The sequence below is a fragment of the Sphingomonas sp. BK069 genome, assembly GCF_014193405.1.
GTDB lineage: Bacteria > Pseudomonadota > Alphaproteobacteria > Sphingomonadales > Sphingomonadaceae > Sphingomonas.
On the sequence record NZ_JACHZH010000007.1, the window covers coordinates 1 to 113,639 of the forward strand.

106 protein-coding genes, 1 tRNA gene, 1 other RNA gene and 1 pseudogene (1 of these 109 running past the window's edge) are annotated in these 113,639 nt (G+C 70.7%); 56 read left to right on the forward strand and 53 right to left on the reverse strand.

What is annotated here, in order from left to right; all coding sequences use genetic code 11:
• Both FHY02_RS17810 and FHY02_RS17815 read right to left on the reverse strand, forming a co-directional pair.
• A partial coding sequence (locus tag FHY02_RS17810; protein ID WP_183924750.1) for a dihydroxy-acid dehydratase occupies positions 1-533 on the reverse strand: 533 nt, incomplete at its 3' end.
• A gap of 13 nt (positions 534-546) precedes the next feature.
• Entirely contained in the window at positions 547-1,659 is a 1,113-nt protein-coding gene (locus FHY02_RS17815; RefSeq protein ID WP_260172980.1) for an aldose epimerase family protein, read from the reverse strand.
• A 178-nt stretch (positions 1,660-1,837) separates the two neighbouring features.
• Between FHY02_RS17815 and FHY02_RS17820 the strand changes: the two genes are divergently transcribed.
• Positions 1,838-3,157, forward strand: a complete 1,320-nt coding sequence (locus tag FHY02_RS17820) for a sugar MFS transporter (RefSeq protein ID WP_183924754.1) — start codon at positions 1,838-1,840, stop codon at positions 3,155-3,157.
• 251 nt (positions 3,158-3,408) lie between these two features.
• Here FHY02_RS17820 and FHY02_RS17825 read toward each other — a convergent pair whose 3' ends face one another.
• Positions 3,409-4,287: an SMP-30/gluconolactonase/LRE family protein gene (locus tag FHY02_RS17825; protein ID WP_183924756.1), complete on the reverse strand. Its 879-nt coding sequence runs from the start codon at positions 4,285-4,287 to the stop codon at positions 3,409-3,411.
• 98 nt (positions 4,288-4,385) lie between these two features.
• Here FHY02_RS17825 and FHY02_RS17830 point away from each other — a divergent pair, with 98 nt between their 5' ends.
• The 4 genes from FHY02_RS17830 to FHY02_RS17845 are packed head-to-tail and all read left to right on the forward strand — an operon-like array spanning position 4,386 to position 7,829.
• Positions 4,386-5,264: a 2-dehydro-3-deoxygalactonokinase gene (locus tag FHY02_RS17830; protein ID WP_183924758.1), complete on the forward strand. Its 879-nt coding sequence runs from the start codon at positions 4,386-4,388 to the stop codon at positions 5,262-5,264.
• Complete coding sequence (locus tag FHY02_RS17835) at positions 5,261-5,899, forward strand: 2-dehydro-3-deoxy-6-phosphogalactonate aldolase (protein WP_183924760.1); 639 nt, start codon at positions 5,261-5,263, stop codon at positions 5,897-5,899. Before FHY02_RS17830 ends, FHY02_RS17835 begins: the two co-directional genes overlap by 4 nt.
• The gene (gene araD1 / locus FHY02_RS17840; protein WP_183924762.1) at positions 5,896-6,891 is read left to right on the forward strand and encodes an AraD1 family protein; all 996 of its coding nucleotides are present in this window, start codon (positions 5,896-5,898) and stop codon (positions 6,889-6,891) included. Before FHY02_RS17835 ends, araD1 begins: the two co-directional genes overlap by 4 nt.
• Positions 6,888-7,829 (forward strand): Gfo/Idh/MocA family protein, encoded by a 942-nt coding sequence (locus FHY02_RS17845; protein WP_183924764.1) that lies wholly within the window; start codon positions 6,888-6,890, stop codon positions 7,827-7,829. Before araD1 ends, FHY02_RS17845 begins: the two co-directional genes overlap by 4 nt.
• A gap of 184 nt (positions 7,830-8,013) precedes the next feature.
• Here the strand turns inward: FHY02_RS17845 and FHY02_RS17850 are convergent, their stop codons facing one another.
• The 8 genes from FHY02_RS17850 to FHY02_RS17885 form a co-directional block, all read right to left on the reverse strand.
• Complete coding sequence (locus tag FHY02_RS17850) at positions 8,014-8,991, reverse strand: murein hydrolase activator EnvC (RefSeq protein WP_183924766.1); 978 nt, start codon at positions 8,989-8,991, stop codon at positions 8,014-8,016.
• A 10-nt stretch (positions 8,992-9,001) separates the two neighbouring features.
• A complete protein-coding gene (locus FHY02_RS17855) occupies positions 9,002-9,424 on the reverse strand; it encodes a 23S rRNA (pseudouridine(1915)-N(3))-methyltransferase RlmH (RefSeq protein WP_183924768.1) in 423 nt (140 codons plus the stop codon).
• Positions 9,425-9,515: 91 nt separating this feature from the next.
• Positions 9,516-9,905 carry a ribosome silencing factor gene (rsfS, locus tag FHY02_RS17860; protein WP_183924770.1) on the reverse strand — a complete coding sequence of 130 codons (390 nt, stop codon included), beginning with the start codon at positions 9,903-9,905 and terminating at the stop codon, positions 9,516-9,518.
• Positions 9,906-9,914: 9 nt separating this feature from the next.
• Entirely contained in the window at positions 9,915-10,553 is a 639-nt protein-coding gene (locus FHY02_RS17865) for a nicotinate-nucleotide adenylyltransferase (protein ID WP_183924772.1), read from the reverse strand.
• A complete protein-coding gene (locus FHY02_RS17870; RefSeq protein ID WP_183924774.1) occupies positions 10,550-10,945 on the reverse strand; it encodes a type II toxin-antitoxin system RelE/ParE family toxin in 396 nt (131 codons plus the stop codon). The genes FHY02_RS17865 and FHY02_RS17870 overlap by 4 nt, the downstream gene beginning before the upstream one ends.
• 40 nt (positions 10,946-10,985) lie before the next feature.
• On the reverse strand, positions 10,986-11,243 hold the full coding sequence (locus tag FHY02_RS17875) for a CopG family ribbon-helix-helix protein (RefSeq protein WP_183924776.1): 258 nt from the start codon (positions 11,241-11,243) through the stop codon (positions 10,986-10,988).
• Entirely contained in the window at positions 11,240-12,502 is a 1,263-nt protein-coding gene (locus FHY02_RS17880; protein WP_183924778.1) for a glutamate-5-semialdehyde dehydrogenase, read from the reverse strand. Before FHY02_RS17880 ends, FHY02_RS17875 begins: the two co-directional genes overlap by 4 nt.
• 51 nt (positions 12,503-12,553) lie before the next feature.
• On the reverse strand, positions 12,554-12,823 hold the full coding sequence (locus FHY02_RS17885; protein WP_183924780.1) for a hypothetical protein: 270 nt from the start codon (positions 12,821-12,823) through the stop codon (positions 12,554-12,556).
• A gap of 95 nt (positions 12,824-12,918) precedes the next feature.
• On the opposite strand from FHY02_RS17885, the gene msrB reads away from it, so the two are divergent.
• Positions 12,919-13,416 carry a peptide-methionine (R)-S-oxide reductase MsrB gene (msrB, locus tag FHY02_RS17890; RefSeq protein WP_183924782.1) on the forward strand — a complete coding sequence of 166 codons (498 nt, stop codon included), beginning with the start codon at positions 12,919-12,921 and terminating at the stop codon, positions 13,414-13,416.
• A gap of 18 nt (positions 13,417-13,434) precedes the next feature.
• Here msrB and FHY02_RS17895 read toward each other — a convergent pair whose 3' ends face one another.
• Positions 13,435-13,986 carry a CHAP domain-containing protein gene (locus FHY02_RS17895; RefSeq protein ID WP_311721602.1) on the reverse strand — a complete coding sequence of 184 codons (552 nt, stop codon included), beginning with the start codon at positions 13,984-13,986 and terminating at the stop codon, positions 13,435-13,437.
• A 388-nt stretch (positions 13,987-14,374) separates the two neighbouring features.
• Here FHY02_RS17895 and FHY02_RS17900 point away from each other — a divergent pair, with 388 nt between their 5' ends.
• The 3 genes from FHY02_RS17900 to FHY02_RS17910 all read left to right on the forward strand — a co-directional run bounded on the left by FHY02_RS17900 (position 14,375) and on the right by FHY02_RS17910 (position 16,936).
• Positions 14,375-15,520 (forward strand): acyl-CoA dehydrogenase family protein, encoded by a 1,146-nt coding sequence (locus FHY02_RS17900; RefSeq protein ID WP_183924784.1) that lies wholly within the window; start codon positions 14,375-14,377, stop codon positions 15,518-15,520.
• A 195-nt stretch (positions 15,521-15,715) separates the two neighbouring features.
• A complete protein-coding gene (locus tag FHY02_RS17905; protein WP_183924786.1) occupies positions 15,716-16,504 on the forward strand; it encodes an SDR family oxidoreductase in 789 nt (262 codons plus the stop codon).
• 267 nt (positions 16,505-16,771) lie between these two features.
• Positions 16,772-16,936, forward strand: coding sequence for a hypothetical protein (locus FHY02_RS17910; protein WP_183924788.1), 165 nt, complete (start codon positions 16,772-16,774; stop codon positions 16,934-16,936).
• 312 nt (positions 16,937-17,248) lie between these two features.
• Here FHY02_RS17910 and ssrA read toward each other — a convergent pair.
• Positions 17,249-17,589: a transfer-messenger RNA gene (gene ssrA / locus FHY02_RS17915) on the reverse strand.
• A 45-nt stretch (positions 17,590-17,634) separates the two neighbouring features.
• On the opposite strand from ssrA, the gene FHY02_RS17920 reads away from it, so the two are divergent.
• Positions 17,635-18,066, forward strand: a complete 432-nt coding sequence (locus FHY02_RS17920; RefSeq protein ID WP_132908900.1) for an Rrf2 family transcriptional regulator — start codon at positions 17,635-17,637, stop codon at positions 18,064-18,066.
• A gap of 291 nt (positions 18,067-18,357) precedes the next feature.
• A complete protein-coding gene (gene ligA, locus FHY02_RS17925; protein WP_183924790.1) occupies positions 18,358-20,496 on the forward strand; it encodes an NAD-dependent DNA ligase LigA in 2,139 nt (712 codons plus the stop codon).
• 382 nt (positions 20,497-20,878) lie between these two features.
• On the opposite strand, the gene ftsH is transcribed toward ligA, so the two are convergent.
• The 5 genes from ftsH to ptsP form a co-directional block, all read right to left on the reverse strand.
• Positions 20,879-22,861, reverse strand: coding sequence for an ATP-dependent zinc metalloprotease FtsH (gene ftsH, locus FHY02_RS17930; protein ID WP_308462256.1), 1,983 nt, complete (start codon positions 22,859-22,861; stop codon positions 20,879-20,881).
• A gap of 64 nt (positions 22,862-22,925) precedes the next feature.
• Positions 22,926-23,924 carry a tRNA lysidine(34) synthetase TilS gene (tilS, locus tag FHY02_RS17935; protein ID WP_183924793.1) on the reverse strand — a complete coding sequence of 333 codons (999 nt, stop codon included), beginning with the start codon at positions 23,922-23,924 and terminating at the stop codon, positions 22,926-22,928.
• A gap of 7 nt (positions 23,925-23,931) precedes the next feature.
• On the reverse strand, positions 23,932-24,792 hold the full coding sequence (locus FHY02_RS17940) for a YbgF trimerization domain-containing protein (RefSeq protein WP_183924795.1): 861 nt from the start codon (positions 24,790-24,792) through the stop codon (positions 23,932-23,934).
• A 292-nt stretch (positions 24,793-25,084) separates the two neighbouring features.
• Positions 25,085-25,966 carry a helix-turn-helix domain-containing protein gene (locus tag FHY02_RS17945; RefSeq protein WP_183924797.1) on the reverse strand — a complete coding sequence of 294 codons (882 nt, stop codon included), beginning with the start codon at positions 25,964-25,966 and terminating at the stop codon, positions 25,085-25,087.
• A 114-nt stretch (positions 25,967-26,080) separates the two neighbouring features.
• Positions 26,081-28,348: a phosphoenolpyruvate--protein phosphotransferase gene (gene ptsP / locus FHY02_RS17950; protein WP_183924799.1), complete on the reverse strand. Its 2,268-nt coding sequence runs from the start codon at positions 28,346-28,348 to the stop codon at positions 26,081-26,083.
• Between the two features lie 138 nt (positions 28,349-28,486).
• Between ptsP and FHY02_RS17955 the strand changes: the two genes are divergently transcribed.
• Positions 28,487-29,767 (forward strand): dicarboxylate/amino acid:cation symporter, encoded by a 1,281-nt coding sequence (locus FHY02_RS17955; RefSeq protein WP_183924801.1) that lies wholly within the window; start codon positions 28,487-28,489, stop codon positions 29,765-29,767.
• Between the two features lie 58 nt (positions 29,768-29,825).
• Positions 29,826-30,212: a glycine zipper 2TM domain-containing protein gene (locus FHY02_RS17960; protein WP_183924803.1), complete on the forward strand. Its 387-nt coding sequence runs from the start codon at positions 29,826-29,828 to the stop codon at positions 30,210-30,212.
• A 170-nt stretch (positions 30,213-30,382) separates the two neighbouring features.
• Here FHY02_RS17960 and FHY02_RS17965 read toward each other — a convergent pair whose 3' ends face one another.
• The gene (locus FHY02_RS17965) at positions 30,383-33,352 is read right to left on the reverse strand and encodes an L-glutamate gamma-semialdehyde dehydrogenase (protein ID WP_183924805.1); all 2,970 of its coding nucleotides are present in this window, start codon (positions 33,350-33,352) and stop codon (positions 30,383-30,385) included.
• A gap of 113 nt (positions 33,353-33,465) precedes the next feature.
• On the opposite strand from FHY02_RS17965, the gene FHY02_RS17970 reads away from it, so the two are divergent.
• The 6 genes and pseudogenes from FHY02_RS17970 to lptG all read left to right on the forward strand — a co-directional run bounded on the left by FHY02_RS17970 (position 33,466) and on the right by lptG (position 38,849).
• Positions 33,466-33,900, forward strand: coding sequence for a MaoC family dehydratase (locus tag FHY02_RS17970; RefSeq protein ID WP_183924807.1), 435 nt, complete (start codon positions 33,466-33,468; stop codon positions 33,898-33,900).
• A gap of 186 nt (positions 33,901-34,086) precedes the next feature.
• Positions 34,087-35,265, forward strand: coding sequence for an acetyl-CoA C-acyltransferase (locus FHY02_RS17975; protein ID WP_183924809.1), 1,179 nt, complete (start codon positions 34,087-34,089; stop codon positions 35,263-35,265).
• 105 nt (positions 35,266-35,370) lie between these two features.
• Positions 35,371-35,640 (forward strand): annotated as a pseudogene (locus tag FHY02_RS23470) (transposase); the annotation flags it as partial.
• A gap of 31 nt (positions 35,641-35,671) precedes the next feature.
• Positions 35,672-36,277, forward strand: coding sequence for a transposase (locus FHY02_RS17985; protein WP_183924811.1), 606 nt, complete (start codon positions 35,672-35,674; stop codon positions 36,275-36,277).
• Between the two features lie 302 nt (positions 36,278-36,579).
• Positions 36,580-37,758: an LPS export ABC transporter permease LptF gene (lptF, locus tag FHY02_RS17990; RefSeq protein WP_183924969.1), complete on the forward strand. Its 1,179-nt coding sequence runs from the start codon at positions 36,580-36,582 to the stop codon at positions 37,756-37,758.
• Between the two features lie 35 nt (positions 37,759-37,793).
• Positions 37,794-38,849 (forward strand): LPS export ABC transporter permease LptG, encoded by a 1,056-nt coding sequence (lptG, locus tag FHY02_RS17995; RefSeq protein WP_183924971.1) that lies wholly within the window; start codon positions 37,794-37,796, stop codon positions 38,847-38,849.
• A gap of 273 nt (positions 38,850-39,122) precedes the next feature.
• On the opposite strand, the gene FHY02_RS18000 is transcribed toward lptG, so the two are convergent.
• Positions 39,123-40,226, reverse strand: coding sequence for a fatty acid desaturase (locus FHY02_RS18000; protein ID WP_260172981.1), 1,104 nt, complete (start codon positions 40,224-40,226; stop codon positions 39,123-39,125).
• A gap of 108 nt (positions 40,227-40,334) precedes the next feature.
• Between FHY02_RS18000 and FHY02_RS18005 the strand changes: the two genes are divergently transcribed.
• The gene (locus FHY02_RS18005; protein WP_183924813.1) at positions 40,335-41,486 is read left to right on the forward strand and encodes an N-acetyltransferase; all 1,152 of its coding nucleotides are present in this window, start codon (positions 40,335-40,337) and stop codon (positions 41,484-41,486) included.
• A gap of 82 nt (positions 41,487-41,568) precedes the next feature.
• On the opposite strand, the gene FHY02_RS18010 is transcribed toward FHY02_RS18005, so the two are convergent.
• Complete coding sequence (locus FHY02_RS18010) at positions 41,569-41,832, reverse strand: hypothetical protein (protein ID WP_183924815.1); 264 nt, start codon at positions 41,830-41,832, stop codon at positions 41,569-41,571.
• A gap of 275 nt (positions 41,833-42,107) precedes the next feature.
• Between FHY02_RS18010 and FHY02_RS18015 the strand changes: the two genes are divergently transcribed.
• Together FHY02_RS18015 and FHY02_RS18020 are read left to right on the forward strand one after the other, a co-directional pair.
• On the forward strand, positions 42,108-42,284 hold the full coding sequence (locus FHY02_RS18015; RefSeq protein ID WP_183924817.1) for a hypothetical protein: 177 nt from the start codon (positions 42,108-42,110) through the stop codon (positions 42,282-42,284).
• Positions 42,281-42,556, forward strand: coding sequence for a hypothetical protein (locus FHY02_RS18020; RefSeq protein ID WP_183924819.1), 276 nt, complete (start codon positions 42,281-42,283; stop codon positions 42,554-42,556). Before FHY02_RS18015 ends, FHY02_RS18020 begins: the two co-directional genes overlap by 4 nt.
• Positions 42,557-42,837: 281 nt before the next feature.
• Here FHY02_RS18020 and FHY02_RS18025 read toward each other — a convergent pair whose 3' ends face one another.
• The 6 genes from FHY02_RS18025 to FHY02_RS18050 all read right to left on the reverse strand — a co-directional run bounded on the left by FHY02_RS18025 (position 42,838) and on the right by FHY02_RS18050 (position 49,865).
• Positions 42,838-43,647, reverse strand: coding sequence for a transporter (locus FHY02_RS18025; RefSeq protein ID WP_183924821.1), 810 nt, complete (start codon positions 43,645-43,647; stop codon positions 42,838-42,840).
• Positions 43,644-44,414, reverse strand: a complete 771-nt coding sequence (gene xth, locus FHY02_RS18030; protein WP_183924823.1) for an exodeoxyribonuclease III — start codon at positions 44,412-44,414, stop codon at positions 43,644-43,646. Before xth ends, FHY02_RS18025 begins: the two co-directional genes overlap by 4 nt.
• Positions 44,415-44,464: 50 nt before the next feature.
• A complete protein-coding gene (erpA, locus tag FHY02_RS18035) occupies positions 44,465-44,803 on the reverse strand; it encodes an iron-sulfur cluster insertion protein ErpA (protein WP_183924825.1) in 339 nt (112 codons plus the stop codon).
• 388 nt (positions 44,804-45,191) lie between these two features.
• Positions 45,192-46,325 carry a M23 family metallopeptidase gene (locus FHY02_RS18040; protein WP_183924827.1) on the reverse strand — a complete coding sequence of 378 codons (1,134 nt, stop codon included), beginning with the start codon at positions 46,323-46,325 and terminating at the stop codon, positions 45,192-45,194.
• Between the two features lie 466 nt (positions 46,326-46,791).
• On the reverse strand, positions 46,792-47,241 hold the full coding sequence (locus FHY02_RS18045) for a peroxiredoxin (RefSeq protein WP_311731877.1): 450 nt from the start codon (positions 47,239-47,241) through the stop codon (positions 46,792-46,794).
• The gene (locus tag FHY02_RS18050; RefSeq protein ID WP_183924832.1) at positions 47,214-49,865 is read right to left on the reverse strand and encodes a bifunctional [glutamine synthetase] adenylyltransferase/[glutamine synthetase]-adenylyl-L-tyrosine phosphorylase; all 2,652 of its coding nucleotides are present in this window, start codon (positions 49,863-49,865) and stop codon (positions 47,214-47,216) included. Before FHY02_RS18050 ends, FHY02_RS18045 begins: the two co-directional genes overlap by 28 nt.
• Positions 49,866-49,904: 39 nt before the next feature.
• Between FHY02_RS18050 and FHY02_RS18055 the strand changes: the two genes are divergently transcribed.
• Positions 49,905-50,078: a hypothetical protein gene (locus tag FHY02_RS18055; protein ID WP_183924833.1), complete on the forward strand. Its 174-nt coding sequence runs from the start codon at positions 49,905-49,907 to the stop codon at positions 50,076-50,078.
• A gap of 238 nt (positions 50,079-50,316) precedes the next feature.
• Here the strand turns inward: FHY02_RS18055 and FHY02_RS18060 are convergent, their stop codons facing one another.
• From FHY02_RS18060 to FHY02_RS18070, 3 genes are all read right to left on the reverse strand, one after another.
• The gene (locus FHY02_RS18060; RefSeq protein WP_183924975.1) at positions 50,317-50,964 is read right to left on the reverse strand and encodes a sigma-70 family RNA polymerase sigma factor; all 648 of its coding nucleotides are present in this window, start codon (positions 50,962-50,964) and stop codon (positions 50,317-50,319) included.
• Positions 50,965-51,076: 112 nt separating this feature from the next.
• Positions 51,077-51,214: a hypothetical protein gene (locus FHY02_RS18065; protein ID WP_183924834.1), complete on the reverse strand. Its 138-nt coding sequence runs from the start codon at positions 51,212-51,214 to the stop codon at positions 51,077-51,079.
• A 319-nt stretch (positions 51,215-51,533) separates the two neighbouring features.
• Entirely contained in the window at positions 51,534-52,328 is a 795-nt protein-coding gene (locus FHY02_RS18070) for a response regulator (protein WP_183924835.1), read from the reverse strand.
• Positions 52,329-52,586: 258 nt separating this feature from the next.
• On the opposite strand from FHY02_RS18070, the gene FHY02_RS23105 reads away from it, so the two are divergent.
• From FHY02_RS23105 to FHY02_RS18085, 3 genes are all read left to right on the forward strand, one after another.
• Positions 52,587-52,745: a NepR family anti-sigma factor gene (locus FHY02_RS23105; protein ID WP_258047785.1), complete on the forward strand. Its 159-nt coding sequence runs from the start codon at positions 52,587-52,589 to the stop codon at positions 52,743-52,745.
• Between the two features lie 5 nt (positions 52,746-52,750).
• A complete protein-coding gene (locus FHY02_RS18080) occupies positions 52,751-54,361 on the forward strand; it encodes a sensor histidine kinase (RefSeq protein WP_183924837.1) in 1,611 nt (536 codons plus the stop codon).
• 274 nt (positions 54,362-54,635) lie between these two features.
• Positions 54,636-54,770 carry an entericidin A/B family lipoprotein gene (locus FHY02_RS18085; protein WP_183924839.1) on the forward strand — a complete coding sequence of 45 codons (135 nt, stop codon included), beginning with the start codon at positions 54,636-54,638 and terminating at the stop codon, positions 54,768-54,770.
• A 267-nt stretch (positions 54,771-55,037) separates the two neighbouring features.
• Here FHY02_RS18085 and tatC read toward each other — a convergent pair whose 3' ends face one another.
• The 6 genes from tatC to FHY02_RS18115 all read right to left on the reverse strand — a co-directional run bounded on the left by tatC (position 55,038) and on the right by FHY02_RS18115 (position 59,073).
• Positions 55,038-55,817 (reverse strand): twin-arginine translocase subunit TatC, encoded by a 780-nt coding sequence (gene tatC, locus FHY02_RS18090; protein WP_183924842.1) that lies wholly within the window; start codon positions 55,815-55,817, stop codon positions 55,038-55,040.
• Entirely contained in the window at positions 55,814-56,248 is a 435-nt protein-coding gene (gene tatB, locus FHY02_RS18095) for a Sec-independent protein translocase protein TatB (RefSeq protein WP_183924844.1), read from the reverse strand. Before tatB ends, tatC begins: the two co-directional genes overlap by 4 nt.
• 26 nt (positions 56,249-56,274) lie before the next feature.
• Entirely contained in the window at positions 56,275-56,514 is a 240-nt protein-coding gene (locus FHY02_RS18100; protein ID WP_132910323.1) for a twin-arginine translocase TatA/TatE family subunit, read from the reverse strand.
• A gap of 26 nt (positions 56,515-56,540) precedes the next feature.
• Positions 56,541-57,122 carry an SMC-Scp complex subunit ScpB gene (scpB, locus tag FHY02_RS18105; RefSeq protein WP_183924846.1) on the reverse strand — a complete coding sequence of 194 codons (582 nt, stop codon included), beginning with the start codon at positions 57,120-57,122 and terminating at the stop codon, positions 56,541-56,543.
• A complete protein-coding gene (locus FHY02_RS18110) occupies positions 57,119-57,853 on the reverse strand; it encodes a ScpA family protein (RefSeq protein ID WP_311721578.1) in 735 nt (244 codons plus the stop codon). The genes scpB and FHY02_RS18110 overlap by 4 nt, the downstream gene beginning before the upstream one ends.
• Positions 57,854-58,071: 218 nt before the next feature.
• Complete coding sequence (locus FHY02_RS18115; protein ID WP_183924850.1) at positions 58,072-59,073, reverse strand: glycoside hydrolase family 3 protein; 1,002 nt, start codon at positions 59,071-59,073, stop codon at positions 58,072-58,074.
• A gap of 126 nt (positions 59,074-59,199) precedes the next feature.
• Here FHY02_RS18115 and FHY02_RS18120 point away from each other — a divergent pair, with 126 nt between their 5' ends.
• Positions 59,200-60,090 (forward strand): MipA/OmpV family protein, encoded by an 891-nt coding sequence (locus FHY02_RS18120; protein ID WP_183924852.1) that lies wholly within the window; start codon positions 59,200-59,202, stop codon positions 60,088-60,090.
• A gap of 206 nt (positions 60,091-60,296) precedes the next feature.
• Positions 60,297-61,043, forward strand: coding sequence for an energy transducer TonB (locus FHY02_RS18125; protein WP_183924854.1), 747 nt, complete (start codon positions 60,297-60,299; stop codon positions 61,041-61,043).
• A gap of 73 nt (positions 61,044-61,116) precedes the next feature.
• On the opposite strand, the gene FHY02_RS18130 is transcribed toward FHY02_RS18125, so the two are convergent.
• Positions 61,117-61,674, reverse strand: a complete 558-nt coding sequence (locus tag FHY02_RS18130; protein ID WP_183924856.1) for a L,D-transpeptidase family protein — start codon at positions 61,672-61,674, stop codon at positions 61,117-61,119.
• A gap of 220 nt (positions 61,675-61,894) precedes the next feature.
• Between FHY02_RS18130 and FHY02_RS18135 the strand changes: the two genes are divergently transcribed.
• Positions 61,895-62,656, forward strand: a complete 762-nt coding sequence (locus tag FHY02_RS18135; protein WP_260158903.1) for a murein L,D-transpeptidase catalytic domain family protein — start codon at positions 61,895-61,897, stop codon at positions 62,654-62,656.
• A gap of 4 nt (positions 62,657-62,660) precedes the next feature.
• On the opposite strand, the gene FHY02_RS18140 is transcribed toward FHY02_RS18135, so the two are convergent.
• Positions 62,661-62,969, reverse strand: a complete 309-nt coding sequence (locus FHY02_RS18140) for a chorismate mutase (protein ID WP_183924858.1) — start codon at positions 62,967-62,969, stop codon at positions 62,661-62,663.
• A gap of 125 nt (positions 62,970-63,094) precedes the next feature.
• Between FHY02_RS18140 and FHY02_RS18145 the strand changes: the two genes are divergently transcribed.
• Positions 63,095-63,168 (forward strand) — tRNA-Gly (locus FHY02_RS18145).
• 141 nt (positions 63,169-63,309) lie between these two features.
• Here FHY02_RS18145 and FHY02_RS18150 read toward each other — a convergent pair.
• On the reverse strand, positions 63,310-63,540 hold the full coding sequence (locus tag FHY02_RS18150) for a hypothetical protein (protein WP_183924860.1): 231 nt from the start codon (positions 63,538-63,540) through the stop codon (positions 63,310-63,312).
• A 206-nt stretch (positions 63,541-63,746) separates the two neighbouring features.
• Complete coding sequence (locus FHY02_RS18155) at positions 63,747-64,862, reverse strand: mechanosensitive ion channel family protein (RefSeq protein WP_260172982.1); 1,116 nt, start codon at positions 64,860-64,862, stop codon at positions 63,747-63,749.
• A 457-nt stretch (positions 64,863-65,319) separates the two neighbouring features.
• Between FHY02_RS18155 and hppD the strand changes: the two genes are divergently transcribed.
• The 3 genes from hppD (at position 65,320) to FHY02_RS18170 (ending at position 68,418) form a co-directional block, all read left to right on the forward strand.
• A complete protein-coding gene (hppD, locus tag FHY02_RS18160; protein ID WP_183924862.1) occupies positions 65,320-66,384 on the forward strand; it encodes a 4-hydroxyphenylpyruvate dioxygenase in 1,065 nt (354 codons plus the stop codon).
• 382 nt (positions 66,385-66,766) lie between these two features.
• Positions 66,767-68,053, forward strand: coding sequence for a homogentisate 1,2-dioxygenase (gene hmgA, locus FHY02_RS18165; RefSeq protein WP_183924864.1), 1,287 nt, complete (start codon positions 66,767-66,769; stop codon positions 68,051-68,053).
• The gene (locus FHY02_RS18170; protein ID WP_183924866.1) at positions 68,050-68,418 is read left to right on the forward strand and encodes a Rieske (2Fe-2S) protein; all 369 of its coding nucleotides are present in this window, start codon (positions 68,050-68,052) and stop codon (positions 68,416-68,418) included. Before hmgA ends, FHY02_RS18170 begins: the two co-directional genes overlap by 4 nt.
• Before the next feature lie 186 nt (positions 68,419-68,604).
• Here the strand turns inward: FHY02_RS18170 and FHY02_RS18175 are convergent, their stop codons facing one another.
• Complete coding sequence (locus tag FHY02_RS18175) at positions 68,605-70,665, reverse strand: TonB-dependent receptor (protein ID WP_183924868.1); 2,061 nt, start codon at positions 70,663-70,665, stop codon at positions 68,605-68,607.
• A gap of 145 nt (positions 70,666-70,810) precedes the next feature.
• Between FHY02_RS18175 and FHY02_RS23110 the strand changes: the two genes are divergently transcribed.
• Entirely contained in the window at positions 70,811-71,707 is an 897-nt protein-coding gene (locus FHY02_RS23110; protein WP_260172983.1) for a TonB-dependent receptor plug domain-containing protein, read from the forward strand.
• Here FHY02_RS23110 and cysN read toward each other — a convergent pair.
• The 3 genes from cysN to cysQ form a co-directional block, all read right to left on the reverse strand.
• The gene (gene cysN / locus FHY02_RS18190; protein ID WP_183924870.1) at positions 71,599-73,506 is read right to left on the reverse strand and encodes a sulfate adenylyltransferase subunit CysN; all 1,908 of its coding nucleotides are present in this window, start codon (positions 73,504-73,506) and stop codon (positions 71,599-71,601) included. The genes FHY02_RS23110 and cysN overlap by 109 nt on opposite strands.
• Before the next feature lie 295 nt (positions 73,507-73,801).
• Positions 73,802-74,698: a sulfate adenylyltransferase subunit CysD gene (gene cysD / locus FHY02_RS18195; RefSeq protein ID WP_221198721.1), complete on the reverse strand. Its 897-nt coding sequence runs from the start codon at positions 74,696-74,698 to the stop codon at positions 73,802-73,804.
• A gap of 13 nt (positions 74,699-74,711) precedes the next feature.
• Positions 74,712-75,530: a 3'(2'),5'-bisphosphate nucleotidase CysQ gene (gene cysQ / locus FHY02_RS18200; protein WP_183924872.1), complete on the reverse strand. Its 819-nt coding sequence runs from the start codon at positions 75,528-75,530 to the stop codon at positions 74,712-74,714.
• Positions 75,531-75,827: 297 nt separating this feature from the next.
• Here cysQ and FHY02_RS18205 point away from each other — a divergent pair, with 297 nt between their 5' ends.
• Together FHY02_RS18205 and FHY02_RS18210 are read left to right on the forward strand one after the other, a co-directional pair.
• Entirely contained in the window at positions 75,828-76,265 is a 438-nt protein-coding gene (locus FHY02_RS18205) for a hypothetical protein (protein ID WP_183924874.1), read from the forward strand.
• A 44-nt stretch (positions 76,266-76,309) separates the two neighbouring features.
• Positions 76,310-77,002, forward strand: coding sequence for a hypothetical protein (locus FHY02_RS18210; protein WP_183924876.1), 693 nt, complete (start codon positions 76,310-76,312; stop codon positions 77,000-77,002).
• Positions 77,003-77,227: 225 nt separating this feature from the next.
• On the opposite strand, the gene FHY02_RS18215 is transcribed toward FHY02_RS18210, so the two are convergent.
• The 6 genes from FHY02_RS18215 to FHY02_RS18240 all read right to left on the reverse strand — a co-directional run bounded on the left by FHY02_RS18215 (position 77,228) and on the right by FHY02_RS18240 (position 84,853).
• Positions 77,228-77,626: a cytochrome c-type biogenesis protein gene (locus tag FHY02_RS18215; protein WP_183924878.1), complete on the reverse strand. Its 399-nt coding sequence runs from the start codon at positions 77,624-77,626 to the stop codon at positions 77,228-77,230.
• Positions 77,623-78,222, reverse strand: coding sequence for a DsbE family thiol:disulfide interchange protein (locus FHY02_RS18220; protein ID WP_311731878.1), 600 nt, complete (start codon positions 78,220-78,222; stop codon positions 77,623-77,625). Before FHY02_RS18220 ends, FHY02_RS18215 begins: the two co-directional genes overlap by 4 nt.
• Positions 78,219-80,174 carry a heme lyase CcmF/NrfE family subunit gene (locus FHY02_RS18225; RefSeq protein WP_183924880.1) on the reverse strand — a complete coding sequence of 652 codons (1,956 nt, stop codon included), beginning with the start codon at positions 80,172-80,174 and terminating at the stop codon, positions 78,219-78,221. Before FHY02_RS18225 ends, FHY02_RS18220 begins: the two co-directional genes overlap by 4 nt.
• A 302-nt stretch (positions 80,175-80,476) precedes the next feature.
• The gene (locus FHY02_RS18230; protein ID WP_183924883.1) at positions 80,477-82,258 is read right to left on the reverse strand and encodes a methyl-accepting chemotaxis protein; all 1,782 of its coding nucleotides are present in this window, start codon (positions 82,256-82,258) and stop codon (positions 80,477-80,479) included.
• 25 nt (positions 82,259-82,283) lie between these two features.
• Positions 82,284-84,332, reverse strand: a complete 2,049-nt coding sequence (locus FHY02_RS18235) for a TonB-dependent receptor domain-containing protein (protein WP_183924885.1) — start codon at positions 84,330-84,332, stop codon at positions 82,284-82,286.
• Positions 84,333-84,334: 2 nt separating this feature from the next.
• Positions 84,335-84,853, reverse strand: coding sequence for a YfiR/HmsC family protein (locus FHY02_RS18240; RefSeq protein WP_183924887.1), 519 nt, complete (start codon positions 84,851-84,853; stop codon positions 84,335-84,337).
• A gap of 548 nt (positions 84,854-85,401) precedes the next feature.
• Between FHY02_RS18240 and FHY02_RS18245 the strand changes: the two genes are divergently transcribed.
• From FHY02_RS18245 to FHY02_RS18315, 15 genes are all read left to right on the forward strand, one after another.
• Positions 85,402-86,382, forward strand: coding sequence for a sterol desaturase family protein (locus FHY02_RS18245; protein ID WP_183924889.1), 981 nt, complete (start codon positions 85,402-85,404; stop codon positions 86,380-86,382).
• 34 nt (positions 86,383-86,416) lie between these two features.
• Positions 86,417-87,028, forward strand: a complete 612-nt coding sequence (locus FHY02_RS18250) for a hypothetical protein (protein WP_183924891.1) — start codon at positions 86,417-86,419, stop codon at positions 87,026-87,028.
• A 352-nt stretch (positions 87,029-87,380) separates the two neighbouring features.
• Positions 87,381-88,319, forward strand: coding sequence for a LysR family transcriptional regulator (locus FHY02_RS18255; protein WP_183924893.1), 939 nt, complete (start codon positions 87,381-87,383; stop codon positions 88,317-88,319).
• Positions 88,320-88,476: 157 nt separating this feature from the next.
• Complete coding sequence (locus FHY02_RS18260; protein WP_183924895.1) at positions 88,477-89,574, forward strand: putative urea ABC transporter substrate-binding protein; 1,098 nt, start codon at positions 88,477-88,479, stop codon at positions 89,572-89,574.
• Between the two features lie 172 nt (positions 89,575-89,746).
• Complete coding sequence (locus FHY02_RS18265; RefSeq protein ID WP_183924897.1) at positions 89,747-90,565, forward strand: ABC transporter permease subunit; 819 nt, start codon at positions 89,747-89,749, stop codon at positions 90,563-90,565.
• Positions 90,562-91,353, forward strand: a complete 792-nt coding sequence (locus FHY02_RS18270; RefSeq protein WP_183924899.1) for an ATP-binding cassette domain-containing protein — start codon at positions 90,562-90,564, stop codon at positions 91,351-91,353. Before FHY02_RS18265 ends, FHY02_RS18270 begins: the two co-directional genes overlap by 4 nt.
• A complete protein-coding gene (locus FHY02_RS18275) occupies positions 91,350-92,159 on the forward strand; it encodes an urea amidolyase associated protein UAAP1 (protein ID WP_183924901.1) in 810 nt (269 codons plus the stop codon). The genes FHY02_RS18270 and FHY02_RS18275 overlap by 4 nt, the downstream gene beginning before the upstream one ends.
• Before the next feature lie 10 nt (positions 92,160-92,169).
• Positions 92,170-92,796, forward strand: a complete 627-nt coding sequence (locus FHY02_RS18280) for an urea amidolyase associated protein UAAP2 (protein ID WP_183924903.1) — start codon at positions 92,170-92,172, stop codon at positions 92,794-92,796.
• Positions 92,796-96,407, forward strand: coding sequence for an urea carboxylase (uca, locus tag FHY02_RS18285; protein ID WP_183924905.1), 3,612 nt, complete (start codon positions 92,796-92,798; stop codon positions 96,405-96,407). Before FHY02_RS18280 ends, uca begins: the two co-directional genes overlap by 1 nt.
• On the forward strand, positions 96,404-98,188 hold the full coding sequence (atzF, locus tag FHY02_RS18290) for an allophanate hydrolase (protein ID WP_183924907.1): 1,785 nt from the start codon (positions 96,404-96,406) through the stop codon (positions 98,186-98,188). Before uca ends, atzF begins: the two co-directional genes overlap by 4 nt.
• Positions 98,185-99,657, forward strand: coding sequence for a hybrid sensor histidine kinase/response regulator (locus FHY02_RS18295; protein WP_311731879.1), 1,473 nt, complete (start codon positions 98,185-98,187; stop codon positions 99,655-99,657). The genes atzF and FHY02_RS18295 overlap by 4 nt, the downstream gene beginning before the upstream one ends.
• A complete protein-coding gene (locus tag FHY02_RS18300; protein WP_183924909.1) occupies positions 99,644-100,573 on the forward strand; it encodes a DNA-binding response regulator in 930 nt (309 codons plus the stop codon). Before FHY02_RS18295 ends, FHY02_RS18300 begins: the two co-directional genes overlap by 14 nt.
• A 7-nt stretch (positions 100,574-100,580) precedes the next feature.
• Positions 100,581-102,164 (forward strand): sulfotransferase, encoded by a 1,584-nt coding sequence (locus FHY02_RS18305; protein WP_183924911.1) that lies wholly within the window; start codon positions 100,581-100,583, stop codon positions 102,162-102,164.
• Positions 102,165-102,255: 91 nt separating this feature from the next.
• On the forward strand, positions 102,256-103,149 hold the full coding sequence (locus FHY02_RS18310) for a sterol desaturase family protein (protein ID WP_183924913.1): 894 nt from the start codon (positions 102,256-102,258) through the stop codon (positions 103,147-103,149).
• A complete protein-coding gene (locus FHY02_RS18315) occupies positions 103,146-104,093 on the forward strand; it encodes a YncE family protein (RefSeq protein ID WP_409322692.1) in 948 nt (315 codons plus the stop codon). Before FHY02_RS18310 ends, FHY02_RS18315 begins: the two co-directional genes overlap by 4 nt.
• Before the next feature lie 138 nt (positions 104,094-104,231).
• Here FHY02_RS18315 and FHY02_RS18320 read toward each other — a convergent pair whose 3' ends face one another.
• Both FHY02_RS18320 and FHY02_RS18325 read right to left on the reverse strand, forming a co-directional pair.
• Positions 104,232-104,561: a UrcA family protein gene (locus tag FHY02_RS18320; RefSeq protein WP_183924915.1), complete on the reverse strand. Its 330-nt coding sequence runs from the start codon at positions 104,559-104,561 to the stop codon at positions 104,232-104,234.
• A gap of 113 nt (positions 104,562-104,674) precedes the next feature.
• On the reverse strand, positions 104,675-105,064 hold the full coding sequence (locus tag FHY02_RS18325) for a hypothetical protein (protein WP_183924917.1): 390 nt from the start codon (positions 105,062-105,064) through the stop codon (positions 104,675-104,677).
• 212 nt (positions 105,065-105,276) lie between these two features.
• On the opposite strand from FHY02_RS18325, the gene FHY02_RS18330 reads away from it, so the two are divergent.
• From FHY02_RS18330 to FHY02_RS18350, 5 genes are all read left to right on the forward strand, one after another.
• Positions 105,277-107,724 (forward strand): TonB-dependent receptor, encoded by a 2,448-nt coding sequence (locus FHY02_RS18330; RefSeq protein ID WP_183924919.1) that lies wholly within the window; start codon positions 105,277-105,279, stop codon positions 107,722-107,724.
• Between the two features lie 62 nt (positions 107,725-107,786).
• The gene (locus tag FHY02_RS18335) at positions 107,787-108,104 is read left to right on the forward strand and encodes a 2Fe-2S iron-sulfur cluster-binding protein (RefSeq protein WP_183924921.1); all 318 of its coding nucleotides are present in this window, start codon (positions 107,787-107,789) and stop codon (positions 108,102-108,104) included.
• Positions 108,105-108,114: 10 nt separating this feature from the next.
• Positions 108,115-109,389 (forward strand): NAD(P)/FAD-dependent oxidoreductase, encoded by a 1,275-nt coding sequence (locus tag FHY02_RS18340; RefSeq protein WP_409322694.1) that lies wholly within the window; start codon positions 108,115-108,117, stop codon positions 109,387-109,389.
• A gap of 423 nt (positions 109,390-109,812) precedes the next feature.
• Positions 109,813-111,645, forward strand: coding sequence for a glycoside hydrolase family 9 protein (locus tag FHY02_RS18345; RefSeq protein WP_183924923.1), 1,833 nt, complete (start codon positions 109,813-109,815; stop codon positions 111,643-111,645).
• A gap of 14 nt (positions 111,646-111,659) precedes the next feature.
• The gene (locus FHY02_RS18350) at positions 111,660-112,793 is read left to right on the forward strand and encodes an endo-1,4-beta-xylanase (RefSeq protein WP_183924925.1); all 1,134 of its coding nucleotides are present in this window, start codon (positions 111,660-111,662) and stop codon (positions 112,791-112,793) included.
• A gap of 45 nt (positions 112,794-112,838) precedes the next feature.
• Here the strand turns inward: FHY02_RS18350 and FHY02_RS18355 are convergent, their stop codons facing one another.
• Positions 112,839-113,639, reverse strand: partial view of a TonB-dependent receptor gene (locus tag FHY02_RS18355; RefSeq protein ID WP_183924996.1) — the 3' end only. It continues 2,652 nt past the right edge of the window; the window shows 801 of its 3,453 coding nt (coding positions 2,653-3,453); its start codon lies beyond the right edge, outside the window; the stop codon is at positions 112,839-112,841.

Sequence of the window (113,639 nt, forward strand, 5' to 3'; positions counted from 1 at the left end):
AGCATCTGCCGCGCCTTCCACACGATCGTGCCCGAGCCGGTGCGCTCGCCCTTGTGCCAGCCGTTGAGCATCGGCCCGACCGACAACGCGATCGCGGGGATGTTGACCGTGGCCGCCGCCATCAGCGCGGCCGGCGTGGTCTTGTCGCAGCCGATCGTCAGCACCACGCCGTCCAGCGGATAGCCGTACAGCACCTCGACCAGCCCGAGATAGGCCAGGTTGCGGTCGAGCCCCGCGGTCGGGCGCTTGCCCGTCTCCTGGATCGGATGGACCGGGAACTCCAGCACGATCCCGCCCGCCTCGCGCACGCCCTCGCGCACCCGCTCCGCCAGCACCAGATGGTGGCGGTTGCACGGCGAGAGGTCGCTGCCGGTCTGCGCGATGCCGATGATCGGCCTGCCCGAGCGCAGCTCGTCGAGGCTGAGACCGAAGTTGAGGTAGCGCTCCAGGTACAGCGCGGTCATGTCGATGTTCGCGGGATTGTCGAACCACGCCCGGCTGCGCAGCGCCGGCGGTGTTGTGCTCTCAGTCATTGCTCGCTCCGGGTCAGCGCGCCGTCGAGACGCGGAAGACCATGATATGATGGTAGGGCTTGCCCGGATCGACACGCGCCGAGCCGAACGCCGGCTGGTTGGGGGTGTCCGGGAATTTCTGCGGCTCCAGCGCGATGCCGTCGCCCATCCGATAGACGTGGCCCGATTTGCCGATCAGCGAGCCGTCGAGGAAGTTGCCCGAGTAGAATTGCACGCCCGGCTCGGTGGTGAGCACCTCGAGCACGCGCCCGGACACCGGGTCCTCCAGCCGCGCGGCGAGCTGCGGGTCCTTGGTGGCGCCCTTGTCGAGCGCGAAATTATGGTCGTAGCCGCGACCGATCACGATCTGCGGGTCGCGCCCGTCGCGCACGCCCTCGCCGACGATGCGACCCTGCGTGAAGTCGAACACCGTGCCCGCCACCGGCTTGAGCTCGCCGGTCGGGATCAGCGTGGCGTCGACCGGGGTGTAGCGCTTCGCCGGGATCGTCAGCTTCTGCGCGTAGATGCCGCCCGGCGACCCCTCGCCCGCCATGTCGAACAGCGCGTGATTGGTGAGGTTGACGATCGTCGGCGCGTCAGTCTTGGCGCTGAGGTCGATCATCAGCGAACCGGCATCGTCGAGGCTGTAGGTCGCGGTCACCTGGAGCGTGCCGGGATAGCCCTGGTCGCCCGCCGGACTGGTCATCACCATGGTGACGCTCGCCTTGGGCCCGGACTTCACCTCGGTGATCTTCCAGATCACCTTGTCGAACCCCTTGGTGCCGCCGTGGAGCGAGTTGGTCTTGTCGTTGAGCGGCAACTGATAGCTCTTGCCGTCGAGCGCGAACTTGCCGCCGCGGATGCGGTTGGCGTAGCGGCCGACGGTCTGGCCCCAGAAATTGGGCTTGGTGACGTAGCTGGCGGCATCGTCGTAACCGAGCGTGATGTCGGCCACCTTGCCGTCGCGCCCCGGCACGTTGAGCGACTGGAGCGTCGCCCCGAGCGTCATCACGCGCGCGCTGACGCCGTTGCTACCGCTGAGCACCACCGCCTCGATCGCGGTGCCGTCGGGCAATTGGCCGAACGCCTCGCGCTTCGCGGTCGCGGCGTCAGCGCCCACTGCCGCCAACAGGCTGCCGGCCGCCATCGTCCACCCGCTCCACGCAGCCCATCTCACCATTGCCGACCTCTCCCGAACGTCCTAGCGCACGCGCCTCAGCACCGCCGTTCTGCGGCGTTTCCGCATTGACCCGGCGACCACCCGGAATATAGTCAGACATATCGAGCACGCGCAACCCAGTTCCGCGCGTCACAAGGAGAGGATGATGGCCGGACCACCGATTTCCAGCGGCGCTGTCGCGACGGGGGGCGGAGGGGCCGTCTCGTATCGCCCCGCGCTCGCGCTGCTGGCCTCGCTGTTCTTCATGTGGGGTTTCATCACCGTCCTCAACGACATCCTGATCCCGCACCTGAAAGCGGTGTTCGACCTCAACTACACCCAGTCGCTGCTGATCCAGTTCGTCTGGTTCATCGCCTACGGCGTCGCCTCCTTCCCCGCCGCCAAGTTGATCGAGCGGATCGGCTACAAGAAGTCGATGGTCGTCGGCCTGCTGATCATGGCGGTGGGTGCGCTCGGCTTCGTACCGGCGTCGCAGCTCGCCTCCTACGGCTTCTTCCTCACTGCTCTGTTCGTGCTCGCCACCGGCATCACGTTGCTTCAGGTCGCCGCCAACCCCTATGTCGCGGTGATCGGCCCGCCTGAGAGCGCCTCCTTCCGGCTCAACCTGGTGCAGGCGTTCAACTCGCTCGGCACCTTCGTGGCGCCCACCTTCGGCGCGATGCTGATCCTGTCGCGCTCCGCCTCGGGCACGAGCGAGGGCGGCACGACGCAGCTGAGCGCAGCGCAGCGGCTCGCCGACGCGCAGTCGGTGCAGATGCCCTATATCCTGATCGCGGGCGTGCTGGTGGTGATCGCGGTGACGATCGCGCTGTTCAAGCTGCCCCAGCTCGGCTCGGCCACCAACCGCATCGCCGCCGACGAGCGCCGCCGCCACTCGCTGTTCCAGCACCGCAACCTGGTGTTCGGCGTGCCCGCGATCGGCCTGTACGTGCTGGCCGAGATCTGCGTCGGCTCGCTGCTGATCAGCTTCATCCAGCAGCCGCAGATCGCCAACCTCAGCGCCACCGATGCCAGCGGCTATCTCACCCTGCTATGGGGCGGGATGATGGTGGGTCGCTTCGTCGGTGCCGCGATCATGCGCTACATCGCGCCGGAGAAGCTGCTGGCGTTCAACGCGCTGGTCGCCTTCGTGCTGGTGATGACCGCGGTGCTGTTCACCGGCCATATCGCGATGTGGGCGCTGGTGCTGGTCGGGCTGTTCCATTCGATCATGTTCCCGACGATCTTCACGCTGGGGATCAAGGGTCTGGGCCCGCTCACCGAGGAAGGCTCGGGGCTGCTGATCATGGCGATCGCGGGCGGCGCGCTGGCGACGGTGCAGGCGTGGATCGCCGACCACCACGGGCTGAGCATCTCGTTCCTCGTTCCCGCGGTGTGCGAGCTGTACGTGCTGTTCTACGCGTTGTGGGGCTCGCGCCCGACCAACGCCTTCCCCGACAGCGCGGCGCAGGAGACCGCCGCCTGAGGGTGGTGGCGGCACGCCGATGAAGTCGCAGGCGGCCGGCGTTCCCTCAGGGGAGCGCCGGCCGTTCGCTTTTGGTCACGCGCGGGCGCTGCGTCAGGATCCGTTCACGCTGCGGGAGGCTGAGCGTGTCCAAGCCTAGTCTCGACGAGGCGCTGTGCGCGGGACGGTGCTTCGAGACGCCGCTTCGGCAGGCTCAGCGGCTCCTCAGCACGAACGGGGTGACATAGCGGACGCACGTTATCGCGCCTCGCTCACCCGCGCGCACGCGCAGGTGGCAGCGGCTGGCCCGGCACCTCGACCGCGAAGCTGAACAGCCCGCCCGCCTCGGGCTGCGCCGCGCGCTGGGCGTCGTCGAGGCCGATGCTCGCGGTCGTGACATAGGCGGTGCGCAGGTCGGGCCCACCCAGCGCGACCTTGGTCACGTTGGACGCCGGGATCCGCACCTCGCGCAGGATCGCGCCCGCAGGCGAGTAGAGCCGCGCGCGCCAGCCGCCCCACAGCCCCACCCAGACGTTGCCCGCCGAGTCGACCGTCACGCCGTCCGGGTGGCCGTCGATCGGATCGATCCGCGCGAAGTCGCGCATCGCGCCCGTGGTGCCGTCGGGCGCGAGCTCGACCGCGTGGATCACCCCGCCGACCGTGTCGACGTGGTACAGCGTCCGCCCGTCCGGCGCGATGCCGGGGCCGTTGGTGATCGCCACCGCCGGGATCGCGGTCGCCACCGCCGCGACGCCGTCCCAGCGGTGCACGCGCCCGGTCGCGCCGCTCTCTCCGTCATCCATCGAGCCGAAATAGATCGCGCCGTCGGGCGCGACCGTGGCGTCGTTGAGGCGGTTGCCGGGCAGCTCGGGCTCGACCTCGGCGAGATGCGTGAAGTCGCCCGTGTCGGGATCGAAGCGCGCCAGCCCGGTCTGCAGCCCCGCGATCAGCGCGCCGTCGTCGGCGGGCAGCACCCAGCCCACCTGCGCCGGCGCGTCCCACTGCGACACCGCGCCGCTCCCGGGATCGTAGCGATGAACCCGGCGCTGCTTGATGTCGGTGAACCACAGCACGCCGCGCGCAGGATCCCACGCCGGCCCCTCGCCCAGCAGCGCGCCGCCGCGCCACAGCGTCGTCACCTCGTCCGCCATCGTCCGCTCTCCTTCTGCTCTGTCGCCGACCGGCGCCGGCACCGGCTTGACCTGATCGCACAGCGGTTTATGTCTTACAAATAGATTAGGAGGGATGCGTGGCGGGCGACTATATCGCCATCGACTGGGGCACGACCAACCGCCGCGCCTGGCGCGTGGCGAGGGACGGGACGTTCGGAGCATGCGTGCGCGACTCGCGCGGCGTGCTCGCGCTCACCGCCGACGACTATCCCGCTGAGCTGGCGGCGCTGCGCGCTCAACTGGGCGAGCTGCCGGTGATCGCCGCCGGCATGGTCGGCTCCAATCGCGGCTGGCGCGAGGTGGCCTATGTCGACGCGCCCGCCGACCTCGCCGCGCTCGCCGCCGGCGCGCTCCGCCTGCCCGACGCGGACGCCCTGCTACTGCCCGGCGTCGCGCTGCGCAGTGGTGCGCGCGCCGACGTGATGCGCGGCGAGGAGGTGCAGGTGCTCGGCGCGCTCGCCGCCGGGCTCGCCCCCGCCGACGCTTTGTTCTGCCAGCCCGGCACGCACAACAAGTGGATCGCCACCACCGCGGGTCAGATCACCGACGTCGCCACCGCGCTGACCGGCGAGCTGTTCGCGCTGCTGCGCGGCCACGGCATCCTCAGCGCGATGCTCGACGGGCCGGTCGCGGACGGCGCCGCCTTCCGCGCCGGCGTGGCGCGCGGTGCGGGCGCGCGCGACCTCACCGTCGCCTTGTTCGAGGTGCGCGCGCGCGTGCTGCTCGACCGGCTCGACGCCGCCGATGCCGCCAGCTTCGCCAGCGGCGTGCTGATCGGCGCCGACGTCGGCGCGCGCAGCGACCTCAAGGGCCGCCCGGTCCAGCTGCTCGCCAGCGGCGACCTCGCCACGCTCTACGCCGCCGCCATCGACGCGTGCGGCGGCACCGCCCTAGCGCTCGACAGCGAGCGCGCCTTCGCCGCCGGCATTCACCGGCTGTGGGAGATGACCCGATGACCGACCCACTCGCGGCGTTCGACGTCGCCTTCCGTCAGGCGCCGCTGGTGGCGATCCTGCGCGGCCTCACTCCGGCGGAGGCGCCCGCGGTGGGCGACGCGCTGGTGGAAGCGGGCTTCACCCTGCTCGAGGTGCCGCTCAACTCGCCCGAGCCGATCGAGAGCATCCGCCTGCTCGCCGAGCGGCTCGCGGGGCGCGCGATGGTCGGCGCCGGCACCGTGCTCACCACCGACGACGTCGCGCGCGTGCGCGACGCGGGCGGCACGCTGATCGTCTCGCCCAACACCAACCCCGAGGTGATCCGCGCCAGTGTCGCCGCCGGTATGGTGTCGCTGCCCGGCTATTTCACCCCGAGCGAGGGCTTCGCCGCGCTCGCCGCGGGCGCCACCGCGCTGAAGCTCTTCCCCGCCGATGGCACCACCCCAGCCTTTCTCAAGGCGCAGCGCGCGGTGCTGCCCAAGGCGACGCGGATGCTCGCGGTCGGCGGCATCACCCCGCAGAACATGGCCGAGTGGCGCGCCGCGGGCGCCGACGGCTTCGGGCTCGGCTCCAACCTCTACCGCCCCGGCAAATCGGCCGATGCGGTGGGCCAGGACGCACGCCAGTATATCACCGCGCTCAAGGACCTCGCATGAGCTTCACCCGCCTGCTTCAGCACCGCGGCGACGACGGTCGTCGCCGCGTCATCCTCGCCGAGGGCGATGCCGCGCACTTTCTCGACGGGGTCGCCACCACGCGTGAGCTGGCGCTGGAGGCGATCGCGCATGGCACCACGCTCGCCGCGGCCGCCGCGGCGCGCCGCACCGACGAGGCGGTCGATCTCGCCGCCGAGCTCGACGCCAAGCGCCTGCTGCCGGCGATCGACCATGAGGACGGCGCGCGGCTGCTGCTCGCTGGCACCGGGCTGACCCATCTCGGCTCGGCCGAAGGGCGCGACAAGATGCACAAGGCGGCGACCGACGCCGCGCATCAGACCGACTCGATGCGGATGTTCCTGGAAGGCGTCGAGGGCGGCAAGCCCGCCGCGGGCTCGGTCGGCCAGCAGCCCGAGTGGTTCTACAAGGGTGACGGCCAGTCGCTGGTGGCGCCCGAGGCGCCGCTCGCCTCGCCCGCCTTCGCGCAGGACGGCGGCGAGGAGCCCGAGCTCGCCGGCATCTACCTGATCGGCGAGGACGGCACGCCCTATCGGCTCGGTGTCGCGCTCGCCAACGAGTTCAGCGACCACGTCACCGAGAAGCACAATTACCTGTGGCTGGCGCATTCCAAGCTGCGCCAGGCCGCGCTCGGCCCCGAGCTGCTGCTCGGCACGCCGCCGGCGGACATTCGGGGCACCAGCCGGATCGTCCGTGACGGCGCGACTTTGTGGGAGAAGCCGTTCCTGACCGGCGAGGACAATATGTCGCACCACCTCGCCAACCTCGAGCACCATCATTTCAAATATGCCGGCTTCCGCCGCGCCGGCGACGTCCACGTTCATTTCTTCGGCACCGCGACCCTGTCGGTGGCCGACGGGGTGAAGACCCGGCCCGGCGACGTGTTCGAGATCAGCGCCGCGCCCTTCGCGCTGCCGCTGCGCAACCCGCTGACCGACGCGCCCGACGCGCCGGTGCAGGTGCGCGCGCTGTGAGCGGCCCGATCCGCCTCGCGCTGGTCGGCATGGGCAAGATCGCGCACGACCAGCACCTGCCCGCGATCGCGGGCAACGACGACATCGAACTGGTCGCAACGGTCAGCCGCCACGGCGAGCCGGTAGGCGACCTGCCCTTCTTCCCCAACGTCGAGGCGCTCGCCGCGAGCGGCATGGCGGTCGACGCGGTCGCGCTCTGCACCCCGCCACAGGTGCGCCGCGCGATCGCGCAGTTCGCGATCGAGCAGGGCTGGCACGTCTTCCTCGAGAAGCCGCCGGGCGCGACGCTGGCAGAGGTCACCGCGCTGCGCGACGCGGCGACGGCGCGCGGCGTCAGCCTGTTCGCCAGCTGGCACTCGCGCTACGCCGACGGGGTCGAGCCGGCGCGCGCCTGGCTCGCCGGCCGCGCGGTGAAGTGGGCGACGATCACCTGGCGCGAGGACGTGCGCGTCTGGCATCCGGGACAGGACTGGATCTGGGAGCCCGGCGGCTTCGGCGTGTTCGATCCCGGCATCAACGCGCTGTCGATCGCGACTCGGATCCTGCCGCGGCCGTTCTTCGTCGAGACCGCCGAGCTGGACGTGCCATCCAACCGCGCCGCGCCGATCGCCGCGCGAGTCGCCTTCCGCGACACCGCGGGCAACGCCATCGCGATGGATCTCGACTTCCGCCAGGAAGGCCCGCAGCACTGGGACATCGAGGTCGAGACCGACGCCGGCACGCTGCTGCTCGCCAAGGGTGGCTCGGTGCTGACGATCGACGGCGCCGAGGCGCTGGCGCACGACGCCGCCCTGCACGGCGAATATCCCGGCCTCTACCGCCGCTTCGCCGAGATCGTCCGCGCCGGCGAGTCCGACGTCGACGTCGCGCCGCTGCGCCTCGTGGCGGACGCGTTCCTTCGCGGGCGGCATATCGCCGTCGAGCCCTTCGTGGAGTGAGGGCGGCGGCGCACGAAATCCAGAGCCACCGGGCCCACCGCTTGGCGCTCCGGGCTCCCGCGTGCACGGGAGCAGGGTTAGGCTTGGATGGATCGTACTCCGGTGACTCCCGGCACGCTTAGCACGTCGGCCCTAGCCGCGCCGCCCCCCGCCCCGCCCTTGCGTCGATGCGCGCCCTCTCCCGTCACCCCACCAGCTGCGCCACGTCGACGGGCACACCGCGCCGCCGCAGTTCGACCGTGACGCGGGCCTCACCGCGCTCGGGTGCATGACCGAGCGCGGCGTCGGCGGCGACCGTCTCGCCACGCCGCACCGACGGCACTGCGATGCCGGTGACCAGCGTCTGCCAGCCCGCGCCATGGTCGATGATCACGATCGTGCCGTAGCTCCGGAAGGCACCGACGTAGCGCACCACACCGCCCGCGGGCGCGATCACCGCGGCGCCACGCGGCACCGCCAGCGTCAGCCCGCGCGAGCGCACGCCGTTGTCCGACAGCTCGCCCAGCCCGGTCACGAGCCGCCCGCGCGCGGGCAGGCGATAGGCCGGATCGAGCGAGCGACGCGCGGTGGCGCCGCCAGGTGGCCCCGGCAGCGCGATGAGGTCGCCCAGCACCGCCTGCGCGACGCCCAGCGCGGCGATGCGGTCGGCGGTGTCGCGTGCGGTTTCCTCCAGCGCAAGCGCGCGCTCGTCGTCGTCGCTCAGCGCGGCGAGCCGCTCGCGCGCCTCGACCAGCCGCGCCCGCTCGGCGGCGAGCGCGCGTTCGGTCGTCGCCGCGCTCATCGCGAGCGTGCGCGTCCGCGCCAGTGCGCCTCGCAGCGCGGCGGTGCGGCGTCGCAGCCGCGGCGTCGCGGCGGCGAGTACCGCCTCGACGTGGACGAGATCGGCGACACTGCCGGGGCGCACCAGCAGCGCGGCGCGCGGCCGTCTTGCCACCGCTGCCACCGCGGCGACGAGCCGGACGATCGGTCCCTGCTCGACAGCGAGCGCAGCGCGCTGCCGCGCCAGCCGCGCCGCGATCGCGTCGGCGCGGGTGCGCTCCGCGGCGATCTCGGCCTCGGCACCGGCGAGCTGCGCGCCCGCGCGCCGCGCCGGCACGTCTGGCAGCGCCGCGGCGGACGGTGCCAGCAGCGCGAGCGCGACCATCGCAGCGGCCCGGGACATGCGCACCGGCTCAGCCCTCGCGATGATAGGGGTGGTTGGCGAGGATGCTGGTGGCGCGGAACAATTGCTCCGCGAGCATCGCGCGCGCGAGCAGGTGCGGCCAGGTGGCGCGTCCGAAGGAGAGCAGCAGATCGGCCTCCGCGCGCTCGGCATCGCTGAAGCCGTCTGCCGCGCCGATCAGGAAACGCGCCTCGCGCACGCCGTCGTCGCGCCAGCGGCCCAGCGTCGCGGAGAAGGCGGCGGAGCCAAGCATCTCGCCCTTTTCGTCGAGCAGCACGCGACGGCCTTGCGCCGGCCGGTCGGGCTCGCGCCCGCCGCGATCGGGCAGCTCGCTCAGCCGCGTCGGCCAGGCGATCCGCTTGAGGTAACGGTCGACCAGCTCGGCCTCGGGCGAGCGCCCGATCCGTCCGCGCGCGACGATGTGGAGCAGCATGGAGCGAGGTTAGCCGCTGCGCGCCGCGGCGTCACCCGATGTGTGTGGCGATGCATCGACTCTCCCCTCACAGGGGAGGACGAAGCGCAGCCTACGCCGCCCCGGCGGCAGGCGGGGCGTCGCCGAACGACCACATCCGCTCGAGGTTGTAGAAGCTGCGGACCTCGGGGCGGAAGAGGTGGACGATCACGTCGCCCGCGTCGATCAGCACCCAGTCGGCGCTGGGCAGCCCCTCGATCCGCGCCGAGCGGCCGGTCTCGCCCTTAATCTTCTCGGCCAGCTTCGACGCCATCGACGCGACCTGGCGGGTCGAGCGCCCGCTGGCGATCACCATATGGTCCGCGATCGACGACTTGCCCGCGAGCGGGATCGAGATCGTGTCCACCGCCTGGTCGTCGTCGAGCGATTGCAGGACGAGCTGGTGCAGCGCCGCGGCCTGGTCGGCGTCGGCGGTGCGATGAACGGGGTCAGTGGCGGACAAGGTGGCTCCTCAAGATGCCGCGGACGCTGCGGCTGGCGTGTCAGTTGTGGATATGGGATCGGCGAAACGAACGTGCCAGGCAGGGTCAGCGGCGCGAAGCTGCGTCGCGGACGTCGGGTCAGGGCGGAAACGTAGCAGCACCAGGGCTGGCACACTCCACTCGGTCCACTTCCTCGCCTGGCGTGCGGGCCGCCGAAAGCGCCGCAGCCAACCCATCGCGGGGGCCGCGAGGGCACGCGCATCATAACCCGGACGCGCCACGACCGCAATCGGCATCGTCCGCGCGATCGTGCGCCAGCGCTGCCACTCGTGGAACTGCGCGAGATTGTCCGATCCCATGATCCACACGAAGCGCGTGCGCGGATAGCGCCGCGACAGCTTGGCCAACGTGTCGGCGGTGTAGCGCGTGCGCAGCCGCGCCTCGATGTCGGTGGCGCGGATCGGGGCGCGCCGCGCCATCGCGCGGGCCGAGGCGAGCCGCGCCGGCAGCGGCGCCATGCCGCGGCGCGGCTTGAGCGGGTTACCCGGCGACACCAGCCACCACATCTCGTCCAGGTCGAGCGCGCGAATCGCCGCCAGCGTGAGGTGGCGGTGGCCGCGGTGCGCCGGGTTGAACGAGCCGCCGAGCAGGCCAATGCGGCGGCTCACGTCAGCCCCGCCTGGTCGCCGCGCGCCGATGCGGGGCGAAGGCCCGCGTCATCCTCGCGCCAGTCCTCGCGCTCATGGTACACGCGCAGCACCTCGCAGCGCTGCGCGGTCAGCCGATAGTGGATCAGATAGGGCGTCCCGAGCACGCGCAGCACGCGCGTGTCGCGGCGGTGGCGCCGGCCGCCATAGGGAAAGTCGCGCAGGAAATCGGCGCGACGCCGGATCGCGGTCACCATCGCCAGCGCGGTGGCGGGCGAGACATGCTCGTCGAGCCAGGCGTCGATCGCGACCAGGTCGTCGAGCGCGACGCGCGCCCACACCACGGGCACCGTACTCGGGGCGAGCGCGCTGGCGCGGCGACGGGCAGGCGATCCGCTCCACCAGTCCCTCACGCGGCCGACGTCGTCGCGCGCGGCGTGGCCGCGACGGGCGCTAGCCGCATCGCGCGCGATGCCGCGCGATCATCGCCTCCAGCGCGCGCATCACCTCGTCGTGGTCGACCGTCTCGCCGCGCTCAACCTGATCGATCCCGCGCTGGACGAGACCGTCGGCCGCCGCCTCGCGCGCCACCGCGTCGCGGATCGCCGAGGCAGCGAAGGCCGCGCTGGTGATGCCGCGCGCCGCCGCGATCGAGTCGACCAGGGCCACGGTCACGTCGTCGAGCTCGGCGGTGATCGCGCGCGGGTTCACCCGCGCACCTGGCCGGTGCCGCGCCCCAGCCACTTGTAGGTCGTCAGCCCCTCGAGCGCGACCGGGCCGCGCGCGTGCAGTCGCCCGGTGGCGATGCCGATCTCGGCGCCGAGTCCGAATTCCCCGCCGTCGGCGAACTGGGTCGAGGCGTTCCACAGCACGATCGCGGAATCGACCGCGGCGAGGAAGCGTTCCGCCACGTGCTCGTCCGCGGCGACGATCGCGTCGGTATGGTGGGAGCCGTGCCGAGCGATATGCGCGAGCGCACCGTCGAGCCCGTCGACCAGCGCCACCGCGGCGATGGCGTCGAGATATTCGGCGTCCCAGTCGCTCGGCTCGGCGGGCGTGACCGCCGGCAGGAGCGCACGAGCCGCCGCGTCGCCACGCAGCGCGCAGCCCGCGTCCGCCAGCGCGGCGAGCAGCGCGGCGGCGTGCGGCCAGGCGCGATCGATCAGCAGCGTCTCCATCGCGCCGCACACGCCGGTGCGGCGTAGCTTCGCGTCGATCACCACCGCCCGCGCCATGCCGGGCTCGGCCGAGCCGTGGACGAAGACGTGGTTGACGCCGTCGAGATGCGCCAGCACCGGCACGCGCGCCTCGGCCTGGACGCGCGCGACCAGGCTCTTGCCGCCGCGCGGGATGATCAGATCGATCGCGCCCTCGGCCGCGAGCATCGCACCGACCGCGGCGCGGTCGGTGGTGGGCACCAGCTGGACCGCGTCGGCGGGCAGACCGCCCGCGACCAGACCCTCGACCAGCGCGGCGTGGAGCGCGCGGTTGCTCGCCACCGCCTCGGAACCGCCGCGCAGGATCACCGCATTGCCCGAGCGGACGCACAGCGCCGCGGCGTCCGCGGTGACGTTGGGGCGGCTCTCATAGACGATGCCGATCACGCCGATCGGCACGCGGACGCGGCTGAGCGCGAGACCGTTGGGGCGCGTGGTGCGGTCGATCACCTGCCCCACCGGGTCGGCGAGCGCGGCCACGGCGGCGACCCCCGTCGCTGTTGCCTCGAGCCGCGCGGGGTCGAGGCGGAGCCGGTCGATCAGCGCGGGCGAGACGGCGTTGGCGCGCGCGCGCGCGACGTCCTCAGCATTGGCGGCGAGGATCACCGCCGCATGGTCGCGCAGCGCGGTCGCGGCGGCGTGCAGCCCCCGGGCCTTGGTATCATCCTCGGCCGCGGCGAGCGCGTGCGCGGCGCCGCGGGCACGCGCCGTCATCGTGTTGATCAGGACGGGAATGGACTGCGGATCGAGCATCGCGCGCGGGCGTAGCACGAGGGCGCCGCCGCGCCCAGCCGGTGCGTCACGCTACAAGGCGGCCGCGGTCAGCGGCACCTCGGAGACGCAGGCGCCGTCGCGCGCCGCGGTGACGGCGGGCGGCTTGACGCGACCCATCGTCCAGTTCGCCTGCAAGCGGACGCGCGGGTTGGGTGCACACCGGATCTCACCAGTCTCGTTGGGAGCGGTGACCCAGATGAAGTGATGTTCCTGACCGTAGTCGATCACCGCGAAGGCGTAGCCCGCGCCGCGATCGAGCACATGGACCGGGAGCGGCGGATCGAGTTGCTGGAAGGACATGGGAAGGAACGCTCCGTTGCCGCAACTTAACCCATGCAAGCTTTTGCAGGTTCTGCGCTCTGGCGGCGGGCCGGCCCGATCTTATATCCGGCGGCATGACCGACATCCCGCTCCACCGCCGCCGCTTCCTCTCGCTCGCCTCGCTCGGCACCGCCGGCGTCGCGCTGGTGGGATGCGGGCGCCAGGCCGAGGCCGCGCCCGAGCGCTTCGCGGTGAGCAAGACCGACGCGCAGTGGCGCCAGCAGCTCGGCCCGGCGGCGTTCGAGGTGCTGCGCCACGAGGGCACCGAGCGGCCGTTCACCAGCCCGCTCAACGACGAACACCGCGCCGGCACGTTCGCGTGCAAGGGCTGCACCGCGCCCTTGTTCTCGTCCAAGACGAAGTTCGACAGCGGCACCGGCTGGCCCAGCTTCTACGCGCCGCTGCGTGACGCGGTGGCGACGCGGACCGATCGCAGCCTCGGCATGGCGCGCGTCGAGGTGCATTGCCGGCGCTGCGGCGGCCATCTCGGCCACGTCTTCGACGACGGCCCGCCGCCCACGGGCAAGCGCTATTGCATGAACGGCGTGGCGATGACCTTCCGGGCGGCGTGAGCCGACCGCACGATCCGCTCAGTCCCCGTCGATCGGCAGCGCGCCCGCGACCGGCGCCGCGGCGGTGGTGGCGATCGTCATCGGCGCGAGCGGCGCCTCGACCTCCGGCGCCGGCGCCTTGTCCGGATAGATGAAGCCGGCGAGCGGGTAGCTGCTCGTCCCGAGGTCGCCGTTGCCGGCGTACCAGACGCGCACCGCGCTCCAGTCGCCCGCCGGCGAGACGTCGATCGCGCGGACGTCGCGCTCGATCCCGCCGCGGCGCGACCAATTGGCGTGGGTGAGCAGCACCTCGCGGTCGCTGACGACCCGGCTCACCATCGCGACGTGGCCGATCGGCATGCCGCGGGTCGCCTTGAAGGCCATGACCGCGCCTTCCACCGGCACGTGGCCGCGCTCGTAGCGGCCGGCGGCCTGGCCCCACCAGGTGTTGGCGTTGCCGCGGATCTCGATGCCCGAGACCTCGCGCGCGAAGGGGACGCACTGCAGGTAGCGTGCCTGTGCCGGCGCCACCGTCATCAGCGCGCACGATACCACCAGCGCGAATCGCGCCGTCAGAGCCTTGGAATTCACGGGTGACCCCCCGGTCTCTCGAAACTGATGAGTCTCTGCTAGGCGGTGAATCCTGACCGAACAAACGCTGCCGGAACCTTTCCGGACGAGTCGAGTTGCCGCGGCGGTGAGCCGAACACCAGCGTCGGGAAAAGGTCAGCGAAGCTGTCCCGCAGTGTGAATCGACGGTTAAAATCACCCTCTTGTCACCGCCGAATCGCCGCATTCGCGCGTCGCCCGATCGACGCGGGCGCAGTGGGGTCGCATCCTCCCGTCACATTCCTCGCGGCAGTATGTGGCGCAATAAGGCTCACGCCGGCATTTTAGAAGAACGGGTCTGGTAGGCTGCTTGTGATCCGCCGATCGCCTGCCTAGGATCGACGCACCCGCAATAGTCGATTGCCTTGCCATGGCCCTGGATCCCGAGACCTTCGCCGCGCTGATCGAGACCGTCCGCCGCTATGTCGCCGAGCGGCTTCGCCCGCTCGAGGCGCAGGTCGAGGCCGAGGACGCGGTGCCCGACGCGGTCGTCGCCGAGATGCGCGACATGGGCCTGTTCGGCCTGTCGATCGCCGAGGATTACGGCGGTCTCGGCCTCACCATGGCGGAGGAGGCGCGCGTCGCCATCGAGATGGGGCGCACCACGCCGGCGTTCCGCTCCACCTTCGGGACCAACGTCGGGATCGGCAGCCAGGGGCTGGTGCTCGCCGGCACGCCCGAGCAGAAGGCCGAGTGGTTGCCGCGCATCGCCGCGGGCGAGATCGTCACCAGCTTCGCGCTGACCGAGCCCGGCGTCGGCAGCGATTCCGGCGCGGTGGCGACGCGCGCGGTGCGCGACGGCGACGTCTACCGGCTCTCGGGCACCAAGCGCTACATCACCAACGCCGATCGCGCCGACCTCTTCACCGTGATGGCGCGCACCAGCGACGCGCCGGGCGGCCGCGGCGTCTCGGCCTTCCTGGTCCCGCGCACGCTCGCGGGCGTGTCGGTCGGCGAGCCCGAGAAGAAGATGGGGCAGAAGGGCGCCAAGGTCGCCGATCTCCACCTCGACGACGTCGCGGTTCCCGTCGTCAATCGGCTCGGCGCAGAGGGAGAGGGATTCAAGATCGCGATGCGCGTGCTCGATCGCGGGCGGCTCCATATCGCCGCGGTGTGCGTCGGCGTCGCCGAGCGGCTGATCGCCGACTGCGTCGCTTATGCCAGCGAGCGGCGCCAGTTCGGCAAGGCGATCGCCGAGCACCAGTTGATCCAGGCGATGATCGCCGACAGCAAGACCGAGGCGCTCGCCGCGCGCGCGCTGGTGCTCGAGACCGCCGCGGCGAAGGACGCCGGCGCCGAGGTGGTACTGGAGAGCGCGGCGGCCAAATATTACGCCAGCGAGATGGTAGGCCGCGTCGCCGACCGCGCGGTGCAGATCTACGGCGGCGCCGGCTACATCGCCGATTACGGGATCGAGCGGCTGTACCGCGACGTGCGGCTGTTCCGCATCTACGAGGGGACCAGCCAGATCCAGCAGCTGATCATCGCGCGCGAGACGCTGAAGCGCGGCGGGTGAAGCGGGGTTTCTGCGGAGGACGCCAGCGACGGGAGGATGACGGGCGAGAGGGTGAGGGGAGCGTCCGACCCCGCTCTTCGTCATCCCCGCCTCCGCGGGGATGACGATGAGGCGAGACCGCGCGGCGGACGATCGTGGCCTGGGGCCGGAAGACCGAAGGGGAGCGCTCCCCGACACATGACACAGGAGAGGCACATGAACACCGACCATCTGTTCCGGCTCGACGGCCGCGTCGCGCTCGTCACGGGGGGCAGCCGCGGCATCGGGCGGATGATCGCGGCGGGCTTCGTCGCGCAGGGGGCGACCGTCTATGTCTCGAGCCGCAAGGCCGAGGCCTGCGAGGAGACCGCCGCGGCGCTGGGCGCGCACTGCCACGCGCTGCCGATGGACGTGTCGACGGTGAACGGCTGCCGCGCGCTCGCCGCGGCGCTGGGTGAGCGCGAGCGGCGCCTCGACATCCTCGTCAACAACGCGGGCGCGGCCTGGGGCGTGCCCTTCACCGACTTTCCCGAGAGTGGCTGGGACAAGGTGATGGATCTCAACGTCAAGTCGCCCTTCTTCCTGACCCAGGCGCTGCACGCGCTGCTCCGCGCCGGCGCGGCGGCGCACCCGCCGGCCAAGGTGATCAACATCACCTCGGTCGACGGACTGCGGCTCAATCCGTGGGAGACGTACAGCTACCAGGCGTCGAAGGCGGCGCTGATCCACCTCACCCGCCGCCTCGCGGCGCGGCTGGTCGAGGACGGCATCCACGTCAGCTCGATCGCGCCGGGCGCTTTCGCCAGCGAGATGAACCGCGCCGCGCGCGACCACGCCGACGCGGTGGCGAAGCGTATTCCGGCGCGACGCATCGGCGAGGCGGAAGACGTGGCAGGCACCGCGATCTTCCTCGCCTCGCGCGCGGGCGACTATGTGGTGGGGGAGACGATCGCGGTCGACGGCGGGCTGGTCAACGCCTCGCTGGGGGGCGGCATCGACGCGTGATGTCGAAAGGACACGCCCACCTTGGTGCTAAATAGACGCTGAACCCGCCGACTAAGCCACTCGACGATCGACGCCGGGGACGACGCTTTGAGACGAGGCTTCGGCGAGCTCAGCCTCTCCTCAGCGCGAACGGATCTTGCTTGGCACGCTCCTGGCTACGTCACCGCTCGTGCTGAGGAGCCGCTGAGCCTGTCGAAGCGGTGTCTCGAGGCACTGGCTGGAACGCGCCCGCTACCCCGCCCGTTTCCGCGATGAAGGAGACGGTGCATGGACAAGGACGACACCAAGCCAACCGAACTGACCGAACGGCCCAATCTCTCCACCGAGCACCAGCGCGAGGGCGACGCACGTCGCCCCAGCGACACGCTCGACAAGGGCCAGCCGCAAGGCGAGACGATCCCGCGCAAGTCGTCGCTGCTGGGCGACGACTGATCGACATCGGGTCCGACGAGGATCGATCACCATGGCAAGCCGCGAAGGAACGTCCTTCCGCTGCGTGGCAGCTGAGCGGAGGGTAGAGGCGAGTCGCGGGCGCGAGCTCCTGCCGGCCTTCCCAGCGGTCTGATCCCTGCACGCGTGCTCCGTCGAAGGCCGGAGCGCAGGGACATCATCACCATTGGCAGCCGTTCCGGGCGCCTGGATGCGCGGGCGCTCGGACAGGCGAACGGCGGAGGCGCTGGCCATCACAGACGTCGCCGATGTTGTGAGTGGGAGGCTTCTGTTGCCCGGTGCCTCCCGTACCGCTGGAATCCCCTTCTGTTGCCCGGTGGGGTCCGACCGCGCTTTTTTGGTGTAACGTCAGGCCGTTAGGCCGTCAGTTACGCCGCAATCGCGAGTGCTTCGTTGTCGTTGGCACTTGTGTAATGGGCCGTTGCGGTGGTCCCATTCCGAGCGAAAACAGCGCTTTTCAACACACGTCGATCCTGGTTCGGCCCCGTCAGCGCGGCTGCGTGCAGCCGCGATGGTGGAGCCGCCGGGTACTGCCCCCGGGTCCGCTGCGCCTATTGTACGCCGCAGTTTATCGCCATAGCCGGGTAGAACCCGACGCGAGTCATATAGGCGGACGCGGATCGCGGGAAAAGCCCCGGATGGCCATTTGCCCGCCACAATATCCCTGTATATACTGCGATATGCTCACCCAGCGGTCCCGTTACGCCCTTCGCTCCATGCTGTTCCTGGCGGGCGCGCCGGCCGGATCGCCGCCGATCCCGATGACCCGGATCGCCGCCGAGGCCAACGTCCCGCGCAAGTTCCTCGAGCTGATCCTCGCCGACCTGCGTGACGCCGGCCTGCTCCACAGCCACCGCGGCAAGATGGGCGGGTACGTGCTGTCGCGGCCGGCGCATCTGATCTCGCTGGGCGAGGTGATCCGCGTGATCGAGGGGCCGCTCGCGCTGGTGCCCTGCGTCAGCCGCACCGCCTATCGCTCGTGCAAGGACTGCAAGAGCGAGGCCGAGTGCGCGATCCGCCACGCGATGATGCGCGTCCGCGACGAGACCGCGCGCATCCTCGACGGCACCAGCCTGGCCGACGCCACCGCGAATCAGCTCGCTGCCGCCTGAGGCGGTTCGCGCGCACGCGTCGAGCGCAGCATTGGTGTTGGCGTCGACCGACAGAGGTTCCGCCTCGGCCTTCATTCATCCGTGTGTTCATACCGTCCGTCCGTCATCCCCGCGCGGGCGGGGATCCAGCTACGCCGACGTCTCTCCTCTTGCGCGGCGTCAGCGCGCATGGATTCCCGCCTCCGCGGGAATGACGGAGAGGCGGGAAGCTTCGGCGTGACCATCAGGGGGGCGTCGCTCGCCCTCCCTCCCCACTAGACCCACTGCCACGCCCCGCTTACCCATTCCGGCATGACTGACGCGCCGCTGCCCAGCACCGAGACCGACGCCGCCGCCGAGCTCGAGCGGCTCGCGCGCGAGATCGCGCACCACAACCGGCGCTACCATACCGACGACGCGCCCGAGATCAGCGACGCCGCCTATGACGCGCTGGTCCGCCGCAACGCCGCGATCGAGGCGGCCTTCCCCGCGCTGATCCGCGCCGACTCGCCCAGCCGCCAGGTCGGCGCCGCGCCCGCCGCACATCTGGCCAAGGTCGCGCACGCGCGGCCGATGATGAGCCTCGACAACGCCTTCGCCGACGAGGACGTGGAGGAGTTCGTCCGCCGCGTCCGCCGGTTCCTGCGGCTGGCCGACGATGAGCCGGTCGCGCTCACCGCCGAGCCCAAGATCGACGGCCTGTCCTGCTCGCTGCGCTACGAGGAGCGCCGCCTCGTCCAGGCGCTCACCCGCGGCGACGGCACCACCGGCGAGGACGTCACCGCCAACGTGCTGACGATCGACGACATCCCGCGCGCGCTCCCCGACGACGCGCCCGCCATCTTCGAGGTGCGCGGCGAGGTCTATATGGAGAAGGCCGCGTTCGCCGCGCTCAACCAGCGGCTCGCCGACGAAGCCGAGGCGACCGGTAAGGAGGCGCGGCGCTTCGCCAACCCGCGCAACGCCGCCGCGGGCTCGCTGCGCCAGAAGGACGCCGCGGTGACCCAGGCGCGCCCGCTGCGCTTCCTCGCACACGGCTGGGGGGAGGCCAGCGCGGTGCCCGGCGACACGCAGGAGGCGATCGTCGCCGCGCTGCGCGCCTGGGGCTTCCCGATCGCCGACGCCTTCGCACGCTGCGACGACGCCGCCGCGGCGCTGGCGGTCTATCGCGCGATCGAGCACCAGCGCGCCGATCTGCCGTTCGACATCGACGGCGTGGTCTACAAGGTCGACCGGCTCGACTATCAGCAGCGGCTGGGCAGCGTCGGGCGCGCGCCGCGCTGGGCGATCGCGCACAAATTCCCCGCCGAGCGCGCCGAGACCATCCTCGAGGCGATCGACATCCAGGTCGGACGTACCGGCAAGCTCACCCCCGTTGCGCGGCTCACCCCCGTGACGGTCGGCGGGGTGGTCGTGACCAATGCCACGCTGCACAACCGCGACGAGATCGCGCGGCTCGACGCGCGCGTCGGCGACCGCGTGCTGCTCCAGCGCGCCGGCGACGTGATCCCGCAGATCGTCGAGGTGCTGCCGCGCGACGCCGAGCGCGCGCCCTATGTCTTTCCCGACCATTGCCCGCGCTGCGGCAGCGAGGCGGTGGCCGAGGAGGGCGAGGTCGACGTGCGCTGCACCGGTGGGCTGATCTGCCCGGCGCAGCGGCTCGAACGGCTCAAGCATTTCGTCAGCCGCGGCGCGCTCGACATCGACGGCTTGGGCGAGAAGACGCTGGTGGAGGTTGTCGACCTCGGTTGGATCGCCGAGCCGGCCGACATCTTCCGCCTCGCCGCGCATCGCGAGGAGCTGGTCGGGCGCGAGGGCTGGCAGGCCAAGTCGGTCGACGCGCTCCTCGCCGCGATCGAGGCCCGGCGCCAGCCCGACGCGGCGCGGCTGCTGTTCGGGCTCGGCATCCGCCATGTCGGGATCGTCACCGCGCGCGACCTGCTCAAACATTATGTCACCCTGCCCGCGGTCGCGGCGCTGGCGGACGAGCTGATCGCGCTGCGCGAGCGCACGACGGCCGCGCTCGGCGAAGAGGAGGGCCGGCTCCGGACCCGGCTCGACAAGGCGATCGCCGAGCTGATCGGCGTGGAGAATATTGGTGCCGCGGTCGGCCACGCGCTCGCCGACTTCTTCCACGAGCCGCACAACCGCGCGGTGTGGGACGACCTGCTCGCTGAGGTGGCGCCGCCCGACTTCCGCGTCGAGACCGTCGCGTCGGAGGTGTCGGGCAAGACGGTCGTCTTCACCGGCACGCTCGAGACGCTCAGCCGCGACGAGGCCAAGGCGCAGGCCGAGTCGCTCGGCGCGCACGTCTCGGGTGCGGTGTCGAAGAAGACCGATCTGCTGGTGGCCGGACCGGGCGCGGGGTCGAAGGCGAAGAAGGCGGCCGAGCTCGGTATCCGCGTCGTCGACGAGGCGGGGTGGATCGCGATCGTCGCCGCCTCGGGGTGAGCGATCAGGGGCGCGGGGGCGGGGGCGGGGCACCGCTGCCGTGCTCCTGCGGACGCCGGAGCCCAGCGCCGCGGACGATATCGCTCGACGCCCGGGGCCCCCGCGTGCGCGGGAACTCATCGAAGGTGGCGAGCGGCTGCGTCACTGGTCCGATGGACAACGTCGCTCGCGCGATCGCCTCCTCCCCGTCCTGCCGTCATCCCGGACTTGGCCCTGGATCCACCGGGGTCGCACAATCAGTTGGCCCGTGGATACGCGGACGAGTGGATCCCCGGACCAAGTCCGGGATGACGGATCGTGGGGAAGGGAAGCCTCCGCCAACTCAAAAGAAAGGGCGACCCGCAGGCCGCCCTTCCCTCATCTCATCGGATCGTTCGACGCCTCACGCCCCGGCGGGCGACGCGCTGCCGAACGGGCCCGACGGACGCTTGGTCTTCGGGATCGACGTCCCCGCCGCCGGCACCGCGGGCGCCTTAGGCCCCTGGTCGGCGCGGCCGATGTCGTCGCCCGCGATCAGGCGCTTGATCTCCTCGCCCGTCAGCGTCTCATACTCCAGCAGCGCGCCGGCGAGCGAGTGGAGCTGGTCGAGATGGTCGGTCAGCACCTGCTTGGCGCGATGCAGACCGCCCTCGACGATCGCCTTGATCTCGTCGTCGATCAGCTGCGCGGTGGAGTTGGACATCCGCACCGGCTGGCTCGACGAGTAACCCAGGAAGCTCTCGCCTTCGGGCTGGGCGTACTCGACCGGCCCGACCTTGTCGGACATGCCCCATTTTGTGACCATGTCGCGCGCCAGCCCGGTGGCATATTGGATATCGCCGCTCGCGCCGCTCGACACCTTGTCATAGCCGAAGATCACTTCCTCGGCGACGCGTCCGCCCATCGCCACCGCCAGGTTCGCGTACATCTTGTCGCGGTGGTAGCTGTAGCTGTCGCGCTCGGGCAGGCGCATCACCATGCCCAAGGCGCGACCGCGCGGGATGATCGTCGCCTTGTGGATCGGGTCCGACGCCGGCTCGTGCAGCGCGACGATCGCGTGGCCCGCCTCATGATAAGCGGTCATGCGCTTCTCGTCCTCGGTCATCACCATCGAGCGACGCTCGGCGCCCATCATGACCTTGTCCTTGGCCTCCTCGAACTCGGCCATCGCGACCAGGCGCTTGCCCTTGCGCGCCGCCATCAGCGCGGCCTCGTTGACGAGGTTGGCGAGGTCGGCGCCCGAGAAGCCCGGCGTGCCGCGCGCGATCACCCGCGCGTCGACGTCGGGCGCCAGCGGTACCTTCTTCATATGGACCTCGAGGATCTTCACGCGACCGTCGATGTCCGGGCGCGGCACCACCACCTGGCGGTCGAAGCGGCCCGGGCGCAGCAGCGCGGGGTCGAGCACGTCGGGTCGGTTGGTGGCCGCGACGATGATGATCCCCTCGTTGGCCTCGAAGCCGTCCATCTCGACCAGCAGCTGGTTGAGCGTCTGCTCGCGCTCGTCGTTGCCGTTGCCAAGACCCGCGCCGCGGTGGCGACCCACCGCGTCGATCTCGTCGATGAAGACGATGCAGGGCGCCGACTTCTTGGCCTGTTCGAACATGTCACGGACGCGGCTGGCGCCGACGCCGACGAACATCTCGACGAAGTCCGAGCCGGAGATGGTGAAGAAGGGCACGCCCGCCTCGCCCGCGATCGCGCGCGCCAGCAAAGTCTTGCCGGTACCAGGCGAGCCGACCAGCAGCGCGCCCTTCGGGATCTTGCCGCCGAGGCGAGCGAACTTCGTCGGATCCTTGAGGAAGTCAACGATCTCGGTGAGCTCGGCGCGCGCCTCGTCGATGCCGGCGACATCGTCGAAGGTGACCTTGCCTTCCTTCTGCGTCAGCATGCGCGCGCGGCTCTTGCCGAAGCCCATCGCGCCGCCCGCGCCGCCGCCCTTCTGCATCTGGCGCAGCACGAAGAAGGCGATGCCGAGGAACAGCAGGAACGGCAGCGACTGGTAGAGCAGCACCATCCAGATCGACGGGCCCTCCTCCGGCTTGCCCGCCACCTCGACGCCTGCCTTGCGTAGCCGCTCGATCAGCCCGGAGTCCTGCACCGGATAGGTGCGGAACTTGTCACCGTTCGAGAAGCTGCCGGTGATGATGTCGCGGCTGACGTTGACGTCCTTCACCGTGCCCTCGTCGACCTTGTCGAGGAAGGTGGAGTAAGCCACGGTATTGCCCTGCGCCGTCGTCGTGCGACCGTCGAACAGCGTCACCACCACCGCCAGTGAGAGCAGCACGCCGACCCAGATCAGCAGGCTCTTCATCCAGGGATTAGGGTTGCCGCCGCCGCCATTGTCGCCGCCGCCGTTCCCGCGCTGCCTGTCGTTGTCGTTCATCGGGTACCTTTCCAACGAACGCAATGTAAGCCACGACGGGTTAATGGCAATGGAACAGCGTCGGTCAGAGTGATCGACGCGGCGGTGCTACGTGAAAAATCCAGCCTTCCTCGCGCACTTCTACCTTGAGGCCGGCGTGGGTCGCGCCGCGCCGTGCCTCGAGCGCGTCGAGCAGTGGCTCGATATTGGACGAATCGGCGAAGGCTGGCCGGGTGATCGCACGATCCGCCCGAATCGCGTGGATCGCGCGGCGCAGCAGTCGCCGGCGCAGCTCGCGCGGCTCGTCGGCGATCGCGAGGGGGCGGTCGGGTCCGCGCCAGTGCTCGCTCCATAGCCGCTCCGCCGCCCGCGCGATCACCTCCTCCGCCTCGGCGAGATAACCGGCCGAGGCGGCGAGCGCGGCCGGATCGAGCGCGGGCATGGCGGCGAGCGCGGCGCGGACGCGGGTGCGATCGTGCCGCGGGTCGGTGTTCGACGGGTCGTCGACGAAGGGCGCCCCCGCCGCCTCCACCAGCGCGCGCAGCTCGGCGCGCCGCCACGCCAGCAGCGGCCGCAGCAGCAACGTCCCACCCTCCCGGCGCGCCGCGCGGATCGCGCTCAGCCCCGCCAGCCCCGAGGCGCGGTTGAGCCGCATCAGCAATGTCTCGGCCTGGTCGTCGGCGTGGTGCGCGGTGAGCAAGGCGTCGACCCGTTCGCGCGCGGCCCAGTCGATCAGCAGCGCGTAACGCGCCTCGCGCGCGCGGCGCTGGAGCGAGCTGCCCGCGATCGGCGCCGCGGGAACGAGCATGGCGTGCGGCACGCCGAGCCGCTCGCACAGCGCTGAGACCATCGCCGCCTCCTCGGCGCCGGCGGGGCGAAGCCGGTGGTCGACCGTCGCCGCGACCACCTCGCCCGGCAGGGCCGCGGCGGCGAGCAGCAGCAGCGCGACCGAGTCCGGCCCGCCCGACACCGCCACGCCGACCCGGCCGACGCGCTCGACCGCCGCCACGCCGTACCCGCGCGCGAACCCGCGGCGCAGGTCGTCGATGAAGCGCGCCACCGCCGCCGCGGGCAGCGGCGCCACGCTCAGCTCACTTGCACTTGGCGGCGGTGCGGGCTTTGGCGACATCGGCCTTGAGACCCGGCGAGATCTTGCTGCCATAGACGTCGGTCAGCTCGCCGTAGACCTTGCAGGCGTCCGCCGGCTTGTCGAGCTTGAGGAGCGCGGTGCCCAGGTAGAAGAGGCTGTCGGGCGCGCGCTCGCCGTCGGGGAACTTCTTGTAATTGTCGTAGAAAGCGATTGACGCCAGGCTCGGCTTGCCCTCGTCGAGATAGGAGCGGCCGAGCAGGTTCTGCGCGAAGCTGGCGCGGCGGTGCTTGGGGTAAGTGGCGACCACCTTCTTCAGCTGCGCCTCCGCGGCGGGATAGTCCTTCGCCTGCCACAGGCGATAGCCGGCGAGATAGGCGTCCTCGGCGGGATCGCCGCTGCTCGGCGCGGCGGCCGGCGTGCTGTTCACCGGCTCCGGCGCCTGCGGGACGGTGACGTCGGGACCACCGGCGGCGTCCGCGCCCGGCGCCGGCACGGGCGCGACCGGCTGGGTCAGCTTGGCGTCGGTCGCCTTGCGATAATCCTCGAACTGCTGCTCGAGCTGGCGCAGCTTGTACTGGGTCTGCTCGATCTGCCCGGTCATGCTCGCCATCTGCTGCTCGAGCGAGGTGACCCGCGCGGTGATGTCGGTCAGCGCGCTGGTGGCCGGGACGCCAGCGGCGTCGACCGGCGCGGTCGAGGGCGCGATCTGTGGCTCCACCATCGCGCCGGCGCCGCCGGGGAACACCTTGCGCTGCACCGCGCGCATCTCCGCCTCGAGCTTGCCGACGCGGCCCTCGATCTGCGCCGCTGCCGGCGTCGCCACCACCAGCGCCAGCGCGGCGCCTGCCATCCACTTGGTCATCATCGTCCGTCCCCGGTGCGCACCTGTCGCACCTCTCTATAGAAGCGAGCTGTCGCCACGGTGAAGCGCGGCGTGGTCTGAGTCGCGAGAGCGCCGCCCGACGCGACTTCGACGCGCATTCACCGCTACCATCCCGCCGTCATCCCGGACTTGGTCCGGGATCCACCGTTCCGCAGCCTTCGCGGGCGTGGCTCTCGCGGTGGGGTGGATCCCGGAACACGTCCGGGATGACGGAAGCCCTCCCGAAGGCCCCGCGTCCGGCCCTGTCGTGACGGTGAGATCCGCCCCGCCCTCACCGCGCCACGTCGCGGAACGCGGCGAGCTGCCCCGCGTCTCCCGGCGCCGCCGTCGTGTTCGCCGCGGTCGCGGGCGGCGTGGTGCTCGCGCTCGGCGCCGGCGCGGGCAGCCCGCGTGCGGCGAGCGCCTCGGCGCTGATGCCGACGTCCTTGATCGCGCGCTTGCCGTCACCCAGCGGCGCGACCTCGCGGCCGTCGACCGTTACGGTGAGCTGGTCGGGGCGGCCGACGTTGATCATCGGCCGATCGGTACCCGCGGGCACCTCGAATGACTGGCCCGGCTTCATCGTGCCCTCGAACAGGCGCTGCTTGGCGCCGTCGTAGACGCGCATCCACACGTCGTTGCGCGCGGTCAGCACCACCTTGCCGGTGGCGGCCGGGGTCGGCGCGGGCGGCGGCACCTCCTTGCTGGAAGCGACCTGCGCGCTCGGCGTCGCCTCGGGCGCCTGCTCGGTGGTGCCGCGGAACATGCCGGTGGAGAGCCACAGCACGCCCAGCACGAGCACCGCCAGCGCGAGCCCGGCGGCGACGATCACCAGCCCGCGCGAGGGCGCGCGCGACGGGTCGGCGATCTCCTCGATATGGTGCTGGCGCAGCGGCATCGCGCCGCGCGCGAGCTCGCCGCGGATGGCGCGGCCGACGTCGGCCTGGTCGATCCCCACTGCGCGGGCATAGGCGCGTGCGAAGCCCGAGGCGTAGGTGGGCGAGGGCAGCAGGTCGAGCCGGTCCATCTCGAGCGCCTCGAGGAAGCGCTGCGTCACGCGCGTGCGCGCAGCGACCTCGGCCAGCGACAGCCCCTGCGCCTCGCGCGCCGCGCGCAGTCGCGCGCCGACGGAGCCGGGCGTCGGTGCCTGTGCGGGTAGCTCGCCGTCGCTCATTCTTCTCTCCGCCCCGCGCCCACCGCGTTCATGCGGGCGTGCGTTCGTGTTCCAAACACGAGCAACAGTGTCAACAGAGGGGCTTCACACGATTCGACTCGGTTCGTCGCGACCTCACGCCAGCTCGACCCCGTGCTCGGTCGCCCACGCGGCGAGCGCGCCGCGCATGTCGCGCGGCGGGCGGACCAGCAGCTCGTCCATGAAGGCGGTCAAGGCGGCGCGATCGAGCGTGCGGATCATCGCCTTGACCGGCCCCACCGCGGCCGGGGTGATCGAGAGCCGGTCGAGCCCGATCCCGATCAGCGCCATCGCTTCCAGCGGCCGCCCGCCCATCTCGCCGCACACGGCCACCGGCACCCCGGCCTCGCGCGCGGGCACGATCACCCGGCGCAGGAAGCGCATGATCGAGCTGGAGAGCCAGTCATAGCGGTCCGCCAGCTTGGGGTTGGCGCGGTCGGCGGCGAAGAGGAACTGGGTGAGGTCGTTGGTGCCGATCGACAAAAAGTCGATGTTGGGCAGCAGCACGTCGAGCTGATAGGCGAGCGCGGGCACCTCCAGCATTGCGCCGTAGCGCACCTCCAGCGGAAGGCGCTTGTTGCGCTGGTGGAGGAAGGCGCGCTGCGCCTCGAAGAGCGCCTTGGCCTCGTCGAACTCCCACGGTTCGGACACCATCGGGAACATCACGTTAAGCGTCCGCCCCGCGCCCGCCTCCAGCAGCGCGCGCGCCTGCGCCTTCATCAGCCCGTCGCGCTCCAGCGCGAGCCGCAGCGCGCGCCAGCCCATCGCCGGATTTTCTTCCTCGCCGGTGTGCGTGAGATAGGGCAACGCCTTGTCGCCGCCGATGTCGACGGTGCGGAAGATCACCGGGCGCGATCCCGAGGCGTCGAGCACCTCGCGGTACAGCCGCTGCTGGCGCTCGCGCTGCGGCAGCGTCGCCGACACGAGGAACTGGAACTCGGTGCGGAACAGCCCGATCCCGTCCGCCCCCGTCAGGTCGAGCACCGCGACATCGTCGCGCAGCCCGGCGTTGACCATCACCGTGACGCGGTGCCCGTCAAGCGTCTCGGGGGCGAGGTCGCGCAGTGCGGCATAGGCCGCCTTGCGCTTCTGCCGCGTGGCCACCTTGGCCTCGAACACCTCCTCCATCGCCGCGGTCGGGCGCACCGTCAGCGTGCCCTCGGTGACGTCGAGCAGCAGCGCGTCGCCCTCGGCGATCAGCCGGCGCACGTCGCGCACGCGCCCGAGCACCGGCACGCCCATCGCACGCGCCACGATCGTGACATGCGCGGTGAGCGACCCCTCCTCCAGCACCACGCCCTTGAGCCGGCGGCGATCATATTCGAGCAGCTCGGCCGGCCCGAGATTGCGCGCGATCAGGATCGTGTCCTGCCGCAGCCCGAGTTGCGCCGCGGTGCCCATCTGCCCCGAGACGATGCGGAGCAGCCGGTTGGACAGGTCCTCCAGGTCGTGCATGCGGTCGGCGAGCAACGGATCGTCGATCTCGCGCATGCGCTGGCGGGTGCGCTGCTGCACGCGCTCGATCGCGGCCTCCGCGGTGAGCCCGCTGTCGATCGCCTCGTTGATGCGGCGCGCCCAGCCCTCGTCATAGGCGAACATCTTGTAGGTGGCGATCACCTCCTGATGCTCGTCGCCGACGCCGAACTCCGCCTCGCGCGCGATCCGGTCGATCTGCTCGCGCATCTTGTCGAAGGCGGCATAGACGCGGTGGCGCTCGGCCTCGGTATCCTCCGCGACGGTATGCTCGATGTGGATCCGCGGCTGGTGGAACACCGCGCAGCCCACCGCCATGCCGTCGACCAGTTTCTGCCCGCCGATCCGCGTCGAGCCGGTCGACTGGGGACGGTCGCTCGGGCCGCCCTGGTCGATCAGCCCGGCGTTGGCGATCAGCTCGGACAGCACCATCGCCACCGTCTGCAGCGCCTCGATCTCGACGTCCTCGTACTTGCGCGGATCGGCATGCTGCACCGCGAGCACGCCGACCGCGCGCTCGCGGCGGATGATCGGCACGCCCGCGAAACTGTGGTAGCGATCCTCGCCGGTCTCGGGCTTGTAGGCGAAATCGGGGTGGCTCGCGGCCTCGTCGAGGTTGAGCACCTCGTTGTTCTTGGCGATCGTGCCGACGAGACCCTCACCCAGCGCCAGCTTGGTGACGTGCACCGCCTCCGGCGCCAGGCCGCGGGTGGCGAACAGCTCGAGCACGCCCTCGCGCAGCAGGTAGATCGAGCACACCTCGCTATCCAGCGCCTCGCCGATGATCTCGACCACCGAGTTGAGCTTGGCCTGCGCGTTCGATCGCGCCGCCATCACATCGTGCAGGTTGACCAGGATCTCGCGGGCGGAGCGGGCGGCAGAGACGGGCATGCCGAGGGGCTAACAGACCAATGGCCTGGGTGCCACGCAGCATTTTCTTGGGTGCGACGCAGCGCGCCCAAGCCCGGCTCGCCCGTTTGAAACGGAAAGTTGCTGGCGAAGCGCGGTGCGCGATCGCACCTCTGCGCGATGAAGATCCCCTCCTTCACCGTGCAGGTGTTCGCCGGCATGGCGATCGGCGTCGCGCTCGGCTTCGCGGCGCGCGATCTGCCCGCGCTGGCCGAGGCGCTGCGCCTCACCGGCGACAGCTTCGTCCAGCTGCTCAAGGCGCTGGTCGTGCCGCTCGTGTTCACCGCGATCGTCGCCTCGATCGCGGCACTGCGCGATCTCGGCAATGCCGCGCGGCTGGTCGGGCAGACCCTGCTGTGGTTCGCGGTCACCGCGCTGATCGCGGTGACGATCGGGCTCACGCTCGGCACGCTGCTCGAGCCGGGCGTTCGCAGCGGGGTCGATCCGTCCGCCGCCGCGCTGCCCGCCACCACCGGCTCGTGGCTCGACTTCCTGCGCGGACTCATCCCGGGCAACTTCCTGGGAATCGAGGCGAGCACCAAGCTCGCCGATGGCGGCGCCACCACCAAGCTGGGGTTCAACGTGCTCCAGCTGATCGTCGTCGCGATCGCGGTCGGCGCGGCGGCGGTGAACGTCGGCGAGGCGGGGAGCGCCTTCCTCGCCGCGAACGCCTCGCTGCTCGCGATCTTCCGCCGGCTGCTGCGCTGGGTGGTGAAGCTCACCCCGATCGGCACCGCCGGGCTGATCGGTACCGCGATCGTGCGCTACGGCTGGTCCTCGCTCGCGGCGCTCGGCAGCTTCGCCGGCGCGGTGTACCTCGGGCTCGCGCTGGTGCTGTTCCTCGTCTACCCCGCGCTGCTCGCGCTCAACCGGCTGTCGGTGACGCGCTTCTTCGCCACCGCCTGGCCGGCGATCCAGCTCGGCTTCGTGTCGCGCTCGTCGATCGCGACGCTGCCCGTCACCGAGGACGCCGCCGAGCGCGCCGGCGTGCCGCGCGACTATGCCGCCTTCGCGGTGCCCTTCGCCGCGACCACCAAGATGGACGGCTGCGCCGCGGTCTACCCCGCCGTGGCGGCGCTGTTCGTCGCGCAATATTACGGCATCGCGCTGCATGCCTCGGACTATGTGCTGGTGGCGCTGGTCTCGGTGATCGGCTCGGCGGCGACGGCCGGGCTGACGGGCGCCTTGGTGATGCTGACGCTGACGCTCACCACGCTCGGCCTGCCGCTCGAGGGCGCGGGTCTGCTGCTCGCGGTCGACCCGATCATCGACATGGGCCGCACCGCGGTGAACGTCGCGGGGCAGGTGCTGGTGCCGCTGATCGTCGCCAAGCGCGAGCACCTGCTCGCGCCCGGCGGCACGATGGCGCCGCTGCCCCGGCACGATACGGTGCCGGCCTGATCGAAGTGAACTCCTCGCCGCCTGCGACGTTCGTGGGCGGCAGAAGGAGACACATGCCATGAAGAAGGCCCTGCTCGCCGCGCTGGCGCTCGCCACCGCCACTACCCCGATGCTCGCCCCCGCCGCGCAGGCGCAGCGCAGCGATCGCGACCGTGACTATCGCTGGCACGGCGACGACAAGAACTGGGAGCCCTCGCGCGACTATCGCCGCGGCAGCAGCCGGCGCGAGCGCGCGCTCGGCCGCGACGATCAAATCTACCGCGGGCGCGACGGCCGCGCTTATTGCAAGCGCAACGACGGCACCACCGGTCTGGTGATCGGCGGCGTCGGCGGCGGCGTGCTCGGTAACCTGGTCGGCGGCGGCACCCTCGGCACGCTGCTGGGCGCGGGCGGCGGCGCGCTGCTCGGCCGTTCGATCGATCGCGGCAAGGTGAAGTGCCGCTGAGGTTAGGGGCGCGGCTTCGGTGAGGCGGCGTTTCTCGACTCTCCCCTCCCCTTCAGGGGAGGGATTAGGGGTGGGCCGGTGCCCCGAGCGCGGCGTCTGCGGAGAGGCTCCGCCCCAACCCCTTCCCTGAAGGGGAGGGACTCTCTCGCGACGCCGCGGTCGCGTGCCCCTTAGATCCCGCCTTCCTCCAGGCTCAGCAGCGTCGCGTTGCCGCCCGCGCTGGTCGTATCCACCGACACCGCGCGCTCCGCGCAGAAACGGTACAGGTACAGCGGCCCGCCGGCCTTCGGTCCGGTCCCCGACAAGCCCTCGCCGCCGAACGGCTGCGACCCCACGACGGCGCCGATCATCGAGCGATTTATGTAGAGGTTGCCGACCGCCGCGGCGGCCTCGGTCACCTCGGCCGCGCGTGCGATGCGGCTGTGCAGCCCCATCGTCAGGCCGTAGCCCTTGGCGTTGACCCGCGCGATCGTCTCCTCCAGCGCGCCCGCCTTCCACGTCGCGACGTGAAGCAGCGGCCCGAACCACTCGCGGTCGAGCGCCTCGACCGAGTCGAGCCGGATCAGCGTCGGCGGCACGAACAGCCCGTCCGCGGGCGCCGCCACCGTCTTCACCCAGCGCGCGCGCGCCTGCTCGCGATACGCCATCAGCCGGTCATAGGCGGCGCGGTCGATCACCGGGCCGACGTCGGTGCGCGGGTCGCCCGCGTCACCGAGCGTCAGCAAGTCCATCGCGCCCGCGAGCATCTCGATCAGCCCCTCGGCGATATCCTCCTGCACCAGCAGCAGCCGCAGCGCCGAGCAGCGCTGCCCGGCCGAGCGGAACGCGCTGGTGACCACGTCCGCCACCACCTGCTCGGGCAGCGCGGTCGAGTCGACGATCATCGCGTTGATCCCGCCGGTCTCGGCGATCAGCGGCACGATCGGGCGGTCGTCGTCCGCCAGCAGCGCGCGCGCGATCGACCGCGCGGTCGCGGTCGAGCCGGTGAAGGCGACGCCCTGGACGCGCGCGTCGCCGACCAGCGCAGCCCCCACCTCGGGTCCGCCCGGCACCAGCACGAGCGCGTCGCGCGGCACGCCCGCCTCATACGCCAGCGCCACCGCGGCGGCGGCGATGCGCGGCGTCTGCGGCGCGGGCTTGGCGACCACGGTGTTCCCCGTCACCAGCGCGGCGACGGTCTGGCCGAGGAAGATCGCGAGCGGGAAGTTCCACGGCGCGATCGTCGCCCACACGCCGCGCCCCTCCAGGTGGAGCGTGTTGCGCTCGCCGGTCGGCCCGGGCAGCTCGACCGAGCCGAGCGTCGCGCGCGCCCGCGCCGCATAATAGCGGCAGAAGTCCGCCGCCTCGCGCACCTCGCCGATCGCGTCGGGGATGGTCTTGAACGCCTCCTGCACGCAGATCGCCATCAGCCGGTCGCGGTCGCGCTCGATCAGGTCGGCGAGTCGGTCGAGGCAGGCGGCGCGCGCCGCGACCGGGGTCGTCTGCCACGCGGGGAAGGCCGCGCGCGCGCGCGACACCGCGGCGGCGACGTCGGCGGCGGGCGCCGGCGCCGGCTCGGTCATCGGCCGGTTCACCGCGGCACTCGTGTCCTCCAGCACGACGCGGTCGCCGAGGTCGAGCCCGCGCGAGTTGCGCCGCTCGGCACCGAACAGCTCGGCCGGCAGCGGGATGCTCGGGTGGCGCGTGCCGCCCACCGACTCGATCTTGGCAACCGGGTCGGCAAGGATGTCGGCCTCGCTCAGCCGCGCGTCGGCGAGCTGGTGGACGAAGCTGGAGTTGGCGCCGTTCTCGAGCAGCCGACGGACGAGATAGGCGAGCAGGTCGCGATGGCCGCCGACCGGCGCGTAGATGCGGCAGTGATACCCCTGATCGCGCACCAGCCGCTCGTACAGCCCGTCGCCCATGCCGTGGAGCCGCTGGAACTCGAAGTCGCGGCCGTTGCCCGCCCATTCGACGATGGTCGCGACGGTCAGCGCGTTGTGGCTGGCGAAGGCGGGGCGGATGTAGCGCGCGTCGAGCATGTCACGCGCCACCGCGAGGTAGCTCACGTCGGTCGCGGCCTTGCGCGTGAACAACGGATAATCGTCGAGCCCTTCGACTTGGGTGCGCTTAATCTCGCTGTCCCAATAGGCGCCCTTCACGAGGCGGACGTTCATCAGCCGGCCGAGCGAGTCGGCCCAGGCCACCACCGGCCGCGCACGCTTGCCATAGGCCTGCACCGCCATGCCGAACCCGTCCCAGTCGCGTAAGCGCGGGAGAGCGGCGACCGCGCCGATGATGTCGAGGCTCATCTCGAGCCGCTCGCTCTCCTCGGCGTCGACGGTGAGCGCGATGCCGCGCGCCGCCGCCTGAAGCGCGAGCGCTTCGAGCATCCCGGTCAGCGCGGGGACGCACTCGTCCCAGCGCGCCACCTCGTAGCGCGGGTGGAGCGCGGAGAGCTTGACCGAGACCGAGTGGCCCGCGCGCGGGTCGCTGCCGACCGCGTCGATCGCGTCGACATAGGCCTGGAAATACCGCTCGGCGTCGGCGCTGGTGCGCGCCGCCTCGCCGAGCATGTCAAAGCTGGCAGTGAAGCCGCGGTGCTCGGGACGGCGCATCCGCTTCATCGCCTCGTCGATGGTGCGGCCCATCACGAAGATCTCGCCCATCATCCGCATCGCCGCGCCCACCGCCTGGCGCACGAACGGCTCGCCGGCGCGGCTGAACAGCCGCTTGAGCGGGCCGGTCTCGCCCTCCCCCACCAGCGCGCGGCCGACCACCAGCCCCCAGGTGGCGGTGTTGACGAGGCGCGAGTTGGACTGGCCGGCGTGCGCGCGCCAGTCGGCGTCGCCGAGCTTGTCCGCGATCAGCAGGTCGGCGGTCTCGGGGTCGGGCACGCGCAGGAACGCCTCGGCGAGGCTGAGCAGCGCGACGCCCTCGGACGAGTTGAGGCGATATTCCTGAAGGAACTGGTTGACCCAGCCGCGCGCCTGCGCCGCGCGCAGGTCGGCGAGCAGCCCCGAGGCGGTGTCGACGATGCGCGCGCGCGAGTCGGTGCCCGCCGCAGCGCGCTCCAGCAGCGGCTTTAGAACATCGGGTTCGCTCGCGCGGTGGAGCGAGCGCAGCTGGGCGAGAGTGGATGACGGTACGGCAGCGGCCATCTTCGTGCTTTCGGTTCGTTGTGTCTTGCGGGCACGGCAGGGCCGGGCCTAGACAGATGCGCGCGCTGTAGCGCGTCGCATGGCGGAGGGGAATCGCGGTGACGGCCGAGGAGATGAGCCAAGCGGTCGGGCGCGAGAGCGTCTCCGACTGGGTCGAGGTGACGCAGGCGATGATCGATCGCTTCGCCGAGGCGACCGGCGACCACCAGTTCATCCACGTCGATCCCGAACGCGCGGCGCAGACGCCGTTCGGCACGACGATCGCGCACGGTTTCCTGACGCTGTCGCTGCTGCCGCTGCTGGCGGCACGCACCCCCGACGCGCCGCGGCTCGACGGTGTCACCATGGGGGTGAACTACGGGGGCAACAAGGTGCGCTTCCTCGCGCCGGTGCCGTCGGGATCGCGGGTGCGCGCGCGCTCGGTACTGGCCGACTTCGCCGAGAAGCGGCAGGGGGTTTACCAGTACACCACCGCCACCACGGTCGAGATTGAGGGGCAGGACAAGCCAGCGATGGTGGCGGAGTGGATCACGCAGGTGTTCGTGTGAGGGAAGTGCCCTGCCTTCCCCCTTCCGTCATCCCGGACTTGGTCCGGGATCCACCGGGCCCCTTACTCATCCGCCGTCTGGCGCGCGGACGGGTGGATCCCGGACCAAGTCCGGGATGACGGCAGTGAGTGCAACGGCTGCCTCGAACCTCACCCCCTGCCCGACCCTCACTCAAGGACCTCACCCATGCGCTCCGCCGTCATCGTCTCCACCGCCCGCACCCCGATCGGCCGTGCCTATCGCGGCGCCTTCAACAACACGCCCTCGCCGACGCTGGCGCATCACGCCATCGTCGCCGCGGTCGAGCGCGCCGGGGTCGACCGTGCCGAGATCGAGGACGTGATCCTTGGCGCCGCGCTCCAGCAGGGGCATCAGGCGAGCAACATCGCGCGCACCAGCCTGCTGCGCGCCGGGTTGCCGACCAGCGTGCCCGGCATGTCGGTCGACCGCCAGTGCGCCAGCGGACTGATGGCGATCGCGATCGCGGCCAAGCAGATCGTCGTCGACGGGATGGACGTGACGATCGGCGGCGGGGTCGAGAGCATCAGCCTCGTCCAGACTCCCGAGATGCGTGTCGCGCCCGACAAGGAGCTACTGGCGATGCACAATGACATCTACATGCCGATGCTCCAGACCGCCGAGATCGTCGCCGACCGCTACGGCATCGATCGCGAGGCGCAGGACCAATACGGGCTCCAGTCGCAGCAGCGCACCGCGGCGGCGCAGGCGGCGGGCCGGTTCGACGACGAGATCGTCGCGGTCACCGCCACCAAGGCCAACGTGAACAAGGAGACCAAGGAGGTCAGCCACGAGCAGGTGACGCTGTCGCGCGACGAGGGCAACCGCGCCGACACCACGATCGAGGGGCTGCGCGCACTCAAGCCGGTGGTGGGGCCGGACCGCCACGTCACCGCCGGCAACGCCTCGCAGCTGTCCGACGGCGCCTCGGCCAGCGTGCTGATGGAGGAACGGCTCGCCGAACGGCGCGGGCTTACCCCGCTCGGCCGCTACGTCGGCATGGCGGTGGCGGGCACCAAGCCCGACGAGATGGGGATCGGCCCGGTCTATGCCATCCCCAAGCTGCTCGAGAAGAACGGGCTGACGATGGACGACATCGGGCTGTGGGAGCTCAACGAGGCGTTCGCGGTGCAGGTGCTCTACTGCCGCGACAAGCTTGGCATCCCCAACGAGCTCCTCAACGTGAACGGCGGCGCGATCTCGATCGGCCATCCCTATGGCATGTCGGGCGCGCGCATGACCGGCCATGCGCTGATCGAGGGCAAGCGCCGCGGTGCGAAGTACGTCGTGGTGACGATGTGCGTCGGCGGCGGCATGGGCACGGCGGGGTTGTTCGAGGTGCTGTGAGGTCGCCGGCGCTGCATCTGCTCCTCCCCCTGGGGGGATTCCTCGGCGAAACCTCTGGCATGATGCGAGGTGACGGGATCCCCTGTGGGAAAGGGAGTACGGGCGATGGTCGAGCAGCGATCGTTGGTGGATGCATTGATCGATCCGAGCCTGGGGTCAAATGCGAAGCTGGCGGGGATTGAGCGTCTGGTCGACTGGAGCCAGCTGGAGCCGTTGGTCTCGTCACCGCGGCCAGGACAGACAAGTCGTCCGCCTCATGCGGCGCCGGCGATGCTGAAGGCGCTGTATTTGCAGGCGTTGCATGACCTGCCAGACCCGGATCTGAAGGAACCGCTGCTCGACCGGTTGTCGTTCCGGCGGTTCTGCGGCCTCGCGCTGGACGCAGGGACGCCGTACAGGCGACTCTGTGCCGGTTCGGTACCGCAGCGGCCGCGTCGGGGGTATCGGAGGGCTGCTTGCCGAGATCAACCGGCAGCTCGCTGCGCAAGGACAGTGTCTGCGCCGGGGCACGATCCTCGATGCATCGGTGGTCAAGACGATGCGCCGGCCCCCGCGTGGAGACGGGATCGCGCCGGGCGACCCGCATCCCGGCGAGCCAGGCGCCGACTGGACCCGCAAGGACGGCAAACCGGTGTTCGGATATCGCTTCCACATCGGCATCGACGAAGGCTCGGGCCTCATCCGCACGCTCGCCTTCACCTCGGCCAGGGTCCAGGATGTCGAGCGGGCCGATGCGCTTGTCACGGGCGACGAGGCGGTGGTCCATGCCGACCGCGCCTATGAAGGGCAGGCGCGCCGCCACCGCTACATGCCCGTGCTGCCACCCTGGCAGGCCCGGCGAAGCAACCTCATCGCCCGCCGACACGCGCCCGTCGAAGCCGTCCTTCAGCGCGATGAAGCGTCTCTATGGCAAGGCCCGCGCCCGATGCCTCTCCCTACAAGGCAACACCGCAGACTTTCTCGCTTTTGCCACCATCTACAATCTCAGGCGCGCCGCCATCCTCACCGCTGACTGATCCGGCGCGACACCGCACCCGCACCGCCCCCGCGCAGCGCTCAGCCAGTCGCCTCATAGGCCGCGGCTTGTCTCATCCATCCCCGATTACCTTGATATCCGCCGCGGTACCCTCGCTCCGCAACGGAATCCTGCAAGGGGAGGAGCTGGGCCCGACTCGCCCACATTCCCGTGCACCGCCACGCTTTTCGCTGCTGACGCGCGCGCCGCGGGCCCGTATAGCCGCAGCCTCACCAGGGCCTTCACCGCCCGACGCCACGGGGCAGCGCCGCACCTTGTTCACCTCGATCGACCGCTACATGGCCCGGCTGATCGCGCTGCCGCTGTTCGCCACCTTGCTGATCGCCTCCATGCTGCTGATCCTCGACCGGATCGGCCGCCTGTTCGACTTCGTCATCACCCAGGGCGGCCCGGTGAGCGTGGTGTGGAAGATGCTGGCCAACCTGCTGCCCGAGTATCTCGGGCTGGGCATCCCGATCGGGTTGATGCTGGGCGTGCTGCTCGCGTTCCGCCGCATCGCCACCTCGAGCGAGCTCGACGTGATGCGCGGCGTCGGCATGAGCTACTCGCGGCTGCTGCGCGTGCCCTATATGTACGCGATCATCCTCGCCGCGCTGAACATCGCCATTGTCGGCTATGTCCAGCCGCTGGCGCGCTACAATTACGAGAAGCTGCGCTTCGAGCTGCGCACCGGCGCGCTCGGCGCCTCGATCAAGGTGGGCGAGTTCACCCATCTGGGCGATCGCATCACGCTGCGGATCGAGCGCAGCCAGGACAGCGGTCGGCGGCTCTCGGGCATCTTCCTCCACGCGCTGACCCCGCGCAACGACTGGGCCGGCGTCACCGCCGAGACCGGGCAGTTCCTGGCCACCGACGATCCGAACGTGATCATCTTCCGCCTCACCGACGGCACGCTGATCCACAATCGCCCCGACTTCCCGACGCCGCGCGTGCTGACCTTCAGCTCGCACGACCTGCCCATCAACCTGCCGCGCTTCGAGAGCTTCCGCACGCGCGGCGGCAAGAACCTGGAATATACGCTGCCCCAGCTCGCCCAGCTCGGCCACGCGCGCAACGCGAGCGAGGCGCAGCGCGACGGCAGCCGCGCCGAGTTCCACTTCCGCGTCGTCGAGGTGGCGATGATGTTCCTGCTGCCGCTGCTCGCGGTGTCGCTCGGTGTGCCGCCGAAGCGATCCAGCTCGGCGCTGGGCGTGTTCCTGTCGATCGTGATGGTGGTGACCTATCACAAGATCAATCAATATGCCGCGGCGGTGGGCGAGCGCGGCGCGGTCGACCCGCTGATCGCGCTCTGGGTGCCGTTCCTGCTGTTCGGCGCGCTGATCCTGTGGATGTATTACACGCTCGCCTATGTCCCGGGCGGCCAGCCCATCGGCGCGCTGGAGCGCTTCTTCGGCAAGGCCTGGGCCATGGTGGCGCGCTACCTGCCCGGCCGCCGCCGCAAGGAGGCGCGCGCGTGAGCGCCTTCTTCCCCTCGCGCACCGTCGCCGTCTACATGGCGCGGCTGTTCCTGACGCGCACCTTCGGCATCCTGTTCGGGCTGGTGCTGGTGTTGCAGACGCTCGACCTGCTGAGCGAAAGCGGGCGGATCCTCGCCACCGCGGGCAACGGCGATGCCGAGGTGTGGCGCTACGTCTCGCTGCGCGCACCGCAGATCATCTCGACCTTCCTGCCCTTCTCGGTGCTGCTCGGCACGGTGCTGACGCTGATCACGATGAACGCCAACAGCGAGGTGGTGGCGCTCAAGGCCTCGGGCCTCTCGGCGCATCAGGTGCTGGCGCCGCTGGTGATCGCCAGCGTCGGCATCGCGCTCGTCACCTTCGCCTTCAACGATCGCGTCGTCAGCCGCGCCACCGCCGAGCTCAGCGCGTGGCAGAAGGTCAATTACGGCGCGATGCCGCTCGACCGCGGCGATCGCGCCAACGTCTGGGTACGCGCCGACAACAATTTGATCTCGGCGGACCGGATCAGCGGGCGCGGCGAGGCGGCGCGGCTGGGCGGAGTCACCGTCTACGAGCGCAACCCCGACGGCGGGCTGCGCGGGCTGATCACCGCGCCCAACGGCCTGCGCCAGGGCGACGGCTGGAAGGTGTGGCCGGCCAAGCGCTTCGACGTCGCCTCTGGGACGCTCACCCCGCTCGGCACGGTGGTGGTGGCGCGCGGCGTCACCCCCGACCAGTTCACGCTCGCCAACGTCGACGGGGACGCGCTGTCCTTCGCCGGGCTGCGCGCCGCGATCTCCGACCTGGAGGAAGCGGGGAGGCCCACCAAGTCGCTCGAGGGCGTGCTGTGGCACAAGCTCTCGGGGCCGCTGTCCTCGGTGCTGATGCCGCTGCTCGGCGCGGTGGCGGCGTTCGGCATCGCGCGATCGGGCGCGCTGTTCGTCCGCGCCGTAATCGGCATGGCGCTCGGCTTCGCCTATTTCATGGCGGACAAGTTCGCTTTGGCGATGGGCAATCTCGGCGCCTACCCGCCCTTTCTCGCCGCCTGGGCACCGTTCCTGCTGTTCCTGCTGATCGGCGAGGCGGTGCTGTTGCGGACGGAAGAGTAGAGACGTGGTCGTGCCCGTTCTCCTGTGCACGCTGGAGTCGGGGGCGGAGGACGGTGACCTTCATGGCGCTGGGTTCCTGCGTCCGCAGGAACACGGCCGAGGGCAGCGAGGCCGTCATCTCACACTGCCGTCATCCTGAACTTGTTTCAGGATCCACTGTCCCGCAGGCGCCGCGATCGGTGATGTTAGGGCTGGGTGGATCCTGAAACAAGTTCAGGATGACGCTAGGCGGGGGACCGGGAAAAAGGCGGCAGGTCGCGCTGCTGCCCCCGCTCACCGCCCCCGCATCGTCGCCGCGGCGAGCTTGCCCACCAGCCCCGGCAGGCCGGCGTAGTTCGCCCTGTGATAAGGCGAATCCTGCTCCAGTACGCCGGAAATACGGCGGTGCGCCTCCGCCAGCGCGTGATACGGCAGCCCCGGCAGCAGGTGGTGCAGCGCGTGGTACCGCAGCCCCACCGGCGCCCACAGCACCGGCAGCATCGCGGGCGGCGGCACGTTGACGGTATCGAGATACTGGGCGGTGACGCTCATCGGCTCGCCCTCATTCTCCCACAGATGCGCCACCAAGGTGCGCACCTGGTTGATCAGCGCGACGCCCGAGCCCACCGCCAGGAAGATCGCGAACGCCTTGACCGACACCGCGCCCGTCGCGGTCAGCGTCAGCAGAGCGATCGCCCACAGCGAGGTGACGATCTCCCAGCGGGTCCACCGGGCCTTCTCCTCGCCCTGCGGCGCACGACGACGGAAGTGCGGGTTGATCGACAGCGCCGAGTAGCGCGCCACCACCGCCTCGCGCAGCCGCGGCGACAGCGCCGACAGCGGCGCGAGCAGCGCGTAGCGGATCAGCAGACCAATCGGTGCCAGCGCCGACACCAGGATGAAGACCGGCAGGGTCCACGGGCGCATCAGCGCCAGCGGGAGGTATTCGGGATCCTCCGAGGTGCCGTAGCGCGTCTTGGCATGGTGCAGGTTATGGACGCCCTCGTACATGAACGAAGGGATCATCATCGGCACGCCGATCAGCGCGTTCCAGCCGGCGCGGAAGCCCGGCACCGCGGCATGCTTGATGTGGCTGATCTCGTGGATCATGCTCATCCCGCGATACAGGGCGAGCACCGCGACGACCCCGGCGAGGACCGCCCAGCCGGTGGAGGCGACGGTCACCGCGACGGCGAGCGCGGCATAGCCGACCACCGCGGACCCGATCAGGTCGGCCCAGTAGAGCGCGGGGCGCGGCTGCACGAGGTCGCGGGTGAGCTCGGCGGCGGCGCGCAGCATCGCCTTGTCGTCCGCGACCGCCGCCCGTGTCGCCACAGGCGCGGTGGCCGCGTTCTCGCCCCGGCTCTCGAAGGTCATCGTGTTCATGGCGCTGTTCATTGCCCCAACATAGTGGCGACAGCGTGACCTTTACAGGACGCGCGCACTCCCCGTTGCCAGTAAAAGCTCGCTCGCTATGATCGGTTTCTCCGTTTACGGGCGAGCGCCATGTCCGATCTCTCCATCGCCCCGGTCACCACCAAAAGCGAGCGCAAGGCGTTCGTCGACCTCCCCTTCCGCCTCTACGCCGACGATCCCCACTGGGTCCCGCCGCTCAAGGGCGAGGCGCTGGGGCTGATCACGCCGGAGAAGAACGGCTGGTTCAGCCATGCCAAGGCGCAGCTCTTCCTGGCGCGGCGTGACGGCCGCGTGGTCGGGCGCATCTCGGCGCATATCGACACGCTCGCGCTCGAGATGCCAGCGGCGCAGGGCTTCGGCCCCGGTGTCGGGCAGTGGGGGCTGATGGATGCCGAGGACGAGGACATCTTCCGTGCCCTGCTGGCACGCGCCGAGGCGTGGCTGCGCGAGCAGGGCATGGTGCGCGCGCTCGGGCCGATCAGCATGTCGATCTGGGAAGAGCCGGGGCTGCTGATCCAGGGCTTCGATCAGGCGCCCACGGTGATGATGGGGCACCACAAGCCGGTCTATCGCGAATGGATCGAGCGCGCCGGCTACCAGCCCGCGAAGCAGCTGGTCACCTACGAGCTCGACATCACGCAGGAGTTCCCCCCGATCGTGAAGCGGATCATCCGTTCGGGCGAGAACAACAAGAGCATCGTCGTGCGCGAGGTGAACAAGAAGCGCTTCGACGAGGAAGCCGCGATCATCCTCGAGATCCTCAATGACGCCTGGTCGGACAACTGGGGCTTCGTCCCGCTCACCCCGCCGGAGATCAAGGACGTCGGCGTCAAGCTCAAGCCGATCGTGTTCAACGACCTGATCCGCATCGCCGAGGTCGACGGCCGGCCGGTGGCGTTCATGATCACGCTGCCGGACCTCAACGAGGCGATCCGCCCGCTGAACGGCAGCCTGCTCCCGTTCGGCTGGGCCAAATTGCTGCTGTGGCTGCGCAAGCCGCGTGTTCGCACGATGCGCGTGCCGCTGATGGGGGTGCGCAAGGAGCTGCAGTCCTCGCGGCTGGCCAGCCAGCTCGCCTTCATGATGATCGAGGCAATCCGCAAGGCGTCGGTGGCGAACTACGGTGCCTCGCGGGGCGAGATCGGCTGGATCCTCGACGACAATCAGGGGATGAACTCGATCGCCACCGCGATCGAGAGCCAGGTCAACAAGGTCTATCAGGTCTACGAGCGGACGCTCTGATCCCCGGGGGGGGGGGGGCCGGCGGCGCCGCGCGCCTCGGCCGGCGCGGCGCCGCTCCCTCCCGTCCGCCCGGTGGCGGCCGTCACAGCTTCTCGGGAACCTTGACGCCCAGTTCCTTCCACTCGGCGCGCGTGTGGCAGGCACGCTGGATGATGTGTGACCCGGTCGCCTCGGTGTTGTAGCAGTAGCGCGTGTTGGGGTTGCGTGCCTTGACGCCGCCCTCGGCCTGGGTCGCGGCTGTGGTGGCGCTCGTGGTGGTGGCGGCCGCCGCGGAGCTGGTCGGCTCGGCCTGCGCGGGCGCGACGAGGACCAGGCTGGTGAGAGCGGCGACGATGGTGGCGTTCATGGCAGTGTCTCCCTGCCCCGTTGATCGGGGACGCCAGGTGCTTTGCAGACACCGTGCCAGTCCGACGATTTGACTTTTTCTGAGGGACTTACGCCCTTCACTCGTTCTGCGGCAGCAGCGTGGCCGCCGACATCCGGCGGATTTCGCCAGAAGATGGCGAGCCCTTGTGGATAGGCGCGGGGACCCCATCTCATAGCCACTGTCCAGATTTGACCACGCGAGCCTGGATAGCTGAGAGACCGACCGCGCTCCCGCTTGCACGCAGGGAGACCGACATGGACCTCAACGAACTCTACTCCCGCCATCAGATATCGATCGCGCGCGCGTCCGACGCGGCCAACGCGAGCGGTCGGGACGCTTACCGGATCTGCGCGAAGGGCTATGCCGCGCGGATCGCCGACGTGCAGTGGCTCGCCGGCGTCGTTCGCCCGACCCTGGTTGTCGCCGCGTGAGCGACCAGCCGCAGCCCGCCCCGCGCCCGCCGCGCCGCCCCTACTTCCGGCCGGCCAGCAGCGTCCCCAAATTGTCGCCCGAGAGCGCGGCGCGCGAGAGTCAGGTGGTCCGCGCCGCGACCGAGCGGCTCGGCCTCGCCGGCGCGATGGCCTTTCTCAACGCCGATGTCGGGTTGGGGGCTCGCCCGCTCAAGCTCGCCGCGGCGAGCGACGAGGGCGCGCGTCAGGTGCTCGAGCTGATCGCGGTGCAGCAGCCTGATGGGGCTGCCTAGCGACTGATCCATCGGCTTCGCACACGCGGGAGCCTGGAGCGGTAGGTGGCTCCGTTGGTAGCCCTGGGCTCCGGCGTTCGCCGGAGCACGCCGGTGGTTCAGATCGGGTGGGAGTGTTCCACGGTTGAGCGTGCCCCTCTACTTCTCGTAGCGTCATCCTGAACCCGTTTCAGCGACCATCGCGCCGGTCGAAGAGCGGTCGCGAGGTGTGCGGATCAATATATCCTGGGACGAGCTCGGGATGACGCCGGAGGAGGAGGAGCGGAGCGGTCCGCCCCCGCTCAGAACAGGAACGCGCCGCCCAGCACCAGGCGCATGTCGGGCGAGTCATGGTTCAGCCCCGCCACGGCGAGCAGGTCGATCTGCGTCCGCTTGGTCGGCTGCCACGCCAGCGACCCTGCCGCGAGCGTCTGCGTGACATGGCCCGAGGGATCGTCGTCGCGCTCGAGCGAGAACTCCGCGACCGCGGTGAGGCTGTCGGTCAGCGCGTAGCCCAGGCCGACGACGCCGCTCGCGTCGAAATGCCGGCCCCCGCCCTCCTCGTTGGCCGCCGCGGTGGCGCGACCGGTAAAGTCGAGGCTCCACTTGTCGTTCATCTGCCAATAGACCGGCGCGATCACCCCGGCCGACCAGTCGCCGTCGCCGATCCCGCTGCGGCCGGTCGGGAGAGTGACATAGGGCTGTATCGCGGACGACAGAGCCCGCCCGTCGGGATGGCTCAGCGCGTAGCGATAGCCGATCGTCGTATCGCCCGCCCCCCACTTTCGTGAGACAGCGCCGGTGACCTTGTCGCGCGTCCGCAGCGTGCCCAACGGTGTGAACTCGACTTGCAGTTCGCTGTCGCGCGTCACGCCGATCCGCGCGGTGACGTCGCCGAACAACGTGAGGTCCTCGCGCGAGTCGCCGCTGTCGTCGCGCTGCCAATCCACGCCCGATAGCTCGACCTGCACCTGCCCTGGCATGGTGACGCAGCCGCTCGCGCCGAGTGACGGCCGGTTGGGACAGAATCGTTCGGTGACCGGCTCGTCCTGCGCGGTCGCGGGAGCGGCCACGAGCAGCAGCCCGGCGGCAAGCAGGCCGGCGCGAATCATCGCAGCCGCGCCCAGGTCGGCGCGTGGTCGCTCGCCTTCTCGCGGCCGCGATACTCCTTGTCGACGCCGGCTTCGACCAGCCGGTCGGCCACCGCCGGGCTGAGCAGCAGGTGATCGATGCGGAAGCCCGCGTCGCGCTGCCACGCACCCGCCTGATAGTCCCAGAAGGTCCAGACGCCGCCGCGCGGGTGGCGGGCGCGCAGCGCGTCGGTCCAGCCCTGCGCGACCAGCGCGCGATAGCCCTGGCGGCTCTCGGGCTGCATCAGCGCGTCGCTCGCCATCGCGCGCACGGAGAAGACGTCGTCGTCATTGGGTATGACATTATAGTCGCCCGCCAGCACCGCGGGCACTTCGCTGGCGAGAAGCTGCGCCGCGCGCGCGCGCAGCCGCTCGATCCAGCGCAGCTTGTAATCGAACTTGGGGCCGGGCTGGGGATTGCCGTTGGGCAGGTAGATCGACGCCACGGTCAGCCCGGCGACGTCGCACTCCAGGTAGCGGCTGTGCTCGTCCTCGGGCTCGCCCTCCAACCCGCGCTGGCGCTCGACCGGGTCGGCCCCGCGCGCGAGCACCGCGACGCCGTTGAAGCCCTTCTGGCCGTGCCACACCGCGCCGTAGCCGGCCGCGCGCACCTCCGCCTCGGGGAAGGTCTCGTCGCTCGACTTGAGCTCCTGGAGGCACACCACGTCGGGCTGCGCCTCCTCGAGATACTCGAGCAGCCGGGGCAGCCGCGCCTTGATGCCGTTGACGTTGTAGGTGACGATCTTCACGCGCGACGATCTACCGCGCCGCGTGCGCTTTGTCTCGCCCCGCGCGCGCCTCAGACCGAGAAGCTGGTGCCGCAGCCGCAGCCGCTGGCAGCCTGCGGGTTCTCCACCTTGAACGAAGCGCCGCCGAGCGACTCGACATAGTCGACGCTGGCGCCGCGGACGAGATCGAGGCTCATGTCGTCGACCACCAGCCGCACGCCGTCGGTCTCTACCACAAGGTCGCTCGCCTCGGGCGCGTCGGCGAAGCCGAAGCGGTACTGGAACCCCGAGCAGCCGCCGCCCTCGACCGCCAGGCGCAGGATCGCGGGCTTGTTCTGCCGCGCCGCGATCGCCGCGACGCGCGCGGCGGCGGCAGGGGTGAGCGCGATAGCGGGTGCGAGCGTGGCCATGCGGTCAAGATAGGCGTGAGGGGCGACGGGGGGAAGGGGCGCTTGATACAGGAGAGCGCACCGCCGATGGATCACTGCGGGCGTATGGCGCCCTCGCTTGCCTGCCGTCACTCCGGCCTTCGCGAGACCTTTGCAGCCTCCCCGTCATCCCGGACTTGGTCCGGGATCCACCGTGCCGCAAACCGACGGCGCGTTGTTCTCGAGGAGGCGTGGATCCCGGAACACGTCCGGGATGACGGAAGACGAGGAGCGTTGCGCGACCCTCGCAAAGGTCTCGCCGTCGCCGGGCTGACACGGAACAACGGTCGCGACTATAGCCACTTACCTCAACGAGAAAGGGCCGGCCCGCTCGGCGCGGCGCCGGCCCTCCCCTCCTAAAGCGAGGCGATCAGTCCTGCGGCGCGGGACCCGAGGTCGACACCGGGATCTGGCCGACGGCGCGGTCCTGCGCGGCCATCAGGTAATCGGCGGTGGTGAGGAACGGCACCGGGTTCACCGCATGGCCGTCGATCCGGACCTCGTAATGGAGGTGCGGGCCGGTCGAGCGCCCCGTCGAGCCCATCAGCGCGATCAGCTGGCCGCGCTTCACGCGCGTGTTGTCGGAAACGAGGATCTTCGACAGATGGCCGTAGCGCGTCGCGATGCCCTTGCCGTGGTTGATCTCGACCATGTTGCCATAGCCGCCCTGGCGACCGGCGTGGCTGATCACGCCGTCGGCGGTGGCGTAGATCGGCGTACCGCTCGGGCCGGGAATGTCGACGCCGGCGTGCATCGCCGCGGTGCCGCGGAACGGGTCGCTGCGGATGCCGAAATTGCTGGTGAACTGCAGCTTCTGCACCGGCTGCACCGAGGGGATCGCGATCACGCCCTGCTCAAGCCGGTCGAGCTTCTTCCAGCTCATGAACAGCGAGCGGAACTGCTGGTCGGCGGCGAGATCGGCGCGCGCCTCGGCGCTGTTGGCCTCGACCAGCGGGCCGCCCATCGCGCTGCCGCCCTTAGCGAGGCGCGCGGTGGAGATGCCGAGCTTGCGCACCGTCTTGGCGGTCACGGCATAGCGCTGGTCGAGCTCGCGCTGCGCCACCGCGGCGAGCTCGGCCTGGCGCGTCTCGACGCGCAGGAAGGGCTTGATCGTGTCGGCGGCGAGGCGGGTGGCGTCGGGATCGATCGCCAGCGTCGCGCGTGCCAGCTCGCGGCTCTCGCCCTCGCCGGTCAGCGCGGCGGCGAGCAGCGCCTGGCGCTGCTCGATGCGACTGGCGTGGAGCTCGGCGGTGCGACGGATGGTGGCGACACGGGTCTGGAGCTGGGTGACCTTCTGCTCCATCTTGGCCAGCTTGCGCTCACTGGTCGGCGCCGCCTTGAGCCCGGTCGCGACCGCGACCTGCTGGCTGGCGGCGACCGCGCCATAGCTGGCGAGGCCGAGGACCATCGCGGCGCCGCCGCGTGCCATCAGGCGGCGCGTGCCGTAAGCGGCGCGCAGGCGATCGAGCGGGCGCGCGGCCGGCGTGAGAGCGGTGTCGTTCATCGAACCCCAGATCAAAGACTGCGACCGGGCGGCGGGCTGCCGCGCGGTCTTCCCCTTTTCTCGTACTGTCACCCCGGAGACGAAGCCTCCCAGGCCCAAAGGTTTGTGACCTGAGCAGGGTTAATCGGGCAAGAGCAGCGGCGCCGGAGCGCGCCCGATCGACGGAGAGACGCGGCGAGTCGTTGCAATTCGCCGAGTCGAGTAGCCAGTGAGCGCGTGTTTTGCGTGAGTTGAAATCGATTCTTGGTGGCGGATCGGCGCGAGTGACTGGCACGCGGCCAGGGTTTGCTCCGATGTGGAGCGATGGAGCAAGTTCGATTTCTGAGACGATTGGGCGTAGCAGAGGCAAGACAAGCCTCCGTCATCCCGGACTTGGTCCGGGATGACGGTGGAGCTATTGACGACTACGCATCACGCAGCGGCGCCCTGATCGCGCTAGCGACGCGCGTCCGCTCGGGCTCCTGCGTCAGCCCAGCGCGCGCGCCGCCTCCAGCACCTCCTCGGCGTGGCCGGGCACCTTCACCTTGCGCCACGCGCGCACCAATCGCCCGTCGGCGCCGTAGAGGAAAGTGGCGCGCTCGATCCCCATATAGGTGCGGCCGTACATCTGTCGCTCGCCCCATACGCCGAACGCCTCGGTGACGCTGCCGTCGAGGTCGCTGCCGAGCGGAATGCCGAGCCCGTGGCGCGCGATGAACTTGTTGTGCTTGGCGACCGTGTCGCGCGAGATGCCGATGATCGTCGCGCCCGCCGCGGCGAAGCGGCTCGCCAGCGCGGAGAAGTCGAGCGCCTCATGGGTGCAGCCGGGCGTGTCGTCCTTGGGATAGAAATAGACGATCAGCGGTCGCGGCAGGTCGCGCAGCCGCAGCGGCGCGCCGTCGGTGCCGGTCACGGTGACGTCGGGGATGGTGTCCACGCGATACTCTCCTGCCACTGGGCGGCGACGCTCTCGCGCACCCGGTCCAGCGTGGCAAGCAGCGTTTCCCAGTCGGGCAGCATCACCGCGCGCGCGATCAGCGCGCGCGTCGCCGCCGCGCCGGGCTCCTGCGCGTCGGGCGCGACCAAGCGGCCGGTCACCAGCAGCCGGGCGAGCAGCGCATAAGCGTCGCGCATCGCCGGCGCGAGCGCGCCCTCGGCCACCAACGCGTCGATCGCGACGCTAAGCCGCGGGTCGAAGCCGCGCCGCCGAGTCAGTTGGGTGACGTGCACCGCAAACTCCAGGTCGACCAGCCCGCCCGGCAGCAGCTTGGCGTCGAGCGGCCCCTGCGGCGGCTTGTGCCGTGCCATCTCGGCGCGCATCTCGGCCGCCTCGGCGGGCACGTCGCGCACCGGCCGATCGCCCGCCAGCACCGCGGCGACGATCGCCTCCACCGCGGCCCGCGCATCGGGCGAGCCGAAGACGGCGCGCGCGCGGGTCAGCGCCATATGCTCCCAGGTCCACGCTTCCTCGCGCTGGTAGCGCGCGAAGCTGTCGAGGCTGACCACCAGCGGACCCTGCGCGCCGGAGGGCCGCAGCCGCGTATCGACCGGGTAGAGCGGCCCCGCCGCGGTCGGCACCGACAGCGCCGCGGTGACCCGCTGCGCCAGTCGCGTGAAATAGAGCGTCGCGCCGAGCGGCTTGGCGCCGTCCGACTCGGCGGTGAAGTCGCCGGTGAACAGGTAGATCAGGTCGAGGTCGGAGGCGTGGGTCAGCGCCATCCCGCCCATCCGGCCGAGCGCGAGGATGACCAGCTCGCCGCCCGGCACGCGACCGTGCGCGCGCTCGAACTCGGCCGCGGCGGCGCTCGCCAGCGTCTCGATCGCCGCCTCGGCCACGCGCGCATAGCCGGCCGCGACGTCGAGCGGGTCGGCCGCGCCGGCGACGATCTGCGCGCCGAGCGCGAATCGCTTTTCACCGACGACCCGCCGCACGTGATCGAGCAGCGCCTGATAATCCGCCCCCTCCTCCACCGCGCGCATCTCCGCCGCCAGCGCCGCGATCCCGCCGACGGGCGCGAAGGCGCTCGCGTCGATCAGCCCGTCGAGCAGGTTCGGCCGGCGCGCCAGCTCGTCGGCCAGGGTCGGCGCGTGGCTGAGCAGTTCGGCGAGCAGCGAGGTCAGCGCCGGGCGCGCCTCGAGCAGGCGGAAAACGTTGACCGCGCTCGGCAATCGCTCGAACAGCCGGTCGAGGCGGTTGAGCGCGACCGCGGGCACCGGCGCCTGCGCCAGCGCGCCGACCAGCGCCGGCAGCACCGCCTCCAGCGCGCTCTGCGCCGCCGCGGAGCGCAGCGCGGGGTAACGTCCCTCACGCCAGGCGGCGACGCGGCGCACCGCGTCCTCGGCGTCGGCGAAACCGGCCTCGCTCAGCGTATCGCCCAGCCGTGCGGAGTCGAACGGCAGACCCGCCGCGGAGACGGGGGCGAGCCGGTCGAACGCCGCCGCGACCCGCTCGACCTGCGGCGCGAGCAGCGCGAGCAACGCCGCGCCGTCGTCGAGCCCGTGCAGCCGCGCGCCCCGGTCAAGCGCCTCTCCCGCGGGCAGCGCATGGGTCTGGCGGTCGTCGATCATCTGCACGCGATGTTCGATCGTGCGCAGCAGCGTGTAGGCCTCCGCCAGCGCGGTGGCATCGGCGGCGTCGATCCGTCCCGCGGCGGCGAGCGCGGCGAGCGCGTCGCGGGTCGCCGGCGCGCGCAGCGACGCGTCGCGGCCGCCGTGAATCAGCTGGTGGATCTGCGCGAAGAACTCGATCTCGCGGATGCCGCCGCGGCCGCGCTTGAGGTCGTAGCCGGGACCGAACCCCTGACCCTGCGCGTGATGGTCGCGAATGCGGCGGGTGATGTCGAGGATCTCGCCGACCGCGCCGAAATCGAGGCTGCGTCGCCACACGAACGGCCGCACCGCTTCGATGAAGCGGGCGCCCAGCGCGCGGTCGCCGGCAGCCACGCGCGCGCGGATAAAGGCGGCGCGCTCCCACGGCAGCGCCTGCGACTCATAGTAACTCATCGCCGCCTCGATCGGGATCGCGATCGGCGTCGCCTCGGGCGAGGGGCGCAGCCGGAGGTCGACGCGCAGCACATAGCCGTCGGCGTCGCGTGCCTGGAGCAGCTCGAGCACGCGCCGGCCGACCCGTACCGCCGCGTCGGCGACGTCCTCGCGCGCGCGGCACGGCAGGGTCGCTGGGTCGTAGAGGAAGATCGGGTCGATGTCGGATGAATAGTTGAGCTCGCGGCTGCCCTGCTTGCCGAGTGCGATCGCGACGAAGCCGCGCGGCGCGGCGTCCGGCGTGCGTTCGGCGATCGCGCCGGCGATGGCGCGGTCCAGGGCTGAGTCCGCGAAGTCGGTGAGCCGCGCGGTAACGGCGGTGAGGTCGAACGCGCCGGCGAGGTCGCCCAGCGCCACTTCTAGCGCGAGCGCGCGTCGCTCGAGCCGAAGCTGCCGGGCGAGCGGCAGGTCAGGAAGCGAGAGTGCGGCGGCGGTAGCGGTCTCGCGCTGGAGCAGCGTGTGCAGGAAAGGCGCAAATCGTTCCGCCCGCCCGCGCGCCTCGTCGAACCGGGGAGTCATCATATCGAAACCTAAGCCGGGGTCGCACGTTGCCGCAACATGGTAGCAGACCTTCCTTCCCCATTCAGCGGCCCGCGCGGCGATTATATCGTGCGCGCGCCGCAGGCCGGGGACGTGCTCGCAGGGTCGCTGCGCGCGGCCTATCGCCGCGACAAGGCGTTGCCGAGCGACATGGCGCGCTTGCTGTCGAAGCTGGGTGGCGGCGGGCACTGACGAGCGGGGCGGAGGCGGCGACGCTTAGCCCCTGGGTCATCATGGCGTCGTCCTGAAGTTGTTTCAGGATCCACGTGTCCGAATGAGCGTCACCGAAACGCGGGCGGGCCAATCGCCGGCTAATTCAAGTGAGGCGTGAGACAGAGCGTCGCGCGCGGCGGGGTGGCGGGCCCATGCGGCGAAGTGGATCCTGACACAAATTCAGCACGACGCCGGGATCGAGCCCTACGCCAAAGCCTCAGGCGTCGCGGTCGCGGCTCAGCTCGTCTACCTCGTTCATGATCGAATCGAGCGTCGTGCGATCGCCGCTCACCTCATGATCGCGACGCGACGAGAGCGCGCCATCGGTCATCAGCGCCTCCAGCGCGACGCGGCCGCGCGCGACGCGGCTCTTGATCGTGCCGACCGCCACGCCGCAGATCTCGGCGGCTTCCTCATAGGCGAAGCCGCCCGCGCCGACGAGGATCAGCGCCTCGCGCTGCGGCTGCGGCAGGTGCATCAGCGCACGCTGCATGTCGGCGAGCTCGACGTGCTTGTCCTGGCTGGCGGGCGCGGCGAGCACACGGTCGGCGACCAGATCGTCCCACTCGCCCTTGAAGCGCGCGCGACGCATCTGGCTGAGAAAGAGGTTGCGCAGGATGATGAAGGTCCAGGCCCGCATGTTGGTGCCCGCCTGGAAGCGCTTGCGCGCCGCCCAGGCCTTGAGCAGCGTTTCCTGCACCAGATCGTCGGCGAGGTCGCGGTTGCCCGAGAGCGAGCGACCGAACGCACGCAGATGCGGGATCACCAGCGCGAGCTGTTTCTTGAACTCGGGATCCGACAGCGCGACATATTCCGTCGGCGCCGGGGCCGACGCCTCGTTCGCTTGCGAGGGTGATTGGGTCATGCCGCTCCGTCGTGCTGGCGCGGCGCCGTCCTGGCGCTCGTCCGAGGCTGGAAGATAGGTATCGGCCGGCCGGTTGGCCAGCCCGTCACGCACCACTTGTTCGAGCATCGCGTCAGGACAGGAGGATGGCGGCGAAGGCCACGACGATCAGCACCAGCGACGCCGCGAGGATGTAGCGAGTCATGCCCGGCGTGCTGCCGGCGCGGGCCTCGTCGGTCTCGAGATGAACTCGATTGTTGTCGTCTGCCATGAAGCTCAAACGCGCATCGACCGTTTTGGGTCCGTAAGGATGGGAACAAGCCGCGGAGGCGACGGGGGTTTGTTAGGCGATGGGCCGCGGTCGGCCGTCAGTGTTATCCGTCTTCGTCTACGACGCGCTGCCGGCCGAAGGTCTCGTTGCAGATCCCACATCCGCCTCTCTCCCGTCATTCCCGCAAAGGCGGGAATCCAGACGCGCTGACGTCAGCGATGAAAGCGCCACGACAGCGCGTCTGGATCCCTGCCTTCGCAGGGATGACGGTGGTGAATGGAGAGACGCCAGCAAGAGGACGAAACCTCTCGCCCCACGCTCACGCCGGGACGGTGGTCTCGTCGAAGAACAACGCCTGGCTGATCGCCGCCTTCACCGTCGAGCGCTGGAACGGCTTGGTGATCAGGAAGGTCGGCTCGGGCCGCTCGCCGGTGAGCAGCCGCTCCGGGAAGGCAGTGATGAAGATCACCGGCACGTTGAACTCGGCGAGGATGTCCTTCACCGCGTCGATGCCCGAGCTGTCGTCGGCGAGCTGGATGTCGGCCAGCACCAGGCCGGGGCGATCCTCCATCGCCAGCGCCACCGCCTCGTCGCGGGTCACCGCCACGCCGGTGACCTCATGGCCGAGGTCGCGCACGATCGACTCGATGTCCATCGCGATGATCGGCTCGTCCTCGATGATCAGCACGCGCGCGCGGGTCTGCTTCTCGATCTCGGCGAGCGCCTCGGCCACCAGCGAGTCGACCTCGGACGGCTCGACCTCGATCAGATAGGCCGCGTCCTCGGGCGTGAAGCCCTCCATCGCGGTGAGCAGCAGCGCCTGGCGCGACAGCGGCGTCATGCGCGAGAGCCGCGCGCGGGCCACCGCCTCCTGCTCCTCGGCCGGCTCGCTGCTCTCGACCTCGTCGAAATTGGCCGAGTTCCAGATCGCCTGGAAGGTGCGGTAGAGACCGAGCCGCGGGTCGACGTCGCGCGGGAACTGATCGGGCGCCGCGACGATCGCCTCCAGCGTCGCGCGGACGTAGCGGTCGCCCTGCGCCTGGCTCCCGGTCAGCGCGCGGCCGTAGCGGCGCAGGAACGGAAGATGCGGCGCGAGTTGTTGTCCGAGCGACATGTGTAGAAAGTCCTCCCTCACGGCATGGCGCGAGCGCGCCGCCGTGCGTCGTGATACCGGTCGTGGACGGTGCGCAACCGTGGCAATAAGTTCCCCCCGGCCGGCGATTTTCGTCGCACGGCGGGGGAACCATCGAAGGGCTATTTGGTTTCATCCGGCGAGCGCGGCGAACCGTGCCAGCAGCATATGGATGTTCCATCGTGTTCCGCTCGACCCGCCCAGCGGTCGCTGGGGCCGGGTTGTCTTGGGGGGTAAGCGTTGACGTCGGACAAGAAAGCGCCGGAGAAGCCGAAGAAGGGCACCGTCGCGCACTCGAAGAATCGGGACATGGGTTCGGCGTTGCGCTCCGTCTATCAGAAGACCGTCGAGGAAAGCGTGCCGGACGATCTCCTTTCCCTGCTCGGCAAGCTTGACTGACCGAGGTGGCGGCGACCGAAGCCGCTGACGTCCCGCGCCCGCCCGCGGGGCGGGGCGAGTTCGTCGGCCGATGGCCGACGGGCGCCAAACTTTTCCTGATTCTCAGCATCGCGCTGCTGCCGCTGGCGCTGATCGCGATCTTTGCCACGCTGCGCGTCACCCAGATCGCCGACACCGAGCTGCGCTCGCACCTGCGCGTCGCGGCGGCCGAGTCGAGCCGCGCGATCGCGATCGAGTTGGTCGGCGACATGACCGCGCTGCGCGTCGCGGTCGACGCGCTCACCGCCGACCGCGGCGACGCGCCGAGCTGCGCACGCGCACAGGGCGTGTTCGCGCAACAGTCGGCGGCGGGCACCGGCTTCGTCATCCTCGATCGCCTCGGCCGGCCGATCTGCGGCGAGCCCTTCCCCGGCGCCGCCGCCTTCGCGCGCCAGTCCGATCCGGCGGTGGTCAGTGCGCGGCTGATCGACGGTGCGGCGGGCGGTCGGCGTGGGCTGATGCTGCGCATCGCTGGCCGCGCCAATGGGATCAGCGCGGCCGCCTATTTTCCTGCCGCCTTCCTCCAGCAACTCAGCCGGCCGAGCGGCTTTGCGCTCGACTATGGCTCGACGCTGACACTCGGCAACCAGCGGCTGGAACTCGACCCGCTGAAGCGCGAGAGCGCGTTCGAGCGGCGCGAGGCGGCGCGCAACGATCTCGCCGTCGCCGGGCTGGCGCTGGAGATGCAGGTGCGCAGCGCACCGATCAGCTCGCCGCTGCTGATCGCGCTGGCGCTGCCGCTGCTGATGTGGGCGCTGGCCGCGGCGATCAGCTGGTTCGTGGTCGATCGCCTGCTGATCGCGCCGCTGCGCGCCCTGCGCGGCAGCATCGCCGCCTACGCGCCCGGCGACCAGCCCGACCCCGCGATGCTGCGCGCGCTGCCGGCGCAGGAGATCCGCGACCTCGGCGACACGTTCCGCGCGCTCAGCCGCACCGTGGCGCTGCACGAGGCCGGCCTCGCCGAGGGGTTGGTGCGCCAGACCAAGCTGACGCGCGAGGTGCACCATCGCGTCAAGAACAACCTCCAGGTGATCTCGAGCCTGATCAACTTCCACGCGCGCGGCGCGCGCAGCGCGGAGGCGACCCAGGCCTATGCCTCGATCCAGCGCCGCGTCGACGCGCTCGCGGTGGTCCACCGGTATCACTTCGCCGAGATGGAGGAGAATCGCGGGGTCGGGCTGCGCTCGGTGTTGGGTGAGCTGGCCTCGAGCATCCGCGCCACAGCGCCCGAGGGCACGCGGATCGGCATCGTGCTCGACATCGACCCCTTCTACGTCACACAGGACGTTGCAGTGGCCGTCGCCTTCCTCGTCACCGAGTTGGTAGAATTGGCGATGACCTGCGCGCCCGAGGCGCAGTTGCGCATCTCGCTCAAGCCCGTCGCGGGCACGGCGGAGAAGGCGATGCTGCGGCTTTCCTCGCGCGCACTCGTCGACAGCGACATCCTGCGCGACGGGCTCGGCCATCGCTACGGCCGCGTGATCGAGGGGCTGACCCGCCAGCTGCGCTCGTCGCTGCAGCACGACCCGCTTTCAGGTGCCTATGAGATTGCGGTGGCGGTGACCGGCAGCGAGTGAATCCGCGATCCGCATCGCTTTGGAAAATAATGCCGAGGCAGCGGAACCGTTCAAGGGAAGGTCCGTTGAGCAGATCGGACAGCGACCTTATGCCCCCCCCCCGCTCTCGCTGTCCGCGACATAGGCCCGGAAGCGTCCACCCCTCCCCCCCCGGTGACGCTTCCGGGCCTTTATCGTCTCACCGACATCGCCGATCTCGCCCGCAAGCTATTGCAGCGGCGGAACGATCGTGGCGGCCGCGCATTGTTGGCATGATCTTCTAGGAGGCGGTTCGATGCGTAAGGTGATGACGGTCGCGGCACTGGCCGGTGTGATGCTGGTGGCGGCGTGCAACACGGTCGGTGGCGTCGGCAAGGACGTCTCGTCCGCCGGCGACGCGGTCAGCACCGCGGCGGATAAGTCGAAGTAACGGGATCCCTTCGGGGTCGCACGGGAGGCGGGTCGCGGCGACGCGGCCCGCCTTTTGCTATGGGGTGGTGTAGGGTGCAGTCGCGGGGCGGCATGGTGCGGCGGCGATGCTCGTGCCTCTTCCTTCCATGAGAGGCGAGGTGGCAGGCCACGGACCTGGCGGAGGGGTGACCCGGCCCGTCAGGGTCAGTGAACTCACCACCCGCGACATCCCTCCGTCGGCGCTACGCGCGCGACTACTCCTTGCAGGGGAGGCTTTTAGACCGCCCTACTCCGCCTCGAGCGCGGCCGCCGTCTCACGCGCGCGCTTTCGCTCGGTGAACCAGATGCCGACGATCGCCAGCTCGTAGAGGATGACGAGCGGGATCGCGAGCAGCAGCTGCGAGCCGACATCGGGCGGGGTCAGCACCGCGGCGATGGCGAAGGCGCCGACGATCGCGTAGCGCCGCGCACCGATCAGCTGCTTGCGGGTGACGATCCCGGCTCGCTCCAGCAGCATCAGCAATACCGGCAGCAGGAAGGCCGCGCCGAAGCCGAACAGGAACTGCATGACGAAGCTGAGGTAATAGCCCATCGCCGGCAGTGCCTGCTGGTGCACGCCGCCGACCGTGCCGGAGAAGCCGAGCAGGAAGTGCAGCGCCATCGGGATGGCGACGTAATAGGCCATCGACGCGCCCAGCAGGAACAGCAGCGGCGTCGCCAGCAGGAAGGGCAGCAGCGCGCGCTTCTCCTTGCGGTACAGGCCGGGCGCGACGAACTGCCACAGCTGCATCGCGATCACCGGGAAGGAGATCATCATCGCGGCGAAGAAGGCGACCTTCACCTGGACGAAGAACGCCTCGAACAGCTGGGTGTAGATCAGCGTCTTCTGCCCCGCGCTCAGCAGCGGCTGGACAAGAAAGGCGAAGATATCCTCGGCGAAATACCAGCAGACGCCGAACGACAGCACCACCGCGGCGATGCAGTAGAGGAGGCGGCGGCGCAGCTCGAGCAGATGGTCGAGCAGCGGCGCGCGGCTGTCTTCCAGCTCGTCCACGACCTCGCTCACGACGGCGCCTTGCTGTCGGCCGCCGGAGCCTCGTGCGGCCCGCCCGGCACGACGCGCGGCTGCTCCACCATCACCGGCGGGTGATCGTCCTGCGCGTGATCGTGCGACGGCGCCAGCGACGCGTCCGAGGGCGCGTGCTCGATCTGCGCGGGCGCGTGCTCGCCGGACGCTGGCTCGGGTGGGGGCGGCGGGATCATCGGGTGCTCACGCATGATCCGCTCGTTCTCCGCCTTCCACTTCTTCTCCATCTCCTCCAGCTCGGCCTCGCGCACCATCTCGTCGAAGCCGGCGCGGAACTGGCGCCCGACCGCGCGCGCGCGGCCGACCCAATAGCCGACCACCCGCATCGCCTTGGGCAGGTCCTTGGGGCCGATCACCACCAGCGCGACCAGCGCGACCAGCAGGAACTCGGACGAATCGATGTTGAACATTCAGCGTGCCGGCCGGATGCGAGGGATCAGCGCCGCTCCTCGCGGACTCGGTCGGCGTCGCGATCGAACGCAGGCTCGGCGCTCGACTGCGCCTCGATGCGCGGCTTGGGCGCACGATCCTCGGCGTCCTCCTCGGCCATGCCCTTCTTGAAGTTCTTCACGCCCTTGGCGACGTCCCCCATCAGGTTCGAGAAGCGCCCGCCACCGAGCAGCAGGACCGCGACGATCGCGAGGATGAGGATATGCGGAAGACTGAAGCTGCCCATCACGGAATCTCCTAATTACGTGTCATCTAGTCGTCGTCGGCGTCTTTTTCCACCGCGAGTTGCTCGAAGGCGAGATCGACCGGATCGAGCAGCCCGGCGGCGCGCAGATCGTCGAGCCCGGGCAGGTCGCGCCGGCTCGCCAACCCGAAATGGGACAGGAACTCGGGGGTGGTCGCATAGGTGAGCGGGCGCCCCGGCACCTCGCGCCGCCCGGCGGGGCGCACCCAGCCCGCCTCCATCAGCACGTCGAGCGTCCCCTTGGCGACCTGGACGCCGCGGATCGCCTCGATCTCGGCGCGGCTGACCGGCTCGTGATAGGCGATGATCGCGAGCGTCTCGATCCCGGCGCGGCTGAGCCGGCGCACCTCCTCGCGATCGCGCCGCAGCAGGTGGGCGAGATCGGGCGCGGTCTGGAAATGCCAGCGCCCGCCGCGCTCGACCAGCTCGACCCCGCCGCCGCGGTAGCGCGCCGCCACCGCGGCGAGCGCGGCGCGCAGGTCGCTGCTGCCGTCACCGTCGCCGACATAGGCGCGCAGCGAGTCGATCGACAGCGGCTCGGCGCTGGCGAACAGCACCGCCTCGACCGCGCGCTCGATCGCCGCGCTCACGCCGCCGGCCGCCGCAGGTAGAGCGGCGCGAACGGCGCCTCCTGCCGCAGCTCGACCCGCCCCTGCCGCGCCAGCTCCAGCGCGGCGAGGAAGCTCGACGCCAGCGCCGAGCGGCGCAGCGCGATGCTCGCCTGCTCGGGCAGGAAGGCCTCGATCGCGCGCCAGTCGATCGCGCTGCCGACCAGCGCCGCGACTCGCGCGATCGCCGCCTCCAGCGTCATCACCTCGCGGTCGTGGACGACGTGCATGACCGGGCGCGAGCGCGCCGAAACGCGGCCGTATGCGGTCATCAGCTCGTACAGATCGGCGGTCCACTGCGCCTTGCGCACCACCCGCAATCCTTCGGGTGCCGCGCGACGGAACACGTCGCGCCCCAGCCGGTCGCGCGCCATCAGCCGCGCGCCGGCGTCGCGCATCGCGTCGAGCCGCTCGAGCCGCAGCTGCAGCCGCATCGCCAGCTCGTCGGCGTCGGGCTCCACCTCGGGGTCGCGCGGCAGCAGCAGCGCCGATTTGAGATAGGCCAGCCACGCCGCCATCACGAGATAGTCGGCGGCGAGCTCGAGCTGGAGCACGCGCGCGCGCTCGACGTAGCGCAGATACTGCTCGACGAGCGCGAGGATCGAGATCTCGCGCAGGTCCACCTTCTGCGCGCGCGCGAGCGACAGCAGCAGGTCGAGCGGACCTTCCCAGCCCTCGAGATCGAGCGTCAGCTGCTCGGGCGCGTCGCTCACCGGGTGCGGCCGACGCGAGAGGGCAAGGTGCTGACGCGGCACATGCGCCATACCGTGGCACGTCACTCGGACCGGGGCTAGAGGGGCCACACTCCTGTTCCCCGGCGGAAGCCGGAGCCCAGTTGGGGACGATGGTGAGACCCACGACGGCCTTCCCAACTGGACCCCGGCTTTCGCCGGGGAACAGCCGCATCGAGCGGCTCAGCCCCCGCCGAAGCCTACACCAGCGCCAGCAACCGGTCGCGCGTGTCGAGCAGCGCCGCCATGTCGCCCGCGGGTGGGGTCAGCGTCGCCATCGCGCGCTCCAGCCGCGCCAGCGACACCGGCGCGATGTCGTCGAGCCGCGCGACGATCTCCTCCATCTCGGGCATGCGCGCCCAGCAGTCGAGCACCAGGTCGCAGCCCGCCGCGATCGCGCCTGCCGCTTTGTCGCCCGCGGTGCCCGAGAGCGCCTTCATGTCGATGTCGTCGGTCATCAGCAGCCCGTCGAAGCCGATCCGCCCGCGGATCACCTGCTCGATCACCACCGGCGACAGCGTCGCCGGCCGCTCGCGATCCCAGGCCTCGAAGACGATATGGCTCGTCATCCCCATCGGCGCGTGCGCCAGCGCGCGGAAGGGGGCGAGATCGTCCTCCAGTTCCTCGGCCGAGGCGGTGACGGTCGGCAGGTGGTAGTGCGTGTCGAGCAGCGCGCGGCCGTGCCCCGGCATGTGCTTGACCACGCCGACGACGCCGCCCGCGGCCAGCCCCTCCAGCGTGGCCCGTCCCATGGCGGCGACTCGCATCGGCTCGCCCCCGAAGGCGCGCGACGCGATCGCCTCGGTCGTGTCGGGGCGCGCCACGTCGACAATCGGATGGCAATCGACCGTGATCCCCACCTCGGCGAGCATCAGCCCCAACGCGTGCGCGTTGGCGCGTGCCGCCTCGATCGCGGAGATCGGGGCGAGATCGTACAGCCGGTCGAACGCGGGGCCGGCGGGAAAAGCGGGCCACTCGGGCGGCCCCAGCCGCGCCACGCGCCCGCCCTCCTGATCGACCAGGATCGGCACGTCGTCGCGCCCCTCGAGCGCGCGCAGCGAGTCGGTCAGCGCGCGCAGCTGGGCACGATCCGCCACGTTGCGCTTGAACAGGATATAGCCCGCGGGGCGCGCGGCGCGGAAGAAGTCGCGCTCGGACGCGCTGAGCTCGAGGCCGGACAGGCCGAAGATGACGGGCTTCATGCGCGGCTTGTAGAGCGCGCGGGCGGACGTGGGAAATCCTCTATGATAGGCAGGCGCGGCTGGCGCCGGAGCCGGCGCGCCGATCGCGCGTTGATCGGGGTCAACCGCGGCGCTGAGGGGAGTCGCATGTCGTACCGCACACTGGCCGGGCTCGTTCTCGCTACGACGGTAGCAGCGATCGACGCGCCGCGCGCCGTCGCGCAACAGCCCGCCGGACCGCCGGACGGTACCGCGCCCAAGCAGGCCACCCCCGACGTGCTCGCCGACCAGCCGCTGATCCCGACCGAGCCGGGGCAGGAAAAGCGACGCGAGCCGCTGCGCGTGCGCCTCGGGCTTGGGCCGCAGCTGGTACCCGGCTTTCCGGGCAACGACGCGCTGCGGCTTACCCCGATGATCAGCGTCGCACGCGCGCGCGGCGACACGCCGTTCGGCTATGGCGCGCCCGACGACGGCACGACGATCGCGCTGATCCGGCGCGGCCGCACCGAGTTCGGCCCGACGGTGGAGCTGCAGGGCCGGCGCCGTACCGACGACATCGTGCCCGGCCTCCCCGCGGTCGGCCGCACCGTCGAGCTGGGCGGCTACGCGCAGACCTGGACCGACGACCGCTGGCGCTGGCACGGCGAGGTACGCAAGGGCCTGGGCGGGCACGAGGGCTGGATCAGCCAGCTCGGGGTCGATTACGTCCGCCGCGACCGTGACGCCTGGCTCGTCTCGCTCGGCCCGCGCGTGGTGGTGACCGACTCACGCTACCAGCGCGCCTGGTTCGGCGTCTCCCCCGAGGCGGCGGGGCGGACCGGACTGGCGGCCTACTCCCCCGGAGGCGGGATCCAGTCGTTGGGCGCGACCAGCCGCGTGATCTACGCGCTGACGCCGCGCTGGGGCGTGCAGGCGCAGGCGGTGTACCAGCGGCTGATCGACGACGCCGCGCGCTCGCCGGTGATCCGGCGAGTGAACTCGCAGGACCAGCTCTCGGCGGGGATCGCGCTTACCTATACCTTCTCGATCCGACGGTGATGCTATGGCGCGCTCGGTGAGGTGTCGCGCGCGCCTTACCCGTCGGAGTGACCATCTTCTGTCCTTTTACTTCAAGGGGGTCGACCTGATGACACTGGTTAAAATGACAGTGTAGTGCCCGGCTCCGTCGTGGGATGCCGCGACGACCGCCGTGCGCGCCTCACCCGCTCACGCGCAATTCATCGCGGACGCTCCATATAGCGCCTATGTACGCGGCAGCTCGGCAGGATCGGTACGGCGCGGCGCTCGCCTCGGCGGCGCTGACGCTGCTGCTCGGCTGGGCGCTGCTGGTCGGGCTCGCCGGCGGCGCGGCGCGCGAGCGGGTCGACCAGGGACTCGCCCTGTTCCAGCCCACGCCACCGCCGCCGCGCCCCGAGACCAAGGTGGCGCCGCAGCGCGCGACGAGCCCGCGCCGCTCGGGCCGCGCTGCCCCGCCCAACATCCGCAGCCAGGCGACCCAGGTGGCGGCGCCGCGCCCGATCGTGGTCGTGCCGGTGCCGCCGCCGCCGATCACCGTCGCGCTCCAGCCGTTCGCCGGCAGCGCGCCGACGCAGGGCGCGACCGAGCGGGTTGGCCCCGGCACCGGCGCGGGCGGGGCGGGCGACGGGACCGGCAGCGGTGGCTGGGGTGACGGGGACGGCGGCGGCGGCGGTGATCGCGCCCCGCTGTGGAAGCGCGGCCGGCTGACCGACGCCGATTATCCCCGGGAGGTCGGCGAGGCGGGCTTCCAGGGCACCGTCACGGTCAAGTTCCTGGTGTGGACCGACGGGCGCGTCCGCGACTGCGAGGTGATGCGATCGAGCGGCAGCGCGGCGCTTGACGCGACGACCTGCCGCCTGATCCAGCGCCGCTTCCGCTACGACCCCTCGCGTGACGCGGCCGGCCGGCCGGTGCCGGCGTGGATCCTTGAGAATCACGAGTGGGTGATCGAGGCGGAACCCGCGACGCGCTGACCGTCGTCGCGACGTGCTGCCCGCGCGGCGCCCCCTCGGCGCGCGCTCCTCGTGAAGCGTATCGGCGGTGACGCTACCGCCGCGCGAGTTCGCGTCCGCCGCCCGGCTCCATCATGGCGCCGGCGACATACGCCTCGTCGGTCACCTCGACCGTGGCGCCCAGCGCGGTCGCGGCGAACAGCTTCTTGGCGAAGGCCGCAGGCAATCGCACACAGCCGTGCGACGCCGGGAAACCGGGGTTGCGTCCGGCATGGAGCGCGACGCCGTCCCAGGTCAGCCGCTGCATGAACGGCATCGGTGCGTCGTCGTAGAGGTTCGAGCGATGCATCGCTTTCTTCTCGAGGATCGTGAAGCGGCCGAGCGGCGTCGGCTTCTCGTCCGAGCCGGTCGACACCGACGAGGCCGCGATCATCTTGCTCCCGCGAAACACATAGGCGCGCTGGTCGGGCAGAGAGATCAGCACGCTCACCGGGCCGGTGGCAGCGGCGTCGTCGGCCCAGAGGTAACGGCCGGGCGCCATCACCGCCGCCGCCTCGGTGATCGCGCGGTCGTCCATCGTCTCCGCCCGCGCGGCCGGCGTCGCACCGACGACAAGCGCGATCGCACCGACCAGCGGCAGCACGGAACTCATGGTTCCACGAGCAGCGAATCGCCGCATCAAGGCCTCCATCACGATCGAATTATCGCCCGTCACGCGCTCACGCCCGGGCCGGTCGCTGCAACAAACGCGCCATTAGCCTTTTGGTGCCAGCGACGAAGCGTTGCGCTTTCACGGCAAGTGATCGGAACGAGCGCACGACACGCCGCAAACGTTGACGATCGTTAACCAGGTCCATGCTATACCCCAGCCAATGGAGCGGGGATTAACCGAAGTGATGATGGACACGCACGACCGGGTGCATTCGCGCCGTGCTTTGTTGAAGACCGGCGGACTGTTCGCGGGTGCTCTGATGATCCCGGGCGCGGTGTCGGCAGGGATGCGCGATCGCGCGCGTGGCAACCCTGAAAGCCTGGTACCGCATGATTTCTTCCAGACGCCGCACGCCCCGGCACCGCGCCCGGTGATGGCCGCGCCGGCACGGCCGACGGCGATCTCGGCGCCCGGGGTCAACCCGCGGCTGCTGCAGCGCGCGATGGCGGCGCTCGAGCGTCATGGCGACCGGATCGCCCAGCGCGATCGTATCGCCGTGGCCGACTTCAGCACGGGCTCCAGCGAGCCGCGCTTCCACTTGATCAACCTGGAGAGCGGTCGCACCGTCTCCAAGCTCGTCGCGCACGGCAGCGGCTCAGACCCGACGCACACCGGTTATCTCCAGCATTTCTCCAATACCGACGGTTCGAACGCCTCGTGCGAGGGCGCCTTCCTCGCGGCCGACTATTATGTCGGCAAGCACGGCAAGTCGCAGCGGCTGATCGGTCTCGACCGCACCAACGACAATGCGCTGTCGCGCGCGATCGTGGTGCACGCCGCTTGGTACGCCAACCCCGAGATGATCCGGCAGCGCGGCATGTTGGGGCGCAGCCAGGGCTGTTTCGCGGTGGGCGAGAGTGAGCTGGCGGAGGTGTTCGAGCGGCTCGGGCCGGGCCGGATGATCTACGCCGCCAAGGTGTGAGGCGTCACGCGCCCCGGCGGTCGAACGCGGCCAGCTCATAGGCGATCGACGCCTCGACCAGTCGCTCCCACAGCGCCGCGATCACGTCGCCGGGCAGCCCCTGCGCTTCCGCCGCTGCGCGCGCCTGCGCGATCACCTGCGCCTTGCGCGCCTCGTCGCGGACGTGACCGCGCTCGGGTTTGATGCGCGCCGCGGCGTCCATGTAATCGAAGCGGCGGCGCAGTAGCGCGACCAGCTCGCGGTCGAGCGAGTCGACGCCCGCGCGCACCTCCGCCATGTTGGTGCAATCGGGGCCTGCCAGGATCTCGGTCATGCCGCGCTGCCTGCCCGCGTGGGGCGATGCTGTCCAGAGCGGCGCTCTGCCGTGGCAGCGGGGATGACGCTTGCCCGCGCGTCACGAATCGGTTAGGCGCGCTGGGCCTTCCGGCGCGCCGGGATGCGGGTGTAGCTCAATGGTAGAGCAGAAGCTTCCCAAGCTTACGACGAGGGTTCGATTCCCTTCACCCGCTCCATTGTAATCGCTCGGCTTTCCGCTTCACGGGCGTTCCTCATTCCAACTCTGGCGACTTGGAATCGCCGTGAGCAGCGCCCGGTCGTCAGCGTAGAAGCGGAAGTGCGGGTCGAACGTCACCGCACCACCCCGCGCCGCCGCGTCAGTCGTCGGAGTAGGTCACGCCCGACGCGCGCAGCTCGCCGCGCATCCGTGCGAGCGGGCGCGAATAGGTCTCCTCGCCCATCATCGCGGGGAGCTCGTCGCTCGACAGCACCTCGTAGCGCGCCAGCGCACCGTCGACGATCATTGTCGCGGCCATCACATGTGCCTGGGTACGCCGCTCGTGTGCCGCCCCCGCCACGTCCTTGAGCCCGCGTCGGACTTGGTTCACCGCTACACGCAGCTAGCAAGCTCAATACTCCGCTGATCACAGCGATCGACAACATATCTACTTGGAGCGTTCTTCTAGGGCGAGCGCAGCGTCGCGGACTGATGCTGCACTCTAGTCTGAGAACATCGGCCCTGCGAGCGTGGACCCTCATTGCAGGTCGGCACGCGGGCGATCTGTTCTCTATTGAACCGCCTTTCGACAGGGCCTTAGCGCCCTGGCAGCCGTTCCGGGTCAGGCACGGCTGCTGTCTCGCCCTCCACCAGCACCCGACGCCGCAGCAGCGCCTCGGGCATCTCGGCGCGGATGTAGGCGAGCAGCGCCTCGCGCACGTCGCAGCGCAGGTCGAACGCGGTGGAGGCGTCGCGCGCGGTCATCAGCCCGCGCAACTCGATCGAGCCGTCGGGCTTGGTGTCGGTCACCTGCAGGTTCCAGAAGCGCTTGTCCCAGCGCGGATTGCCCGTGACGATCTCGCCGAGCTTCGCACGCAGCCGCTCGACGTCCACCGCCGGGTCGAGATACCAGAACACGCTCCCCAACAGCGCGCTCGACTGGCGCGTCCAGTTCTGGAAGCTCTGCTCGAGGAACTTGGAGACGGGCACCACCAGCCGGCGCTCGTCCCAGATCTTGACGACGACATAAGTCAGCCGGATCTCCTCGATCCGCCCCCATTCGCCGTCCATGATCACCACGTCGTCGATGCGGATCGGCTCGGTGAAGATCATCTGGAAGCCCGCGATCAGATTCTTCAGCGCCGGCTGCGCGGCGGCGCCCACCGCCAGACCGGCGAGCCCCGCCGAGGCCGCCAGCGTCACGCCCAGGCTGCGCACGCTCGGAATCGTCATCAGCATCGTGCAGATCGTCACCAGCAGGATAAGCGAGACGATGATCTGGCGCAGGATGCCGAGCCGGGTACGGCGCCGCCGCGCGCGCAGATTGTCCTCCACGCTGATGTCGGCGCGGCGCATCATCACGTCGATCACCGTCCCGATCGCGACGATCGCACACCAGCCCATCAGGCCAGGGACGAGCAGCGCGGAGAGCCGCGCCCACAGGGTCGCGGCGCCGCGCGTCAGGTCGAGCGCGGGCTGCACCGCTGCCAGCGCGATCGCGATCAGCAGCCAGCGCAGCAGCTTGCGCACCCGTTCGACGAACACCGCCGCGGTGCTCTCGGGGCGCGCGCGGGTGGCGCGCCGGGCCACCCAGACGATCACGCGATGCGCCACCAGCGCCAGCGCCACCGCACCCACGACATAGGAGAGACCGAGCAGCCAGTCCGGCATCTCGCGCGTCCACGCGCGCAGCGTTCGGGTCAGCGCAGTCATCGGTGCTCCCTGAGATGCGTCGTGTTCCGGCGGCGCAACGAGGGCGCATGGGCCGACGTTCCCTTGTCGTCGCGCTGAGCTGTCGACCGACGCGGTCGAGGCGGGGCACAGAGGCAGCGCGCTGTGCCCTCCACCTGGCGTCATCCTGAACTCGTTTCAGGATGCACCGATCCGTAGCCTCCGCGCCCGGTTGGGGTGCGCGGCGGGGTGGATCCTGAGACAAGCTCAGGATGACGCCAGCTTGGTGAGGGAGGTAGCGCCAAGGTTCCTCCTGTTCCGTGCCCCGGCGAAGGCGGGGCCCCAGGTGGGAAGGCTGGCGTGGCTCCGATCGACGTCATCCAGCGAGGCTTCGGCCTTCGCCGGGGCACGACGCGGGAACGCCCTATCGCCGCGACCGCGTTGACCGCACCTGGTCTCACCTGATATCGTCTCACCCGATACCATAACGAGGCCGATCATGCAGCATATCGACGTCAATCCGATGGGCCTCGACGGCTTCGAGTTCTGCGAGTTCACCGCGCCCGACGCGGACGCGCTGGCGGCGCAGTTCGAGGCGCTCGGCTTCGTCGCCACCGCGACCCATCCCACGCGCGCGCTGACGCGCTATCAGCAGGGTCGCATCACGCTGCTGATCAACCGCGAGGCGAGCGGCCACGCCGCCGACTTCCGCGCCGCGCACGGCCCGTCGGCGAGCGCGATGGCGTTCCGCGTCCACGACGCGCGCGCCGCCTATGACGCCGCGATCGCGCGCGGCGCCAAACCGGCGCCGGCGGGCCAGGCGCTCGACGAGCTCCCCGCGCTGGAGGGGATCGGCGGCTCGCTGCTGTACCTCGTCGACCGCCACGGCGCGGCGGGCTCGATCTACGACGGCTGGGACCAGGTCCCCGGCGCCGCCGCGGCGATGGCGGCGAACGACGTCGGGCTCGACCTGCTCGACCATCTCACCCACAATGTCCGTCGTGGGCAGATGCGGGTCTGGGCCGAGTTCTACGGCCAGATCTTCGGCTTTGAGGAGCAGAAGTACTTCGACATCAAGGGCAAGGCGACCGGGCTGTTCAGCCAGGCGATGATCGCGCCCGATCGCGCGATCCGCATCCCGCTTAACGAGAGCCAGGACGACAAAAGCCAGATCGAGGAGTTCATCCGCGATTACAACGGCGAGGGCATCCAGCATCTCGCGCTCACCACCGACGACATCTACGCGACGGTCGAGAAGCTGCGTGCGCGCGGCGTGAAGCTGCAGGACACGATCGAGACCTATTACGAGCTGGTCGACCAGCGCGTGCCGAACCACGGCGAGGACCTCGAGCGGCTGCGCAAGAACCGCATCCTGATCGACGGCAACGTCGGCGAGGAGGGGCTGCTGCTCCAGATCTTCACCGAGACGATGGTGGGGCCGATCTTCTTCGAGATCATCCAGCGCAAGGGCAACCAGGGCTTCGGCAACGGCAATTTCCAGGCGCTGTACGAGTCGATCGAGCTCGACCAGATCCGCCGCGGGGTGATCACCGTGGACGCGTGAGCGCGAGCACCGCGCGGGTGGCGGCAGGCGGCAGGCGGGCAACGAACTGGCGAGCAACGGAAAGGCCCCCTGCATCGTCGCCACGACCCATCTCTCTTCCGTCATCCCCACGAGGGCGGGAATCCAGACGCGCTGACGTGGCCCCTCTTACACCGATGTCAGCGTTTATGGATCCCCGCCTCCGCGGGGATGACGGAGAAAGTGGGGGATGACGGAGAAAAGGGGAAGACGACGGTGGAAGGCGAGATGACGGTGCAAAGAGGAACATCGTGATCGAGCGACGAAGGATGCTGAAGGCCGAGCCGTGCGCCATGACCAACGTCGTCGACGGCGATCGGCCCCGCCCATCACGCGGCGACCAAGTTCGACAGGAGAGCGGCGCATGAGCGACTACATTCCCGGCTTCGGCAATCACGTCTCGACCGAGGCGGTGCCCGGCGCGCTGCCGATCGGGCGCAACTCGCCGCAGAAGCCCGCCTTCGGCCTCTATGCCGAGCAGCTCTCCGGCACCGCCTTCACCGCGCCGCGCCATGAGAACCGCCGCTCCTGGCTGTACCGGCTTCGCCCCACCGCCGAGCACCCGCCCTATCAGCGCTACCATGGCGCGGCACTGTTCGCCGCCGGCACCGAGGCCGCGCCGCTCGCGCCCAACCGGCTGCGCTGGGACCCGCTCCCCGCCCCCGACGCACCGACCGACCTCGTCGACGGCATGATGACGATGCTCGCCAACCGCGACCCCGCCGAGCTGGAGGGGGTCGCGCTCCACGTCTATGCCGCGAACCGCGACATGACCGACCGCGTCTTCATGGACTCGGATGGCGAGCTGCTGTTCATCCCGCAGAGCGGGCGGCTGCGGCTCGACACCGAGCTCGGCCGCGTCGAGGTCGCGCCCGGGCAGGTCGCGCTGGTACCGCGCGGGGTGCGTTTCCGCGCGATGCTGCCCGACGGCCGGGCCAGCGGCTATGTCGCGGAGAATCACGGCGCCCTCTTCCGCCTGCCCGATCTCGGCCCGATCGGTGCCAACGGCCTCGCCAACCCGCGCGACGTCGAGACGCCGGTGGCGCGCTACGAGGACGAGGATCGGCCGACCGAGGTGGTGCAGAAGTTCCTCGGCACGTTGTGGACCACCACGCTCGACCACAGCCCGCTCGACGTGGTGGCATGGCACGGCAACCTCGCGCCCTGGCGCTACGACCTCGCGCGGTTCATGACGATCAACACGGTCAGCTTCGACCATCCCGATCCGTCGATCTTCACCGTCCTCACCAGCCCGAGCGACGTGCCCGGCCGCGCCAACGCCGACTTCGTGATCTTCCCGCCGCGCTGGATGGTGGCGGAGGACACGTTCCGCCCGCCATGGTTCCACCGCAACGTGATGAGCGAGGCGATGGGGCTGATCACCGGCGCCTATGACGCCAAGGCGGAGGGCTTCCGGCCCGGCGGCGTCTCACTCCACAACATGATGGCGGGCCACGGCCCCGATCTGGCGAGCTGGCGCGGCGCCTCCGAGGCCGACCTCAGGCCGCACAGGATCGAGGGCACGATGGCGTTCATGCTGGAGAGCTGCTGGCCCTACCGTCCGACGTCGCACGCGCTGGCGCACGCGCAGCTCGACTATGACGCGGTGTGGAAGGACTTCCCCAAGGCGCAGGTGCCGCCGCGCGGATGAGCGAGGGAGCGCCAGCGGGCGCGCGCGTAGAGGCGACGCCGCCGGGGGTGACGCTCGCGCCGCTCACCGCGATCAAGGACGGCGCCGCGCGCAACTTCGTGCTCCAGCTGCGCGCGGGGCGGTTCCACGGCTTCGTGGTGCGACGCGGCGACGCGGTGTTCGGCTATGTCGACCGTTGCCCGCATGCCGGGCTGCCGCTGGCGCAGCGGCTCGACGATTATGTCGCCGCGGGACACGTGCGCTGTGCGTGGCACGGCGCGCTGTTCGGCGTGGAGGACGGCGTCTGCGTCGCGGGGCCGTGCGTGGGCGCGCGGCTGGCCACCTGGCCGGTGACGGTGCGCGACGGGATGATCGTGACGGGGTGAGGCGTGCGCGGAGGGGGATTGCTCTTCCTCCCCTTCAGGGGAGAGTCGGGGGGCGTCGCCGCGAGCGACCGTCCGCGGGTAGGCCCCACCTCCAGCCCTTCCCCTGAAGGGAAGGGGAGCGTGAAAATGGGTCCTGTCCGAGGACACGGCGCGAGGATTGCGTCACCTGCTCCTCGGAGAACCGCCTCACCCCCCGCGGAAGCGCAGCCCCAGCCATAAGGTCCGCGGCGCCGCACGCTCGACCACGTCGGCGCCGCTGATCCCGGCCTCGACACGCTCGTCGAAGAGGTTCTCCGCGCGCGCCTCCACCGCGATCGCCCGCGTCAGCGGCAGCGCGAGATAGCCGTCGAGCGTGGTCGCCGGCGCCAGCGCGCGCAGGTTCTGGTCGTCCTCGAACTGGCGCGCGACATGGCGTAGTGTCGCCGACGCGGCGAGCCGGTCGCGCCGCCAGCCGAGCGTCGCGGAAAGCTGGTCGAGCGGCGTCTGTGCCGGGCGCAGCCCGTCGAGCGCGGCCGCTGCGCCGCTCGCCGACACGCGCGGGTCGACGTGGCTCCATGAGCCCGAGGCGGTCACCTCACCGAGCGTCCAGCGCGCGTCGAGCTCCACCCCGCGCGAGCGGATCGAGTCGAGGTTCTGGCGCACGCGATACGCTCCCGCGACGAAGCCGACCCCGGGGAAGGTCCCCGGGCCGTTGCCGGCGGTGACGTTGGCGATGGCGTCGTCGAGCCGGTTCCAGAAGACGGTGGCGGTCAGCGCCACGCCGCCGAGCGGCGTCACCGTCACGCCGCCGTCGACGCCGGTGAGCGTCTCGGGCGACAGCGCGGCATTGGCCGCGGTGGCGTCGGCGCCGACGCGGAACGGGCGGTAGAGTTCGTTGAGCGTCGGCAGCCGCCAGCCACGATAGCCCGCCGCGCGGAACGTCACCGCGCTCACCGGCGCCCAGGCGGCGCCGACGCGCCCGGTGGCCTCGCTGCCGCTGCGGTCGGCGAAGCGCGCGTCGGTCAGCGCCGCGCCCGCCGCCAGCGGGGTCTCGCGCAGGAAGCCATTGTCGATCGTCCACCAGTCGACCCGCCCGCCAGCGGTGAGCGTCAGCGTGCCGAGCGTCGCGCTGGCGTCGGCGAAGGCGCCGAGCGTGCGCTGGTCGCCGCCGGCGACGCGGCGGCGCGTCGGCGCGGCGTTGACGAAGGTGTACAGCTCCTGCGTCCGCCCGCTGACGTCGCGCCACTCCGCGCCGAGCCGCAGCTCGCGCCCCTCGCCCACCGGCGGCACGATCTCGAGCCGCGCGCCGGTGCCGGTCGCGGGCGTATTATATTGGTTGAGCGTCTCGGTGGCGCGGGTGCGCGCGGCGTCGACGCTGGCGAAGCGCGAGGCAAAGGCGCGCGTCTGGAGATAGGCCAGCGCGGTGAAGCCCCATCGCCCACGCCCGACCAGGCGCAGGCTGGCGTCGGCGCCCTCGCTGCGATTGTCGGTGAAGGCGGTGCCGCGCTCGCGCGTGTCGGTGAAGGCGGAGACATTGGCCTGGAGCTCGATCGCGGGCGCCACCGCGATCACGCCGCGCACCGCACCGGAGGCCTGCTCATAGGGCGCGGGCCGGTCGGCCGCTCCGCGGTCTTCGCGTACCGTCGGGGTGAAGCCATCGCCGCGCTGGTACGCGCCCGAGATCGTGGCGAAGCCCACGCCGCTGGTGAGCGTCGCCGAGGCGTTGGCGTCGACTGAATCGCGGCTGCCATAAGCGACCGACGCCATCACCGGGGCGAGCTGGCGCGGGTCGCCGCTCTCCAGCTCGACCGTGCCCGCCAGCGCCCCCGCGCCGAGATAGCCGCTGCCCCCGCCGCGCGTCACGCGCACGCGGCCGAGCCGGTCGGTGGCATAGGCCGGGAACGGCACCCAGCCGCCGAACGGGTCGGTCTGCGGCACGCCGTCGAGCAGCAGCAAGGCGCGGCTCGAGGCGTTACCGCCGATCCCGCGCAGGCTGATCCCTTGGCTGGTCGGGTTGGCCGAGCGCGAGTCGGAGCGGCGGAACTGCTGGAGACCGGCGACGTCGGCGAGCACGCTCTCGAGCCGGTAGCTGGCGTTGGCGCGGAGCCGGTCCTGGTCGATCGTGACGATCGAGAAGGCGCGGTCGCCGGCGCGCTCGTCGAGCCCGCGACCGGTAACGACCACGTCGGGAGTAGCGTCGGCGGGGGCATCCTGCGCCGCGGCCGGGGCGGAGGCGAGAAAGGCGGCGGGGATCAGGAGCTTGCGCATGGGCGCCGGACGTAGCGGAGCAAGCAGTGGGGCGCGAGGGCGTATTGGTTGATCGGGATCGTTCGGCGGCAGGGTCTCGCGGTGGCCGGTTAACACCCGCGGCCGCTTCCGTAACGAATATAATACAACATATTGGGACAGTTCTTTGACCTTTCGTCCCGCCGCCCTCCTCTCCTCCGCCCTGCTCGTCGTCACTCCCGCCACCGCCGAAACTGCCGTCGAGCCGCCGGCAGTGATCGACGCCGAGCGCGACGACTCCGAGGATGCCCCCGCCGGCGACATCGTCGTCCTCGGCACGCGCCGCGCGCCCGCCGACGCGGCGCTCTCCTCCGGCGCCGCGACCGAGCGGCTGTCGCCCGCCAGCCGCGCGATCGAGCGCGACCTGCTCACCGCGGCGGGCACCTACCGCCTGTCCGACGCGCTGGAGCTGGTCAGCGGCGTCAGCCAGCAGAACAACTGCGGCGGCGTGATGGACAATTTCGCGATCCGGGGTTTCCTCGGCACGCCCGACGGCGGCGCCGAATATTACGTCGACGGCTTCCTCGCCAACCGCGGCATGGCGCCGCCCCGCGATCCCGCCACTACCGAGCGGGTCGAACTGCTCAAGGGCCCGGCCGGCGCGCTGTTCGGCGACATCGATCCCGCGGGTCGCGTCATCCTCGTCAGCAAGACACCGGCGTTCTCCCCGGCCGCCTCCGCCACCTTCGGGGTGGGCTCGTTTCGAGCGCGACTATGTCGTGCTGCCGGCCTATGTGAAGGCCAAGGCGGCGGCGGAATATGCGTTGTCGCCGCGGTGGAGCGTGCGCGCCGAGGCGGACAATCTGTTAGACGCACGCTACGCGCCCAGCTCGTACAGCCGCGTGTGGATCTACCCCGGCGCGCCGCGCACCGTCCGTGTGGCGCTACGCATCACGGGGTGAGATCGAGGTACGTCTACGCCTCCTCGCGCTCCAGCAGCCACGCCACGATCCGCTCGGCCGCGGCTTCGGCGCTCTCCGCCGCGGTGTCGACGCGCAGCTCGGGCGCCTCGGGCGGCTCATAGGGACTGTCGATCCCGGTGAAGTTGGCCAGCTGGCCGGCGCGCGCCTTGGCGTAGAGCCCCTTGACGTCGCGCGCCTCCGCCGCCGCCAGCGACGTGTCGACATGGACCTCGACGAACTCGCCCTCCGGCAGCATCGCGCGCACCATGTCGCGCTCGGCGCGGAACGGCGAGATGAAGGCGGTCAGCACGATCAGCCCGGCGTCGGTCATCAGCCGTGCCACCTCGCCGATGCGGCGGATGTTCTCCACCCGGTCGGCGTCGGTGAAGCCGAGGTCGCGGTTGAGCCCGTGGCGCACATTGTCGCCGTCGAGCAGGAAGGTGTGGCGGTTCATCCGCGCCAGCCGCTTCTCGACGAGATTGGCGATGGTCGACTTGCCCGCCCCGGACAGGCCGGTGAACCACAGCACCGCGGGGCGCTGGTTCTTGAGCGCCGCGCGCTTCTCGCGCGTCACGTCGGTCGGCTGGCGGTGGACGTTGCTGGCGCGGCGCAGCGCGAAGCGGATCATCCCCGCCGCGACGGTGGCGTTGGTGGCCTTGTCGATCAGGATGAAGCCGCCCAGCTCGCGGCTCTGCTCGTAGGGCTGGAACACGATCGGCCGGTCGAGCGACAAGGTCGCCACGCCGATCGCGTTGAGCTCGAGCGTGCGCGCCGCGGTCTGCTCCAGCGTGTTGACGTTGACCTGGTATTTGGGCTGGCGCAGCACCGCCGAGGCGGCCTGCGTGGCGAGCTGGAAGGCGTAGCTGCGTCCCGGCAGCATCGCCTCCTCCGCCATCCACACCAGCGTCGCCTCGAACTGGTCCGCCACTTCGGGGGGATCGTCCGCGGCGGCGATGACGTCGCCGCGCGAGCAGTCGACCTCGTCAGCGAGCGTCAGCGTCACCGCCTCGCCCGCCTCGGCGCGGTCGCGGTCTCCGCCCAGCGCGACGATGCGCTTGACCGTGGTGGTGCGCCCCGACGGGACGATCCGCACCGCGTCGCCGGGGCGCACCGCGCCGCCCGCGATCGTGCCCGCGAAGCCGCGGAAGTCGAGGTCGGGGCGGTTGACCCATTGCACCGGCAGGCGGAACGGCGCGCGCGCGGCGCGGTCGGCGTCGACCGGCACCTGCTCGAGGTGCTCGATCAGCGTCGGGCCGTCATACCAATCCATGTGCGTGCTGCGCGTCGCAATATTGTCGCCGCCCAGCCCCGAGACCGGGATGGCGCGAAAATCGGTGATGCCGATCTCGCTGGCGAAGGCGCGATACGCCAGGCGGATGCGGTCGAACGCGCCCTGGTCGTAATGGACCAGGTCCATCTTGTTGATCGCCAGCACGACGTGGCGGATGCCGAGCAGCTGCGCGAGATAGGAGTGGCGCCGCGTCTGCGTCAGCACGCCCTTGCGCGCGTCGACCAGGATCACAGCGAGATCGGCGGTGGAGGCGCCGGTGACCATGTTGCGCGTGTACTGCTCGTGTCCGGGCGTGTCGGCGACGATGAACTTGCGCGTTTCGGTGGCGAAGAAGCGATAGGCGACGTCGATCGTGATGCCCTGCTCGCGCTCGGCGGCGAGCCCGTCCACCAGCAGCGCGAAGTCGATGTTGCCGCCCTGCGTGCCGACCCGGCGAGAATCGTCCTCGAGCGCGGCGAGCTGGTCCTCGAAGACGTGCTTGCTGTCGTACAGCAGCCGGCCGATCAGCGTCGACTTGCCGTCGTCGACCGAGCCGCAGGTGAGGAAGCGCAGCAGCGACTTCTCCTCGTGCCGCGCGAGATAGGCGGCGACATCGGCGCGGATCAGCGCATCGGGCTGGTAGCTGGTCATGCGCGGGGTTCCGGTGAGCCTAAGATCCTCCCCGGCACGGGGAGGGGGACCGCCCGGCGAAGCCGGGTGGTGGAGGGGGGCCTCCGCAGGCGGTGGCCTACGAGAAGTAGAGACGGGCGCCGCGCTTGTTCACCTTTCCTTGCAGCGAGCGCTTCGTGGCGCCCCCCCTCCACCACCGCGCTTCGCGCGGCGCGCGGGCTTTGGCTTGCCCCCGGCAAGCCAAGATCGTGTCCGGGGGACACGATCTCGCCCGCACGCCCCCTCCCCGTTCCGGGGAAGATCTCGGCGTGCCCCATCAGAAATACCCCTGCTGCTTCTTCTGCTCCATGCTCGCGCCGGCGTCCTGGTCGATGGCGCGGCCCTGGCGCTCGCTGGTGGTGGTGAGCAGCATCTCGCGGATCACGTCGTGCAGCGTCGCCGCCTCGCTCTCCACCGCGCCGCTCAGCGGATAGCAGCCGAGCGTGCGGAAGCGGATCGAGCGCTCCACCGGCACCTCGCCCGGCGCCAGCGGGAAGCGCTCGTCGTCGACCATCAGCAGCAGCCCGTCGCGCTCGACCGTTGGGCGCGGCGCGGCGAAATAGAGCGGCACGATCTCGATCTTCTCGCGCGCGATATATTGCCACACGTCGAGCTCGGTCCAGTTGGAGATCGGGAAGACGCGCATGCTCTCGCCCTTGGCGTGGCGCGCATTGTAGAGCTGCCAGAGTTCGGGACGCTGCGCCTTCGGATCCCAGCGGTGGGTCGCGCTGCGGAACGAGAAGATGCGCTCCTTGGCGCGGCTCTTCTCCTCGTCGCGGCGCGCGCCGCCGAACGCGGCGTCGAAGCGGTGGAGGTCGAGCGCCTGCTTGAGCCCCTCGGTCTTCCACAATTCGGTGTGGAGCGCGCCGTGATCGAACGGGTTGATTCCGCGTGCCAGCGCCTCGGGGTTGCGGTGGACGATCAGCTCCATCCCCGCCTCGCGTGCGGCACGGTCGCGCAGCGCGTACATCGCCTGGAACTTCCACGTCGTGTCGACGTGGAGCAGCGGGAACGGCGGCGGCGCGGGATGGAAAGCCTTGCGCGCGAGATGGAGCATCACCGCGCTGTCCTTGCCGATCGAGTAGAGCATCACCGGCCGCTCCGCGACCGCGACCACCTCGCGCAGGATATGGATGCTCTCGGCCTCGAGCCGGTCGAGGTGGGTCAGCGTCATCGTCGGGCGGCTCTCAGCGGAGGTAAGGGCGCAGCGGCGCGGGCTGATAGCCGCCGGTGGCGACGAAGCCGGCGTTGCGATAGCCCGGCTTGCCGTAGGTGAAGGGCGCGCCGTCGACGTCGAGCGTGCGCCCGCCCGCGGCGCGCAGCACCGCGTCGCCCGCGGCGGTGTCCCATTCCATCGTCGGCCCGGTGCGCGGATAGACGTCGGCCTCGCCGCACGCCACCAGCGCGAACTTGAGGCTGGAGCCCACCGCGACGCGCTCGCTCACCCCGCCGGCGTCGAGCCACTCGTCGAGCCCCGGCATGGCGTGGCTCTTGGACGCCACCGCGCAGGGCTTGCCGCCGCAGCGGCGGACGCGGATCGGCTGTGCCGCGCCGCGGTCGCCGCCCGGCGCGCGCGTCGCGGTCCAGGCGGCGCCCTGCGCGACGTCGCCCCAGTAGAGCGTGTCGCGCGCGGGAGCATAGACCACGCCCATCGTCGGCACGCCGCGCTCGACCAGCGCGATATTGACCGTGAAGTCGTCGCCGCGGCGGACGAACTCCTTGGTGCCGTCGAGCGGGTCGACCAGGAAGAAGGCGTCCGCCACCGCGGGGATGTCGCCGGCCGCGGCCTGCTCCTCGGCCACCACCGGGATGGCGGGGGCGACGGTCGCGAGCCCGGCGAGGATCGCTGCCTCGGCGTCACGGTCGGCGGCGGTGACGGGGCTCTCGTCGCTCTTGTGCATTACCGCGCAGCCGGCGGTGAAGTGACGCCATACGATATCGCCCCCCGCCTCGGCGAGCGCGACGATCGCGGCGAGCAGCGCGGGACGGTCGGTGATGTCGGTCATGGGCGCCTTATGTGGCGTGGCGCGCGCGCCGCGACCAGCAAGAATAAGCGCGATCCTCCGCAAGTTGGGGTTGGGCGCGCGCGATAGGGCGGGCGGGGTACGCCGTTTGGGAAGTCACGCGCGTGACGGCGCGCGATCTCTCTTCGCGCCAGAGGGTTAGGTCGATTACGCCGATCTGAGAGCTATTCTCAGGAGCGCGCCCCCCCTGAACCCGCGCCCGCCCTAAAATGAGACTGAGTGGGACGAGGCACCGCCGCTCCCGCTCGATGTCACACCCTTCTCGCAACGAAGGCGCACGTGAAGCACAGCATGATGATCGTTATGGCAGCGGCCCTGTCCCTGGCGGCGACGCCGGCCATGGCAAGTATCTCCGCCAGCTATGGTTCGGATGTTAGCACACCGCCCATCGGAGATTCGAACGACGATTTCGATACCGAGACCACCAGCGCGCCAAGTGGCGTGCCAAGCAGTGGCTCCATTGATCACGTGACTTGGTCCATTGGAAATTACGGACTAAGCAGCGACTCAATCAAAGCGAAGCTTTGCAGCAAAGACAACGGGCAGGAGCAGTGCTCTCCATATAACACTGGGTATAAGGGAAATACCAGCGTTTTCGCCGGATGGAGACCAACAACGAAGTTCTACCTTAAGATACAGATAGTGACCGACACCCATCAGCGTTTTCAGACTAACTACACATCCAGACAAAGTACTCACATTGAAATCTACTACTGATCTATTCTGTTATATCATGCCGCGGGATGGTTATTTCCCGCGGCATGACATTCCCTAAGGAAAGTAAGGAAGAGTTTTCGATGCAAATTATGCCTCTTTCGCTCCGACTTTACGACACCTCACATCAAAAAACCAATCTGATAGTTGCGCCCGTCGTGCTCGCACGTCAGAGAGAAGATGCCGCTTCGGCAGCGAGAAACCTCACAACCCCCGTGGAGGAACGCGCGGGGCGGCTCGGCAATCTGCTGATCCCCCAGGACGCGCCCCGGCTCCTGCGCTTTCTCGATATCGATGTCCCCACTGGCACCAACCCGCCTCTCACCGAAGAGCAGTGGATGGCGAAACACATGAAAGCAGCCATCTCTCACCCCCTGCAGCCCACTGGGCGCGGCTTTCTCAACGGCTTCACTCAGGACGATATCGACACGATCAAGGCGGCCACCGGCTACAATTTCGTCGTCATGGATGGAACAACCACGGTCCTCGACGATGACGGCAACCCACCGCCTTATGAAGTCTCTAAGATAATAATGAAGTTGGCCGACCGCATCGAGACCGATCGTTCGCTCGGCCTTCTGGTCGGCGACATCACCGAGAGCTACTTGCGCGGCGTGTTCAAGGATTTCGAGAAGAACGGCAAACCGTTCCCCGAGGAGTGGCTGAAATGCGGGCTGGCGCATGTCCGCGAGCGCGACACGCACCGCCCCGCCGCGGTGCGCCGCTCGATCTCGGTGTGATCACGGCAGCGGCCGAACGGCCCACCGCTGCATGACCCTGGTCTCCCGCGCACGCGGGAGACCAGGGTCATGGACATATCGATCCGTTGTTCATCATGGCTCTGGGTTCCCGCGTGCGCGGGAACACGATGAAGGGGGTCGATGTCGTGCGCGCGCTCACATGCACGACCCATGCGAAGTGGCCGACTTTTGCCCTCCTCGGCTGCCCGCAGCCTCGCCTCGCCGCTATCGCCCCCGCCGGAACGAGCCGCGCGCCACCACCACGCCGACGACGAGCAGCAGCAGCGGCGCCAGCCACAGCGGCAGCGTCGCGCGCGACACCGGCGGGTCGTAGCTGACGTAGTCGCCGTAGCGTGCGATCAGCCAGTCGCGCACCGCGCGCGGCGACTCCCCGGAAGCGACACGCTGGCGCACCAGCGCCCGCATCTCGCCCGCCATGTCGGCGTCGCTGTCCGCGATCGACTGGCCCTGGCAGACGAGGCAGCGCAGCGTCTCCATCAGCGCGCGCGCCTGGCGCTCCTGCTCGGGGTCGCGCAGCTGGGTGTAAGCCAACGGGGGCAGCGCGGTCTGTGCCACCGCCGGCACCGCGCACCACAGCGCCAGCAGCGCCGCGCCGCGCCTCACCGCGCCGTCCCCGCGCCCGGCGTCCGCGCCGCGGCGAGCGCCTGGAGCAGCTCGGGCACGTCCTCGGGCCGGATGTCGCCGACGTGCTGGAGCCGGATGATACCCCGCCCGTCGACCACGAAGGTCTCGGGCACGCCCGACGAGCCGAGCGCGAGCTGGAGCCGGCTGTGCGGGTCGCTGCCGACGCTGGCATAGGGGTCGCCGTGGCGCTGGAGGAAGGCGGCGACGTCGGCGGGCGTGTCCTTGATCGCCACCGCGTCGATCGGCACGCCCGCGGCCTTGAGCGTCAGCAGCTGCGGCGCCTCCGCCACGCAGGGCACGCACCAGCTGGCGAACACGTTGAGCAGCCGCGGCGCGCCGCGCCGGAAGTCGGCGTCGGTCACCCCCGGCTTGCCCGGCGCGATCGCGGGCAGCGTGAACGCGGGCAGCGGCTTGCCGACCATCGCCGAGTAGACGGTGCGGTCGGCCGGGAGGAACAGGCCCCACAGCACCACCGCCAGCACGATGCCGAAGGCGCAGAGCGGCAGCCACAGCAGCCAGCGCGCGTGGCGCGGGCCGGCGCCGGCGCCGGCAGCCGGATCGACGCCCACGCTCACGCCGCGCCCCAGGCGGCGCTCTCGGCGAGCGCGTCGGCGCGGCGGCGCTGGTGCCACAGCCGCCACTGGTGCCCTACCAGCGCGAGCGCGCCGCCCAGCGCGATCAGGAAGCCGCCGAACCAGATCAGCGTCACCATTGGCTTCCACCACAGCCGCAGCTGCCAGCGCCCGTCCTCGCCGAGCGTGCCGAGCACCGCGTAGAGCTGCCCGTCCCAGCGCGTCAGGATCGCGCTCTCATTGGTGGTGGTCACCGGCGTGGTGAAATAGCGCACCTGCGGGTGCAGCACCGCGATCGCTTCGTCGTCGAGCGTGACGTTCAGCCGGCCCTCCAGCGCGGTCCAATTGTCCCCCACCAGCGGGCGCACGCCTGCCAGCCGCACGGTGAAGCCCGCCACGCGCGCCGGGTCGCCCGTACCGACGGCGACCAGTCGCTCCTGCGTATAGGCGGTGCTCGCCGCCATGCCGATCAGCGACACCGCGACGCCGAGATGCGCCACCACCATGCCCCAGAGCTGGAGCGGGGCGCGGCGCAGGTTGCGCTTCGCCAGCGGCGCGACGCTCGCCACCGCCAGCCCGACGCCGAGCGCGATGCCGAGCAGCGGCAGCGGCGCGATCGGGCCGCCCAGCACGAAGGCGCCGACTCCCGCGAACAGGGTGGCGGCGATCGCGGGGAACAGCCGCTGCGCCACCTCGCCGGGGTCGTCGCGGCGCCAGCGCATCACCGGCCCGGCGGCGAGCACCGCGACGAGCAGCAGCGCCACCGGCCCCGCGGTCGAATCGAAGAAGGGCGGCCCGACCGAGAGCTGCACCCCCATCGCCGCGGCGACGATCGGGTAGAAGGTGCCGATCAGCACGATGCCGAGGATGACGGTGAGCAGCAGGTTGTTCGCCACCAGCGAGCCCTCGCGGCTGACCGCCTCGAAGAGCTTGCCCTGCCGTACCGTGCCGATCCGTAGCCCGAACAGCAGCAGCGCGCCGCCGATATAGATCACCAGCAGCGCCAGGATGAACGCGCCGCGGCGCGGGTCGACCGCGAAGGCGTGGACGCTGGTGAGGATGCCCGATCGCACCAGGAAGGTGCCGATCATGCTCATCGAGAAGGCCACCACCGCGAGCATAACGGTCCAGGCGCGCAGCCCGTCGCGCGTCGCCAGCACGCTCACCGAGTGGAGCAGCGCGGTCGCGGCGAGCCACGGCATGAGGCTGGCGTTCTCGACCGGGTCCCAGAACCACCAGCCGCCCCAGCCGAGCTCGTAATAGGCCCAATAGCTGCCCGCGGTGATGCCGAGCGTCAGGAAGATCCAGGCGCCGAGCACCCAGGGGCGCATCGCGCGCGCGAAGGCGGCGCCGACGTCGCGCGTCACCAGCGCGCCCACCGCGAAGGAGAAGGCGACCGAGAGGCCGACGTAGCCGGCGTAGAGCGTCGGCGGGTGGAAGGCGAGCCCGGGGTCCTGCAGCAGCGGGTTGAGCCCGGCGCCGTCGGCAGGCGCGGGGTCGAGCCGCGCGAAGGGGTTGGAGGCGAACAGCAGGAAGGCGTAGAAGCCAAGCGCGATCGTCGCCTGCGCGGCCAGCGTCGCCACCAGCGTGTCGGCGCGGAGGCGGTGCTCCAGCCGCGCCACCGCCGCGCCGGCGAGCCCGAGGATGGTCACCCACAGCAACATCGAACCCTCGTGGTTCCCCCACGCGCCCGCGAACTTGTAGAGCGTCGGCTTCATCGAGTGGCTGTTGGCGGCGACCAGCGCGACCGACATGTCCGAGGCGAGGAAGGCGGCGATCAGCGCCGCCATCGCGATCAGGGCGAGCACGCCCTGAACGGTGGCGACCGCTCGGACAGTGGGCGCCGCGCGCGCGGCGTCCGCACCCCGCTTGAGCGCGAGCGCGCCGAGGACGAGCTGCGCCAGCGCGAGCGCGGCGGCGAGCCAGAGCGCGACGAGGCCGGTCTCGGCGGTCATGCTGGGAAAGACACGGGCGACACGTGCAGGGCTTTAGCGGCCCGGCGGCGGAGCGTCGAGGCGGATCGGGCAGCTTCTCCGCATGGGCGCGTCGCGCTCGAACAGCTGGTCGTCCGCGTTCCGCAGCGACGGCGGCCAGCGCGCGTCCCTCAGCATCACCGGCCGTAGAACCTCGGGGCGACGGGTCGAAGTAGCGGAACGGGCTGGCTGGCTGGCTCGGACGGGCGAGGCATGCCCCCCCTCACCGCGGCGGTGATCACGGCCGCGGTGAGGTCCGCCACGGCCGGCCGCCAGTCCCTCCTTTACCCTGCCAGCAGGGTTTGGGTGAAGCGCTGCGCGTCACCCGCCAGCAGCGATAGCGTGCGGTCGAGTGTGCGCGAGGCGTCGCGGAAACGCTCTACCGCGGCAAGGTTGCGCTGCACCGAGGTGCCGATCCGCTCGCTCGCCTCGGCCAACGACTGGCTGCGCTCACGCACCTCGCCGATCCGCGCATTGAGCTGGTCGATCGAGCGCGTTTGGCCGCGCGACATCAGCGCGACCCGCCCCGCCCCCTCGTCCATCCCGGCGATCAGCAGGCCCAGGCTGTCGGTGTTCGACACCATCGTGCCGATCGTGCCCTGCACCGCCTCGATCGTGCGGCGCACGTCGCTGGTGGAGGCGCCGGTGCGGCTCGACAGCGACTTGATCTCCGCCGCCACCACCGCGAAGCCGGTCCCCGCGCTGCCGGCGCGAGCCGCCTCGATCGTGGCGTTGAGCGCGAGCAGGTTGGTCTGCTGGGCGATCGCATCGATCACGTCGACGATCTGCTCGATCGTCGCTGCCTGCTGCTGCGATTGCGCCACAGCGGCCTGTGCACCCTGGGCGTGACGATTGATCGAGCGCGCGGCGCGGCTGGTCCCCTCCACCTCCTGGTCGATGTTCTCGAACGCGCCCGCGAGCGAGCGGGTCGCCTCGCTCGCCTCGCGCATCTCCTCGCTGAACTGGTGCGCGATCGTGTCGAGCTCGGTCGCGAGCGCGCGGTTGCCGCCTGCCGAGTCGGTGAGATCGCGCGCGCTGCGATCGAGGTGTGCCATCGCCGACTGCGCCTCGCGGATGGCCCCCGCCACCTGCTCTTCGAACGTCTGCGCCAGCGATCGCAGCGTCTCGCGGCGGTGCGCCTCGGCCGCGCGGGTCGCGCGCGCCACCTCCTCGCCACGGCGGCTCTCCTGGCGACGCGCCTCCTCGTGCAGCCGTGCGGTTTCGGCCGCCAGCCGCTCGGCCTCGCCGCGCTGCTGGTCGAAGCGCTGCAGCGCGGTCACCATCTGCCCCAGTTCGTCGCGTCGACGCAGCGCGGCGAGGTCCGGCGTGTCGCCGGCGAGCACCGCCTCCGTGACGGCGGCGATGCTCGTGATCGAGCGAACCGTCGAGCGGCTGATCACATAGGCCATCGCTACGCCGAGCGCCGCCGCGAGCGACGACACCAGCACGATCGCCAGCAGCGTCGCGCGGGTGGCGAAGACGGCGCTGGCCGCGCCCGCGTCGGCGCGCGCCACCCCCGAGCGGGTCATGGCACGGAGCCGCTGCTCGACCCGGCGTGCGTTCTCGCGGAACGGCGCCACCATCGCGGCGCTGCTAGCGAAGTCGATCTCCAGCATCGAGGTGATCACGCCCACGGTGGCGCGATACTCGCCGAGGTCGGCGAGCATGCCATCCAGCGCGGCGCGCTCGCCGGGGTGGCGCGCGCGGTAGCGCAGCAACGCGTCGCGCACGCCGTCGAGGTCGCGCTCCACCGCGGCGGCGCGAGTTGGCACGTCGGTGGCAGGAGCGGCGGCCTTGGCAATCAGCAACCGGTACAGCTCGGAGTCCGCCATCTCGAAGCGCAGCGCGACCGCGTTGAGCTGGCTCAGGTCGCGCATGTCGACCTGGACGATGCGGCTGACGCTGCGATCCGCCACCACCAGCGCGGTGGCGCTCAGCGCGGCGATCAGCGCGAACAGCACCAGCATCAGCAGCGGCGTCGCCGCGACCTTGGCGGTGATCGGCCGGTCGGCCAGCCGCGCGCGCCGCTCGACGCGGTCCGCCAGCGCGGAGAGCAGGGTCAGCATCGCGCCGGTGTCGCCTTCCGCCCGCTCACAGCGTCACGCGCAGGCCGCCGCGCACGCGGCGGTCGGCCGGAATCGGCGAGCCTGCCGCGCCGTCGGCCAGCGACAGGTTCTCGCCCGCGACGAACAGCTCGAAGGCGCTGCTCAGGCGGTAACCCGCGCGCGCGTCGAATGCGACCGCATCGTCGACCCGGTACAGGCGCAGCTGCTGCAGCGTCGAGAAGGCGAACTGCCGCGTCGCGGAGGTGTAGCGCGCCAGCGCGCTCGCGTACCAGCGGCCGCCGTCGTAGCCGAGCGCGACATTGGCCTTGTGGCGCGGCGTCGTCGCGCGCGGCGCGAGCGCGTAGGGGATCGGCTGCGTCGTGCCGGCGAGATCGCCGTCGGTGGCGGTCCAAGTGTAGTTGGCTCGCCAGTCGAGCGCGGCGACGCGGCCGCTCGCCTGCCACTCGGTGCCGTAGGTGGCATAGGCACCCACCGCCGCGAAGCGCGCCGCGAGTACCGGCGTCGGCGTCAGGAAGAGGTCGAGGTGGGGCTCCAGCCCGTCGCCCGGCGAGGCGATCGCGTCGTTGGTGCGCGTGTAGAAAGCGGTCGCCTCCAGCCGCGTCGCGCCGAGCGCGTGGGTATAGCCGAGCTCGCCGCTCCATACCGCCACCGGGCGGATGCGCGGCGAACCGGTGATCACGATCGGCACCGGCGTCGGCACCGCCAGCGGGAGGCGGAAGCCGAAGCTCACCAGCGAGGGCAGCTGGTAGCCGCGCCCGCCGTTCAGCCGCAGCCGGCCGTTCGCGCTGGTCTGCACCACCAGCGCGGCGTTGAAGCTGAAGCGGGTGAAGGCGCGGTCGAACGCGGCCGGATCGTCGAGCACCGGTTGCGCGATCGCGCCCGACTGGCCGAGCCACAGCCGATCGACCCGGGCCGCGCCGCTGAGGCCGACGCGATCGAGCGGGTGGAGGTCGAGCATCGCGTCGAGCGAGGCGACGTCATAGGCGATGGTCCGCGCGAACTGCGCCGGGCCACGCATCCGGCTGTTGCGATACTCGCCTCCGATGCGCAGCGTATCGTCGGTAGCGAGCCGGTAGAGCGCCGCGGCCTTCACCGCCACGAGGCGGTTCTCGAAGGGGGCGCTGACGCGGTTGACCCCGTCGCTGCCCTCCTCGCCATAGTCCGCGTTGAGCCAGTTGATATAGCCGTTGAGCGACGCGCCGCCCCAGGAGGTGTCGTGCGTCAGCCCGGCGTGGACATTGCTGCTGCGATAACGCTGGTTCGAGAGCAGCTGGCTCGGCAGATATTCGATCTGTTCGTTGCTGGCATAGCCGCCGCCGAGCACCGCCTCGGTCGCACCGCGGCGCGCGCTGAGCTCGCCCGCCACCTGGTCGGCGCTAACGTCCGCGATCGGCGTGGGCGCGAGCAGCCCGGCGGAGAGGCGACGCTCGTCCTCGCGCAGCCGCCCGGCGCTGACGCGCGCGCGCACGCTGCCGCCCAGCGGCAGCGACGCGGTGCCCGCCAGCCGCGAGAAGCCGTGGTCGCCCGCCGAGGCGGCGGCACGCACGCTCGCCGCCTCGCCGCCGCGCTTAGTGATGATGTTGACCACGCCGCTGGCCGCGTTGAAGCCGAACAGCGCCGCCGCGGGGCCGCGCACCAGCTCGATCTGCTGGATCTCCTCCAACTGCACGCCGAGCAGGTTCCAGTCGGTCAGGCCGTAATGGTCGAGATAGACCTGCCGCCCGTCGACCAGCACCAGCAGCCGCGCATTGTACGTCTGCACGCCGCCGCGCACCGCGACGTCGCTCTGCCCCGCGGTCCAACGGTTGACGTCGACCCCGGCATAGCCCTTGAGCAGCCCCGGCAGGTCGCGCGCGGGCGAGTGCGCGATCTGGTCCGCGGTGATGATCGTGACCGACGCGGCGACCTCGGAGGCGCGCTGCGGCTTGCCGATCACGCTGGTGGTGACGGGTTCGCCGACCATCGCCTCGAGCGCGGAATAGTCGACCGCCTGAGCGGTCGCCGGCGCCGCGGCCACGATCGGGGCGAGCGCGGCGCCGAGCACGAGCGCGCGGCGCAGCATGAGCGCGGTCACGCTCAGATCTCCTTGACGAGCATGAGGAAGGCCGAGCCGAAGCGCGCGTTCGCGGCGCGCGCGGCAGCGCGGTTGACGGTGATCTGCACGCGCGCGCCGCTGCCGATCCCGACGACGCAACGCGCCGCCTGGACGCAGGCGTCATCCGAGGTGATCGTCACCACCGAGCTGCGCGCGGCAGCCGCGGCGATCGCGCCCTGATCCTCGCGCGTCCCCGCGGTGACGAAGGCGACGCGATAGCCGGTCAGCGAGTCCAGCGCGGTCACCGGCACCCGCCTGGTGCGAAGCGTCGCCTTGCCCGCGATGGCGCCACCGCCGAGCGCGCGCTCGATCGCCGCGGCGTCGGCGAGCGAGGCGGCATTGCCCGGCGCCACCACGATCGCGGCGGGCATGATGCCGCTCGGCGGCGGTTGCAGGAACGACACCACCCGCACCGCGATCGGTACGTTCAATTCCGCCTGCAGCGGCAGCGGCGCCACGACGCTGCCCGCCACCACCGCCGCCCCGATCAATTCTCTCACGTGACCTAACCCCAAAAGCTGGGGCGGACCTAGGCGGGCCGGGTCACCATATGATTAACGGCGCGGTGAGGATGCGCCGGGGCGCTGGAACCGCAGATTGCGCCGGCGCGCTCGTGGCGCCAGCGCCGCGTCCCGTCGCGCGTGTCGTACAGGCCGGCGACCACGTCATGCCACACCGCGACCAGCGCCGCGTCGACGGCGCCGTAGCGGGCGGCGAGATAGCGCGTCAGTCAGGCGGGCACGTCCAGCGCGTCGCGGCGGTAAAACCAGGCGGTCGCACAGGCGAAGTCGTCGCCCGGGAGGCCCTCGCTGTTCAATCCCTCGACCGTCGACGGTGATCGCCTCGGTCGAGCGGTGGTGCTTGAGCGCCATCGTCATGAACGCGAGCGCTGCTCTCTTGTCGCATGTTCGGGCGACGTAGCTCGCGCGAACCTCACCCTCGTGGCCGCGTACAGCGCGCTCCTCTGACCGCTTATACGTCCGATGACGTATCACGTCCGCCTCCCTTTTTCGTCACTATTGCCAGAGGTTGACGGCGCGAGGACGAGATGGACGGGGTTCGAGTCGGCAAAAGGGTGATCGGCGCGCAGTCGCCCGTGACGGTGGGTTGGGAGAACATTCCCAAGGTCGAGGGCGGGCCGATGCGCCTTTTCTTCTTCACCTGGTTCCAGCCGACGATGCTCTTCGCGCTGATCGCCTTCTGGTATTATGCGCCCAATTCGATCGCCAAGGCCTCCACCGCGGTCGGCATCGGCATTGCCTTCAAGATCCTGCTGCTCGGGCTCGAATGGCTCGCGCCGCGGCACGAGAGCTGGCGGCTGACGTGGAAGGAGCTGACCGTCGACCTCTTCTACGTCAGCCTCGGCTATACCGTGCTGCGCCTGATCGAGGGCTTCATCGGCAGCGACGCGGTGATCGAGGCGGTGCAGACCTCGTTCGACTGGCAGAAGCTCGCCTGGTTCATCGGCCTGCCGCTGCTGCTGCAGGCGTTCCTCATCTCGTTCGTGTTCGACTTCGGCCAATATTGGATGCATCGCGGCATGCACAATTGGTACCCCTTGTGGGTGACGCACGCGCCGCATCACTATATCACCCAGCTCAACGTCAACAAGGGCGCGGTCGGCAACCCGGTCGAGCTCTTCCTCATCGGTCTGGGGATCGGCGGCCTGTTCGACTTCCTGCCGCGCGCGGCGCTGCTCGCCGGCAGCCTGGGTCTGGCGGTTGGCACGTACCAGCATATCAACGTGCGCTTCAACTCGCCGCGCTGGTGGCGCTTCCTCTTCAACACCACGGAGCATCACAGCGTCCATCACTCGCGCGACTTCGAGGCGAGCCGCAGCAACTATGCCAGCACCTGGGTGGTCATCGACCGGATGTTCGGCACCTGCGTCGACGGCGAGGCCGAGCTGCTCGGCATGGAGGGTGGACGACCGATGTCGATCCGCGAGACCATGGTGTATCCCTTCGCGGACGGCTGGCGGACGCTGAAGGAGCGGCTCGGGCGGCGCTCGGTGATGCCGGCGGAATGACGCCGGCACCGCGACCGCGATCGAAGGAACAGCGATGAACCACCGCCTGGTACAATGGATCTGGCACGTGAAGGGAAGCCTGGCGCTTCCCCCCGGGCAGACGAGCGACGAGGCCTTCGCGCGCCTCGACCCGCTGTTCCGCGAGACGGGCACGACGCGACAGCGCGACGGCAGTCGATTACGCTTTCGCAAGCGCGATCAGGCGGCGCAGGACCGCATGGCGGTGTTCGACGGCGGCGAGCTGCGGGTCGAGCGCGGCGTCGGGGCGCCGGTGCTGCGCTATCATCTGACCAGCCGGGCGCTGCTGTTCTGCTTCCTCGCGCCGCTGATGTTCCTCGCCGTCGCGCGGCTCACCGTGATCGTCGGCGAGTATAACAAGCCGACGCCCGCCGAGATCGCGGCGAAAGAGAAGCGGGAAGAGGCGAAGGCGGCGCTGCCGATGAGCCCGATCGACGCGTTCCTCGGCGCACCCGCGCCAGAGAAGCCGAAGAAGAAGGATCCGAAGAGCAAGGACGACGACGACAAGCCCCGACCGACGGCGGCCTATGTCTTCGCCGGCATCTTCTCGGTGCTCTACCTGGTCGGCCGGATCGGACAGGCGCGCCTCGTCAGACGGCTGTTCACGACGCGCCTGTCCGCGCACTGAGGCCTGCTCCGCCACGTCTGGACTGTCCGCCTGCTCCGGCGACCAACGCGTCACCCCGGGCTCGACCCGGCAGCCATGGGCCAGCGTACGCCTAGACCGTCGCTCTCGCGGCACCATGGATTCCGGCTCACGGCTGAATGACCTCGGCCGCGCTGGTGTCGCGAACGCGGAGCCGAAAAGCAATCTGGGGTACCGCTCTGCACTTCCGCGTTCGCCGGAGTACGGTTCGGCTAGGATGGATCAGCTACTCGAGCGCGGTGCCGGTCGGCCGCAGGCCTTGCTCACCGCGACCGCGTTGCGCCCAAGTCGCTCGCCCGTAAGATAAGCCGCGCGGACGAACGGGAGCAAGGTGTTGGTGGATCGTGGAGCGGTGCTGGACAAGCATTTCGCCAGCCGTGTCGACTGGAACCTGCTGCGCACCTTCGTCGAGATCGTCCGTGCCGGCGGCATCGGTGCCGCGGCGCGCAAGTTGCACAAGCAGCAGCCCAGTATCAGCGCGGCGTTGAAGCGACTGGAGGAGCAGGTCGGAGTCCAGCTGCTCGAGCGCTCACCTACGGGCATCAAGACCACCGCGGCGGGCACCGCGCTGCTCGGCCTGTGCGAGGAGATGCTGGAGACCGCGCGCATGGTGCCGCACCAGGTCGCGCAGGCGACGCGGCGGGTCGAGGGCGCGGTGCGGATCCAGCTGATCTCGGCGGTCACGTCGCCCGAGTTCGACGAGTCGATCGCCAGCTTCCACCGCCGCAACCCGCACATCCACATCGAGCTGCGCGTGTCGCCGTGGCGCGCGGTGCTCGACGCGCTCGAGCAGGGCGAGGCCGAGATCGGCGTCGGCTATGACAGCAACGTGCGCGGCGGCCTGCTCTACGAGCCGCTCTTCGTGGAGCGCCAGCAGCTCTATTGCGCGCGCAGCCATCCGCTGTTCGGCCACCGCGTCGAGCGGCTCGGCGAGCTCAAGGACGAGGGCTTCGTGCTCACCGGCGAGGACGAGCTCGACACCGTCACGCGACTGCGCCGCCGCTACCGGCTCGGCGCGCGGGCGACCGGCCGCGCCGAGGACATCAACGAGGCCAAGCGACTGATCACGCTGGGAGTCGGCATCGGCTTCCTGCCAGTCATGGCGGCGCGGCAGGCGGTCGAGCAGCGCCAGCTCTGGCCGTTGCTCCACCCCGACATGGAGCCGTTCTACGACATCTTCCTGCTCGCCCGCGCCGAGGGAACGCGCGACACCCCGACGCAGCTATTCCTCGACGAGGTGCTGCGGCGCCGCCGCGCGCAGCACCGGTCATAGATGGGATTGATGGCTTTCATCATCATTTTCGATCTTCATCGATGAGTGGCCGGTAGGCAATTTGCCCCTGACGATGCCGCACGGGCTCGCCGCCGCTGTCTTGTTCTCACGGGATCAGCGCGAGAGCGACCGCAGCGGGGATGACGGGGGTTGGCGAATGGCAGCACGACGATGGTTCAGCGGCGCAGCGGCGGTCGCGCTCTCCCTCGCGCTGACTGCCTGTGGCAGTGGGCCGGCCGGATCGGGCAGCGAGGCCGCGGGAGCGGCGAAGAAGGACTTCACCATCGGCTGGTCGATCTACACCGGCTGGATGCCGTGGCCGTACGCACAACAAGCCGGGATCGTGAAGAAATGGGCCGACAAATACGGCATCAACATCCGCTTGGTGCAGGTCAACGACTACGTCGAGTCCGTGAACCAATATGCCGCGGGCAAGCTCGACGGCGTGGTCTCGACCACCATGGACGCGCTGACCATTCCGGCCGCCGGCGGTCGCGACACCACCGTGCTGCTGATCGGTGACTATTCCGACGGCAACGACGGCGTCGTGCTCAAGAACGCGCGCTCGATGGCGGACATCAAGGGTCGCTCGGTCAAGCTGGTCGAGCTGTCGGTGTCGCACTTCCTGCTCGCGCGCGGCCTCGAGCAGAGCGGGATGTCGCTCTCGGACGTGAAGACGGTGAACACCGGCGATGCGGACATCGTCGGGGCGTTCGCCTCTCCTAGCGTCGACGCGGTCGCCACGTGGAACCCGCAGCTCGCCACCATCCGCGCGACCAAGGGCGCCACCGAGGTGTTCGACAGCTCGAAGATCCCCAACGAGATCCTCGACACGCTCAACGTCAGCACCGACACGCTGCGTGCCAACCCGAACCTGGGCAAGGCACTGGCCGGCATCTGGTACGAGACGATGGCGATCATGACGCGCGACGACGCGGCGGGCCGCGCCGCGCGCGCCGCGATGGCCAAGGCGGCTGGCACCACGCCGCAGAGCTTCGACGACCAGCTCAAGACCACGCACCTCTACGCGCGCCCGCAGGACGCCGCGGCCTACGCCGCCAACCCCGACCTCGTCACCGTGACCGACCGTGTGCGCCAGTTCAGCTTCGCCCACGGGCTGTTCGGGCCGAGCGCCAAGTCCGTGGACGCGATCGGGATCAGCTTCGCCGGCGGCAAGTCGCTCGGTGATCCGAAGAACGTGAAGCTACGGTTCGATCCCAGCTACATGAAGATGGCGGCGGACGGGAAGCTGTAGCCGCGCAGGCAGAAGATCGAGCGACGAACGCCGGACCAGAGGGTCGCGGCGATCGAGGAACCATGCCCGCGATGAACGTGGGCAGTGTCAGGAACGAGATGAGCATCAGACTCGATCACAGCAACGGATCAGGCGACGGGCGGCGGACCTTCGCGCCCACGGCGGCCCGCGCGTGACCCGTCTTGTCGACCTGCGCCCGCGACGCGGCGCGCGGCTGCTGCTCGGGGCGGTGCCGATCGTGGCGCTGCTGCTCGTCTATCTGGTCGCCTCGCAGGCACGCCACGCCGTCAACCCGGCGGACAAGCTGCTGCCCACCTTCTCCGCCATGGCGCAGGCGATCCACGGCTTCAGCACCGACCGCGACCCCGCCAGCGACCGCATCGTCGTCGTCGCCGACACGCTGGCGAGCCTGTACCGGCTCGGCCTCGGCCTCGCCATCGCCACCGGCAGCGCGCTGGTGCTGGGGCTGCTGCTCGGCGTGGTCCCGCTCGCGCGCGCGCTGCTCGGCCCGGTGATCGCGATCATCGCGGTGATCCCGCCGGTGGCGGTGCTGCCGATCCTGTTCATCGTGCTCGGGCTGGACGAGGCGTCGAAGATCGCGCTGATCGCGATCGGTGTCGCCCCCTTCATGACGCGCGACCTCACCGGCTTCGTCACGGCGCTGCCGGCCGAGCAGATCGCCAAGGCGCAGACGCTCGGCGCCAACAGCTGGCAGCTCGCGCTGCGGGTGGCGCTGCCGCAGCTGATGCCGCGGCTGATCGAGGCGCTGCGGCTGTCGCTGGGGCCGGCCTGGGTGTTCCTGATCGCGGCCGAGGCGGTCGCCGCCGACGTCGGGCTCGGCTACCGCATCTTCCTGGTCCGGCGCTACTTCGCAATGGACATCATCCTCCCCTACGTCGCCTGGATCTCGCTGCTCGCGATCGCCGCGGACGCGCTGCTGCTGCTGGTGAGCCGCCGCGCCTTCCCCTGGGCACACGGGGGTGGTCGATGAGCGCGCTGGTCGAGCTCCGCAATGTCTGGGTCGAGTATGGCGACAGGATCGTGCTCGAGCGCGTCTCGCTCGAGCTCGCCGCGGGCAGCTTCGTCGCGGTGGTCGGCCCCTCGGGCGCGGGCAAGAGCACGTTCCTCCGCCTGATCCTCGGCCAGGAGGCGCCGACGCGCGGCCAGGTGCTGCTCGGCGGCACCCCGATGCGCGCCGAATGCGGGCCGGACCGCGGCGTGGTGTTCCAGCGCTACTCGGTGTTCCCGCACCTCACCGCGCTGCAGAACGTGCTGTTCGGCATCGAGTGCGCCAGCGCGCCGCTGACCGCGCGGCTGTTCGGCGCGCGCCGCCGCGCCGCGCGCGACACTGCCGCCGCGATGCTCGCCGCGGTCGGGCTCGAGCATAGCCTCCACGTCTATCCCGCGCAGATGTCCGGCGGCATGCAGCAGCGGCTGGCGATCGCGCAGGCGCTGGTAAAGCACCCGCGCGTGCTGCTGCTCGACGAGCCGTTCGGTGCGCTCGACCCCGGCATCCGGCTCGACATGCACGCGCTGATCACGCGGCTGTGGCAGGAACACGGCCTGACCATCCTGATGGTCACGCACGACATCGGCGAGGCGTTCAAGCTCGGCACGCGCGTGCTCGCGTTCGACAAGCGCCGCCACGACCCGCACGCGCCGCACCGCTACGGCGCCACCGTCACCTACGACCTGTCGCTCGACCGCAAGACCCTGCCGCCGCCGGCGCTGGTCGAGGCGCTCGGCGGCGACGACCTTCCGCAGAGAGACTTGGCATGACGACCAGCACCGCCGATCCCGCCGGCGCCCGCGACCACGCCCGCGCCATGGCGGGCACCCGCGTCGAGGCCATGCCCACGCTCCCCGCCGCGGCCGACGACGCACCCGGGGGCGTGGTGTGGGAGGAGACGATCGCGCCGGGCGGCTATGCGGCGCGGCGGCTGGCGCGCGGCACGCGGCTGCGGCTGGTCGATGTCGCGGGCGACGCCTGCGCCGCGATGCTGCTGTTCAACGCCGACATGCCGACCGAGCGGCTCAACGTCGCCGACACGCTCAAGGTGCAGTGGAACGGCTATCTCGGCGCGGGGCGGCTGCTGCTCTCCGACCTCGGTCGCGTGATGATGACGATCCTGGAGGATGAGGCGGGCACGCACGACGCCTTCTGCGGGGCCTCGACGGCGGCCTCGAACGCGCGCGCCTATGGCGACGGCGCCAACTACGGCCCCAACCCCAACGCGCGCGATCGCTTGATGCTCGCGGCCGCCAAGCACGGCCTGGGCCGCAAGGACGTCCATCCCTGCGTCACCTGGTTCAAGGGCGTCCGCGTCGCGGCGGACGGTGCGACCGAGCCGCAGGTCGGCCCCTTCGCGCCCGGGCGCACGCTGCTGCTGCGCGCCGAGATGGAGGTGATCGTCGTGCTCGCCAACTGCCCGCACGTGCTCGACTCGCGCGCCGACTACACCGTCACCCCGCTGCGCGCGACCGCGTGGCGCGGCGCGCCCGCCGCCGCGGACGACCCGTTCCGCCTGGCGACGCCCGAGGGTGAGCGCGCCTTTCTCAACACCGACGACCTCTATGCGCGCTGAAGGGAGCGACATGAGCCTTGACCTTCCCCTCCCCGGCCCGCTCCGCCACGACGAGGTGGTGCCCGCACGCGCGCCGTGGATGCACCGCGTCGATGCCGGCGAGACGCTGCGTATCATCGATCTCGAGGGCAATCAGGCGGTCGACTTCCTGATGTACGCCGCGGACGACGACGCCGAGCGCTACAGCGCGCAGGACACGATCGCGGCGCAGCGCAACATCTTCCTGCGCGAGGGCGCGGTGCTGCTGTCCAACGAGGGGCGCGCGATGATGACGATCACCGCCACCAGCGTCGCCTATCACGACACGATCGGCGGCGCCTGCTCGTGCGAGTCGAACACGCTGCGCTACGGCCACCACACCAAGGCGCAGCACAGCTGCGTCGACAATTTCCTCGACGCCAACGGCCGCGCCGGCCGCGGCAAGCGCGACATGGTGTCGAACATCAACTTCTTCATGAACGTGCCGGTCGAGGCCGACGGGACGCTCGGGATCGTCGACGGCATCTCCGCGCCGGGGCTCACGGTGGAGCTGCGCGCCGAGATGGACGTGATCGTCGTCGTCTCCAACTGCCCGCAGATCAACAATCCCTGCAACGGCTTCCATCCCACGCCGGTGCGCATGCAGGTGATCGGCTGATGTTCGCCAAGGTCCTGATCGCGAACCGCGGCGCGATCGCCTGCCGCATCATCCGCACGCTGAGAGAGATGGGCGTCGGCTCGGTCGCGGTGTTCAGCGACGCCGACGCGGGGTCGGCGCATGTCGCACAGGCCGACGAGGCGGTCCGCATCGGCCCCGCCCCCGCGGCCGAGAGCTATCTCGACGTCGAGTCGATCCTCGCCGCGGCGGAGGCGACCGGCGCCGAGGCGATCCACCCCGGCTACGGCTTCCTCTCGGAGAACACCGCCTTCGCCGAGGCCTGCGCGGCGCGCGGGATCGTCTTCATCGGCCCGACGCCCGACAATATCCGCGCCTTCGGCCTCAAGCACACCGCGCGCGACCTCGCCGCCGCGCAGGGCGTGCCACTCGCCCCCGGCACCGACCTGCTGCGCGACGAGGCCGCCGCGCTCGCCGCGGCGGAGCGCATCGGCTATCCGGTGATCCTCAAGGCGACCGCGGGGGGCGGCGGCATCGGCATGAAGGTGTGCGCCGACGCCGCCGACGTGCGCGACGGCTTCGCCACGGTGGCGCGGCTCGGCGCGGGCAATTTCGGCGACGGCGGCGTCTTCCTCGAACGCTATGTCGCGCGCGCGCGCCACATCGAGGTGCAGGTGTTCGGCGACGGCGCGGGCCATGTCGTCGCGCTCGGCGAGCGCGACTGCTCGCTCCAGCGCCGCAACCAGAAGGTGGTGGAGGAGACGCCCGCCCCGCTGCTCCCGCCCGCGACGCGGCAGGCGCTGATCGATGCCGCGGTGCGGCTCACCGCCGCCGCGTCCTATCGCTCGGCCGGCACGGTCGAGTTCCTCTACGACGCCGAGCGCGACGATTTCTTCTTCCTCGAGGTCAACACCCGGCTGCAGGTCGAGCACGGCGTCACCGAGCAGGTGACCGGCGTCGACCTGGTCGAGTGGATGGTGCGCGGTGCGGCGGGCGACTTCGGCTCCCTCCATGGCTTCGTCGCGGCGCCGCGGGGCGCCTCGATCCAGGTCCGCCTCTACGCCGAGGACCCGGCGCAGGACTATCGCCCGAGCTCGGGCCGGCTCGTCGGCGTTACTTTTCCGGAGGGGCCACGCGTCGACACCTGGGTCGTGGCGGGGACGGAAGTGTCCGCCTGGTACGACCCGATGCTGGCCAAGCTGATCGTCACCGCGCCGACGCGCGAGGCGGCGGTCGCTGCGATGCAGGAGGCGCTCGACCGCACCGACATCGCCGGGATCGAGACCAACCTCGACTGGCTGCGCACGGTCGTCCGCTCCGACGTCTTCACCAGCGGCGCGGTGTCGACGCGCGCGCTCGCCGACATCGCCTACACGCCGCGCACGATCCGCGTGCTCGCGGGAGGCGCCTCGACGACGGTGCAGGACTATCCCGGCCGCCTCCACCTGTGGCACGTCGGGGTGCCACCCTCGGGTCCGATGGACTCGCTCGCCTTCCGCCTCGGCAACCGGCTGGTCGGCAACGCCGACGACGCCGCCGGGCTGGAGATCACCGCGGCCGGGCCGACGCTGCTGTTCAACGCAGCGGCGCGCGTCTGCCTGACCGGCGCCGACTTCGGCGCGACGCTCGATGGCGTGCCGCTCGGCTGCTACGCGCCCGTCGACGTCGCCGCGGGGCAGACGCTCAAGATCGGCCGGGTCACCGGTGCGGGGATGCGCGGCTATATCCTCGTCGCGGGCGGGCTCGACGTGCCATTGTTCCTCGGCAGCCGCAGCGCCTTCACGCTCGGCGAGTTCGGCGGCCACGCGGGGCGCGCGGTGATGACCGGCGACACGCTCCACCTGTCGCGGACCCCGGCCGAACTGGCGCACGCGGGCGCGCTCGCCCCCGCCGACTGCCCCGCGATCACGCGCGACTGGACGCTGCGCGTGCTTTACGGCCCGCATGGCGCGCCCGACTTCTTTACCCCCGGCGACATCGCGATGCTGCGCGAGACGGCGTGGAAGGTGCATTACAACTCCAACCGCACCGGCGTCCGCCTGCTCGGCCCTAAGCCCGAGTGGGCGCGCACCGACGGCGGCGAGGCGGGGCTCCACCCCTCCAACATCCACGACAACGCCTATGCGATCGGCGCGGTGGACTTCACCGGCGACATGCCGATCATTCTCGGGCCGGACGGGCCATCGCTCGGCGGGTTCGTCTGCCCCTTCGTCGTGGCGCAGGCCGACCTGTGGAAGGTCGGTCAGCTCGCCCCGGGCGACAGCGTGCGCTTCGCGCCGATCGACGAGGCCAGCGCCGCCGCCGCCGAGCGCGCGCAGGATCAGCTGGTGGCCACGCTCGCCGGCGCCGCGAGCGAGCCCGCAGCGCGCGACGACGCGCTCGGCTCGCCGGTGCTGCACCGGATCGCGGCGGAGGGCGTGCGCCCGGCGGTGACCTATCGACAGCAGGGCGACCGCAACCTGCTGGTCGAGTACGGCCCGATCACGCTCGACCTCGAGCTGCGCCTGCGCGTCCACGCGCTGATGCTCGAGGTCGAGCGGAGCGGTCTGCCAGGCATCATCGACGTGACGCCGGGGATCCGCTCGCTCCAGCTCCATTATGACAGCCGGCTGCTGTCGCAGGCGGCGCTGCTCGACGCGCTGGTCGCGGCGGAGGAGCGGCTCGGCGGGCTCGACGATTTCGAGATCCCCTCGCGCGTCGTCCACCTGCCGCTGTCGTGGCAGGACCCTGCGATCTGCCAGACGATCGACAAATACATGGAGTCGGTGCGCGACGACGCGCCCTGGTGCCCCGACAACATCGAGTTCATCCGCCGCGTCAACGGGCTGGACAGCATCGACGAGGTCAAGCGGATCGTCTTCGACGCCGACTATCTCGTCATGGGGCTGGGCGACGTCTATCTGGGCGCACCGGTCGCGACCCCGATCGACCCGCGCCACCGCCTCGTCACCACCAAATACAATCCCGCGCGGACCTGGACCCCGCCCAACGTGGTCGGGATCGGCGGCGCCTATATGTGCATCTACGGCATGGAGGGGCCGGGCGGCTATCAGCTGTTCGGCCGCACCATCCAGGTGTGGAACGCGTGGCGGCAGACCGACGCCTTCCGCGACGGCAAGCCCTGGCTGCTGCGCTTCTTCGACCGTGTGCGCTTCTTCCCCGTCAGCCACGACGAGTTGACCGAGTGGCGGCGCGACTTCCCGCTCGGCCGGCGCGCGATCCGGATCGAGGAGGAGGTGTTCCGCCTCGCCGACTATCGCGCCTTTCTCGCCGACAACGCCGAGACGATTCAGGCCTTCCAGGCGCGGCGCCAGGCCGCCTTCGACGCGGAGCGCGCCGCCTGGGAGCGCGACGGCGAGTTCGACCGCGTCGCCGCGCTGACCGAGGAGGCCGACTCCGCCGCGAGCGACACCGAGATCGTGCTGCCCGAAGGCTGCGAGATGGTGGAGGCGCCGTTCGGCGGCAGTTTGTGGAAGCTCCTCGTCGCCGACGGCGCGCGCGTGAGCGCGGGCGACACCATCGCGATCATCGAGGCGATGAAGATGGAATCGGCGGTGATCAGCCCGGTCAGCGGGGTCGTGCGCGGCATCTACGTGCAGGAGAAGCAGGCGCTCTCGCCCGGCCGTGCGATGCTGGCGGTGGAGGTGGCATGAGCGCGCCGCCGTTCCACGTCGCCCCGCTCGCCGCCGCGGTCAACGCGCGCGAGACCAGCGCGGTCGCGGTCGCGCGCGAGGCGCTGGCGCGGATCGCCGCCTATGCCGAGGTGCAGCCCGCGGTGTGGATCACACGGCTGGACGAGGAGGCGGTGCTGCGCGCCGCCGCCGCGGTCGACGCGCGCGTGGCGGCGGGTGAAGGGCTGCCGCTCGCGGGCGTGCCGTTCGCGATCAAGGACAATATCGACCTAGCCGGCGTGCCGACCACCGCCGCCTGCCCCGACTTCGCCTACACGCCCGGTGAGTCCGCCGCCGTAGTCGAGCGCCTGATCGACGCGGGGGCGGTGCCGCTGGGCAAGGCCAACCTCGACCAGTTCGCGACCGGGCTCAACGGCACGCGCAGCCCCTATGGCGCGCCCGCCTGCGTGTTCAATCGCGCCTATGTCAGCGGCGGCTCCAGCTCGGGCTCCGCGGTCGCGGTCGCGGCCGGGCTGGTCGCTTTCGCGCTCGGCACCGACACCGCCGGGTCGGGCCGCGTCCCGGCCGCTTTCAACGGGCTGATCGGGCTCAAGCCGACCAAGGGGCGGTGGAGCACGGCGGGACTGGTGCCCGCCTGCCGCACGCTCGACTGTATCACCGCGCTCACCCACACGATCGCGGACGCGCGGATCGTCGACGCGGTGGTCGCCGGCTTCGACCCGGCTGATCCCTATTCGCGCGGGGGTGAGGAGCGCACGCTCGCGCCGCGCCGCGTCGGCGTGCCGCGACCCGACCAGCGCCTCTTCCTCGGCGACGCCGCGTCGGAGCGATCGTACGAGCGCGCGCTGGCGACGCTCGCCGCGCGGGGCGCCGAGCTGGTCGAGCTCGACATGACGCCGCTGCGCGAGGCGGCCATGCTGCTCTACGGCGGCCCGTGGGTGGCGGAGCGGGTCGCCGCGGCGCTGCCGCTGCTGGACGAGCGCCCCGAGGCGTTCGATCCGACCGTCCGCGCCATCCTGGAAGACGGGCGCCACACCAGCGGCGTGGACGTGTTCCGCGGCCAGTATCGCCTCGCCGAGCTGCAGCGCGCCGCGGGAGAAATGTGGCAGCGCGTCGACCTGCTCGCGCTGCCGACCGCGCCGACGATCTATCGCATCGCGGAGATGCGCGCCGCGCCGGTCGCGCTCAACAGTAACCTCGGACTCTACACCAATTTCGTGAACCTGCTCGACATGGCTGCCTTGGCCGTGCCGGCGGGCTGGCGCGACAATGGCACCGGCTTCGGCGTCACGCTGATCGCGCCGGCGTGGAGCGACACGGGCCTGCTCGACGCCGGGCAGGCCTATCTCGACGCCGCCGCGCTGCCCCCTCCCCCTCCCCTTCACATCGAGGACAGAATGGACACAGTGAAGCTCGCGGTCGTCGGCGCCCATCTCGAGGGCATGCCGCTGCACTGGCAGCTCAGCTCGCGCGACGCGCGGCTGGTCGCCGCCACCACCACCGCGCCCAGCTACCGGCTGTACGCGATCGCGAACAGCACCCCGCCCAAGCCCGCGCTGATCCATGCCGCCGACGGCGCCGCGATCGCGGTCGAGGTGTACGAGCTCGACGTCGCCGCCTTCGGCAGCTTCGTGGTGGAGGTGCCCGCGCCGCTCGCGATCGGCTCGGTGACGCTCGCGGACGGGTCGGTCGTGAAGGGCTTCGTGGCCGAGCCGCGCGCGATCGAGGGCGCGCGCGACATCACCGCGCTGGGCGGCTGGCGCGCGTACATCGACGGCCTCTCCCGCCCGGCCGGGGCGTGACCGCCGCGGCCGACCCCACCGACGGCGCGCCGCTCGACGCCGAGCCCGCCGCGCACGCGCGCGCGTTGGCCGAGCTGCAGCGCGCGCGGGAGTCGGCCGAGGCGGCCAACGAGGCCAAGACGCGCTACCTCGTCGCGGTCAGCCACGAGATCCGCTCGCCGCTCAACGTCATCTACGGCTATGCCCAGCTGCTCGAGCGCGACCACCATCTCTCCGGCGCGGAGGCGGGCACGATCATCCGCCGCTCGGCCGAGCATGTCACCAACCTGGTCGAGGGACTGCTCGAGATCTCGCGGATCGAGAGCGGGGTGCTGACGATCCGGCAGGACCTCGTCGACCTTCGCGCTTTGCTTCAGCACGTCGTCGACATGTTCCGGATGCAGGCGAGTGCCAGGGGACTGACGCTGACGCTCGACGTGCGCGACCGCCTGCCCGATCAGGTCAAGGCGGACGAGAAGCGGCTGCGCCAGATCCTCATCAACCTCGTCTCCAACGCAATCAAATACACGCCCGCCGGTCACGTCACGCTCGCGGTGCGCTATCGCAGCCAGGTCGCCGACATCGAGGTGATCGACACCGGCATCGGCATCCCGCCCGAGGACCTCGAGCGCGTGTTCGAGCCGTTCGATCGCGGCAGCCTAGCGGCGGCGCAGCGCCAGCCCGGGATCGGACTCGGCCTCGCCATCACGCGCGTGCTCGCCCGCGTGCTGGGCGGCGACGTCGCGGTGACCAGCACGCCGGGCATCGGCAGCGTGTTCCGCTTCCGCGCCATGCTGCCCTCGATCGCGACGCCGGCGCGGAGCCGCGGCGCGCGCGGGCGGATCATCGGCTACGAGGGACCGCGTCGCACCGTGCTGGTGATCGACGACGACCCGTCGCAGCGCCACATCCTGCGTGCGCTGCTCGGGGGACTCGACTTCGTGGTTCACGTCGCCGCGGACGGGACAGAGGGCATCGCGCTCGCCGCCGAGGTCACGCCCGACGTCGTCCTGCTCGACATTCAGATGCCGGGACTCAACGGCTGGCAAGTCGCCGAACGGCTGCGCGCGGCGCACGGCGCGCCGCTGCGAATCGTGATGGTCTCGGCCGACGCGCACGCCTTCCGCGCCGGCGGCGACGGGCGCAGCAGCCACGATGCCTTCGTCACCAAGCCGGTCGAGCTGGACACGCTCGTCGCCGTGATCGGCGCGCAGCTCGGCCTGCGCTGGGAGGAGGCCTCGCCGGTCGCGCCGGTCGCTCCGCCGGACGCTCCCGCGCCCCAGACCGGCCTTCCGCCCGAGGCCGCACCGCTGCTCGCGCGCGTGCGGGAACTCACCGAGGTCGGCCATGTGCGCGGCGTCGGGCGCGCGATCGACGATCTCGCCGCCGCGATCCCCGCCGCCGGCACGCTCGCGGCGGTGCTGCGGCGGCAGCTCGGCGACTTCGACCTGCGCGCGCTGCTCGGCACGATCGACGATGCGACGCGCTGACCCGACCGAGTCGCCGCGACCCGTCGTCCTGGTGGTGGACGACACGCCCGAGGCGCTGCGCTTCCTGACCAGCACGCTGGAGGACGCGGGCATGAGCGTGCTGATCGCGATCGACGGTCTCGCCGCGCTCGACCTGCTCAAGCGCGTGACCCCCGACCTGATCCTGATGGACGCTGTGATGCCGCAGCTCGACGGTTTCGAGACGACGCGGCGGATCAAGGGCAACCCCGCTTTCCAGCACCTGCCGATCATCTTCATGACCGGGCTGACCGAGACCGAGCATGTCGTCCGCGCGCTCGACGCCGGTGGCATCGACTACGTCAGCAAGCCGATCGAGCTCGACGAGCTGCTCGCGCGCATCCGCGTCCATCTCGCCACCGCACGGGTGGCACACGGCAGCCAGCTCGCGCTCGACACCAGCGGGCGGCCGGCGCTGGCGGTCGATCGCGCGGGCGAGCCGCAGTGGCTGACCCCCGTCGCCGGCGCGATGCTGGAGCGACTATTCCCCGGCTGGTCGGCGGCGTCGGGCACCCTGCCCGCGCCTTTCGCCGCGGCGCTACGCCAGCTCCAGGCAAGCGCCCCGGCGCCGGGCGCCCGGATCAGCGTGTCCGCCGGCGAGCGCACGCTGGAGGCCGGGCTGCTGCGCTGCACGCCCGCGGCGCAATGGGTGTTCCGCCTGTCCGAGCGGCACGAGGGCGAGGAGAAGACGATCCTGGCCGCGCAGCACGGCCTGACCTCGCGCGAGGCCGAGGTGCTGCTGTGGATCAGCCGCGGCAAGCCGAACCGCGAGGTCAGCGAGATCCTCCAGATCAGCCCGCGCACCGTGAACAAGCATCTCGAGCAGATCTTCGAGAAGATGGGGGTGGAGAATCGCGCGTCGGCGACCGCGATCGCGGTCACCACGCTGACACGATAGGTCGACGATGGCCCGACCGCCCGACGCTACCGCCAGCGCCACCGCGATCCGCGGCGCCCTCGCGCGCGGCGAGATCACGGCGGCGCTCGCCGCGGCCGACCGCTGGCGCCACGCCGCGCCCGCGGCGGCCGAGCCGTTCTTCCTCGCCGGCCTGGCGACCGCGATGCTCGGCCGAGTCAGCGGCGGTATCAAGCTGATCGAGCAGGCGGTCGAGCGCGACCGGCGCGGCGAATATCTTGCCCAGCTCGCGCGACTGTACACGCTGGTGCGGCGCGACGGTGCCGCCGCTCGCGCGCTGGCGGCGGCCGAGGCCGCGCCGCCGCCGGACGCGCTGGGGCGCGACACGATGGGTTGCGTCTACGCGCGGCTGGGCGATCATGCCGCCTCGCTGCCGCACTTCGCCGCGGCGGTTCGGCTCGAGCCGACCAACACCGCCTTCCGCTACAATCTGGCCGCCGGGCTGAGTTTCGTCGGGCGGCAGGCGGAGGCCGAGGACGCACTGGAGGCGCTGATCGCGCGCGCACCGGGGGATGCGCGCGCGCATCACCTGCTCGCCGGACTGCGGCGGCAAACCCCCGAGCGCCACCACGTCGACCGTCTCACCGCCGCGCGCGCGGTCGCCACCGCGCCGCGCGACCGGCTGCTGCTCGGCTACGCGTTGGCCAAGGAGTTGGACGACCTCGCCGACCCGCACGCCGCCTTCGCGATGCTGGCGCAGGCCAACGCCGAGCACCGCGCCACTCTGCCCTATCGCTTCGCCGACGATGAAGCGGTCTTCGATGCGATCGAGGCGTGCTGGGCGGCTTCCGCCGCGCGAGCGACATCCGCCCCGCCGGGCGCGGCGCCGATCTTCGTCGTCGGCATGCCGCGCACCGGCACCACGCTGGTCGACCGCATCTTGTCCTCGCACCCCGACGTGGAGAGCGCCGGGGAGCTGCAGGCGCTGCCGCTCGCGGTCAAGGTGAACGCCGCCACGCGCGGTCCAAAGGTGCTCGACCCCGAGACGATCCGGGCGACGGCGCACGCCGACCCAGGCGCGATCGGGCGTGACTATCTCGTCCGTGCGGCGGCGCACGTGCCGGGCCGCAAGCCCCGGTTCGTCGACAAATTTCCTGGTAATTTCCTGTATTTGGGATTGATCGCGCGGGCGCTGCCGGGCGCCGCGATCGTGTGCCTGCGGCGCGACCCGCTCGACACGGTGCTCGCCAACTTCCGCAATCTGTTCGCGATCGGCTCGCGCTACTACGACTACAGCTACGACCTGCTCGACACCGCGGCCTATTACCAGCGCTTCGATCGGCTGATGACGATCTGGCGCGAGGCCTTGCCCGGCCGCGTGCTCGAGCTCGGCTACGAGGCGCTGGTCGAGGATCAGCTGGGGCAGACCCGCCGCCTGCTCCACCATTGCGGGCTGAGCTGGTGCGACGCCTGCCTCGACTTCCAGGCGAACGCGGCGCCGGTGTCCACGCCCAGCGCCGCGCAGGTGCGCCGACCGTTGTACCGCGATGCGGTCGGGCGCTGGCGCCGCCACGCCGAGGCGCTGGAACCGGCGCGCGCCTTCCTGCGCCAGCACGGCATCCCGGTTGACTGACGCATCGGCTACGTCATTCGCCCACCTGCGAGCCGCGCGGCGCTTGTTCTAGCGTGCCAGGCATGACGCTGGTGCGCTCGGGCAGGTGACGATGAAGCAGGCGATGATGAGCTACGTGCAGCCCGTGATGGTCGCGGCCGTGCTGCTGTTCTGGGCGCTCGCGCCGGCGACGTGGACGGGCAGCGCCTGGTCGATCGTGATCGCAACGCTGTCGACCACCGCGATGATCCAGGCGCTCGAGTGGGTCAACGAGCGACACGCCAGCTGGCGGCTCACCTGGCGCGAGTTCCTCACCGACGTCTTCTACGTGACGCTGAGCTACACCGTGATCGCCTGGGCGTCGAAGACGCTCGCGGACGAGCCGCTGACCGCGCTGAAGCAAGGGCTCGGGATCACGACGCTCTGGGCGATGCATCTGCCGTTCGTGGCGCAGGTGGCGCTGGCGGTGTTCCTCGTCGAGTTCGGGCAATATTGGATGCATCGCCTGATGCACAATCAGGCGTTCTTCTGGTCCACCCACGCGCCGCACCACCACCTTACCCAGCTCAACGCGATGAAGGGCGCGGTCGGCAATCCGATCGAGCTGTTCCTGATCAGCCTCAGCGTGCTGGCGCTGTTCGACCTGCCGCAGCCGGCGATGTTCTGCGCGCTGAACGTGCTGGCGGTGGTCTCCACCTTCGCGCATGCCAACACCCGGTTCGACCCGCCGCGCTGGTACGCCTTCGTCTTCACCACGATCCGCCATCACAGCCTGCACCATTCGACCGGCTATGCGGAGACCCGGTGCAATTACGGCAACTCGCTGATCCTGCTGGATCGCCTCTTCGGCACCTTCGGCGAGGGCGAGGCCGAGGTCGTCGGACAGGACGAGCGCCGGCGGCTGTCGATCGGCGAGCAATTCCTCTTCCCCGCACGTCCGCTGATCGCGCGCTACAAGACGCGTGACGATCGGCGCGAGCGCGACGGCGCGGAGGCCGCCGCTTGACGTCGCGAGCGGCGGCACACGCGGCGACGATCGGATTGTTCGCGCTGCTGGCGGGCGCGGCGCCGGCGCCGGGCCGGACGGCGACGCCGCGCGAGCAGGTGATCCAGGTCCCCGGCTTCGCGGACTTCCTCGCGGTCGACGGCGACTCGGTATGGGCCACCAACAAAGGTCGCGTCGAGCGCTGGTCACGTCGCGGCAAGCTCGCCGAGGTGGCGATGACGCGGCCGTGCGGCGCGATGACGGTCGCCTATGGGGCGCTTTGGGTGGCGGACTGCACCGCGCTTAACCTCCATCGGATCGACCTGCGCACCGCCCGGATCACCGCGACCATCCCCACGGGGATCGCCAACCCCAAGGGCGAGCTCAACGTCGTCGCCGGCGCGGGCTCGATCTGGGTGGCGAGCGACGCCGCGGGGACGGTCGCACGGATCGATCCTGCCACCGACCGCGTGACCGCGTCGATCCCGGTCGACCCCGGCACCTTCTACCTATCTTTCGGCATGGGGGCGCTGTGGGCGGTCAGCGCGGAGGGCCAGAGCCTGCAGAAGGTCGATCCGACCAGCAACACCGTCGTCCACCGCACCGCGCTCGGCCGCGAGCCCGGCTTCCTGGTCGCGGGCGAGGGCGCGGTGTGGGTGCAGGAGCAGGGCGACGGCACGGTCGCGCGCGTCGATCCGGCGAGCGGCGACGTGACGGGACGGATCAAGGTCGACGCGACGCTCGCCTACGGCGACATCGACGCGGGCGGCGGCAAGGTCTGGCTGCGCACCACCGCCGGGCAGACCTTCGTCGTGATCGATCCCGCCTCGCTCGCGATCACCGCGCGCATCGGCGCGGCGGCGGGCAGCGGCGCGCTGCGCTACACGCGCGCCGGGCTGTGGACCAGCGCGCACGACGCGCACACGCTGTCTTGGTGGAAGAGGCCCCTTTGCATGGGGAGGTGACGCGCTGGAGCGTCGCAATGCTGCGGACACGGAGGTGCCGTGCCGGTGCCGGTGACCCGTGCTCCGGCGTTCGCCGGAGCCCGAAGGAGGTTCGACGCGGCCGCGGGAGCGATCGCCGAGCAACCGCCCCGCGAAAGGTCAGCGCATCGCGAGCTGCGTGGCGCCGCCGGCGTCGCGCGCGGCGGTCGCCGCGGCGACTCGGCTGCGCATGTCGCTGAGCACGTCGGCGCGGCACTCCCGCGCCTGCGCGGCGAGCGCGAGATGGACGCTGCTCATCCCCTGACCGCAGACGGTGTCGGCGACCCGGTCCATGCGGATGGCGAGGCGCTGCTGCCCCTCGACGCTGGTGAGATCGAGGCCGCGCAGATTAAGCACGCTGCTCTCGGCCGAGAGCGGGTCCGCGCCGGGCGCGGCGAGCGCGGGCGTGGCCATCAGTAATGCGGCACATGCGGCCAGACCGATCTTCATCCTCATCTCCTGCATCGCTGCCCATCGCTCTCCGGCAATCGGGTCGCAGCCATGTAGGATCGCGCTCGCGCCGGCACAAGCGAGGCGCGGAGAACGTAGCGTCCCGCGCAGGATCAGCGCGCGCGAACGATCAGCGACGCGAGCTCCACGCGCGCGCCGAGCGCGCCGGGCGGCACCGGCACCGCCAGCATGCGCTCCGCCCCGCTCGCACGATCGACCAGCGTGATCGGCACCGCATAGCCGCGCGTGAGCCGCCAGGTCCGCGCCTGGGCGAGCGGAACCGTCACCTGCCAGGAACGCTCGCCGACGACGGACAGGACACGTCCGTCCACCCGCAGCTCCGTCGCCGCACCGTCGCGCCGGCCCGAGAGCCGCAGGCAGGTCGCCTTGCCGCAGTGGACCAGCCGCGCGCTGGCCGCGCGCTCCGCTGCCGCCGGCGACGCCGACAGTCCGGCCGAGAGGACGGCGCAGCCGGTCAGCGCGAGAAAGAGGGATCGGACCATGTGATCGGCATAGCCTGCGACCCGACGCGTCCGACATGCGCCGTTTGACGTAGGGGCGAGCGTCGGCGGGAGCGCTTACGTCAAACGCCCCATATCGATTTGCCGCCGCTGCCAACAATCTCGCATCGCAGCGATCGGGCCCGGGCGAGGCGCCGACGCGGGCCGACAGTCGCGGAGGGGCGGCTCGTTCAACGTATCGATTGGGGGCTTTGATGGCAGGACGTTTCTCCCGCGCAGGGTTGCTGTGCGCGACCGCGCTGATGGGCGTCGCCGGTGGACCGGCGCTGGCGCAGGAGGCCGCGACCGGCGTCGACCCGGTCGTGACCGAACCCGGCGACACCGCCGCGGCGTCGGTCGACGGAAATGAGATCGTCGTCACCGGCAGCCGGCGGCGCACGACGCTGCAGGACGCGCCGATCAACATCAGTGCGGTATCGGCCGAGACGATCGCGTCGCAGCGGCTCGACGACATCCGCTCGCTCGCCTCGTTCACGCCCGGCGTCACGGTCGCGGACACCGGCCCGGGCTCGACCGGCGCGATCATCCTGCGCGGCATCGCCTCGGGCGACACCAGCGTCGGCGGCGCCGACAGCGGCAATGCGGTGGGGGTCTATCTCGGCGAGGTGCCGCTCTACCTCGACTTCAAGCTGATCGACATCAACCGTGTCGAGGTCCTCCAGGGCCCGCAGGGCACGCTCTACGGGCTCGGCACGCTCGCCGGGGCGGTGCGCTACCTGCCCAATCGGCCCGAGACCGATCGCCTCAGCCTCGACGTCCATGGCCGCGGCTACGCGCAATCCTATTCGGACGATTTCGGCGCGGTCGGCGACGTCGCGCTCAACGTGCCGATCGTGCGCGACCACATCGCCTTCCGCACCGCCACCGGCTATTACGCCAACGCCGGCTTCATCGATTACAATTATCTGCTGCAAGAGCCCGGCGTGTCCGACCCGCAGCCCGGCCGCGCCACCGAGAGCTCGACCGGCTCGCTCGACACGGGCAATTACGGCAGCAACTTCAAGCGCAAGAAGGATGTGAACTACGAACACACCTTCACCACGCGCAATCAACTGCTGCTGGAGTATAATCCCGACATCAAGGCGTATCTGACCTACGCACACCAGAACACCCGGACCGGCGGGCGCCAGGCGAATGGCGCGGGCGTGCTCGGCACCGGCCGCTATGAGGGACCATGGCGCTATCTCGAGCCGGTCGAGCGCGACGCCGACCTGTTCGCCGCCGAGTTCGACATCAACCTGGGCGGCATCGCGCAGCTCGTCAGCACCACGGCGTACACCAAGCAGCATATCACCTCGGTCGACGACAACACCGACCTGCTGCTCGATCTCGACTATGGCTACGAGGCCTTTCCTCAATTCTCCTCCTACGCCGACAATGAGCAGCATTATAAGCAGTTCAACCAGGAGGTCCGGCTCGTCTCGACGCACGGTGGACCGGTGAACTGGGTGATCGGCGGCTTCTACAACCGACTTAAATTCGACAGTAACCGGCAGGAATATACGCCCGGCTTCGCGCAGTATTTCGACATCCCGCGTCCCGACAACCTAGAATATATCTCGCAGGTCAACAGCAAGACCGTGGAGAAGGCCGTCTATGGCGAGGGCACGCTGCACCTTACCCAAGCGTGGCAGGTGACCGGCGGCCTGCGCTATTTCAAATATGACGCGGACGTCAGCGGCGGCTCCGACACCCCCTTGTTCGGTGGCGGGCTCACCCGCATGCCCTATCCCTCGTTCACGATCGACCCGAGCCGGATCCGCACCGGCGACACCTCCAAGGACGGCCTCGTGTGGAAGGCCAACACCTCCTACAAGTTCGGCGAGGGGCTGCTCGCCTATGCCACCTATTCGACCGGCTATCGCGTCGGCGGGGTCAATCGCGTCGTGCCCTGCCTCCAGCCGCTGCCCGCCGGGCAGAACCTCTGCGCGCTGCCGAATGAACTGGTCTACGGGCCCGACCGCACCCGCAACAAGGAGATCGGCCTGCGCGCCAGCCTCTTCGACCGGCGCCTCCAGCTCACCGTCGATGGCTATGAGATCAACTGGAGCGGGGTGCAGGTGCCGAGCCAGACCGTCAACGGCGCGATCGGCATCACGGTGAACGGCGCCGACGCGGTCTCGCGCGGCTTCGACGTGCAGGCCACTCTGCGCCCGCTGCCCGAGCTGACCGTGATCGGCACCTACTCCTACGTCGACGCGCACCTCACCCAGGACGTCACCGGGCTCGTGGTCAGCCAGGGGGTCCGCTACGACGCCGTCGAGGGGGATCGCCTGCCGGGCTCGGCCAAGAACTCGGGCAGCGCGCAGGTCATCTACAGCCATGCGCTCGGCCAGGATCGCAAGATTGAGGCGATCTGGGCGACGGTCTATCGTGGTGACATCTACTCGCGCGTCGGACTGCGCGGCAACGGCGAGGCGATCCCGGGCTACGTCACCCACAGCGCCTCGCTCAACTATGTCGGCAAGCAGTTCGAGGTCGGACTCTTCGCCGACAATCTCACCAACAAATATGCCGTGACGGCGATCAGCAACGACATCTCGTCGTTCAACCAGGTCCGCACCGACGTGGTGGAGCGCTATTACGCGCGCGGCGTGCTGACTCCGCGCCGGGTCGGGATCGACTTTAGATACCATTATTGATCGCCGCCGAGCGCGTCTCGCGCGCCGGCCGGTCGCCCCTTCACCTTCAACAGGAATGACGTATGGCCTCTCTGATCGTGACCACCCGCGACGGCGCGACGCGCCCGCTCCCCGCCGTTGCCGGTCTCTCGGTGATGGAGGTGATCCGCGACAACGGCATCGACGAGCTGCTGGCGGCGTGCGGTGGCTCGCTCTCCTGCGCGACCTGTCACGTCATCGTCGATCCGGCGCAGGCGATCACCCTGCCGCCGCCCAGCGAGGCCGAGCGCGACCTGCTCGACGGACTCGACCGGGTCGCGCCGACGTCGCGGCTGGGCTGCCAGATCGCCTTCGACGAGCGGCTCGACGGCCTTCGCGTGACGATCGCCCCAGAGTCGTGAGCGCGCGGCGGTGAGCGGGGCGACGGTGAGTGATTATGATGTCGTGATCGTGGGCGCTGGCCAGGCCGGTGCCCAGACCGCGATCGCGCTGCGCCAGCTCCGCTACCAGGGCACGATCGCGCTGATCGGGGACGAGCCCGAGCTGCCCTATGAGCGACCGCCGCTGAGCAAGGCGTACCTCGCCGGCGAGAAGAGCTTCGAGCGCCTGCTGATCCGGCCGGCCGCCTTCTGGCAGGAGAAGGCGGTCGATCTCCGTCCCGGCTGCCGGATCGACGCGGTGGATCCCGCGGCGCGGCGCGTCACCGCGGCGGACGGCACCAGCATCGGCTATCGCCGCCTCGTCTGGGCGACCGGCGGGACGGCGCGCCGGCTCGACTGCCCGGGTGCCGCGCTCGCGCGGGTGCATTCGATGCGATCGCGCGCCGACGCCGATCGGCTGGCGAGCGAGCTTCCCACGGCGCGCCAGGTCGTCGTGATCGGGGGCGGCTACATCGGCCTGGAGGCGGCGGCGGTGCTGGTCGGCGCCGGCAAGGAGGTGACGCTGATCGAGGCGCAGCAGCACGTCCTCGCGCGCATGTCGGGGACAATGCTGGCGCGCTTCCTCGAGGCCGAGCATCGGGCGCGGGGGGTGACGCTGCGGCTCGGCACCGCCGTCCACGGCATCGAGGGTCGGGACGGCACCGCTTGCGGCGTGCGCCTCGCCTCGGGCGAGCTGGTGCCCGCGGACCTGGTGATCGTCGGGGTCGGCATCGTACCGGCGGTGGCACCGCTCCTCGCCGCCGGCGCGCGCGGCAGCAACGGCGTGGAGGTCGACGCCGTGTGCCGGACCAGCCTGCCCGGCGTCTACGCCATCGGCGATTGCGCCACGCACGCCAACGCCTTCGCCGACGGTGCGCGGATCCGCTTGGAATCGGTGCAGAACGCCAATGACATGGCGGGCACGGTCGCGCGCTCGATCGCCGGGGTCGCGCATCCCTATTACGCAGTGCCGTGGTTCTGGTCGAACCAATATGATCTGCGGCTACAGACGGTGGGGCTCGCCGCGGGACACGATCTCGCGGTCTTACGCGGAGCGATCGACGCTCGCTCCTTCTCGGTGATTTACCTTCGCAACGGCCGGGTCGTCGCGCTCGACTGCGTCAACGCCACCAAGGACTATATGCAGGGACGAAAGCTGATCGAATCAGGCGCCGATGTACGATCCGACATGATCGCCGACTCGACCGTCGATCTCTCGAAGTGCTTCCAAAGCGAAGGCCATCCGCCGATGCGTTCGCGCATCTGAATGAAGAACGCGGAGCAAAGCTGCTTTTTTGTCTTGCCGTTGCGATGCTTTTCAGGATCAGGATCGGCAGCGGCTCCCCCTCGGCCAGTGCCAGACCGATCGCATCGATCCGCTCGGTAGGACCATCACCGCGTCGCTGCGCGAACGACTCTGAGGAGACAACCTCCGATCGACGAGTGACGACCCATCACCGGTCGCCGGGGGAATGCGAAGAACTCTCCGGCTCCGCCCGCGCGTTCATGTCGTTATCTCAGGCTTGCACAGATAAGAGCATCACTGCTTCGGCTGAAAAGGATGACACCTGCCGTCCCAATGAAGCGATCGCGCCGTCGAACGAATAAGAGGCTCGTGATTGGCGAGTAGCGCTCCGGTGCTTGATCCGTCACCATTCCCCTTTCCCGCGCGCGCTCATAGAGTGAGGGCATGAACCTTCGCCCCCTCGTCCCGATCGCGTTGGTCGCCGCTTCCTCGATTGGTGCGACCCCGCCACAAGCCGCGATCCACCTCAATCAGCTCGGCTTCCTGCCCGATGGCGCCAAGCGCGCGATCGTTGCGGCCGCGTCGACGACGCCGCTTCGCTGGACCGCGCGCGACGCGCGCGGCGGCGTCGTCGCGTCTGGCAAAACTCTGCTCATCGGCGACGACGCCGCGTCGGGCGATCACGTCCACCTCGTCGATCTCGCGCGCCTCACCGCGCCGGGCACCTATCGGCTGTCGGTCGCGGGAGAGACCAGCCGGCCCTTCGTCGTCGGCGCCGATCTCTACGCGCCGCTCGCCGCGGCCGCGCTCCACTATTTCTACCAGACGCGCGCGGGCATCGCGATCGAGCCGCGCTACGCCGGCGATCCGCGCTGGGCGCGACCCGCCGGCCACGCCGAGGAGATCGCCCCCTGCTTCTCCGGCGCGGACGAGCGCGGCATGCGCTGGGCCGGGTGCGACTATCGCCTCGACGTCACCGGCGGCTGGTATGACGCGGGCGACCACGGCAAATATGTCGTCAACGGCGGCATCGCGCTCTGGACGCTGCAGAACCTGTACGAGCGCGAGGCACGCGCCGGCCGCTTCCCCTTCGCCGACGGTCGCGGCAACCTGCCCGAGAGCGGCAACGGCGTCGACGACCTTCTCGACGAGGCGCGCTGGGAGATGCGCTTCCTGCTGGCGATGCAGATCCCGGACGGCGCGCGCGCGACCGTGCCTGTCGGCGCCTCCGGCGGCGCAGGCGCGCGCGCCTTCCGGACGATCGACGCCGGCGGCATGGCGCACCAGAAGGTCGCCGACCGCCGCTGGACCGCGCTGCCGACCCGCCCCGCCGACGACCGCGAGGACCGGCTGCTCTACCCGCCGACCACCGCCGCGACGCTCAACCTGGCGGCGACGGCGGCGCAGTGCGCGCGCATCTGGCGCACCATCGATCCTGGCTTCAGCGCGACCTGCCTCGCCGCCGCGCGCCGCGCCTATGCCGCCGCGCAACGCCAGCCGCAGGTCTATGCCACCAGCAGCTTCACGGGCAGCGGCGGCTACGGCGACGACGACGTGAGCGACGAATTCTACTGGGCCGCAGCCGAGTTGTACGCCACGACGCGCGAGCCGGTGTTCGCCACGGCGCTGCAACACTCGCCGTCGCACGCCGCGCCGGTGCACGCGCCCGACTGGGGGCATGTCGCCGCGCTCGGCACGATCACGCTCGCCACCGTCGCGGGTGTGCCGGCGAGCGCGGCGATACCCGCGCGCGCCGGGCTGATCGCCGCGGCCGACGGCTTGCTCGCCGAGGAAGCGCGCAGCGGCTATCGCATCCCCTATGCCACGCTCGATTACCCCTGGGGGTCGAACGCGGTGATCCTCAACCGGGCGATGATCCTCGGCGTGGCGCAGCGGCTCACCGGGGCGACGCGCTACCGCGACGGCATGGTCGACGCGATGGATTATGTGCTCGGCCGCAATCCGCTCGACCAGAGCTATGTCTCGGGCTTCGGCGCGCGACCGCTGACCAACCCGCACCACCGCTTCTGGGCGCACCAGCTCGACGCCACTTTGCCCGGCCCGCCACCCGGCGTGGTCTCCGGCGGCCCCAACTCGACCGCGATGGCGGACCCGATCGCGGCCAAGATGAAGGGCAGTTGCGCGCCGCAGCGCTGCTGGACCGACGATATCCGCGCCTATGCGCTCAACGAGGTGGCGATCAACTGGAACGCGCCGCTGCTCTGGGTCGCTTCAGCGCTCGACGAACCACGCGAGCGCCTCCTGCGCCGCCACTGACGAGGGAGCCGCGCATGAGCTGGTCGCCGACACGACGCGAGGGACTGGCGGCGCTCACCGCCGCACTGGCGACGGGTGCCGCCACCGGCGCGAGCGGCCCGCCCGGGCTCGACGCGGTCGCACGCCGGCGCGGCTTTCGCTTCGGTTCGGCAGTGTCGGGCCGGCCGCAGGGCGCCTCGGCGGACAATCCGCGCTACGCCGCGCTGCTGCGCGCCGACTGCGGCGTGCTGGTCGCCGAGAATGAGATGAAGTGGCAGCACCTGCGCCCTGCCCCCGATCGCTTCAACTTCGCCGCCTTCGACCGGATCGCCGACTATGCGGCGCGCGAGCACATGGCGCTGCGCGGGCACAACCTGCTGTGGCAGAGGCGCAAGTGGATGCCGCGCTGGCTCGAGGCGCATGATTTCGGCGCGCGTCCCGCGACCGAGGCGGCGCGCATCCTGCGCCAGCATATCGAGACCGTCACGCGCCGCTACGGCACACGCATCACCAGCTACGACGTCGTCAACGAGGCAGTTACGCCCGAGACCGGCGCGCTGGAGGAGACCGCGCTCAGCCAAGCGCTCGGCGGCACCGAGGCCACGCTCGACCTCGCCTTCCGCACCGCGCGCGCGGCCGCCCCGCACGCCGAGCTGGTCTACAACGATTACATGAGCTGGGAGCCGGGCAATGCGGCGCATCGCGCCGGCGTCCTGCGGCTGCTGGAGGGCTTTCGCCGGCGCGGCACGCCGGTCGACTTGCTCGGGCTGCAATCGCACATTGTCACCGCCGGCAGCGACACCGCGGCGAGTGCGCGCGCCTACGAGGGCGAGTGGCGGCGCTTCCTCGATGCGGTGACCGCGATGGGCTATCGCCTGCTGATCACCGAGTTCGACGTGCGTGACAACGGCCTGCCCGCCGAGGACGCCGCGCGCGACCGCGGCGTGGCCGATTACGCGCGCCGCTACCTCGACGTGACGCTGAGCTACCCGGGGCTGCGCGACGTGCTCGCCTGGGGGCTGTGCGACCGCTTCAGCTGGATCGGGCCGTTCGAGCCGCGCCCCGACAAGGCGCCGCGCCGCCCCTGCCCCTATGACGTCGACTATCGCCCCAAGCCGCTGCACGAAGCGATCGCGCGCGCGCTGGCGGAGGCGCCCGCGCGCGCGTGACGCGCGGCGATCGCCCGCCGGAGCGAGGTCCGGCGGGCGTGCTCCTCAGTAATTGGCGCGCAGGATGATCGAGTAGCGCCGATCGTTGGTGAAGTAGGAGCGCGGCGCAAGATCGTCCGAGCCGCCCTTGTAGGCCTGGAGCAGCTTGGTCGTCGTGTTGGTCAGATTGACCCCCTGGACGCCGAGCTTGACCCATTTGTTCAGGTTGATGAAGGCCGAGGCGTCGAGCTGCCCGGTCGCGTCGTTGAAGATCGACGTGTAGGGGAAGATCACGTCCGCCGCGGTGAGCAGGAAGCGCGAGCGCCAGTTGTACGCCGCGCGCAACGAGACCGGCCCCTTCTCGTAGAAGGCGGTGGCGTTGATATTGTGCTTCGACAGTCCCTCCAACGGCAGATTGCCCTTGGCGATCGTCGAATCGGACGAGGGCGTGCCGCCGTTGAGGAAGGAGTTGGGCAGCCCCGAGCTGTCGATATAGGTGTAGTTGCCGTTGAAGCCGAGGCCGCTCAGGAAGCCCGGCAGGAAGTCGAAGGTCTGCTGGTAGGCGACCTCGAAGCCCTTGATCTTGCCCTTGCCGTCGTAATTGGCGGGGCCGCGTGCCTGGATGTTCTGCGTGATGCCGTTGTTGGTGATCGAGCGGTTGACCAGCGACTGGTAGAAGAAGCCGTCGACCGTCTTGTAGAAGGCGTCGAGCGAAATCTGGCCGACACGGCCGAAGTACCACTCGATCGTCGCGTCGAACTGCCACGCCGTCGCCGGCTTGAGATAGGGGTTGCCCGCGTTGATCGTCACCGTGCCCGAGCCCGGCTCCAACGTGTAGGTCACGTAGGGGCGGATATTGGCGAAGTC

Coding starts and splice junctions, on each gene's coding strand:
- FHY02_RS17815 (WP_260172980.1), bottom strand. CDS start 1,659: ATGGCGGCCGGCAGCCTGTTGGCGGCAGTGGGCGCTGACGCCGCGACC.
- FHY02_RS17820 (WP_183924754.1), top strand. CDS start 1,838: ATGGCCGGACCACCGATTTCCAGCGGCGCTGTCGCGACGGGGGGCGGA.
- FHY02_RS17825 (WP_183924756.1), bottom strand. CDS start 4,287: ATGGCGGACGAGGTGACGACGCTGTGGCGCGGCGGCGCGCTGCTGGGC.
- FHY02_RS17835 (WP_183924760.1), top strand. CDS start 5,261: ATGACCGACCCACTCGCGGCGTTCGACGTCGCCTTCCGTCAGGCGCCG.
- araD1 (WP_183924762.1), top strand. CDS start 5,896: ATGAGCTTCACCCGCCTGCTTCAGCACCGCGGCGACGACGGTCGTCGC.
- FHY02_RS17850 (WP_183924766.1), bottom strand. CDS start 8,991: ATGTCCCGGGCCGCTGCGATGGTCGCGCTCGCGCTGCTGGCACCGTCC.
- FHY02_RS17855 (WP_183924768.1), bottom strand. CDS start 9,424: ATGCTGCTCCACATCGTCGCGCGCGGACGGATCGGGCGCTCGCCCGAG.
- FHY02_RS17880 (WP_183924778.1), bottom strand. CDS start 12,502: ATGCTCGATCCGCAGTCCATTCCCGTCCTGATCAACACGATGACGGCG.
- FHY02_RS17885 (WP_183924780.1), bottom strand. CDS start 12,823: ATGTCCTTCCAGCAACTCGATCCGCCGCTCCCGGTCCATGTGCTCGAT.
- msrB (WP_183924782.1), top strand. CDS start 12,919: ATGACCGACATCCCGCTCCACCGCCGCCGCTTCCTCTCGCTCGCCTCG.
- FHY02_RS17900 (WP_183924784.1), top strand. CDS start 14,375: ATGGCCCTGGATCCCGAGACCTTCGCCGCGCTGATCGAGACCGTCCGC.
- FHY02_RS17905 (WP_183924786.1), top strand. CDS start 15,716: ATGAACACCGACCATCTGTTCCGGCTCGACGGCCGCGTCGCGCTCGTC.
- FHY02_RS17910 (WP_183924788.1), top strand. CDS start 16,772: ATGGACAAGGACGACACCAAGCCAACCGAACTGACCGAACGGCCCAAT.
- FHY02_RS17920 (WP_132908900.1), top strand. CDS start 17,635: ATGCTCACCCAGCGGTCCCGTTACGCCCTTCGCTCCATGCTGTTCCTG.
- ligA (WP_183924790.1), top strand. CDS start 18,358: ATGACTGACGCGCCGCTGCCCAGCACCGAGACCGACGCCGCCGCCGAG.
- ftsH (WP_308462256.1), bottom strand. CDS start 22,861: ATGAACGACAACGACAGGCAGCGCGGGAACGGCGGCGGCGACAATGGC.
- FHY02_RS17940 (WP_183924795.1), bottom strand. CDS start 24,792: ATGACCAAGTGGATGGCAGGCGCCGCGCTGGCGCTGGTGGTGGCGACG.
- FHY02_RS17945 (WP_183924797.1), bottom strand. CDS start 25,966: ATGAGCGACGGCGAGCTACCCGCACAGGCACCGACGCCCGGCTCCGTC.
- ptsP (WP_183924799.1), bottom strand. CDS start 28,348: ATGCCCGTCTCTGCCGCCCGCTCCGCCCGCGAGATCCTGGTCAACCTG.
- FHY02_RS17955 (WP_183924801.1), top strand. CDS start 28,487: ATGAAGATCCCCTCCTTCACCGTGCAGGTGTTCGCCGGCATGGCGATC.
- FHY02_RS17960 (WP_183924803.1), top strand. CDS start 29,826: ATGAAGAAGGCCCTGCTCGCCGCGCTGGCGCTCGCCACCGCCACTACC.
- FHY02_RS17965 (WP_183924805.1), bottom strand. CDS start 33,352: ATGGCCGCTGCCGTACCGTCATCCACTCTCGCCCAGCTGCGCTCGCTC.
- FHY02_RS17970 (WP_183924807.1), top strand. CDS start 33,466: ATGAGCCAAGCGGTCGGGCGCGAGAGCGTCTCCGACTGGGTCGAGGTG.
- FHY02_RS17975 (WP_183924809.1), top strand. CDS start 34,087: ATGCGCTCCGCCGTCATCGTCTCCACCGCCCGCACCCCGATCGGCCGT.
- lptF (WP_183924969.1), top strand. CDS start 36,580: ATGGCCCGGCTGATCGCGCTGCCGCTGTTCGCCACCTTGCTGATCGCC.
- lptG (WP_183924971.1), top strand. CDS start 37,794: ATGGCGCGGCTGTTCCTGACGCGCACCTTCGGCATCCTGTTCGGGCTG.
- FHY02_RS18000 (WP_260172981.1), bottom strand. CDS start 40,226: ATGAACAGCGCCATGAACACGATGACCTTCGAGAGCCGGGGCGAGAAC.
- FHY02_RS18005 (WP_183924813.1), top strand. CDS start 40,335: ATGTCCGATCTCTCCATCGCCCCGGTCACCACCAAAAGCGAGCGCAAG.
- FHY02_RS18010 (WP_183924815.1), bottom strand. CDS start 41,832: ATGAACGCCACCATCGTCGCCGCTCTCACCAGCCTGGTCCTCGTCGCG.
- FHY02_RS18015 (WP_183924817.1), top strand. CDS start 42,108: ATGGACCTCAACGAACTCTACTCCCGCCATCAGATATCGATCGCGCGC.
- FHY02_RS18025 (WP_183924821.1), bottom strand. CDS start 43,647: ATGATTCGCGCCGGCCTGCTTGCCGCCGGGCTGCTGCTCGTGGCCGCT.
- erpA (WP_183924825.1), bottom strand. CDS start 44,803: ATGGCCACGCTCGCACCCGCTATCGCGCTCACCCCTGCCGCCGCCGCG.
- FHY02_RS18040 (WP_183924827.1), bottom strand. CDS start 46,325: ATGAACGACACCGCTCTCACGCCGGCCGCGCGCCCGCTCGATCGCCTG.
- FHY02_RS18050 (WP_183924832.1), bottom strand. CDS start 49,865: ATGACTCCCCGGTTCGACGAGGCGCGCGGGCGGGCGGAACGATTTGCG.
- FHY02_RS18055 (WP_183924833.1), top strand. CDS start 49,905: ATGGTAGCAGACCTTCCTTCCCCATTCAGCGGCCCGCGCGGCGATTAT.
- FHY02_RS18060 (WP_183924975.1), bottom strand. CDS start 50,964: ATGACCCAATCACCCTCGCAAGCGAACGAGGCGTCGGCCCCGGCGCCG.
- FHY02_RS18065 (WP_183924834.1), bottom strand. CDS start 51,214: ATGGCAGACGACAACAATCGAGTTCATCTCGAGACCGACGAGGCCCGC.
- FHY02_RS18070 (WP_183924835.1), bottom strand. CDS start 52,328: ATGTCGCTCGGACAACAACTCGCGCCGCATCTTCCGTTCCTGCGCCGC.
- FHY02_RS18085 (WP_183924839.1), top strand. CDS start 54,636: ATGCGTAAGGTGATGACGGTCGCGGCACTGGCCGGTGTGATGCTGGTG.
- tatB (WP_183924844.1), bottom strand. CDS start 56,248: ATGTTCAACATCGATTCGTCCGAGTTCCTGCTGGTCGCGCTGGTCGCG.
- FHY02_RS18100 (WP_132910323.1), bottom strand. CDS start 56,514: ATGGGCAGCTTCAGTCTTCCGCATATCCTCATCCTCGCGATCGTCGCG.
- FHY02_RS18115 (WP_183924850.1), bottom strand. CDS start 59,073: ATGAAGCCCGTCATCTTCGGCCTGTCCGGCCTCGAGCTCAGCGCGTCC.
- FHY02_RS18120 (WP_183924852.1), top strand. CDS start 59,200: ATGTCGTACCGCACACTGGCCGGGCTCGTTCTCGCTACGACGGTAGCA.
- FHY02_RS18125 (WP_183924854.1), top strand. CDS start 60,297: ATGTACGCGGCAGCTCGGCAGGATCGGTACGGCGCGGCGCTCGCCTCG.
- FHY02_RS18130 (WP_183924856.1), bottom strand. CDS start 61,674: ATGAGTTCCGTGCTGCCGCTGGTCGGTGCGATCGCGCTTGTCGTCGGT.
- FHY02_RS18135 (WP_260158903.1), top strand. CDS start 61,895: ATGGAGCGGGGATTAACCGAAGTGATGATGGACACGCACGACCGGGTG.
- FHY02_RS18140 (WP_183924858.1), bottom strand. CDS start 62,969: ATGACCGAGATCCTGGCAGGCCCCGATTGCACCAACATGGCGGAGGTG.
- FHY02_RS18155 (WP_260172982.1), bottom strand. CDS start 64,862: ATGACTGCGCTGACCCGAACGCTGCGCGCGTGGACGCGCGAGATGCCG.
- hppD (WP_183924862.1), top strand. CDS start 65,320: ATGCAGCATATCGACGTCAATCCGATGGGCCTCGACGGCTTCGAGTTC.
- hmgA (WP_183924864.1), top strand. CDS start 66,767: ATGAGCGACTACATTCCCGGCTTCGGCAATCACGTCTCGACCGAGGCG.
- FHY02_RS18170 (WP_183924866.1), top strand. CDS start 68,050: ATGAGCGAGGGAGCGCCAGCGGGCGCGCGCGTAGAGGCGACGCCGCCG.
- FHY02_RS18175 (WP_183924868.1), bottom strand. CDS start 70,665: ATGCGCAAGCTCCTGATCCCCGCCGCCTTTCTCGCCTCCGCCCCGGCC.
- cysN (WP_183924870.1), bottom strand. CDS start 73,506: ATGACCAGCTACCAGCCCGATGCGCTGATCCGCGCCGATGTCGCCGCC.
- cysD (WP_221198721.1), bottom strand. CDS start 74,698: ATGACGCTGACCCACCTCGACCGGCTCGAGGCCGAGAGCATCCATATC.
- cysQ (WP_183924872.1), bottom strand. CDS start 75,530: ATGACCGACATCACCGACCGTCCCGCGCTGCTCGCCGCGATCGTCGCG.
- FHY02_RS18210 (WP_183924876.1), top strand. CDS start 76,310: ATGACATTCCCTAAGGAAAGTAAGGAAGAGTTTTCGATGCAAATTATG.
- FHY02_RS18225 (WP_183924880.1), bottom strand. CDS start 80,174: ATGACCGCCGAGACCGGCCTCGTCGCGCTCTGGCTCGCCGCCGCGCTC.
- FHY02_RS18230 (WP_183924883.1), bottom strand. CDS start 82,258: ATGCTGACCCTGCTCTCCGCGCTGGCGGACCGCGTCGAGCGGCGCGCG.
- FHY02_RS18245 (WP_183924889.1), top strand. CDS start 85,402: ATGGACGGGGTTCGAGTCGGCAAAAGGGTGATCGGCGCGCAGTCGCCC.
- FHY02_RS18250 (WP_183924891.1), top strand. CDS start 86,417: ATGAACCACCGCCTGGTACAATGGATCTGGCACGTGAAGGGAAGCCTG.
- FHY02_RS18260 (WP_183924895.1), top strand. CDS start 88,477: ATGGCAGCACGACGATGGTTCAGCGGCGCAGCGGCGGTCGCGCTCTCC.
- FHY02_RS18270 (WP_183924899.1), top strand. CDS start 90,562: ATGAGCGCGCTGGTCGAGCTCCGCAATGTCTGGGTCGAGTATGGCGAC.
- FHY02_RS18275 (WP_183924901.1), top strand. CDS start 91,350: ATGACGACCAGCACCGCCGATCCCGCCGGCGCCCGCGACCACGCCCGC.
- FHY02_RS18280 (WP_183924903.1), top strand. CDS start 92,170: ATGAGCCTTGACCTTCCCCTCCCCGGCCCGCTCCGCCACGACGAGGTG.
- uca (WP_183924905.1), top strand. CDS start 92,796: ATGTTCGCCAAGGTCCTGATCGCGAACCGCGGCGCGATCGCCTGCCGC.
- atzF (WP_183924907.1), top strand. CDS start 96,404: ATGAGCGCGCCGCCGTTCCACGTCGCCCCGCTCGCCGCCGCGGTCAAC.
- FHY02_RS18300 (WP_183924909.1), top strand. CDS start 99,644: ATGCGACGCGCTGACCCGACCGAGTCGCCGCGACCCGTCGTCCTGGTG.
- FHY02_RS18305 (WP_183924911.1), top strand. CDS start 100,581: ATGGCCCGACCGCCCGACGCTACCGCCAGCGCCACCGCGATCCGCGGC.
- FHY02_RS18310 (WP_183924913.1), top strand. CDS start 102,256: ATGAAGCAGGCGATGATGAGCTACGTGCAGCCCGTGATGGTCGCGGCC.
- FHY02_RS18320 (WP_183924915.1), bottom strand. CDS start 104,561: ATGAAGATCGGTCTGGCCGCATGTGCCGCATTACTGATGGCCACGCCC.
- FHY02_RS18325 (WP_183924917.1), bottom strand. CDS start 105,064: ATGGTCCGATCCCTCTTTCTCGCGCTGACCGGCTGCGCCGTCCTCTCG.
- FHY02_RS18330 (WP_183924919.1), top strand. CDS start 105,277: ATGGCAGGACGTTTCTCCCGCGCAGGGTTGCTGTGCGCGACCGCGCTG.
- FHY02_RS18335 (WP_183924921.1), top strand. CDS start 107,787: ATGGCCTCTCTGATCGTGACCACCCGCGACGGCGCGACGCGCCCGCTC.
- FHY02_RS18345 (WP_183924923.1), top strand. CDS start 109,813: ATGAACCTTCGCCCCCTCGTCCCGATCGCGTTGGTCGCCGCTTCCTCG.
- FHY02_RS18350 (WP_183924925.1), top strand. CDS start 111,660: ATGAGCTGGTCGCCGACACGACGCGAGGGACTGGCGGCGCTCACCGCC.